Raw genomic sequence first — 115,343 nt, 5'->3', positions numbered from 1 at the left:
TACCTGCGGCGACAAACAGTGGGAATTGACACAGACGGATATGTCTTTTTCGTTTGATACGCAAGATGTGTTAAAAAAGGCTTACGCCGTGGGCAGAAGCGGTGACCTTGAGACACGCTATAAAATTGTAACCGAACTTAAGACAAAACCGCAGAATTTTTCGATTACCGCAACGCTGGATGAAGATGCGTTAAAAGCAAAGGTTATGAAGATTGCCGCGGAAGTCGAGAAGCCAGCGACAGAACCCACAGTTACCGGATTTTCTGTTTCCTCGGGCTTCCAATTCCAAGACGGAAAAGCCGGCGTCAGTGTAGACAAAGACAGCCTTTGGAACGACGTAAAGGCTGTTGTGGAAGGGAATCACGTGGGTACCGTAACCATGAAGACCTCGTCCGTGCCGTACAAGACCTCTCTCAGCAGCTTGAAAAAGCACATGAAGAAACTGGGAACATACAGTACCGTCTCCGTCAATAACGCGAACGGCACCTATAATATGAAAAAAGCACTTTTGCTGGCCAACGGCACAAAAATCAATGCGGGGGCAACGTTTTCGTTTTTTAAAACCGTCGGCCCGTGCGACCGAGCAAATGGCTTCCTCATCGCGGGAGCAATCGAAAACGGCAGACACATCGATTCCTACGGCGGCGGCATCTGCCAGGCTTCCACGACGATTTACGGCGCCGCGCTTCGCTCGGGCATGAAGATTGTGGAACGCCACAACCACTCTATCCCGTCAGCCTACTGTGAAATCGGGCAGGACGCAACGGTGAGCTACCCATACACCGACTTAAAGCTCATGAACACTACGAACTACCCGATGTTTCTTGTAACCTCTGCCAGCGGAAGAAAGCTGACCGCCACGTTCTACGGCTATCAGCCCGACGATTACGATAGCATTGAAATTGTTTCCCGAATTGATAAGACATATCCTGCGCCCACTGAGGCAAAATATATCGAAGACTCCTCTCTTGCCGCTAATGTGGTAAAGCTTGAACAGAAAGCAAGAACAGGGTATCTGGCATCCGCACGCCGCCTTTACCTGAAAAACGGCAAAACGGTAAAGACCGAGTATCTGAATTCCTCAACCTACCCTGCAATGCCGGCCTACTATGTCTATGGCCCCGGAACCAGCCGTGACAAACTTACGGGAAAGGCGACCACCCCAAGCGGAGATCCATCCTCTCAGTCTCCTAATACAACACCATCGCCGTCATCGAATAACCCTTCTTCTGAAGCTACTTCTGGAACGACCGCAAATGGTCAGAACGCGGCTGCCTGAGGGCAGCCGCTCCTTGTGGGCAGGTAACAATTACTAAAGAGTGGATGCTTGACATTTTTCGATGATTCTGCAACAATGAAGATTGCGGATTTTGCAAAAGGAATGTTTTTTTACAAAATGCAGAATACACGGCTTGATGGATGCTTGCCGGGAAAGGGAGAGAAAGTTGGTGGAAAAGGATCAAAAGCCGGAGATCAGCGTAATCATTCCGGTTTACAATGTGGAACAATTTATCGGAAGATGCCTGACTTCATTGGTTGAGCAAACCTTCCGCGATTTTGAAGTCATCGCCGTGAATGACGGCGCTACCGACGATTCTCCGATGATTCTGCACCATTTTGCGGAGAAGTACGATTTCATCAAGGTTATTGACCAGCCGAACAAGGGAATGTCAGAGGCGCGCAACGTGGGAATGAGGGCAGCCAGCGGCCGGTTCTTCTCGTTTGTGGACGGCGACGACTATGTTTCGCCCACGTTTTTGGAAGAACTTTACCGTGCCTGTGTTGACAACAGCGCCGATATTGCTTGCTGCTACTATTATTTCCATTTTATTGAAAATGATTTCCTGTTTGAATATCCGTTCCGCTGCAAGGGCGTGCTGAGCGGCTCGGAGGCTATGCACAAGCTCCTGAGAGATGTTCAGATTCAGAGTCTTGCGTGGAACAAGCTTTACCGCAGGGAACTTTTTATGGATTACGACATCACCTTCCCGAACATGACGTTTGAGGATATGGCCACAACAACCCGTGTGTTTTCGCATGCGAGCCGGGTCGTTGTCATTGACCGCCCGCTTTATTACTACAACCAGCGTTCTACCAGTACGCTCGCAACCATGAACACGAATAAAATCAACGATTTTATTCGTGCTACGGCGATGGTGCGCGCTTCTCTCGAAAAGAGCGGCCTTTACGAGAAATACAAAAAAAGCTATCAGGCTTTGCTCCGTAAAACCTGCAATTGCTGCTATCTTTATGTATTAAAAGTACATACTGAGAAAAAATGTATGCGGGGATGTATGGAGAACATGAGGCGCGTCAGCCGCGCGCTCAAAAAGTATTCCACCGATGACTGTAGAGTGGCGGATTTACTGGGCAACCTGCCTGATGTTGTCGCGTCCCCGGAACAATTCGCAAAGGATTATTCTGTCCGCTGAATCGGAAACGGGCGGAGTTCGGGGTACACAATGAAAGATAAAAGCCGGAAATACAAAATCTTTCGCATCGCGATGCTCGCGCTGACAATCAGTCTGCTCATTTATTTCTGCGTCTGGAACAACAACCTTGCTGTGCTCATCAGCAGCTTTCGGGAGATTCACCCGCTTTGGCTCCTTGGCGCTGCTGCATGCACGGTTGTCACATGGGTGATGGATGCCCTTGTTATCCAAACGCTTACCGGGCAGGCTAGGCCAAACGATTACCACTACCACAGCGCATTTCGCGTAACGATGATCGGGCAGTATTTCAACTCCGTTACCCCGTATGCCATTGGCGGGCAGCCCGCGCAGTTTGTCGCCTTTCTCAGGCAGGGGATTCCTTCCGGAATCGCCATCTCAACGCTTGTTCAGAAGTTCCTCGTTTACCAGACGACGATTACATTGTTTTCGCTGGCGGTCATCATCATCCGCTCGGCGTTTTTCCTCAGTAAGATACAGGGCTTCTTTGCCCTTGCCGTCATCGGTTTCCTGTACCAATCGGCTTCGGTGCTGCTTCTTCTCCTTTTTACTTACAGCCCAAAATTCACAACGAAGCTCATCAGTGCCGTTGTTACGCTGCTTACCAAGGTGCATATTGTAAAGAAACCGGATGAAACGCGGGAAAAGGTAAAAGGGCAGCTTCAGTTTTATTTAGACAACAACAAGGCAATGAAGGGCAACCGCCAGCTTACCGTGCGAGTTTACAGCTACACGTTCATACAGCTTCTGGCTTTGTTCTCCGTGCCGTTTTTCATCTATAAAGCGTTCTGCAATCCCGGGGCGCCGGTAGTCGATATGATTTCCGCGCAATGCTTTGTGACGATGATTTCCGGGTATACGCCGCTGCCGGGTGCTTCCGGTGCGGCGGAAGGCAGCTTCCTCGTTCTTTTCCGCCTGTTTTTCAGCGAAAAGATTCTGACGCAGGCGATGTTGCTTTGGCGGTTCATCACCTATTATTCGTCCATTCTGGTCGGCGCGTTCTTTGTTCTCCGAACCGGTCAAGACAAGATGGAGCCAATAGACCTCGCAAAGGAAGCGCCGCAAGGTTAAATAAAGGCACAAGCATCCGGCTGGACTCAGCCGGATATTTTGTAATATCTTTGAAAAATGAGCCGGAACCTTCCGGCATTTCCGTTCCTCAGGGAAGGGGAAGGAAAGGAGTAAATATGACAGACGGTTTTTTCAGAGTTGCGGCGGCAACGCCGGAAATCAGGGTCGCAGACTGCGAGTTCAATGAACGTGCAATCGCGGCGATGATGCGGGAATGTGCAAAACAGCAGGTCGGAGCAGTGGCGTTCCCGGAGCTCTGCCTGACGGGTTACACCTGCGCAGACCTGTTTCGGGACAGTGCGCTCCTTGCCGGGGCGGAAGCCGCCCTTGCAAAACTGATGGAAGAAACGAAGGATCTCGACCTTCTTGCTTTTATCGGGCTTCCGGTGCCTCACGGGGCGGCACTTTACAACTGCGCGGCAGCCATCTGCAAAGGCAAGCTGCTCGGCGTAGCGGCAAAGAGTTGTATACCGAATTACAGCGAGTTTTATGAGGCGCGCCACTTCTCACCGGCTCCAAAAGGCGAAGAAATCACACTCTGCGGGCAGACGGTTCCGTTTGGTTCCGACCTTGTGTTCCGCTGCACAAATATTCCGGAACTTTCCGTCGCTGCGGAAATCTGCGAGGACCTCTGGGTGCCTTGTCCGCCGTCGCAGAAGCTCGCAATGGCGGGAGCAACAGTTGTGTTCAATCTCTCTGCGAGCGACGAAACCATCGGTAAGGCGGATTACCGCAGGATGCTGGTCAAAAGCCAGTCCGGCAGCCTGCTTTGTACCTACGTCTACGCGGGCGCGGGCGAAGGCGAATCCACCACAGACTTGATTTTCGCGGGTGCGCGCCTGATTGCCGAAAACGGCTCGCTCCTTGCGGAGGCAAAGCCGTTCACAACCGGATTGACGGTTGCGGAAACAGACCTCCAGCGCATTGCGCAGGAGCGCCTGCACATGACAACTTGGCACAGCAACGAAACGGCGCGCTACATTCCGTTTGAGCTGAATGTGCCCTCCTTTGTTCCGCAACGCAAATTCCCGCAGCTTCCGTTCGTGCCGAGCGACGAAAAAGACCTTGCCGAGCGCTGCGAAATGATTCTGAATATGCAGGCTACGGGCCTGAAAACCCGCCTGAAGCATACCCACGCGACGCACGCCGTCATCGGCGTTTCCGGCGGACTCGATTCCACGCTGGCGCTGCTTGTAACGGCCCGCGCGTTCGATATGCTTGACCTTGACCACAAGGGAATTCTTGCGGTGACAATGCCGGGATTCGGAACAACGTCGCGCACTAAGAGCAACGCGCAGCGCCTTGCGGAGCTGCTTGGCGCCGATTTCCGCACGGTCCCGATCGGCGAGAGTGTTTCGCTCCATTTCCGCGACATCGGGCATGACCCCGCCGTGCGTGATGTCACCTATGAAAACGCGCAGGCGAGGGAACGCACGCAGGTGCTTATGGACCTTGCAAACCAGTGTGGCGGCCTCGTCATCGGAACGGGCGACCTTTCCGAACTTGCCCTCGGCTGGGCGACCTACAACGGCGACCACATGTCGATGTATAGCGTGAACTGCTCGATTCCGAAAACGCTGGTGCGCCATTTGGTGCATCATGTCGCCGTTACCGGAGGGGAAGAACTGCGCAAGGTTCTGGAAGATGTGCTTGCAACGCCGGTCAGCCCGGAGCTTCTCCCGCCGGAAAACGGAGAGATTGCTCAGAAGACCGAAAGCATTGTCGGCCCCTATGAGCTGCACGATTTCTTCCTTTACTACATGCTGCGGTTCGGCTTTGCACCGGGCAAAATCTACCGCATGGCTGTGGCTTCGTTTGCCGGCGTCTATGACGCGGCAACGGTGAAAAAGTGGCTGCGTGAATTCTACCGCCGCTTCTTTATGAGCCAGTTCAAACGCTCCGCCCTGCCGGATGGCCCGAAGGTCGGCACCGTTGCGCTTTCCCAGCGCGGGGACTGGCGGATGCCGAGCGACGCTTCGGCTGCACTCTGGCTCAAAGAAATTGATAATCTCTGAAATTCACGGATAGGAGAGAACAATTTGAAGAATGATTTCCGCGCGGTGATTTTTGACCTTGACGGAACGTTGATTGACTCGCTTGGCGTCTGGGCAGAAGTGGACCGTAAATGCTTGGAGAAGCACGGCATCCCGCCGACACCGGATTACACTTTAGCGGTGAGCTCCATGTCGTTCCGCGAATCGGCGGAATACACCATTCGCCGCTACGGGTTTTCCGAGACACCGGAAGAGCTGATGGCGGAGTGGATGTGCATGGTGGAGGACGAGTATGCTCACCACATCGCGCTCAAGCCGTTTGTGCGCGAATTCCTCAACCATCTCACGGCGAAGGGCGTAAAGCTTGCCGTTGCAACGGCTTCTCCGCCGAAGCTTTATGGCCCTGTTTTGAAAAATAACGGAGTTTATGATTACTTTGACGCTTTTGCCTGTGTTGAGGAAGTCGAACGCGGCAAGGGGTTCCCGGACGTGTTTCTGCTTGCGGCTTCCCGCCTAGGGGTGCGCCCGTGCGACTGCTTGGTGTTTGAAGATACGCTGCCCGGCATCCGCGGAGCGAAGGCAGCCGGCATGACCGTCATAGGAATCTATGACGGCTCCTCCCAGACGGAGGAAGCCAAGATGCGCGCAGAGGCCGACGGTTGCTGCAAGAGTTTTGCCGAATTGCTTCCGAATACATAAAACAAAAACCCGCGGGGCATTTGCCCTGCGGGTTTTTCTATTCACCTGTGTTTTTTATTCAAACATGCTGGGGTCGTAGGAATTCAGCGCCTTTTCGTTTACGGTAATGCCGGTCATGGCAGCTGCTTCTTTTTCAAGCTGGGCGGTGAATTCATCCCACTTGTAAGCCGAGAGAAGGCTTTCGCGCCCGTCGTCCGTAGAAATCTGGGTTTCCGCAGCTTTGTTGCTATCCTTCTTGTAAACGAGAACATAAGCCTGCTGCTCAGAAAGCTCAACTGTTTTCACATCGCCGGCCTTCATGGACTTAATCGCGTTTTTCAGTTCGGTTGGGAAAGAAGTGTCGGTCTGAATGTTGACCGTCGCGGAATGCAGCAGATCGTCGCTGCTGTTCTTTGCTTTCTTGTAGTCTTCGCCCGCCTGTTCCATGGTAATGGTGCCTGCCTTGATTTTTTCGGCATATTCGTCGAAAACTTTCTTGGCGGTTTTCTTCTGCTCGTCCGTCATGGCGGCAGAGTAGTTTCCGTTGGAATCTGTGGTGTAAAGCGGCAGTACCATGTAGGAGAAGTCGGTGTAAGTTTTGGTGTAATAGTTTTTCAGGTCATCGTCGGAAACGGGGTTTGTGCCGTTTTTGCCGTAGATGCCGTTAAAAATCAAACGCATCTTTTCGGACGCTGTGCCGTAGGCCAGTTCAAACGAAGACTTCGCAATTCCGTAGCCTTCAAAGGCTGAAGAATACTCTGACCAAAGTTCCGTGTTCATTTCGGAAGCTTTCTTCTTGTAGTCATCGGAGTAGGTCAGCTTCATGTCTTTGATTTTTTTGTCAAGAAGAATCGTCATCTTCGTGTCGGTCAGAGCCTTTTCACGAATCCAAGTTTTGGCGTCCTTGTTGTCAATTTTCTGTTCAAAAACAGATTTGCTGGAATCAGTTTTCTTCGAGTTTGCCTCCTCATAGGCGCTGTAAAGGTTGTAAATATAAACGCCAATGGGAATCGTTGTGGAAGAATTCTTAATTGCCCAGCTTTTATCCACAGAACAGCCCGAGGCGGGGACGCACAGTGCAGCAGCAAGGAGCACCGGAAGAAGTCTGTTGCGTAATTTCATAGTTCACACTCGCTTCTGTTTGGTTATTGTGGTAATTATACACTTTTTTCGGGAATGTGTCTATTCCTTTTGAGATTTTTCATCGAAATCTCCTCCAAGGATGGAGAGTGTTTTCTCAAGCACAGCAACGGGTTCTTGGCCTTTGGGAACCGTTACGCTGATGTAAGGCTTCGTTCCCGCATTTACCATAACGCGGCCGCGCATGGCAGCGATGAGGGCCGAAATCTTTTTCATATCGAAACTGTCGCGGTAGAGAAGCAGCTTGTCGCCCTGCTGCTTGATTTCCTTGATGCCGAGGGCGGAGGCGCGGTTGCGCAGCAGCGCAATCTGCACAAGGCCGTTCACGCTTGCCGGCGGCTCGCCGAACCGGTCGATCAGTTCGTCGGTTACGTCGAGGGCGTCCTCCGAGGTTCGGATGTCCGCAATGCGGCGGTAAATGTCAAGCCGCTGGTTCAGGTCCGGAATATAGTCCTCCGGAATATGCGCCGGCACCTGAAGGTCCACGAGACATTCTTCGCCGTATTCCTGAACTTCCTCGCCTTTTTCACGCCGAATCGCGTCGGAAAGCAGATGCAGGTACATATCGTAGCCGACCGCCTCCATGTGGCCGTGCTGTTCTCCGCCGAGAATGTTGCCTGCGCCGCGGATTTCCATGTCCCGCATGGCAATCTTGAAGCCGGAGCCGAATTCCGTGAATTGGCGGATGGCGGTCAGGCGTTTCTGTGCGGCTTCAGAAAGCACCTTGTTGCGCCGGAAGGTTAGGTAAGCGTACGCACGGCGGTTGGAGCGCCCTACGCGCCCGCGAATCTGATGAAGCTGCGAAAGCCCCATGCGGTCGGCATTTTCAATAATCAGCGTGTTGACGTTCGGAACGTCAACGCCGGTTTCGATGATTGTGGTGCAGACGAGAACGTCGATTTCCTGTTCAATCAGACGCCGCCAGACCTCCGAAAGCTCCTGCTCGCTCATTTTGCCGTGCCCGAAGCCGACCTTTGCTTCTGGTATCGCGGCCTGAATGCGGGCAGCCGTGCGCTCAATGGTGGCAACGTCGTTGTGCAGATAATAAACCTGCCCGCCTCGGCGCAGTTCCCGGCGAATCGCTTCGTAGATGATGTTGTCGTCATGCTCGAGGACATAGGTCTGAACCGGGTGGCGGTCACGCGGCGCTTCTTCGATGATGCTCATGTCGCGGATTCCGGAGAGCGCCATGTTCAATGTGCGCGGAATCGGCGTTGCGGAAAGGGTCAGAACGTCTACGGTTTTGTATTTGGTCTTGAGCTTTTCCTTCTGCGCCACACCGAACCGCTGTTCCTCGTCGATAATGATGAGGCCGAGGTCGCGGAATTCCACATCCTGTGAAATGAGCCGGTGCGTGCCGACGACCATGTCCACATCGCCGCGCTTGAGGCCTTTGATGATTTCTTCCTGCTGCTTCGGGGTTCGGAAGCGGGAAAGAAGCTGAATGTTGACGGGGAAACCCTCCATGCGGCGGGTGATGGTCTGGTAGTGCTGCCAAGCGAGAATCGTTGTCGGCACCAGCATGGCGCATTGTTTGCCGTCGGAAATACATTTGAACGCGGCGCGCAGGGCGACTTCCGTTTTGCCGAAGCCGACGTCGCCGCAAAGAAGGCGATCCATGGGAACCGGGCGCTCCATGTCGCTCTTGATTTCCTCGATACAGCGGAGCTGGTCCTCGGTTTCTTCAAACTCAAAGTGAGACTCAAAGTCATGCTGCCATTCGGTGTCCGGAGGGAAGGCGTGGCCTTTCAACGCCATGCGCTCGGCGTAGAGTTTGATGAGATCCTTTGCAATGTCCTTGACCGCGCTGCGCACGCGAGCCTTTGCCTTCTGCCAGTCGGTTCCGCCGATGCGGTTGAGGCGCACCGCTGCGTCTTCGCGCGGCCCGATATATTTGGAGACCATGTCGAGCTGTGTCACAGGGACATAAAGCGTGTCGCCCTTCGCATAGCGCACCTTGATATAGTCCTTTACAATTCCCTGCATTTCAATCTTGTGGATACCTTCAAACACGCCGATGCCGTGTGTAGCGTGAACGACGTAATCGCCCGGGGTGAGGTCGGAAATATCGGTGATTTCCTGACCGGTGTGAACTTTTTTGGCACGCTTTGTTTTCACGGGGGCTGTCCGTCCGCGCGTGATGAGGCCGAAGAACGCGCCCGGGTATTCAAATCCGCTGGAAAGTGCTCCCGTTGTTACAACAACTTCTCCGCGTTCGATTTTCTTCGGGTTCTCTTGGTAGACCGCGTCGATGCCGTGACGCTGGAGGTCGGAAGCCACATTCTTCGCAGCCTTTTCATTGCCGGCGAGGACAGCGCAGGACCACTTGTTCGTGAGCATATTCCGCAGGTCTTCGATGAGAAGCTGCATGTTTCCGCCCCAAACGGAAAGCTGTCGTGCGGTGAGGTTCAGCGCTTCGTGAACAGGCGTTTCGTATCCTCCGTGAACAAAAGCGTCAAGGTAGATGGCGCCGTGCTCCGCAAAGACAGACAGCGCGTCGGTCCACTCCCGGTTGTAGCAGTCCAGCCCGCGGCAGAGAGAACCGTCGGCAAGGCAGTCTTTTAGGTCTTCGCCCCACTGCCACAGCGCGCTGCGCGCACGCTCTTTGGCACGCACCGGTTCACTGACAAACAGCAGGATGTCATCTGTGAGGTAGTCGAGTACGCAGGCGGTTTTTCCGCCGTAAAGAATGGGAAGAAACTTGTCGGCATTGCCGAGCGGCAAACCGTCTTCGAGCTTGCTCGCTTCGTGCGAGAGGACCTTTTTTGCCTGCGCCGCGGTTTTGCCGCGCAGAGAGGCGGCAATCGAACGAATCTGTTCCGCAAGGAACCCCGCGTCGCCGATAATCGCCTCGGAGGCGGGGAAGACGGTTACGCTTTCCTGCGACTCGGTGCGCCGCTGTGTCTCTACATCAAACAGAGAGAGTGTGTCGATTTCATCGCCGAAAAATTCAGCGCGCACCGGAGCCGACATTCCGGTTGGGAAAAAGTCGAGAATTCCGCCGCGTCGGGAATACTGGCCTGGCCCGTCGATTTGCGGCGCCGCCTCGTAGCCGCATGCGGTGAGCACGGACAGCACGCGTTCCATGGAAACCTGCATGCCGACTTTCAGCGTGAGCATTCTCCGCTTCAGTTCCTCGGGAGGAATGGTTAGCTGCAGCGCCGCGTCGGCACAGCAGACGACCACGCTGGGCGCTTCCTCCAGCATGGCGGCGAGGGCACGCAGGCGCTGGTGCTCATATTCATGGGAAACGCCTTCCGCTTCACGCAAGGTAAAAACGCGGTAGGGGTAAAAATAGGCAGGAATCCCCATCGCCTCGAGGTCGGAGCAGAGGCGGTTCGCCTCTGGCTCATCGCTCGTTACGACAAAAGCTCTGCGCCCCAGACGGGAGCAGAGCGAATATATGATATTTGCTTTGTGGATGCCGGTCACGCCCGTGACCGCAGCCGGAAGGCTTCGGGAGCGCACCGCCGATTCCAGCGCGGCGAATTCTTTTAATCCGCCGATTGCGCTGTTGAGAAATTCCATGCAAAAACTCCTCACAGTATGTTATCTTCTCAAGTTTATCCTTTGCCGTTGTAAAGGCTCATCGCTTCCGCCGTTTTGCCCTGCACCATCAGCTCCAACGCGGCACAGGCATTTTCCACGGCTTGGTCGAACAGCTTTTTGTCGCTTTCCGTAAACTTTGCGAGTACCCAGTCTGCAAGGTCATACCTGCGGTCCGGCCTGTCTCCGGTGCCGAGCCGGATGCGCGGGAATGCGTCGCTGCCGGCAAGGTAGATGATGTTCTTCATGCCGTTCTGGCCGCCGTCGCTGCCCTTCATGCGGATGCGCAGTTTTCCCGGCGGGAAGGAGATGTCATCATACAGGATGATGACGCGTTCGGGCGGAAGCTTGTAGAACCGCATGGCTTCCGTCACGCTTTGGCCGCTTAGGTTCATAAAGGTAGAGGGCTTGAGAAGCAGCACCTTTTTTCCGGCCAGCGTGGCGGTGGCGCAAAGCCCTTTGAATTTCAGACGGTCAATCTTTACCCCGCACTTTTCCGCCAGCGCGTCAATTGCCATGAACCCGGCGTTGTGGTGTGTGCCTTCATACTGCGGGCCGGGGTTTCCGAGACCCACGATGATGTATTCGACGGGGCCCGACGGTTCCGCCGATTTATGAAACAGATTCAGCATGAAGTCCTCCGATTCGAAAAAATCCTTATTTTGCAGCAAAAGCCGAGAGCGGAGCAGACGGTTCTGCTCCGCTTCGGCGGCGTTGTTCAATCATTCAAGAAATTACGAAAGCTGCGTTTCGGCTTTGTATCGCAGAAACATTCTCGCTGCACGAGCTTTCGAACCCCCGCTTTTAGCGGAACAGCGGAGAAACCGGTTTGTCCTGATAAATGCGCTCAATTGCTTCGGCAAACAGCGGTGCCACCGGAAGGATGGTCATGTTCGGGAGAATCTTATCCTCCGAAAGCGGAATGGTGTCGAGCAGAACCAGTTCCTTCATGGGACTTGCCTTGATGCGATCCAAAGCGGGGCCGGAGAGAACGGCGTGTGTCGCGCAAGCGGATACTTCTTTTGCGCCGTTTTCCATAATCGCCTTTGCGGCGTTGCAGAGGGTTCCGGCAGTGTCAATCATGTCGTCAACCAGAATGACCTTTTTGCCGGATACGTCTCCGATGACGTTCATAACCTCGCAGACGTTTGCTTTCTGGCGGCGCTTGTCTACAATGGCAAGCTTGCAGCCGACGCGCTCCGCAAAGTTGCGGGCGCGGGTAACGGAGCCAAGGTCGGGGGAGACAACTACATATTCATCTTCGTGGCCGGCAATGCGCGACTTGATGTAAGAGGCAAGAACTGGGACGCCGAGCAGGTGGTCAACCGGAATGTTGAAGAATCCCTGAATCTGTGCCGCGTGAAGGTCCATCGTCAGAACACGGTTGGCGCCGGCGGCAGTCAGAAGATCGGCCACGAGCTTCGCCGTAATCGGGTCGTGCGCTTTGGCTTTACGGTCCTGTCTTGCGTAGCCAAAATACGGAATGACCGCGGTGATGCGCGCAGCAGAAGCACGTTTCATGGCATCCATCATAATCAGCAGTTCCATCAGGTTGTGGTTGACGGGTGCGCAGGTGGACTGAACGATGAAGCAGTCCGAACCGCGGACGGAGTCGTAAATCGACACCGAAATCTCTCCGTCGCTGAATGTACTGACTTCACTTTTTCCCATTGGCAGGCCAAGGCACTGTGCAATTTGCTCAGCAGCCTTCTGACTTGCACTCCCGCAGAAAATTTTGATGTCCTTGCCGTGAAAACTCATTTGCTTTATCCCCCTATATTTCTCCTGAAACTTTACGGAGCCGGTCTGAAGCCCCGATTATCTTTCGTTAGTTTAACTGTGTAAACGGTTTTGGGCAGGTTCCTGGTTCCAAGGTACAGTTTGTTCCGCGCACGCTGTCGAGGATACATCCGTCGCCGACGGTGCATCCGTCAAGCACGGTGCATGGCCCCAGCGTGCAGCCGTTTCCGATTACGGTACGGCCGGAAAGCATAGTGCCTGGAAGAATTGTACAGTCTTTGCCGATGACCACATCCGGTCCGATGACGACTCCGTCTGTGCAAGGAATATCTACGCCGTCGCTCATATGTTTGCGGAGAACCGCATTCCGTGCGATGACGTTCAGTTCATGCAGTTGCAGACAGTCGTTTGCGCCTTTTACGGCATCGGGAGAATCGGCGGCAAAGGCACCTGCTTTTTTGCCCGCAGCAAGAAGAAGCGCCACGGCGTCAGTCAAGTAGAATTCTCCCTGTTTATTATTGCTGCGAATTTGAGGAAGTATTTCAAGAAGATCTTCTGCACGGAACCAATAGGCGCCGGAATTTACTTCCCGCACCGCCAGTTCGTCTGCGGAAGCGTCTTTTTGTTCCACAATTGCGCGCAGTTCACCATCCCCGCCAGCCCGGATGATGCGACCGTAGCCCGTGGGGTCATCCAAGACAGCGGAAATCACCGTGACGGCGCTTCCGCTCTTTATGTGCTGTTCCAGTGCCTTCCGAATGGTATCCGCCTCAAGGAATGGGGCGTCGCCGTTCAGAACGAGAACGTTGCCGTTCTTTGCATGGCTCCGGATAAAGTCTGCCGCCATCATGACGGCGTGCCCGGTTCCCTTCCGTTCTGCCTGAAGAACAGTCGTTACGCCGGGGTCATGCTCCGCGAGGTAAGCGTCTACCCTCTCGTGCAGGAAACCGGTGACGGTGCAGAGGTCGTCGATTCCGGCGGCACGGGCGGCGTCAATCACCCATTGGAGCATGGGTTTTAGCAGAACCGGAGAAAGGCATTTGGGCCGGTTCCGCTTCATCCGTTTTCCTTCGCCTGCGGCAAGGATCACGGCACAGCTTTGTTGTATCATTCTTTTTCCTCCATATGGTCTCATATGGTTGCTGATGTGCAATCTCCGTAGACTATTATCTCATTTTAAAACATTTTTTCAAGCGCTACAAAAGAAATACTGCTGCCGACAAAACAAGCGGTTTCAAAAAATAGGAAAATTTCGCGAAATATGTTGAAAAAGTTTTACAATTTCATATAGCTTTTATTCGCCTGATTTGATATAATACTTTCTGAGCGTAAAAACGAACGTCCCCTGCATCAAAAAAAACTATGCTCGATGTTAAAATTTAATATCAGGAGGTATTTGTTTATGAGCCATAAGTTCCTCTACTACTTCACTGAAGGCAGTGAAGCGTTCCATGGCGACATGACCCAAATGAGAAACATCCTTGGCGGCAAGGGTGCCGGTCTGGCAGAAATGACAGCAGCCGGAATGCCGGTTCCGCCGGGCTTCACCATTTCCACCGAAGCCTGCACACTGTATTACAAGGAAGGCCGTCAGATCAACGAAGAAATCCAGAAGGATATCTTCGAGCATATGAAGGGCCTTGAAAAGATCACTGGCAAAACTTTCGGTGACATTAATAACCCACTGCTTGTTTCCGTCCGTTCCGGCGCACGTCAGTCCATGCCGGGCATGATGGACACAATCCTTAACCTTGGTCTTAACGACGCATCCGTTGAAGGTCTTGCAAAGAAGACCGGCAACCCGCGTTTTGCATACGACTCCTACCGCCGTTTCGTTCAGATGTTCGCGGACGTCGTAATGGGCGTTCCTAAGAGCCTCTTCGAAGAAGAAATCGACAAGATGAAGGCGGCAAAGGGCGTCAAGAACGATATTGACCTGACGGCGGAAGACCTTAAGAAACTGGTCGAAATCTTCAAGAAGATTTATGAAGATCACGAACATAAGCCGTTCCCGCAGGATCCGAAGGAGCAGCTCATCGAAGCTGTTAAGGCTGTGTTCCGCAGCTGGGACAACCCCCGTGCAAACGTATACCGCAAGATGAACGAAATCCCCTACGAGTGGGGCACCGCAGTCAACGTTCAGACAATGGCGTTCGGCAACAGCGGCAACCGTTCCGGCACAGGCGTTGCATTTACCCGCAACCCGGCTACCGGTGAAAAAGAACTGTTCGGTGAATACCTCATCAACGCTCAGGGCGAAGACGTTGTTGCCGGTATTCGTACACCGTCCCCGATCAGCCACCTGAAAGAGCAGATGCCGGACGTTTACGAGCAGTTCGTGCAGATTGCACAGCGCCTTGAAAATCACTTCAAGGATATGCAGGACATGGAGTTCACCATCGAAGACGGTCACCTGTATATGCTCCAGACCCGTAACGGCAAGCGCACCGCAACTGCTGCTCTGAAGATTGCCTGCGACCTCGTTGACGAAGGCATGATTGACGAAGAAGAAGCAGTTCTCCGCGTTGACCCGAAACAGCTCGATGCTTTGCTGCACCCGCAGTTTGACGCCGACGCGCTTAAGAAAGCAACGCCGATTGGCCGTGGCCTCGCAGCTTCTCCTGGCGCTGCTTGCGGTAAAGTTGTTTTCACCGCTGATGATGCAAAAGAATGGGCAGCAAGAGGCGAGAAAGTTGTTCTTGTCCGCCTTGAGACTTCTCCGGAAGACATCGAAGGCATGGCTGCTGCTCAGGGCATCCTGACGGTTCGCGGCGGCATGACCTCTCACGCAGCCGTTGTTGCTCGCGGTATGGGCGCTTGCTGCGTTGCCGGATGCGGTGAAATCGTCGTCGACTACGAAAAGAAACAGTTCACCCTCGGCGGCAAGACCATCAAAGAGGGCGACTATATCTCCATTGACGGTTCGACCGGCTATGTCTATGACGTTGCCATCCCGACCGTTCCTGCTACCATTTCCGGCAACTTCGGCCGCTACATGGCTTGGGCAGACAAAGTTCGCAAGCTGAAGGTATTCACCAATGCTGATACGCCGCGCGATGCAAAGCAGGCAAGCGATTTCGGCGCTGAAGGCATCGGCCTCTGCCGCACCGAGCACATGTTCTTCGAGGGCGAGCGCATTAAGGCTATGCGTGAAATGATCGTTGCTGAAACGACCGAAGAACGCAAGAAGGCTCTCGCGAAGATTCTGCCGTATCAGCAGGGCGACTTTGAAGCTCTGTTTGAAATCATGGGCGAGCGTCCGGTTACCATCCGCTTCCTGGATCCGCCGCTCCACGAGTTCCTGCCGACCAAGGAAGAAGATATCAAGGAAATCGCAGAAGAGATCGGCGTTACGGTTGAGAAGCTCAAGAATGTTATCGCCGGCCTGCACGAGTTCAACCCGATGATGGGTCACCGTGGCTGCCGCCTGAGCGTCACCTATCCGGAAATTGCCGAAATGCAGACCACTGCTGTCATCAACGCCGCGATTAACGTGACGAAGAAGACCGGCAAGAAGATTGAGCCGCGGATTATGATTCCGCTCGTTGGCGAAGCAAAAGAGCTCAAGTACGTCAAGGACGTTGTTGTTGCTACGGCCGACAAGATCATCAAAGAAGCCGGCATCGACATGAAGTATGAGGTCGGTACCATGATTGAGATTCCGCGTGCAGCTCTGACCGCCGGTGAAATTGCTAAGGAAGCTGACTTCTTCAGCTACGGCACCAACGACCTGACTCAGATGACCTTCGGCTTCAGCCGTGACGACGCTGGTAAGTTCCTCGACGCTTACTACGATAAGAAGATCTATGAGTCCGATCCGTTCCAGCACCTTGACCAGAAGGGCGTAGGCCGCTTGGTTAAGCTCAGTGCTCAGGAAGGCAAAGCTGCTAACCCGAACCTGCACCTCGGCATCTGCGGCGAGCACGGCGGTGACCCGACCTCTGTTGAGTTCTGCCATTTCGCAGGCCTCGATTATGTCTCCTGCTCACCGTTCCGCGTTCCGATTGCTCGTCTTGCAGCAGCTCAGGCTGCCATCAAAGACAAGAGAGCAAAAGCAGCGAAATAATCCAAGCAAAATCAGGATTGAAAATTCCCCCGTCTATGGCGGGGGAATTTTTGCTCCCCAAGGGAGGAGAGAGGTTTGAACAAGAAAAAAATCAAGATTCTTCTGTGCGCGTTTCAGGCTTTGCTTGTCGGTATGATATTCGCACCGACGGGTGGGGGGAGCGTCAATTCGCCGTTTGCAGTGATCCACTTGTATAACGGGCTGGGATACGGAATGGACGTTCGTGTTTTTCTTTTCATGGCACTCGGAATTCCGCTTGCGATTGTTCTCTCGCTGTTCCTGATGAAAGAACGCTCGAATTACGGTTTCGGCGCCTGCCTTGGTGCCGCGCTTACCTTTGCATACGCTGCTTTCTATGAAGCGGTAAAAAACGGGGGTTCCATTCCGCTGAGCTTTTCCGTGAGAGTGCGGTTCTATTTGCTCATCCTGCTTTCTCTGCTTTCCATGCTTGCGGAATGTGCCGCTTTTCTTGCCACACCTCCGCGGGAGGATAAGAGAACGTAATATTGTTACGGACTAGGCGGCCCAAAGCGGATATACTAAATGCAGGTAACCGGAAATGAGAAGAAGGGAATGTTTTATGCCAGACGTAATAATCTTGGGGCTTGGCCCCGCGGGGATCTCAGCGGCCCTTTACACCGCACGCGCCGGATTGGATACCCTCATACTCGGCAGGGAAAACGGTGCACTTTCCAAGGCCGATAAAATAGAAAATTACTACGGCTTTGAAAATCCCATTTCGGGGCATGAGCTTCTGCAAAACGGCGTCGCTCAAGCACGCCGCGTCGGTGCCTCCATTATTGAGGAAGATGTCGTAGGAATCACATATGACGGTGAGTTTACCGTCAGCACGGCGGCGCAGGAATACCGGGCGCCGTATCTGGTCTTGGCAACCGGTACCCAGCGCAGAACGCCGAAGCTGACCGGCCTGAAGGAATTTGAGGGCCGCGGCGTCAGCTACTGTGCCGTGTGTGATGCATTCTTTTACCGGAAGAAAAATGTCGCGGTGCTCGGCGCGGGCGAGTATGCTCTGCACGAGGCGAAGGAACTTCTGCCGCTTGCCGCTTCCGTGACCATTCTGACGGACGGAGCCGAACCGGAAACGGAGTTTCCGCCCGAGATGACCGTGGAAACGCGTAAGCTGGATGCGCTGTTCGGCGACAGTGTGCTGCGCGGCGTGCGCTTTGCAGACGGCACCGAGCTTGCCGAGGACGGCGTCTTTGTGGCGTTGGGTGTTGCCGGCAGCATTGATTTTGCCCGTAAACTCGGTGTTGAGACAAACGGTACCGCCATTGTAGTGGATGAACAGCGCCAAACAAACCTGCCGGGGCTTTATGCCGCGGGCGACTGCATCGGCGGCCTGCTGCAAATCTCCAAGGCTGTCTGCGACGGGGCAATCGCCGGAACTTCAATTGTGAAGGCATTCCGACAGAGAGCAAAATAAGATTGTATATGCGCCTCGGAAAGTTCCAAGGCTTTTTGCATATCACTTTATCAGGCCGCACGGGTTCATTCCCATGCGGCCTGATTTCTCTTGACATCAGTCAGGAAGAGTTTGCCGAGCGCGTGGGTGTTCGCCGTGAGACGATCGTCCACCTTGAAAATGGACGGTACAATCCTTCGCTGCGGCTTGCGATGGACATTGCCGAAGTTTTCGGCGTTACGGTGGAAGAAATCTTCCGTTTTCGGAAGGAATAGGGGTTTTCTCCAACCTGCAAATGTGCTATGATAACTTCGTAGGGGTATCGAGGGCGCCGCCCGGAATGCGGCGCCCTTTTCTTTTTCAAGAAAGGCTCTATGTCAATAGTTGGGGTAACCCAAAATGGAAACACGGGATGGAGCGGCACTAAGCTGCTCCATTTTTCGTTGAAACATGGAACATGTGAAGAATGCGATTACGAAAGCGGGTAAAATTATGATAACCGTAGGCATTGCGTTTGAGTACCTTAATCTTGTTGTTAACCCCTTCGGTAAAACCATTGGTGTAAGGGCAATCAAACGAATTTAGAATACCTTTTGACCAGCGCACCATGGTATTTCCACAAGCAACAAATCTTGAAAGGCCACTGTTTTGTGCGGTCATAATCCAATGGGATAGCGCTGTCCGTGCGGACTGACTGTCGGAGGAATCAAGAACTTTGAAAAACTGTTCTTTAAGAGAGTAGGCTGTCAGCAAACGGCTGCTTGCATAAAGCATGATATTAACCTGTTGTTTTTGCTCCGGAGTGAGAAATTCATATCGTTTGTTCAGCAAGGTTCGAGAGCGCTTAAAGTAAATTCTTCGGGTCTTGCTAAACCTTTTCTGTTCTTCCTTGCGAATAGCTTCAAAAGCCCAAAATACCTGACGAATGTAATGATATTTGTCAATGACATAAATGGAATTTTTAAAATATGTCTGAGCAATACTAGCATATGTACTCCACATATCGCTGACAAAATACTTGGTTTGAGAACGGTCGATCCGGCTAAAATATTCTGTCAGCTTGTGGTTGTAACGAGCAGGAAGAATATCAAGGATTCGGTGCCGGACCGGATCGGTCAGAATGCATTGATATTTCTCATTGTTTGTATTGCCTTTAAACTCATCAATTGATACAACTTCGGGTAATTGCTGCGGCTTTCCATAGTTGATACAATCAAAAATCCGGATTATGGTTGAAACCGAAAGATTTACTTCTCGTGCTACACTGGTAAAGGAACGTACGTCGGAAAGCTTTGAAATGATATACGCGGCTAATCGATTTGTCATGCGGTGATATCTTGGCAGAAACGAGTTATGTTCAAAGAAACGCTTTCCGCAGGAAGAGCAGCGATACCGGCGCTTGCGGAGAATTAAACTGGTGTGTTTACCAAAAGCGGGAATGTCCTTTACCGTTTGACAACGGTAATCATGGACATAGCTGGTTTGATGTTCACAGCAAGGGCAAATATGCGGCTTTCTCGGCAACTCAATGAAAATTTCCGTTTTATCGGGTAATTGCCTCACATTTTTTACGATTACCCCTTTTAATCCAAGCAGTTTTTCGGTAGAATGAGTACAGAGCATATCGATGACCTCCAACATGGGATAGTGGTAATTTCCATTTTAAAGGTTTTTCATCGAATATGCTCTACTTTTTTTACTCTTTTTCTTAGGCTCTATTCGTTACACCCCAACATTTATTATAGAGCCTCAAGAAATTTTTTCACACAGCCTTGTTAGTAACGAACAAGACTTGTAACGCAGAGTTTTATTAAGAATAACGTGGTTTCTTTTTGCGTGCTTTTCTTTTTCGAGAAAGCCTTTCACCCGGCCCTGTTAGTAACGAACAAGACTTGTAACGCAGAATTTTATTGAGAATAACGTGGTTTCTTTTTGCGTCCTTTTTCTTTTTCCAAAGAAAAAGGACGGAGGTGTCATGGAATTTGAAAAAATAGTTGAGCCGCTGCTGCGGTGGTACGAAAAAAATGCAAGGCAGCTTCCGTGGCGGGACGACCCCACGCCTTACCGCGTGTGGATTTCGGAGATTATGCTCCAGCAGACTCGCGTGGAAGCAGTCAAGCCATACTTTGAACGCTTCGTGCGGGAACTGCCGAACGTGAAAGCGCTTGCGGAAGTACCGGACGAAAAGCTGCTGAAACTCTGGGAGGGCCTCGGCTATTACAGCCGCGCCCGCAGCCTGAAAAAGGCTGCCATCCTGCTCATGGAGCGTTTCGGGGGAGAACTCCCCACAGATGTCGAACAGCTACGTAAATTGCCCGGCATCGGAGATTATACGGCTGGTTCCATCGCCTCCATCGCGTTCGGCTTGCCCGAACCCGCCGTAGACGGCAACGTCCTGCGCGTCGCCGCAAGACTGCAGAATTCGAGGGAGGACATTACCCAGCCGGCCGTGAAAAAAGAGCTTCGCGAGCGTCTGAAAAAGGTCTATCCCAAGGAGCAGGCGAGCGCGTTTACACAGTCACTCATGGAACTGGGCGCTACGGTCTGCCTTCCGAACGGCGAACCCCTCTGCGGGGAATGTCCTCTTGCCGAACTGTGCGAAGCACACCGCGCCGGAACACAGAACGAATTGCCCGTGAAAGCCGCAAAACCCAAGCGCAGGGTGGAAAACCGCACGGTTTTCCTGATCCTCAGCAATGGGACAGCGGCGCTTCGCAGACGGCCGGAAACGGGTCTCCTCGCGGGTATGTGGGAGTTCCCGTGCCAGAAAGGTACGCTGACGCCGGAGCAGGCAGAGAAAACCCTTGCCGAATGGGGAATCAAAGCCGAAACAATCGAGCCTCTGCCGGCGGCAAAACATATTTTTTCGCATGTGGAATGGCACATGACGGGTTATTTGGTAAAGGCGGAAAAACCGGTCCTTGGTTTTGTTTGGGCATCGCCGGAAGAAGTCCTGGGCGATTATCCGGTGCCGTCTGCCTACCGGGCATACTTAAAAATCCTGCGGCATTTGGCAGGGGAAAAATAATGCGGCAGAGCGGCATGCCCTGCCATAGGGAGATTAGGAAGTAATGCACTTTTTTCAAGATCCACACCACAAGACAGTCGGCCTGATGCTTGCCGCATCCGTTCTGTGGAGCACTGGGGGAATTCTGATTAAACTCATTCCGTGGAATGCGGCCTTCATCAGCGGAATGCGAAGCCTGATTGCGGGAATCGCCTTGTTCGTTTTCATCCGAATATCGGGCAGAAAAATTCGCTTTAACCGATATTCCGTTTCCACGGCTGTCTTCATGACGGGCATGATGTTCGCGTTTGTGGTTTCCAATAAGCTCACAACGGCGGCGAACGCCATCGTTCTGGAGTACACGTCGCCGATTTTGATTCTCGTTTTCTCGGCGGTATTTTTGAAGCAGAAATTCATGCGGCAAGATATCACTGCCGTTGCCGCGGTATTCCTCGGCATTTCTCTTTCCTTTTTTGACCACATTTCGCCGGGGAACCTTGCGGGAAATTGCGTCGCGCTTCTTTCCGGCGTGTTTTGTGCAGCGATGTATGTCATCTGCGGCGAGGCGGACATGGAGTCGCGCGTCAGCGGAATTTTCCTCTCGCAGCTTTTGACGGCGGCCATCGGGATTCCGTTTGCCGCGTTCGACCCGCCGAAAGTTACGCTGACCGCCGTGCTGAGCCTCATAGCCCTCGGCGTGTTCCAAATCGGAATTTCCTACATCTTCTACGCCATGGCATTGCGCGACTGCCCGCCGCTTGCCTGCTCGCTCATCGGCGCGGCGGAACCTCTGCTCAACCCGTTGTGGGTCTTCGTGTTCAACGGCGAAGCGCCGGGCGTGTTTCCGCTTGTCGGCGGGGGAGTGGTCATTCTCTCCGTTACCGGATGGTGTGTGTGGCGCGACCGATTCCTCGCGGCACAACAATAATCCGCAGACAAAAGAACCGCAAAAACCAATTCATAAATCGTCTATATTTTTGCATTTCGCTATGATATAATAAAAAACAAGTGAAAATTTCGGACATGCTTTAATGTGCAGCAAGCCAGGCAAAAACCATCAGCCCGGCAGCAGGGCAACTTTTGAGGTGAAATACATGAATTCTCTTATGGCCGCTTTGTTTGGAAATTACAGCAAACGGGAACTGAAACGTATTCGGCCGCTTTGCAACGCGGTGCTTGACCTGGAAGACAAATACCGCGAGATGACCGATGAAGAACTGAAAGCTCAGACCCCTGCACTCAAGGAGCGCTTGGCAAACGGTGCATCACTTGAGGATATTTTGCCGGATGCGTTTGCTGTCTGCCGTGAAGCTTCTGACCGCGTGCTTGGCATGCGCCATTTCCCGGTTCAGATTCTCGGCGGCATTGTTCTGCACCAGGGACGAATTGCAGAAATGAAAACCGGTGAAGGTAAAACGCTTGTTGCAACCCTTCCGGCTTACCTTAACGGCCTTACAGGCAAAGGCGTTCACATTGTAACCGTCAACGATTACCTTGCACGCCGCGACTCCGAATGGATGGGAAAGATTTACCGTTTTCTCGGCCTTTCGGTCGGCCTTATTGTGCATGACCTCGACAACGACGCCCGCAAAAAGGCATATAACGCCGATATTACCTACGGAACGAACAACGAGTTCGGGTTCGATTACTTGCGCGACAACATGGTTATCTACAAGGAGGACAAAGTCCAGCGTGGGCATAACTTTGCCATCGTCGACGAAGTCGACTCCATCCTCATTGATGAGGCGCGTACCCCGCTGATTATTTCCGGCCCGGGCGAACAGTCCACCGAGATGTATAACATTGCGGATGCCTTTGCGAAAACCCTCCGCTGTGTGAAGGTTGCCGAGCTTGACGAAAAGGAAGACAACGACGCACTTTACAAAGACGCCGATTACATCGTAGACGAAAAGGCCAAAACGGCAACGCTTACGCAGAACGGCGTGAAAAAGGCGGAAGCCTTCTTCAAAATTGATAACCTGACGGATGCCGAAAACCTTCCCATTCAGCACTATATCAATCAAGCGATCAAGGCGCGTGGCGTAATGAAGCGCGACGTTGACTACGTTGTCAAAGACGGCCAAGTTATCATCGTCGACGAGTTCACCGGCCGCCTCATGTATGGCCGCCGCTACAACGAAGGCTTGCATCAGGCAATTGAAGCAAAAGAAGGCGTGAAGGTCGCCCGCGAAAGCAAGACGCTCGCCACCATCACGTTCCAGAACTATTTCCGCATGTACGACAAGCTCTCCGGTATGACGGGTACCGCCATGACGGAAGAAGCCGAGTTCCGCGAGATTTATAAGCTCGATATAGTTGAAATTCCGACAAACAAGCCGATGATTCGCGTGGACCTGCCGGATGTCGTTTACAAGACCGAAGATGCAAAGTTCCGCGCTGTCATCGAAGACATCAAGGAACACCACAAGACCGGTCAGCCGGTGCTCGTCGGAACCATTTCTATTGAAAAATCCGAAAAGCTCAGCAAGATGCTCAAGCGTGAAGGCATCCCGCATGAGGTGCTGAACGCAAAATTCCACGAAAAAGAAGCCCAAATTGTCGCACAGGCAGGTCGGAAGAACGCAGTCACCATTGCAACGAACATGGCCGGCCGCGGTACCGATATTATGCTCGGCGGCAACCCGGAGTATATGGCGAAGGCGGAAATGCGCAAGCAGGGTGTCCCCGATGAGCTGATTGCCGAAGCGGACGCACATTCCGATACGGACGACCCTGAAATTCTCAAAGCGCGCGAAACCTTTAAGAAGCTTGTGGAGAAATACCGCAAGCAGACGCAGGCTGAAGCGGAGGAAGTCCGCAAAGCAGGCGGCCTCTATATCATCGGCACAGAACGCCATGAATCCCGCCGAATTGATAACCAGCTGCGTGGGCGTGCCGGCCGTCAGGGTGACCCCGGCATGAGCCGTTTCTATATTTCGCTTGAAGATGACCTAATGCGTCTCTTCAACGGCGAACGCATTGCTGCGCTCATGGAACGCCTGAATGTGGACGAAGACACCCCAATTGAAAACAAGATGCTCACCAATACCATTGAGAGTTCCCAGAAGAAGATTGAGGGCCGCAACTTCGCCATCCGTAAAAGTGTTCTTCAGTTTGACGACGTTTTGAACCGCCAGCGCGAAATCATTTACAGCCAGCGCGACCAGGTTCTTAACGGCGAAAACGTGAAGGAACAGATTCTCAAGATGATTGACCAGGCCATTGCGGAGCAGGTTAAGACATTCTTGCCGGAAGATGCCGAGCGCGAATCGTGGAACCTCGAAGGCCTGCGTGACCGCTACATGGGCTGGCTCATCGGGCCGAATGACCTTGTTTACACAGCGGAAGAAAAGGCGCGCCTTGAGCCGATCGACGTGCAGAACGAGCTGATTGAAAAAGCCCACGAGCTTTACGAAAAACGCGAGAAGCAGTTCGGCTCTGAAATCATGCGTGAGCTGGAGCGCGTCATCCTGCTCAAAAATGTTGACACGGAGTGGATGGACCACATCGACGCCATGGAGGAGCTGCAGAAGGGTATCCGCCTGCGCGCTTACGGCCAGAAGGATCCGGTCGTCGAGTACCGCATGGAAGGCTTCGATATGTTCGACGAGATGATTAAGACCATCCGCGAGAACACCGCCCGCATGATGCTGACCGTACAACTTCGCACGGCGGAGGAGCCGAAGCGCGAACAGGTGGCAAAGCCCACGACACAAATCGGCGGCGACGGTTCCGATGAGAAGAAGAATATGCCCATCCGCAAGAAGAAAAAGCCGGGCCGCAACGACCCGTGCCCCTGCGGAAGCGGCAAGAAATACAAGTACTGCTGCGGAAGATACGAAAGCTGAATGTGCAGCACTGTATTGCGGCGGAGCATTTGCTCCGCCGCTTTTTTTATTCAAACGAATACATTTCACGAGAAAGAAAAAATCTTATAAAACTTAAGAAATTATGAAATAAAGCGTCGGGAAGATTCCCAACGCTTTAGTTTTGGAGGATTTCTTTTATATCAGTCCGAGGCGGTGCAGCCCCTGTGAGACACCACCGTCAAAAATTGCGGTGGTTACAAAATCGGCGTATTGCTTTACGTCGTCTGTTGCGTTGCCCATCGCCACGGCAGTGCCGCACTCGCGCATCATGGCAAGGTCGCCCGTGCTGTCGCCGAACGCGGCGGTGTCTTGGCGGGATGCTCCCATGTGCGCAAGAAGGCAGTTCACGCCGATGCCCTTGTTGTTCCCGGGAAGGGTGAGGTCACCGCTCAGGCCGTTTGCGTGGCGGCTGAAAACCATGCCTTCGCCCTGGAACGCAGGCAACTGCGCCTTGAACTCCGCTTCGTCGCGGAAAACGAAATCCATCGCGTTTGCGGCAATTTCATGCGGCTCCCATTTTTCCGCAATGAAATGGGGGAAAAAATAACTTTTAAGAAGCGACTCGACAAGCTCAGCGGGAGCGCTTTCGATGTTTCTTGCCCACCCGCGGTCGTTGCCGATGAAAAAATAATGGCAGCCGTAAGAATCAAAACGGCGGCACAGCTCCCGCACGCGGGACTCGGGAAGAATCCAGTCGCGAAGGACTTCGTCGCCGAGTGTGACATGTGCGCCGTTTGAGGCGATAATGCCGTCAAAGACGCCGGGGAAGAAATGACGCACGAATCTTATCGGCCGCCCTGTGCAGGCCACGGCCATGTGCCCGCGGCGTTTCATTTCGTCAATCGCCTGCAGTGCGTCGCCGGGGATTTGAAACAGCTTCCCACTGCGTTTGCCGAGCAGAGTGCCGTCGAGATCGAAAAAAACGATTTTCCGGTTCATTTCTTCTCCTTTCGATGAATAGGGAACAAGCGGCCAGGCGAAACTAACCGCGAGGTGAAAAATCATGGAGTTTGTGCGGGCATTTGTAGTCGGCGGAGCCATCTGCGTTGTGGCACAGCTTCTGCTGGATTTTACCAAGATGACGCCGGCGCGGATTCTGGTTTCTTTCGTCACGCTCGGTGTCCTTCTGGGTGCGCTCGGCGTTTATGAACCTCTTGTGGATTACGCCGGTGCCGGCGCTACCGTTCCGTTGACCGGATTCGGCTATCTAATGGCGAAAGGCACGCTGGAAGCCGTGCGTGAAAAAGGCTTTTTGGGCGTTTTTTCCGGCGGCGTGACGGCGGGGGCGGCCGGAATCGCGGCGGCGGTGTTTTTCGGCTACCTAGCCGCTTTGTTTTCAAAATCGGGAGATAAGAGTTAACCCTAACTTCCGAAAGGTGAAAGCAGGGTACCGCTATGCTTCTTACGCATGGACTGTTTTCCGTGCCATCAGCGGCAGCTGGATGATGACGCTGCTCTGGCAGGTGGCAAAGTACACCTTCCGTGCCGTCATGCGCGCCAGAACTGCCGTCCGCTCGTTCGGCGGCAAAGGCAGATAAACAAAAACGGGCAGGCTTCATGAGCCTGTCCGTACATCTTTATTTGCGGTGTTACTGAATCGAACAGTCCAGATAATGTTCGAGATCTTCTTCATCTTTTTTCTTTTTTTCGAGGTAGAGTACAACAGCAACGGCCAAGGAAACAGCCGCAGCTAACAACGAAACTACGGTAATTAACACGGACAGTTTACCGGACTTTTTCAATTCGGACACCCCCATTTTCAGGGAACCAACCTAAACAGGTTCCACAATCTAGTTCTATCATAATCAATAATCAGACAAATGTCAACGGGAACAAAGACGGACGAATCGCCTGCGAAAGAGTGCAAAAAAAGCAGAGCGTGTGAATGCTCTGCTTCTACGTTCTGACCAAACGGTTACGCATTTGCGTTCAGTTTGCGAACCAGCGCGGACTTTTTACGGGCAGCGTTGTTCTTATGAATGATTCCACGCGCAGCAGCATGGTCAATCTTCTTCACAGCTGCACGCACGAGTTGCACCTTGTTGGCGTCGTTGGCTTCAATAGCGGCAACGGCCTTCTTAATTTCTGTCTTCAATTCCGTAGTCGCAGCCTTATTCCTCATCGTTTTCACCGCGGTGATCTTCACACGCTTTTTCGCCGATTTGATGTTGGGCATGGTTCCACCTCCTTCGGCAGTCTTATATAGTATGATAACATTTGCGACGAAAAAAAGCAAGAAAAATCTGTCGGCCGATATGGCCGAAAGGGGAAGAAAAATTATGAATTTTCGTACAGACTTGGCGCTTGAAAAAAATGAGACTTCAAAACGGACGGTGCGCGAAAAAGACGGCTGCAAGGTTACGCGCATCGAAGAGGATGGCGGGGTTTACATTACGCTGGAAGTCGGCTCGATTTCCGACCATACTGACCCCGATGACACCCTTCTGGAACTTTTCACGGAAGAGCTTGCCTCTTTGGTGCCGAAAGAAGGCCTGGTGCTTGCGGCGGGTCTCGGAAACCGCGCCGTGACGCCGGACGCGCTCGGCCCGCTTGCGGCGGAGCGTGTGCTTGCAACGCGGCACATCAAAGGGGAAATCGCGAAAGTAACGGGGCTTGAAGGCTTACGTCCGGTCTCGGTCGTCAGCCCGGGTGTGCTCGGATGCACGGGCATGGAGGCGTTCGAAGTATTGCGCGCCATTGTGAACGAGACACAGCCAGCCGCCGTGATTGCCGTAGATGCGCTTGCGGCGCGCAACCCCGCGCGGCTCGGATGCACGGTACAGCTCAGCTCGGTGGGCATTTCGCCGGGTGCTGGGGTTGGCAACAGCAGGCCGCGCATTGACGCGAGCACGCTCGGCGTGCCGGTTATCAGCATCGGAATCCCCACGGTGGTAGATGCCTCCACGTTTGCGCAGGACCTTGCCGGCGACGGAGTGCCGGAAGAAAAAGCGGCTCCGCGTGGGGCACAGATGATGGTTACGCCCCGCGAAATCGACCTCATCATTGACCGCGGCTCGCGCCTTCTTGCCATGGGTATCAACCGCGCCCTGAATCCTTCTCTGAGCGTGGAGGAATTTGCCCAGCTAGCCGGCTGAGTGCGGAATGCTTCCGCGGTCACTCCCCGGCATTTGGCTTGGCGGAAACCGAGAGCTTCGTTTGCCGGGAGAGTTTTTACTCGCTCCCGGTGGCATGTTGCCGCAGCCACGCCCCGGCGGCATGTTGCCGCAGCCACGCCCCGGCGTTTTGCTTGGCGGAAACCGAGAGCTTAGTTTGCCGGGAGAGTTTTTACTCGCTCCCGGCGGCATGTTGCCGCAGCCGCGCCCCGGCGTTTCGCTTGGCGGAGACAGAACCGGGACGGGCTTTTCCGCATAACCACCGGGTGGGTGAGCATAAAATTATCGGTAGGTTTTATCCTGCGGAGAAAAGGTTCGGAGGGCGGACGGATGAAAGAGATGGGAAGAAAAGCGCCGATTTTTGCCGCTGCGGCGCTCGCACTGCTGGGAAGTTTCTGTGTGGCAGTGCGCATCCCCAAAGGAACGGGAGGAAAGGCGGCGGCGGTAGCGGCGGGCTTCATTCTTCCCGCGGGCAACACCGATGAATTCTTCCGTCAGGAGGAAGAAGACGGAACCGGAATTCCCGAACCACCTTCTTCCGTTCCGCAGAGTGCGCCGACCAGCTCCGTCTCTCAAAAGGTATCTTCGAGAGTGTCCCCATCCTCGGCACCTTCTGCTTCTTCCGAATCTTCATCTGTGGTTTTGAACAATAAAGTCCTGGAGGTAAGCGCAGCCAACGGCGGGACGCAGGTCGGCAACTTCTGGGTGAAAAATGCTACGGAAAAGCACAAGTCGGTTGATTTTGCGAAGGAGCTGACGCAGGCTACCGGCATTAAAATTGCGAAGGATTCCAAAGCTCCCCAGGTGCTCATCTATCACACGCATACTACGGAGTCGTATGACTGCACGGCACGTACCACGGACCTCACGAAAACGGTGTGTGCCGTGGGGGACAAAATTGCCGAACAGCTTGAAACGGCGGGCATCGGCGTTGTGCATGACAAGACGGTCCACGATTACCCTGCCTACGACGGTTCCTATGACCGCTCGCTCGCAACGATGCAGAAGAACCTGAAACAATACCCCAGCATCAAAGTGACGCTGGATATTCACCGTGACGCCATGCACCGCGACGACGGAACCATGCTGAAAACCACTGCGGTCGTGGGCGGCAAAAAGGCTGCGCAAGTGATGATTCTTTCCGGCTGCGACGACGACGGAACCCTCGGCTTCCCGAACTGGGAATATAACCTGCGCCTTGCCCTGCGCATTCAAAATCAGCTTGCCAAAGATGCGCCGGGCCTCGCGCGCCCGCTCGATTTCTGCGCGCGCCGTTATAACGAAAACGTCACGAAAGGCTCGCTGCTCATTGAAATCGGCACAGACGCGAATACCCTCGATGAAGCGAAATACAGCGGTACTTTGGTGGGCCAATCCCTTGCGAAGGTGCTGCAGGGATTAACATAAACAAAGGAAGTGGAAAGCCCCATGCACAGACGTGAAATCCGCGCATTTCTCATTTCGTTCTTTACAACACTGCTGCTGATTCTCCTCTTTCTGGGGATTGCAGTTGTGGACTATGAATGTCGGAAAATCGGCTTTGGTGACGAAAAAACACTCATTTACCAAATTACCGGCAAAAATCTGAACTTTGCTTGCAATAGCACTGGAATATGCTATAATTATTCTTGTTATTTCTGAATTTTCATGGGCGGCATACCCGGTTTGCCGGGCAGACACCGCTTTTTTGATATAATTGGTGAGAAACAGGGTATTTGTGTTTTTTCGCAGGGCTTGTTGCACTGCGCTTGCAACGGAGGTTTTTCATGAACGGACGGAAAAAATTGCTTTGCCTTCTCATGCTGGCTTTTTTTCTGTTTACTTATACATCGATAGATGCGTTTGCGGAAGGACCCGGTTCAAGTGAAACGTCATCATCGCCTCAAGCGTCTTCATCTTCATCTTCATCTTCAAAAACATCGTCATCGTCTAAATCAAGTTCATCACACGGAGAGAGTTCATCGCCTAGTTCAGCTCAACAAACTATGGCTTCTGTGCCACCCACGGTTAGCAAACCGGTTTCCTCAAAGAAACCGAAGAAAAAACGCCGCACGGCTTCGTCTTCTTCATCCATGAGCTCCATGCCGGACTTTTTCAATTTCGTTTCGTCTTCTCCGGCGTCCTCTGCCGCCGAAATTATTCTCCCTGAGGCGGACAGCGTGGTCGAGTATGACCCGCTTGCTTCTGCTTCGAGCGGGATACCTTCTTCAAAGATGAACCAGATAGGTGTTCTCGCATGGGTTTGCATTTTGCTCGGCATTGTTGTGGTGCTCATTGTCATTTTCAGCAATCGCCGTCCGCCCAGCGGGCCGGGCCGCAGCCGCTACCGTAGGCGTAAACGCGGCAAGAAGAAACATTTACTCAACGACAGATATTACCGCGGATTAAACCGCTACTGAGTCTGCCGCAGAACACAAACAGAAATCATCGAGCAGGACGCCTTTCGGCGCCCTGTTTTTTAAGACCGGGAAAGCAGGTGGTTTTTTGGAAATACCCCGCAAGAATATTCGCAATTTCTGCATTATTGCACACATAGACCACGGCAAGAGTACACTTGCCGACCGGATATTGGAGCTGACCGACTCCGTTCCTCTGCGCGAGATGGAAGACCAGATTCTCGACGACATGGAGCTTGAGCGTGAGCGCGGTATCACCATCAAAGCGCATGCCGTAACCCTTCTTTATCACGCCAAAAACGGGGAAGACTACATTTTCAACCTCATTGATACGCCGGGCCATGTAGACTTCAACTATGAGGTTTCGCGCTCCCTTGCCGCGTGCGAAGGCGCCATCCTCATCGTGGATGCCTCGCAGGGCATTGAAGCGCAGACGCTTGCCAACACATATCTCGCCGTAGACGCGGGACTTGAAATCATCCCCGTCATCAATAAAATCGACCTTCCGAGCGCGCAGCCCGAAAAGGTGCGCAAGGAAATTGAAGACATCATCGGAATTCCCGCCGATGAAGCGCCGTGCATCTCCGCAAAGCTCGGTACGAACGTCGAAGCCGTCATGGAGCAGATCGTTAAAAATGTTCCGCCGCCGAAGGGCGACGAAAACGCGCCGCTCAAAGCGTTGATTTTCGACTCCTACTACGATTCCTACAAAGGCGCGGTGGCGCACGTTCGCGTGTTTGACGGAACCGTGAAGCCGGGCGACACCATCCGCATGATGAGCACCGGCAGCGAATTTACCGTAGTGGACTGCGGCTTCATGCGCGCTACGAAATTCGAGCCGACCGACTGCTTACGCGCAGGCGACGTCGGTGTGCTTTCCGCTTCCATTAAAGCGGTGCGCGAGGCACGCGTGGGCGACACCATTACATTGGCGGACAACCCTGCCAAAGAGCCGCTGCCCGGCTACCGCCCGGCGCAGCCGATGGTTTTCTGCGGCATTTATCCGGCGGACGGCGCCAAATACCCCGACCTGCGCGATGCGCTCGAAAAGCTGCAGCTCAACGATGCGGCGCTCAGCTATGAGCCGGAGACCTCTGCGGCGCTCGGCTTTGGCTTCCGCTGCGGATTCCTCGGCCTGCTGCACATGGAAATCGTGCAGGAGCGTCTGGAACGCGAGTATTCGCTTGACATCATTACCACCGCGCCGAGCGTGGTCTATCGTCTCAAGCTCACCGACGGTTCCACGGTGGAAATCGACAACCCGACGAATTATCCCGACCCCTCCAAAATCTCGGAGGCGTACGAGCCGATTGCGGACGCGCACATCTACACCCCGAAGGATTACGTCGGCAGCATCATGGACCTTTGTCAAGAGCGGCGCGGCACGTTCCTCGATATGAATTACCTTGATACGGACCGCGTGGATATCCACTATGAGCTTCCGCTCAACGAAATCGTCTATGACTTCTTTGATGCGCTCAAGAGTCGCACGCGCGGTTATGCGTCGTTTGACTATGAGCTTTCGGGCTACAAGAAGAGCAGCCTCGTGAAGCTCGACATCTTGCTCAACGGCGAAACGGTAGACGCGCTTTCGTTCATCATTCATTCGGAAAAAGCATATCCTCGCGCCCGCAAGATGGTTGAAAAGCTGAAGGAGAAAATTCCGCGTCAGCTGTTTGAAGTGCCGATTCAGGCCTGCGTGGGCGGGCGCATTATCGCCCGCGAGACCGTGAAGGCGCTTCGCAAAGACGTTCTCGCAAAGTGCTACGGCGGCGACATTTCGCGCAAGAAGAAACTCCTCGAAAAGCAGAAGGAAGGCAAGAAGCGCATGCGCCAGCTCGGCACGGTAGAGGTGCCGCAGGAGGCGTTTATGAGCGTGCTAAAGCTCGACGAATAAGCGGCCTGAGGCTGCGAAGTTTCATCGCTGGTGGGAGAGATTCAGAAACTTCGAGAAAAATCGAGTCGGGCGGTTTTGCCCGGCTCTTGCTTTATAAAAGGAAGAGAACAGATGCAAAATCCTTTCGGCCTTTACATTCATGTGCCGTTTTGCGACGGAAAATGTCCTTATTGCGACTTCTTTTCCCTGCGCGGAACGGAAGCCATGATGGATGAATATACGGAAAGTATCATTGGCAAAATAAAATTCTGGTCGAAAGAAACCGGCCGAAGCGCGGACACGCTGTATTTCGGCGGCGGAACGCCGAGCCTGCTGGGCGGAAAACGCATTGCCCGCATCACCGAAGCGGCAAGAAGCGTATTCGGCCTGGAAAATGCCGAAATCACCGTGGAGGCAAACCCCGGCGGCGACCTTTCGGATTTTTTCCGCGAAGCCTCGGCGGCGGGCGTAAACCGAGTCTCGCTCGGCTTGCAGTCCGCGGACGAAAACGAACTGCGCCTGCTCGGCCGCAGACATACGGCGGACGATGCGGCCAGGGCCGCGGAAGCGGCGCATCGGGCCGGAATCGAGAACCTTTCCCTAGACCTCATGCTTGCGGTACAGGGGCAGACGGAAGAAAGCCTTGCCCGTTCCGTATCGTTTTGCAGGAAACTTGGCGCGAAACACGTTTCCGCCTACCTGCTTATTCTGGAGCCGCACACGTTATATTGGAAACAAAAAGATACGCTGAACCTGCCGAGTGAAGACGGCGCGGCGGAGCTTTATCTCGCCGCCTGCCGCGAGCTAGAAACACTCGGGTATCGGCAGTATGAAATTTCCAATTTCGCGGAGCCGGGTTTTGAAAGCCGGCACAACACGAAGTACTGGCATTGTGAGGAATACCTTGGTCTCGGGCCTTCGGCACATTCGTTCCTCAGCGGAAAGCGATTTCATTATGCCCGAAGCCTTGCCGGCTTTCTGCGCGGCGAGGAACCGGAGCAGGACGGCACAGGCGGCGGGTTTGAGGAGTTTGCGATGCTCCGCCTGCGCCTGACGGAAGGCCTTACCGACGAAGCCTGCCTCGCGCGGTTCGGAACCCCGATACCCGAGCGCATCAAAAAAGCCGCCCGGCGGTATGAAGCGGGCGGCCTGACGGTCTGCGAAAAAGGCGGCTTTCATTTCACGCCGAAGGGATTTCTTGTTTCCAATATGCTCACAGCGGAAATTCTGTTTGCAGGCTGAGCCTGCACGCACGGACTATTGATGTCGGGCGCCTTAATGGTGCCCAGACGGTGTAAATTTCCAGCGAAAATTCCTGTTACGTCACAATTAGTTTACAAATAAAAACTTGACATTCGGGCAAAGTAATGGTACTCTTATAGACAGAGTTAGCACTCAACATACACGAGTGCTAATCCATAGATAAGAAGGGAAAAGGGTTGGAACTTAGCGAACGAAAACGGAAAATCCTCGCAGCGGTCGTGGAACTCTACATCGCAACAGGCGAGCCGGTTGGTTCAAAGTCGCTTTGCGATACCCTTAACTTCCGGGTGTCTCCGGCAACCGTTCGCAATGAGATGAGTGAGTTGAGCTCCATGGGCCTTTTGGAGCAGCCGCATACGTCGGCCGGGCGCGTTCCTTCCCAGAAAGGCTACCGCGTTTACATTGATTCGCTCATGAAACGGCGGCCCATTTCACAGGAAGAGAAGCAGTATCTCGACAGTATGATTCTTCCCTCCGCCTACGACCCGGAAAAGCTTCTGGAAGGCGTGGCAAAGGTACTTGCTTCCATGACAAAGTACGCAGCAGTCTCCACCACTCCGAGCGGTGAAGACGGCGTCATTCGGGCGATTCAGTTGGTGCAGACCAGCCGCCGCACGGCAATGGTCATCCTGATGACCTCAGCCGGTACGATGAAGAGCCGCGTTTTCCACTGCGATTTCGACCTCACGCCGGAAATCCTCAGGGTTTTCTTCCGCCTGCTGAACGAAAAGCTGGTTGGTGTGCCGGTTATCTCCGTTACGCCGGCCTATATGCAGACTTTGGCGGCATCGCTGGGCGATATGGCCATGATGATGAGTTCGGCGCTGATGGCGGTGGCGGAAGCGGCAAGAGAATCCGCACATTCCGATGTGTGCCTGAACGGTGAAGTCAACTTGCTGATTTACCCGGAATTCAGGCAGGAAGATATCCGAAGAATCGTAGATTTTCTCTCGCGTCCCGCAGACCTCTGTAAGCTACTCTCGAGAGGAAAAGAGAACACCAAAGTGCTCATCGGCCTTGAAAGTCAGCGTCCGGAACTGCAGGATTCCAGCGTGATTGTCTCACGCTACTCCATCGGCAACAGAGACGCCGGAGCGATTGCGGTTATCGGCCCGACGCGCATGGATTACGGAAAAATCATCACCAACATGGAATACCTTTCCAGTTCGGTCGGCAGAATGCTCACCGAGTTGATGGATTTAGATTAATAAAGGGGGGCTTTTCTCTTGAATCAAGAAAAAGAGAACGCCAAAAAAGAAAAGCAGGAGGCAGCCGAAAACACAGCAGCTGAAAAAGAGACAGCTGATAAGAAAATAGCGGAAAACACCGGTGAAGAAAAGCAAGAGGCAGCCGAAAATACAACGGCCGAAAATGCAACGGCTGAGAAAGAGACAGCCGAGAAGATGGCGGAAAACACCGGTGAAGAGAAGCCGACGGCCGAAACTCAGGGTGGCGAGGGAAATCAGGTTCCCGATGCCGAATTACTCAAGAAAGAACTGGAAGAAACCAAGAAAAAGCTCGAAGAAACCGAGAAAGCCCTTGCAAAGCAGAAAGACATCTTGCTGCGCACGGCGGCGGAGTACGATAACTACCGCAAACGCACGGCGAGGGAAAAGGAAGCCCTTTACAACGATGCCGTAGCGGATGCCGTGAAAGAGTTCCTCGGCGTTGAAGATAATCTGGAACGTGCACTGGAGCAGAAAGAGTGCTCGGTTGAAGCTCTTCGCACAGGTGTGGAAATGACCCACAAACAGATGCTTGCGGCGCTCGAAAAGCTCGGCGTTACCGAAATGGGAAAAGAGGGCGAACCCTTTGACCCGATGAAGCACAACGCCGTTGCCCACATCGAAGACGAAAACCTCGGTGAGAACGTCGTTGCAAAGGTGTTCCAGAAAGGCTATTGCATAGGCGACAAAGTCATTCGCCACGCGATGGTTCAGGCTGCGAACTAAAACAGCGTGCATGCCGCCTGCGGCAAAAGAAAGCCAAAAGGCGGATATTGGCGTGGGGGTTGAAAAAACTCCCGTGTTTTTAGGTAAATATAATCGGTGCGGGCAACCGCTTCCGGTTTATCCATAAATTTGAATCCGAACGAAAGAAATGTATTTTGGAGGTAATCAATATGTCCAAAACAATTGGAATTGACCTAGGTACAACAAACTCGTGTGTTGCCGTGATTGAAGGTGGCAAACCTGTTGTTATTCCGAACTCTGAAGGTGCCCGCACGACACCGTCTGTTGTCGCTTTCTCCAAGACCGGTGAACGCATGGTCGGTCAGGTGGCAAAGCGTCAGGCAATTACAAACCCGGAACGCACCATTTTGTCCATTAAGCGTGAAATGGGTTCCGATTACAAGGTAACAATCGACGGCAAAAGCTATACCCCGCAGGAAATTTCGGCTATGATTCTGCAGAAGCTGAAAGCAGACGCAGAAGCATACCTCGGTGAGACCGTCAATTCCGCAGTTATTACTGTTCCGGCTTACTTCACCGACAGCCAGCGCCAGGCGACAAAAGACGCCGGTAAGATTGCTGGCCTCGAAGTCAAGCGTATCATCAACGAGCCGACGGCCGCAGCTCTTTCCTACGGCATCGACAAGGGCCAGGAACAGAAAATCATGGTCTATGACCTCGGCGGCGGTACATTCGATGTTTCCATCATCGAGATGGGCGACGGCGTGCAGGAGGTTCTGGCAACCGCTGGTAACAACCGCCTCGGCGGCGATGACTTCGACAAGCGCATCATGGACTGGATGATTTCCGAGTTCAAGAAAGAAAACGGAATCGACCTCTCGGGCGACAAGATGGCAATGCAGCGCTTGAAGGAAGCTGCTGAAAAAGCGAAGATTGAGCTTTCCAGCATGACCTCCACGCAGATTAACCTGCCGTTCATCACCGCAGACGCAAGCGGCCCGAAGCACCTCGACATGACCCTGACCCGCGCAAAGTTCGACGAGCTCACCGCAGACTTGGTTGAAAAGACCGTTGAGCCGGTTAAGCAGGCACTTTCCGACGCAGGCCTCACCTTCAACGACATCAGCAAGGTTCTCATGGTCGGCGGTTCTTCCCGTATTCCGGCTGTTCAGGAAGCTGTTAAGAGACTTTCCGGCAAAGAGCCGTTCAAGGGCATTAACCCGGATGAATGCGTTGCAATCGGTGCTGCACTGCAGGCTGGTGTTCTCGGCGGCGAAGTCGAAGGACTGCTCCTCTTGGATGTTACTCCGCTTTCGCTCGGCGTTGAGACCATGGGCGGTGTCATGACTAAGATCATTGAACGCAACACTACCATCCCGACGAAGAAGAGCCAAATCTTCTCCACGGCAACCGACAACCAGACATCCGTTGAGATTAACGTGCTGCAAGGTGAACGTGAATTTGCCCGCGACAATAAGCAGCTCGGTATCTTCAAACTGGATGGAATCCCGCCGGCACCGCGTGGAATTCCTCAGATTGAGGTTACGTTCGATATCGACGCCAACGGCATCGTGAATGTTTCCGCAAAAGACCTTGGCACTGGAAAACAGCAGAAGATTACAATTACTTCCAGCTCCAACATGAGCAAGGAAGATATTGACCGCGCTATCAAGGAAGCTCAGAAATATGAAGCAGAAGACAAGAAGCGCCGTGCAACAGTTGACGCTAAGAACGCAGCCGAAAACCTCTGCTATGAGGTTGAAAAGCTTCTGAGAGAGAACGGCGACAAGATTAGCGAGTCTGACAAGACCGAACTGAACTCTAAGATTTCCGAAGTCCGCTCGACCATGTCTTCGGACAATGCTGACGAAATTAAGGCAAAGACCGAAGAACTGCAGAAGACAATGTTTGCGGTAAGTGAAAAACTCTACAAGAATGTCGCTTCGCAGGGTGCTGCTCAGCAGACGCAGACCGGCCCGTCCACCGATGCAAACGGAAACACTGTCTACAATGCCGAATATCATGATGTAGACGATAACAAGAAATAAGCCAAAAGAAACCATTCTCCTGGTGGTAGAGATCGTCGGGAGCGGTTTGATGAACGAAAGAACGCAGATTTGATCCAATACGAGATGGGGCAGCCGGCCGGCTGCCCCTCACCGTGTTATTTCAGGAGTGATAGGCTTGGCTGAAAAAGACTACTACAAAATCATGGGCGTGCCAAGAAATGCCACTGAAGCTGAGATAAAAAAGGCATATCGGGAGCTCGCAAAAAAATATCATCCTGATCTGCACCCGGGCGACAAAGAGGCGGAAGCGAAGTTCAAGGAGATTAACGAAGCCTATGAGGTTCTCTCCGATAAAGACAAGCGCGCACGCTACGATCAGTTCGGCCAGGCGGGGGTAGACCCAAATTTCGGCGGCGGTGCGGGCGGAAGCCCATTCACCGGCGGATTCGACATAGACGATATTTTCAACAGTGTTTTCGGTGGCTTTGGGTTTGATGGCTTTGGCGTCGGGCGTCGGGCGGCCTCGAACGCGCCGCGGCGCGGCACCGACAGTGAAGCCTCAGTTACCATCAGCTTTGAAGAGGCCGCTAAGGGCTGTGTAAGGCAGGTTACTTATAATCAGGTACAGGTTTGTGAAGAGTGCCACGGCACCGGCGCAAAAAACGGCGCGACCCGCACTTGCCCGCAATGCAACGGCACAGGCCAAGTGCGCATCAGTCAGCGCACGCCGTTCGGCTTGGTTCAGACGACCCGTACCTGCGACCGCTGCGGTGGTTCCGGCAAGGTCATTGACGACCCCTGCCCGGCGTGCGGCGGCAGCGGCAGAGTGAATCGCCATAAGACAATTGAAATCAATGTGCCGGCAGGCATCGACTCCAACCAGATTCTCAACGTGAGCGGAAAGGGCAATGCCGGCGTGAACGGCGGCCCGAACGGCGACCTTCATGTCCTCGTGCATGTGGAACCGCACCCGATTTTTGAACGGCGCGGAAACGACGTTTGGTGTGAACTGCCGATTACCTTTACCCAGGCAGCGCTTGGTGCAGAGGTCGTGGTGCCGACCATCGACGGCAAAGTGGAGTATCAGATTCACCCGGGCACTCAGCCGGGTGACGTATTTAAGCTGCGCGGCAAAGGAATTCCGAAGCTCGGCAGCAGAGGCCGCGGCGACCAGTATGTGCGCATGACGATTGAGGTTCCGCGGAACCTTTCTCAGAAGCAAAAAGATTTACTGCGTGAATTTGAGAAATCCGGCGAAGATAAGAATTATCAGAAACGCCGTTCGTTCTTTGAGAAACTGAAGAGTACCTTCGGTGAGTAATTACAGTTAAGTGACAAAAGTAGCCGGAGAGAGAATCTGTTCTCTCTCCGGCTACTTTTTTGATTTCTTTCGTTTTTGCAAAAAGACACTTTGGTATTTGTTTCTTGTCAGACTTCACTGCGTGGAAGGCAGAAAGAAAAATCATCAACAAAATAGGCCTCCTGCCGCACCAGCGGCAGGAGGCCTTATTTGGTTTTGCTGGTTATTCGAGCTCGAACGCTCCGGTGTAGAGCTGATAGTATTTGCCCTTTTGCTCAATGAGCTGTTCGTGGCTGCCGCGTTCAATGATGCGGCCGTGGTCGAGAACCATGATGACGTCGGAATTCTGTACGGTGGAGAGGCGGTGCGCGATGACGAACACGGTGCGGCCTTTCATCAGCGCATCCATGCCCTTCTGGACAATCGCCTCGGTGCGGGTGTCGATGGAGGACGTCGCTTCGTCAAGAATCATGACGGGCGGGTCGGCAACAGCCGCACGCGCAATCGAGATAAGCTGGCGCTGGCCTTGTGAAAGTCCGCTGCCGTCGCCTTCCAACACCGTCTGGTAGCCGTTCGGAAGCATGCGGATGAACCCGTCTGCGTTAGCGAGCTTCGCCGCTGCAATACATTCTTCGTCGGTCGCATCGAGCTTGCCGTAGCGGATGTTGTCCATCACGGTGCCGGTGAAGAGGTTTACGTCCTGCAGCACGATTCCGAGAGAACGCCGCAGGTCGGATTTTTTGATTTTGTTAATGTTGATGCCGTCGTAGCGGATTTTACCGTCCGCAATGTCATAGAAGCGGTTGATGAGGTTGGTAATTGTCGTTTTGCCGGCACCGGTCGCTCCGACGAACGCGACCTTCTGACCGGGTTTCGCGTAAAGGGTGATGTTGTGCAAAACGGGCTTGTCAGGGTCATAGCCAAAGTCGACATCGTAAAAACGGATTTCGCCGCGCAGCGGAGTGTAGGTTACGGTGCCGTCGCTGTGAGGATGTTTCCAAGCCCACATGTCGGTGCGTTCCTTGCACTCCTTGATTTCGCCGTTTTCAATCTTGGCGTTTACGAGAGTAACATAGCCGTTGTCTTCTTCCGGCTTTTCGTCGAGCAAATCGAAGATTCTCGAAGCGCCTGCCATAGCCATGACGACCATGTTGAACTGTGAGGAAATCTGGCCGATTGGGTTGATAAAACTACGGGAAAGGGTGAGGAACGAAATGATGGTGCCGATGGAGAAGGGCTTCATTCCAGTCAGAGTGAGGTTCGGCCAGCCGGCAATGGCAACGGAACCGCCGACAAGGGCAAGGAGAACATACAGAACATAGCCCATGTTGCCGACGACCGGCATGGTGATGTTGCCGTATTTGCTTGCTTCCGTTGCGCAGTAGCACAGTTCTTCGTTCTTTTTGTCAAACGCCTCTTTGGTTTCCTCCTCATGGCAGAAGACCTTGATGACCTTCTGGCCGTTAATCATCTCTTCAATGAAACCGTTCACATCGCCGAGAGTTTGCTGCTGCCTCATGAAGTAAACGCCGCTTCTGCTCACGATGGCCTTCATGACCTTCAGCAGGAGGAACGCGAACACAAGCACGAAGCCAGAAAGCGGGACGCTTAGGTAGAGCATAGAGACAAACGATGCCACAACCATAACAATGGAGGAGAACATCTGCGGAATGCTTTGCGAAATCGCTTGGCGCAGCGCATCGGTATCGTTTGTGTAGCAGCTCATCACATCGCCGTGAGAGTGGGTGTCAAAATAGCGAATTGGCAAAGTCTGCATATGACAAAACATTTCATCGCGGATGTCTTTCAAGGTGCCCTGCTCCACAACGACCATGATGAGGTTGTAGGTCAGGGTTGCAAGAATACCGGTCAGATAGACGGCACCCATCATCAGGATCGCTTTGAGCAAATTGGAAAAGTCGGGGTTTGGCTGCCCGACGAGCGGCACAATGTAATTGTCAACAAGAGGCTGCAGAAAGAGGGAAGATGCGGCGTTTGCTCCCGCGCTTAAAAGAATGCAGATTACCACAACAATCAGGTGGACTTTATACTTTGCTACATAAGAGAGAAGCCGCTTGATGGTCCCCGGTTTGAAACGCTGCTTGGGAGGAACGCCATGTGGAGGATTCCCTTGCCCGGTACGTGCCTTATACATGGAGTTTGCCCCCTTTGTTCTGAGATTCATAAACTTCACGATAAATGTCGCAGGTCTTCATCAGCTCGTCGTGTGTGCCGACGGCGTAAATCTTGCCGTCGTTCATCACGATAATCTTGTCGGCGTCCATGACTGACGCCACACGCTGAGCGATGATGATTTTGGTCGTTTGCGGAATATAATTTTTCAAGCCGGCGCGGATGAGGCTGTCTGTCTTGGTATCAACCGCGCTGGTTGAGTCGTCAAGAATCAGAACCTTTGGGTTTTTCAGCAGGGCGCGTGCAATGCAAAGGCGCTGCTTCTGTCCGCCCGAAACGTTTGTGCCGCCTTGTTCGATGTAGGTGTCATAGCCATTCGGAAATTCCCGAATAAAGCCGTCTGCCTGCGCGAGCTTGCAGGCATTGACGATTTCCTCATCCGTTGCATTGGGGTTGCCCCAGCGCAGGTTTTCTTTGATGGTGCCGGAGAACAGAACATTCTTTTGCAGCACCATGGCAACCGCGTTGCGCAGGGCTTCGATGTCGTAATCGCGGACATCCACACCGCCGACACATACACTTCCTTCCACAACATCGTAAAGGCGCGGAATCAACTGCACAAGGCTCGATTTCGAGGAGCCTGTACCGCCGAGGATGCCGACCATTTCGCCGGATTTGATGGAGAGATTGATGTGGCTCAGAACCGGTTTATCCGCCTTACGCGCATAAGTAAAGGTGACATCCTTGAACTCAATGGAACCGTCTTTTACTTCCTTAATCGCGTTCGGCTTGTTGACAATGTCACTCTTTTCCGTGAGAACCGCGTAAATACGTTCCGCCGAAGAACGGGAAATCATAATCATAACGAAAATCATGGAGAGCATCATGAGGCTCATCAGAATCTGCATGGAATAGGTGATGAGACCCGTGAGGTCGCCGGTTGTCAGCCCGTTTAACGGGTTATTGCCGGAAGCAACGATTTCCTTTGCGCCGAACCATGAAATAAGAATCATAACGGTGTAAATGCAAATTTGCATCAGCGGCATATTGAAAGCGAGACGCTTTTCCGCCTTGACAAAGAGGTCAAAAATCCTCTGTGAAATGTTTTTGAATTTTTCCTCTTCAAATTCTTCTCGGTTGTAAGATTTCACGACACGGATGCCGAGAAGGTTTTCCTGCACGACATTGTTGAGCCTGTCGTAGGTCTTGAACACCCGCACAAAAATCGGGTGTACATTAACGGCAATGAAAATCAGACCGCCGAAGAGAATCGGCATGATGACGAGAAAAATAAGCGACATGCGTGCACTGATGCGGAACGCAAAAATGAGCGCAAAAATAATCATAATCGGCGCACGGATTCCGAGACGGTTGAGCATCTGAAAAGCCATTTGGAGGTTTGTCACGTCGGTCGTGAGACGCGTGATGATGCTGCCGGTGGAAAAGCGGTCGATATTCGAGAATGAAAAATTCTGAACATTGTGGAACATATCGTGGCGAAGGTTCTTCGCAAATCCAGAAGAAGCCTTTGCGGCGCTTGTCCCCGCAAGGACACCAACAACGAGGGAGCTAATTGCAGCCGCAACAAGGGCCAGACCAAACCGAATAATGCTCGACATGTCTTTTTTACTGATGCCGTAGTCAATTAAATAGGACATGAGTGTTGGAATCAAAATCTCAAAGAAGGATTCGAGAATTACATAAATAGGTGTGAGAATGGTATCCTTTTTGTATTCTCGCACACACGAAAGCAGTCGTTTGACCATACGTCGTCTCCCTTAATGGTTTTTGCTGGATTCTAAAGAATGAGCGCCACCGGTATGTTTTGCCGGTTCGTGCGCTGTCATGTCGTTTTGTTAGGCGGGTGCTGCCCACTCTTCAAGAGCTCCAGGTTTGCAACAATTCGTAGGAACAGTTTTTTGAGCTGTAAACATTCTTCCGCAGTCAGATTGTTGAACATATTCTTTTCCACATAGTCAAAGACATCATGCGCTTCGTCTGCAAGAATCCGCCCTTTTTCTGACAGCGTTATCATGTTGCGACGCAGATCTGTTTCATCCGCAGCCTTCAGCACAAGGCCTTCCTTTTCCATTCGCTTAATTTGAATCGCAACGGTTGGAGTGCTCATGTGCAGAGCGTCTGCAATTTCCTTTTGAGATGCTGCCATGCCTGCTGTGCAGTGTCTCAGGAAGAACAGAATTGCAGGGTGACCAACCAGATGAATGCCACGCCTTACACATTCCGCGTCGATACAGCTGCGCTTCATGCCGGAAATTCTGCGGAATAGGACCTCCAGATCGTCGCTGCTGCCGTTCATGCCCAATTCACCTCGCTTAAATTAATTTAACCGTTAAATATTTAATGTAAAATAGTTTACATATAAATAATTAGCATATACATTATACGGTACCAGAGCAAAATGTCAAGAGAAAAATAACGCCCCGCAGTGTTGCCGCGGAGGTGAAAAGGGAAAGGAAAGAGCTTTGCCGGGTTATTTTTCAAAAATTTGAGATAGATTGCCGTTTTCTTGCCCAAGAGAAATACGCCGAGACTGACGCAGCAGCATAGATCAAATATGCTAAAATATTAGCTATCATCGTACGATTGAAACGAATATGTACCGGATTTGCTTAACATTAAGCTGCTGCTGTCAGCTTGTTTCAGTATAAAATATCTTTGAAACATTGTCAATTATGCTGCAGAAAACATGAAAAAAATTGAGAATTACATAATTTAATGAGGATTGCACAGCAAATATGGTTTATTAAAACAAATAGCAAATAAAAAATATTTTAGAAGTGAATTAATGGCCGAAAAGTCCTAAAAATATGTAAAATATAATAAAAATTAAGTAATTTTAATGGCAAAAGTATGCGATTTTGCATTGACAAAAGTGCTAAAACGATTATAATGAGTTTTCAGGAAGGACGAGGCGAGTTCAGTATGGCTTTGCACTGGTTTCAGCCGATGACTCTGCCGTAGATTTTATTCCCAGTGAGATGGAAACGTTGTTGCTGCATCACTGCATCTTACGATTAAAGAGGGGGATGCTCTTGAAAAAAACAATTGTAGAGAACCAGACGCTTAATTCCCACATGCTTTTCTTCGACCCAATCAACAAGGTCGTTGCGGTCAAGGAAGGCAAACAAGGTTATTCCGCGCTTTATTACAAGCCGGTAAAACCCGGAGTTCGTGTGTTGGAGAACGGTGACGTAGAATTTACTTTCTACGCTCCAAATGCAAAATCGGTGCAGGTGGCAGGCATCGGCGGCTACATGGGAAAGGAAAAACACGACATGAAGCCGACGGGCGATGGCTTTTGGAGTGTTACCATAAGCGGTATTCCGGCAGGATTCCACTACCATGAATATTTTGTGGACGGAAACCGCTGCATCAACCCGGATGCTCCGGTTGGCTATGGATGCTTCTATCCGATTAACTTCTTTGAAATGCCCGATGACGATTCCGAGTTCTACCTGATGCAGAAGGTTCCTCACGGCGACGTGCGTATGGAGCTTTACCGCTCCTCCGTAACGGGTCGCATGAAGGCATGCTGGATTTACACCCCGCCGGGCTACGAAGAACATCCCGAAAAGAAATATCCGGTTCTTTATATTCAACACGGAGTCGGTGAAGACGAGACCGGCTGGATTTGGCAGGGAAAAGCCAACTTGATTTGCGACAATCTCCTCGCGAAAAAGCAGTGCCGTGAAATGCTCATTGTTATGAACACAGGCTACGCTTTCGTTGAGGGAGAGGACTATACTTTTTTCCCGGGTGATTTTGACTCCGAACTTGTGAACGACTGCATTCCATTCATCGAATCGAAATACCGTGTGCTTCCGGGACGTGAAAACCGTGCCATTGCCGGACTTTCCCTCGGTTCCACGCAGGCTTTCTACACCGCAATGCGCCATACTGACCTGTTTGCTTCTCTCGGCATATTCAGCGGTGGTCTTCCGATTACGCGCCCTGAGTATGACTATACGGACTTTTTCAACGATCCGGAGAAAATCAACAGCACGTTCCGCGTCTTTTTCGTTTCTGCCGGCGAGCAAGAACCGTTCTGTCAGCAAACCATGGAGCAGTTGGAAAAGATGCGGAAGGCTGGAGCTCATGTAACGCCGTACCATCACCCCGGCCACCATTGCTGGGATACATGGCGTTATAGCCTGCTTAATTTCCTGCCGCTTTTGTTTGCGGAATCATGAGACGGAAAGGATGCGCGAGGCAATATGAATATGAAAAAAGAAATCATCGAGAATCAGGCACTCCATGAGCATGCGCTTTTCTTTGATCCCGTAGACCGCGACCTCGTTTTTGCAAGCGACGAAGCTGGCAGGCCCATGGGCAAATATGTAAAGAAGCATCCCGGAGTAGAAGTTAAGCCGAACGGCGACGCCGTTTTCTATTATCATGCTCCGAATGCGAAAAGCGTTCAGGTTGCGGGCATCGGCGGAACGATGGGCAACCAGCGCTACGACATGAAGCCATGCGGCAACGGCGATTGGACGGTCACCATCTCCGGCATCGGCCCGGGCTTTCATTACCATGAATACTACGTAGACGGAAACCGCGCCTGCAACGACCTTGCGCCGCTTGGCTACGGATGTTTCCGCGCAATCAATTTCTTTGAAATGCCGGAGATTCATTCGGATTTTTACCTTCTTCAGGATGTTCCCCACGGAACAATACGGTTGGATTATTATGAATCTACGGTTACCGGAAGGACCCGTTGCTGCTATGTTTATACGCCTCCGGGCTATGAGAGCCACCCCGAAAAGCGCTACCCGGTGCTTTATCTGCAGCACGGTGGCGGCGAAAGTGAGACCGGCTGGATATGGCAGGGCAAGGTCAACTACATAATGGACAATTTGCTTGCGTCCGGCCAGTGCAAAGAAATGATTATCGTCATGAACAACGGCTATGCCGAATCGCCGAACTACGAGTATGACCCTGCAATCGGCCTTCTTGACCAGGTTCTGGTTAAGGACTGCATTCCGTTCATTGATAAGAAATACCGCACCATTGCCGATCGTCACAGCCGCGCCATGGCGGGACTCTCTATGGGTGGGTTCCAGACGCAATACGCCGTGTTCCATCATCCGGAGTATTTCGCTTCGCTCGGAATTTTCAGCGCCGTTTTCATTGTGAAAGATGAAAACTATGACTACACGCCGCTTTTTGCAGACCCCGAGAAATTCAATCGTCAGTTTGACCTGCTGTTTGTTTCTGCTGGCGACCAGGAACCGATCAGCGTGTCAAACGCGCAAGTTCTGAGTGAACTGCGCAAAAAAGGAATCAACAGCGTTATGTATGTGACGCCGGGTTACCACGAGTGGCAGGTCTGGCGCTATAGCTGCTGCGAATTCCTGAAGCGTGTCTTTCAGTAAAAGTCATATAAGAATCATTTAACGAGAAAGGCCATGCAAGAGCATGGCCTTTCCGGACTTTGCAGTTTTGGAATTTTTACTAAGGGTGGGACGACCCAATGGTAAGGTTCGATAAACTGCTTTTTTTACGCTAAAAGTTCGGTAAATTATTTCAAAACAGCGGAAATTATTCTTTCTGCTGAGAGAATAATTTTTCGCGTAGGAAATAACGATTTAGCATTTTTAATGCGTAATAATTACAGATAAAAAACTATAATATTTAAAATAATAGTTGAAATAACCTAAAAATTTAATTATTAATTCTCAATTTCGTAAAAAATATGGACTTAGTGCTAAATTGATGTTGCAAAATATTAAATGCAGCTAGTGTTTTCGTAAGAATATGAACAAAGTTTTAAAAAAAATCATAAATATTTTCAAATGGCATTGACATAATCGTTAAAATACTATATTATTGAAGTGCAAATTAGTGAAAATAACACAAGCTAATATTTAGCGAAATTGTCTGAACTAGCATGCAAATCACGAAAAAAGGATGAATTTTCGGATTGAAAATTCAAATAATTAGCTAAAATTTAGCTTTTTGAATAAATAAATGCCTTTCCCAAAGATTTTGCAATGGTATCTTCCCAAAACCGAGAAGACTTATTGACCAGCACATGGTTGAACAGATTGTGAAGTCTTTCTTGGCATTTTACGGATAACATACTCAACAAACAAAAAATCATTCGCTGCGCGAAACCTGATATCTACGGTAAAAAGCAGTGAGCAATGAGGAGGAAAAATAGAAATATGAACCACAAGGGCGTAAAAGTCTCAGCTTCTGCCGAGGCGGTAATTAGTGAGCCGAAATTGAACAAACAATCAAAAGCACGCAAAAAGCGAGGGATTCAATTATTTCTCATTGCGCTACCATTCCTTTGTTTGACATTCCTGTTTTCTTACTTGCCTCTCTACGGATGGATATATGCGTTCTACAATTATGATCCGCCCTTGAAATTGAACCAGTGCGAATTTGTTGGTTTTTATTGGTTTACAACGTTGTTTGCAAACCCCACACAGGCAGCCAGAGTTATGGCAGTTCTGCGGAACACGTTCGCAATCAGCGGTCTGAACATTCTCACCTCATGGGTTCCGATGGTTTTTGCAATCTTCCTTGCAGAAATCACTTCTAACAAAACGAAGAAAACCATCCAGACCTTGACTACTTTGCCGAACTTTATTTCTTGGGTGCTTGTCTACTCATTTGCTTATGCGCTTTTCTCCTATAACGGACCCATCAACATGGTGCTGAAATCCCTACATATTATCGACACGAACGTCAACTGGTTGGCTCTTGACAACCATACATGGTTAAACATGACACTGTGGAGTATGTGGAAGGGCACCGGTTGGGGCGCAATTATTTACTTAGCAGCAATTGCAGGTATCGACCAGGAGCTTTACGAAGCTGCCGCTGTCGATGGAGCAGGGCGCTTCAGAATGATGTGGCATATCACGGTTCCGGGTCTTCTCCCGACGTTTTTTGTTCTCCTGATGCTCAGTGTTGCAAACTTCCTGAACAACGGACTTGACCAGTACTTTGTTTTCCAAAACTCCTTCAACCAGGAGCACATCGAAGTTCTGGACCTCTATGTCTACAATTTAGGTATTGGCCTGTCAAGTATTTCGATGGCTACTGCAGTCGGCATTTTGAAATCGTTTGTAAGTATCATCCTGCTGACCGTCGTAAACGTCATCTCAAAAGCAACACGTGGTGCCACAATCGTGTAAAAACAAAAATTTCAGGAGGAATCCTTTATGGTAAAGCGTCGGACAAAAGGCGACATAATCTTTAATATCATAAACTATACGGTCTTTATCCTGTTTACCTTTATTTGCGTTTACCCGTTCTACTACATTTTCATTAATACCATCAGTGCCAACGACCTGAGTGAAAACGGGCAGGTCCTTTTCTACCCAATAAAAGTCCATTTTGACAACTATGCCAACATTTTCAGCATCAGCGGTTTCGGCGAAGCAACATTCGTTACCGTGATGAGAACCATTCTTGCAACAGTAGTGACGCTCATTGGCTCTTCTCTGCTGGGTTTCCTGTTTACGAAGGAAATGTGGCATCGTAAATTCTGGTACCGTTTCCTCATCATTACTATGTATTTCAATGCAGGCCTGATTCCGTGGTTTATGACGATGAGAACCCTGGGCCTTACAAACAATTTCCTTGCGTATATTCTTCCGGCAGTAGTAAGCCCGTTCAATGTTATCATGGTTAAGACCTACATCGAGTCAACGCCAGTCGCTCTGCAGGAAGCTGCCGAGATTGACGGCGCAGGAATCATGACGATCTTTACCAAAATTGTTCTGCCGCTTTGCAAACCGATTCTTGCAACAATTGCAATCTTCTCGGCAGTGGGCCAGTGGAACTCCTTCCAGGACACCCTGATTTTGATGACGGATTCCCACCTTTACACCCTGCAGTACTTGCTTTACGTTTATCTGAACCAAGCAAACTCACTCGCAGCAATTGTACAGAACTCCATGGATGCGAAAACAATTCAAAATGCTGCAACGCAGATCACTCCGACCGCGATTAAGATGACCATTACCATGGTTGTTGTGTTCCCGATTCTGTTTGTGTATCCGTTCTTCCAGAGATATTTCACAAAGGGCATTATGATCGGCGCAGTGAAAGGCTGATCATCGGTAAATATATTTTCACTAATCCCCCAGAAGTGGGATATAAATAATCTTGACTTGAAGGGAAGGAAATGCTATGAAAGGAAAGCTATTCAAAATTCTCGCGTTATCCTTAGCTGCTTCTATGCTTTCAACCACCATGGCAGGCTGTTCACCAAAAGAATCCAGTTCTAGCACAGCCGCCTCAACTGCTGGAGCAGCGTCTGGTACATCGTCTGCACTTAAGGACGATGAAAGCCAAGAAGTTGAGCTGACAATCTTTTCAAGCCTTGCAAACTATCAGGGCGAATTGAAAGGTTGGGGTGCAAAACTTCTGAAAGATAAGTTTAACGTCAAAGTCAACATCATTGCGCCGAACGTAGCCGGCGGCGGCAACACTCTTTATCAGACGAGAAGTGCTTCCGGATTCCTCGGCGATATCGTGATGCTACAACAGAACGAAATTGCCAAGACGGTCAAGGCAGGGCTTTTCTATGACATGGCATCCAATGGACTGCTTGACACCTATGGCAAAGACATCAAGAAATATGACAAAGCTATCAAGAAATGCCAGAAGATGTACGAAACTGGGGACAAGGTATTCCTGATCCCGCAGAGCGTTTCCAGCGGTGACCCGAAAAAGAGTTCTGACTTAATCGGTCTGATGAACTGCCTGTTCACTCGTTATGACTATTATGTCGGAATCGGCAAACCGAAGCTCTCCAGCACTGACGACATCGTCAATATGTTGGAGGCTATGGTGAAGAAGTATCCGAAGGCTGAAAACGGTAAGAAGACCTACGGTGTCTCTCTCTACAAAGACTGGGACTACTTCAACATGAACGGTTGCACTGGCCTCGGCCTCCTTTACGGTTGGAGCACCAGAAACTTTGTTGAGTACAACAACGATGCAACACAGGTAAGAAGCATCCTCGACAAAGACTCTTACTACATGAAATGCCTGAGATTCTACTATGAATGCAACAAGAGAGGCCTGCTCGATCCGGACTCCCCGACCCAGAACTATGCAACGGTTACGGATAAGTACGGCAAAGGCCAGATCCTGCTCGGCTTCTGGGCATATTGCGGCCTTGCTCAGTATAACACGAAAGCTCACACAGACGCTGGCAAAGGCTTCTACATGATTCCTGTTGAAGGTGAAAAAATCGTTTCCAACGGCTTCAATCCATACGGTGCAGGCGAGGCTGCAGGTATCGGCAGCGCCACCAAGAATCCGGTTCGTGCTATGAAAGTTCTGAACTGGCTGTATTCACCGGAAGGCGTGGAAGTCATTAATAATGGTCCGGAAGGACTCTGCTGGACAGTCAAAGATGGCAAGAATGTCTCTACCGATTTTGCTAAGAATCTTGTCGGCGAAACAAAGATTCCGGACGAATACGGCGGCGGCACCTGGAGCGCTGGCCATCTGAACAACATCAACTGGTGGGCTGTCAATGCTTCTGACACTGACCCGAATACCAATGAACCTTACAACAGCGGCCTGTGGAGTTCTTCACAAGCACAGCCGCAAAGCAAGCTCTATGAAGACTGGAGCAAGGATTACGGCTACAGCAACTCCATGGAATTAGCAAAAGCGAGAAATGAAATCGCTGTTATCCCGGGCAACGACTTTGTTCCTGCCAACGAAAGCGATGCTTTGAAGACCAAAGAAAATCAGATTGCTACGGTCATCAAGACGAACTGCTGGAAGATGGCTTTTGCTAAATCCGATGAGGAGTTTGAATCCCTCTACAAAGACATGGTAACGAAAGCAAAAGGCCTTGGCCTCGACGAAGTTCTTGATTTCTACATCAAAGATACGCAGAATCTCGCAAAAGCGATTCAGGAATCTGTCAAAGGACAAGCTGGAAACTGATGTCATAGCATAATGCAAATGAATCAGACACAGCCAAAGGCTTGGCTGTGTCTGATTTCATCTTGAAAGCTTTTTGTAACATTATGAAATAAATTGAACAAAAAGGAGGGTGCACTATGACAGACAAAAAGTCGTACATAATTCAAAAAGGGGCAAAAGCTACCTTTCACAATAATGTGGATTTCTGCATCGGCACAGGCCGCATGGGCCTCGCGCTCCGCAAAGATTATATGGAGCAGCTGAAACTTGTTCAGGACAACATCGGTTTTCGTTATATTCGCGGCCACGGGCTTTTCTGCGACGATATGGCGATTTACCATGAATACAAAGATAAAGACGGAAACATCGTTCCGGAATACAACTTTACATACCTTGACAATGTGATGGACAATTATCGTTCCGTGGGCCTGCGTCCGTTCTTGGAACTGGGCTTCATGCCGAAAAAAATGGCGTCGGGCGACCAGACGATTTTTTATTGGCAGGGCAACACAACACCGCCGAAGAGCTATGAAGCATGGACGGCAATGGTACAGGCTACTCTGCGCCATCTCATGGACCGCTACGGAGCAGACGATGTTGTTACCTGGCCCATTGAGGTTTGGAATGAGCCGAACCTGCCGGGATTCTGGAAAAACGCCGATATGCAGGAATATTTCAAACTGTTCCGCCTGACCTTCCTTGCCATCAAAGAGGTAGACGAGAGGTTCCGCGTCGGCGGCCCGGCAATCTGCGGTGTAAACGACGAGGTTTGGACTCGCTCGTTCCTCGAATTCTGCAGAGACAACAAACTGAAACCGGATTTCATCACACGCCATCACTACACTACGGAGGTTCCGGAATATGATGGACATTACGGCTATGCGAAACTCTCTGACCCAGACGAAGGCCTTGCAGGGCTGAAAGTTACCAGAGATATTGTGGACAGCTTCCCGGAGTTTAAGGGTTCCGAAATCCATATCACGGAATTCAATACCTCCTACATTCCAAACTGCCCGCTTCACGATACGAACAGGAACGCGGCTTACATTGCCTATCTGCTTTCCAAACTCGGCGATGTCAATGAGTCCTATTCCTACTGGACGTTCGGCGATGTGTTTGAAGAAGCAGGCGTTCCGTTCACTCCGTTCCATGGCGGATTCGGTCTTGTTGCAAACGGCCTGATTCCGAAGCCAACCTTCTGGACATTCAAGTTCTTCAAGCAGCTGCAAGGCGAGTGCGTTCTCCATGCCGACGATGCCATCGTAATGAAGAACAACGGCCGTTACTGCGGTGTAGCGTTCAATAAGTCGCGGAACAAGAGCGAAGAAAAAGAACTTTCTCTCAGCTTTAAGCTGCCGGTCTGCAAAGCCGGAGATTATGCCGTCGTAACAAAAACGGTGGACGAAATCTACTGCAACCCGCTGAAGGTTTGGCATGACCTCGGCGAACCGGCATATCCGTCCAAAGAACAGAACGAATTGATTCGTGAGGCTGCACATCCGTTTGTGGCAACAAAGCGTCTTCACACGGACGGCACAGAACTTGAACTGAATCTTACCCTGAACCCGAATGCTGTAATTTACTTTGAGGTTATGGCTGTGGAGCAGAACAGCGACCGCGGTTATTCTTACGAGCGTGTCATGGACTAAAAACTGACAAAAAGGAGCAGAAAACATATGAAGAAAGCGACTTTGACAATCGATAAAGCTTTCACCGTATCGAAAGTTGACGATCGCATTTTCAGCACCTTCATTGAGTCCCTTGGCCCCACGGTTTACGGCTGCATTTACAATCCGGAGCATCCCACAGCAAACGAAGCCGGATTCCGCGAAGACGTCATCGAAATGATGAAAGGCATCAACAGGGGAGCAGTCCGTTACCCGGGCGGAAATTTCGTTTCCGGCTACCACTGGATGGACGGCATAGGGCCCAGGGAAAATCGCCCAGTGCGTACGGAACGCGCTTGGAACCGAATTGAGCCGAACATCATGGGCATTGAGGAATACACCGACTGGGTCACCCGTGTCGGCGCACAGCCTATGCTGGCAGTGAACCTCGGCACCGGCACTCCGGAAGAGGCTGCAAACGAAGTTGAGTATATGAATTTCGAGGGCGGCACCACCATCAGCGATCTGCGCAAAAAGAATGGCCACGAGAAGCCCTACAACATCAAGCTGTGGTGCTTAGGGAACGAAATGGACGGAACATGGCAGCTGGGCGAAAAAACGGCTTATGAGTATGGCCGCATCGCCTACGAAGCCGCAAAGCAAATGCGCGCGGTAGACCCCAGCATTGAGCTTGTGGCATGCGGAAGCTGCGCAAACGATAAAACACACCCCACATTCCCGGATTGGGACAGAGAAGTGCTGGAGCAGTGCTACGATAAAGTCGATTATCTCTCCATTCACCGCTACTACAACTATGACCCGCAGCTCGTGAAAGACACGGTTTTCCCCGCACAGTTTACCGTGGAAGACCTGCCGATGATTCCGGAGGATATGGCGAGTTTTATCGACGCGATTTCTGCCGCGGCAGACTTTGTAAAAGCCAGAAAATATTCCAACAAGACCATCTACATCTCGGTTGATGAATGGGGTGTCATGGGCAGCGAACTGGTGCAGCCGAAGGGGCTTGAGTGGACAGAACGCACGCTTCCCAAAAAGGGCGAGCGTATGATGTTCCACAGTAACCTCATCGACGCGGCCCTCTTCGGTGCGCTTCTCATCACTTTCCTCAATAAGAGTGACCGTGTCAAGATTGCCTGCCAGTCTGTTCCGATTGGCGGGATATTTGCTGTAGACCCGAACGGTGGCTGCTACAAGCAGGCAACCTATTTCCCGTTCCAGCAGGCTGCAGCTTACAGCAAGGGCACCGCTTTGCGGGTTGCGCTTGACAGCCCTACCCTGCAGACCGAAAACTACGGCGAAAAACCGTTTGTCAAAGCCGCTGCCGTTTACAACGAAGAAGCGGAGACCATTACGGTGTTTGCCGTAAACCTCAGCCTTCGTGAGAGTGTGGAACTCGAGTCTAAAATTGCATTTGAAAATGCAACGCTTACCCGTCACATTCAGCTATACGATAGCCAGCCCCTTGCCGTTAACTCCTTTGAGAACCCGAATCGTGTTGTACCGAAGGAAGTTCGGGTCACGACCGGCAATCCGGTTCTGCCGCCTCTGAGCTGGAATGTCCTGCAATATAAATTGTAATTCGCCAACTCTTTCCATAAGAAAGACTGGTGCCGGAACCAATTCGGTTCCGGCACCTGTTTTTCTGTGCAGGATATGCCTGCCGCAGGAATCTCCGCATCAAAGAAATACCGCCCGAAGCAGTTGCCTGCCCGAGCGGTATCGCTTTCTCAGATGCGAACGTCAATACGGTTTTTCAAAGACATCGCCGTATTCTGTGACGCCTCTTTTGCGGATTGTTCCGCTTTGCGTTGTGCTTCAGCTGATTGTGATTTTGTGATTAAACTTTGCCTGTGCGAATTAATTGCCTCACTGATACTTTTACCGTTTGAACCCATCGTGGCCCGTGCTGCGTCGGTGTTGTATTTTAGCATGGAAACGCTGAACCTTTTTGCGGAATTCTGACTTCTCCTCTGTAGTTCACGAATCTGCTGGTTAACCTTGGAAAGAAGCTCGTCATATTGACGCAGCTTCATCTGCAATCCTGTTCCGGAAAGTCCCTGCACTCTGGCTGTAATGCGGCAATCGTTTTCAATTTTGCGAATGGAATCGGCGAGTCTCTGTAGTTCTTCAATCTGTGAATTCTGTGCACTCGAGGACTGAACAGCACCAGCAATATTCTGTACGGATGAGACAGCCGAAGCAGTTTTTTCAATTTCCATAAATCCAATCGCCTCGCCATTGCTGACCATAATTGTAAATTATCTTCCAATCACTATATCGTCCGCAGCAGGCTAAAATTTAATGAAACATGAAAATTTATTATGCTTGAGGCGCCAAACCGAGTTCTTCAGGTCGCACCATGCCGCACTGAATGGCGCGGTCACGCAGAAAAATGTAAAGTTCGGCGAAAGTTGCCTGCACGTAAGCCGTGACAAACGAAGTAATCACAGTAGCGGCAAGCATAGAGATTGGCCCACACAGCGCGCCGACAATCTCGATTACGATAGCAGCGAGAAAAAACCATCCGATAAAGGAAAGATACAGCACGAAAATGGCGCCTTTTTCACCGTCGGTCATCATGCGACTGAGCTGCCGTGCACGTGATCCGGACATATTGGGATTATCCGAAAGAAGGAACGGAACCAGCCAGTACTGAAGGGACTTAATGATGCCCGGTATGACGAAAAGCATGCTCCACAGGACGGTGATCAAATACGTTACAAACATCGTTCCCACGGAGTTGCCGTAACCATGTTTGAAACTGCTGAACAGTGTTTCAAATTTTGTGTCGCCGAAGCGGTTATGTACAAAGAAACGGGAAAGACCTACGGAAAGCGGAAAAACTACCAATATTGTAACCAGAATTTCAAGAAGGCTTAACCATTTAACTTCGGGCGAACGAAGTGCGTCTGTGAAGTCGATACTGTAGCCATAGTTATTAGGACCATAGTTGTAACTATAGCTGACATGAGACATGTTGTTAATCACAAATCCTAAAATAATAGTGAAGATGTTGCTGATGAGCGCGGCAACAACGCATGCAGCAAACGCCGTCCAGTATTTGCTGCCCGAAAGGGCAAGACGCGCGTTACTTTTCAAAATTGATCTGTCCCACATACTATTTCACTCCCAAAAAATCCAGAAGATAGGCTAGCTGCCCATACTTCCTATTATTTCCATTATAGCAATTGCCTTCTGACACTTCAATAGTTTTGACAAAAAATCCCCTTCCGAATTTACCGGAAGGGGATTGGAAAAATCAGCGGTCTTCGTCAAACGGTTGGTCGTTCCATGTGTACATCTTGCGGAGCTCTTTGCCGACGATTTCCAGCTGCTGCTCGGCTTCCATGCGCCTGCAGGCGTTGAAGTGAGCGCGGCCGTTCTTGTTTTCGGCAATCCACTTAGAAGCGAAGGTGCCGTCCTGAATCTCGGCGAGAACCTTCCTCATTTCTTTGCGGGTTTCTTCGGTGATGATGCGCTTGCCGGTCTCATAGTCGCCGAACTCTGCGGTGTCGGAAACGGAATAGCGCATGAAGGAGAAGCCGCCGCGGTAAATGAGGTCGACAATCAGCTTCATCTCATGGATGCACTCGAAATACGCGTTTTCCGGTGCATAGCCCGCTTCTACCAGCGTTTCAAAGCCGGCCTTCATCAGGGCAGTTACGCCGCCGCAGAGCACGCATTGTTCGCCGAAGAGGTCGGTTTCGGTCTCAATCTTGAAGGTTGTTTCCATCAATGCCGCACGAGCTGCGCCCAGAGCTGCGCCGTAGGCGAGGCCGATTTCCAGCGCGTGGCCGGTGTAGTCCTGCTCCACGGCGATGAGGCTCGGAACGCCTCTGCCTTCCACATATTCGCTGCGTACCGTGTGGCCCGGGCCCTTCGGGGCAATCATGAAAACATCAATGTTTTTTGGCGGAATGATCTGTTTGTAGTGGATGTTGAAGCCGTGTGCAAACGCGAGCGCTTTGCCTTCGGTAAGGTAGGGGGCAATTTCTGTCTTGTAGACATCTGCCTGGCGCTCGTCGGGAATCAGCACCATAATAACGTCAGCGGCTTTTGTCGCTTCCGGAACGGTAAGCACTTTCAAGCCCTGTGCTTCGGCTTTCGCCTTGCTCTTGCTGCCCTCGTAAAGGCCCACGATCACGTCAACACCACTGTCACGCAGGTTCAGCGCATGAGCGTGTCCCTGGCTGCCGTAGCCGATAATCGCGACTTTCTTTCCTTTCAGGACGTTGATGTCGCAGTCAGCCTGGTAATAGATCTTTGGCATATTCTTTTCCTCCTTGCCGTTAGGCATTAATAATTTGAACAAACGGGAAAGTAAGGCGGAAGCGGATTGCCCGCCGGCCGCCTATGCTTTGGCGTTTTGTTTGAGCGCGGTTGAGGCACCTTTTTCAATGGCGAGCGCGCCGGAGCGCACGACCTCTTTGATGCCGTAAGGTTTGAGCAGACCGATAAGCGTGTTCAAACGGTCTTCACTGCCGGTAATCTCCAGCGTGAGGGAAGCGGGGGAGACATCCACAATGGACGCGTGAAGCAGCTCGGCGATGTTCATAATTTCGGCGTGCTGCTTTGCCCGGCAGGTGACCTTGATGAGTGCGTGTTCGCTGCTCAGGAACATTCCCGGTTCCAGCACCTTAACCTTAATGACCGGAATCAGCTTGTTCAGCTGCTTTTCCACTTGCTCAACAATATGTTCATCGCCGTCGACCACAATCGTCATGCGGGAGATGTCAGCGTCCTGCGTGACGCCGACGGCGAGGCTGTCAATGTTAAATCCTCTGCGGGAGAACAGTCCGGCTACCTTGGAGAGGACACCCGGCTGATTTTCCACGAGAACGGAAAGTGTGTGTTTCATTTCGCATTCCCCCCTTACAGAGTCGGTTCGTCCGGGTCAACACGGCAGACGAGAAGGAACGGGCCGTCCGATTCCAGCATGCGCTTTGCGGCAAGCTCGGCCTGCGCATTGCTTGAGACCTCCGTCGCAGGAATCCCGTAGGCTTCGGCGAGCTTCACAAAGTCCGGACTGCCGGTGAGCGTGGTCGCGGTGTGGCGGCCGTCATAGAGCTTTGTCTGAAGCTCCCACACCATGCCGAGACGCTCGTTCACCATGAGGATAATCTTTACGTCTGCGCCGGTCTGCTTCAGCGTGGCAAGCTCGCACATCGACATTTGGAAGGAGCCGTCGCCGCAAACGCAGACGACCTGCCGGTGCGGTTTTGCCAGCTTGGCCCCGATGGCGGCAGGCAGAGCGTAGCCCATGGTCCCGAGGCCGCCCGAGGTGAGAAAACGGCCTTCCTTTACATTAAAGTTTTTTGCAGCCCAGATTTGGTTTTGGCCGACGTCGGCGCAGAAGATGGCGTTTTTCGCCATCATGCGGGAGAGTACGCGCATGAATGAGCGCGGTTCCACATAATCGTCGCGGGGAGAACCCTTCGGGACAAATGCCGCTTTTTCGGCTTTTACATGTTCAATCCATTCGGCGGGAGCCGTGTAATCCGTTTCCGCGGCAAGCGCGCGAAGAACAAGGCGGATGTCGCCCACAATCGGAATGTCGACATCCATGTTCTTGCCGATTTCCGCCGGGTCAATATCAATATGCACAATCTTGGTGGTGTCGGATACCTGCTGCGGGTCGGAGACCGCTCGGTCGCCCACGCGCGCGCCGCAGAGCAGAATCAGGTCCGCGTCGTGCATGGCGCGGTTCGCGTTCTCGTGGCCGTGCATGCCGATCATTCCGAGATAAACCGGACTGTCCATCGGTACAACGCCAAGGCCCATCATCGTGGAAACAATCGGGATGCCTGTCTTTTCGGCAAATTCTATCATTTCGGTGCGCGCCCCGGCGAGAACAACGCCGCCGCCGCAGCACAGAAGCGGACGCTTTGCCTTGGAAATGGCCTCTGCCGCCTTGCGTATCTGTATGGCATGACCCTGCGTGCGCGGCTTGTAGCCGGGAATCTGTGCTTTCTGCGGGTAACTGAACGAGGCGACCATCTGCTTCTGCACATCGGTCGGAACGTCAATCAGCACCGGACCGGGACGTCCGGTGGAGGCAATATGAAAAGCCTCTTTGAAAATACGCGGAAGGTCCGCCGCGTTTTTCACGAGGTAGGAGTGTTTGGTAAAGGATTCGCAGGCGCCAGTGATGTCGGCTTCCTGAAAGACATCGCGGCCGAGAAGCCATTGGTTCACTTGGCCGGTTATGGCAATAAGCGGCACGGAGTCCATGTACGCCGTGGCGATTCCGGTAATGAGGTTGGTCGCGCCGGGGCCGGAGGTTGCCACGCATACGCCCGGCACTCCTGCCGCGCGGGCGTAGCCGCTCGCCTCATGGGCGGCGTTCTGCTCCTCGCGCACGAGAACATGTTCGATTTTGGAACGGCAGAGAAAATCGTAAAACGGGCAGATGGCTGCACCCGGGTAGCCAAATACGGTTTTCACGCCTTCGATTTCAAGGCATTTGACCATAATTTCCGCACCGCTGATCACGTCTGTCACTCCTTTTTTGGAAAATTTATATAACTGTGATTATAGCATCCAATTCTTTGCCCCGTCAATCGAAAAAAAGCATAATATTTCATTCATTTAAATCATTGCTTTTGAAAATTTTTTTCGATGAATTTGTATAGCTTTCATAATTTTGGGAAAGCACGGCTACCAGAAAGAAACTTGCCGGAGCAGACGGAAAGGATGAAAGAAATGGTTCGGACGTTTCAGCCTCCCGAGAATCCGGAGACAATCGAAGAATAAAAAAATCCCCGCGGCCGAAATGGCTGCGGGGATCTCTTCGTGGCTATATTTTCTGGGCAATATCGCGCGCAACCGCGACGCCGGTTACGGAGGCCTGCATGAGGCCGCGCGTAATGCCCGCACCGTCGCCGATGGCGTAAAGATTTTTGACCTGTGTCTCAAAATGATTGTCGACGGTTACTTTAGAGGAGTAGAACTTCACTTCCACGCCGTAGAGCAGGGTGTTTTTCGAGTAAAGGCCGGGCGCGAGCTTGTCGAACGCGCGAAGCGCCTCAACAATGCTTGTCAGGTGGCGGTGGGGCAGAACAAACGAAAGGTCGCCGGGCACCGCCGTTTTCAGCGTCGGTATGGTAGTGGACTTCGCCAGACGGCCCGCGTCGGTGCGCCTGCCGAGCAGAAGGTCGCCGAGGCGCTGTACCATGATGCCGCCGCCCGTGAGCATATTGCCAAGCTGGGCGATATAGCGGCCGTATTCAATAGGTTGGTTGAACGGTTCGGTAAACCGCGTGGAAACGAGCAGGGCAAAGTTCGTGTTTTCGGTTAGACGGTCCTCCTCTGCATAGGAGTGGCCATTGACGACGGCGATTCCGCCGCTCGGCGTGTCGTAATGCTCCTCACTCACAATGCCGCCCGGGTTCATGCAGAAGGTTCGCACTTTGTTTTCAAATGTGTCTGAGTAATAGACCAGCTTCGCCTCGTAGAGATGCTGCGTCAGCGGGTCCATAACGGCGTTCGGTACTTCTACGCGTACGCCGATATCCACTTCATTGTTTGTGACGGAAAGACCGAGTTCGTTTGCGGTGCGGTTGAGCCATTCGGCACCGCCGCGGCCCGGCGCCAGTACAATGTATTGTGCGGAAACGGTTTCCTCTTTTCCATCCTTGTTCATAAGGCGCACACCAGTGGCGGTTCCGTTTTCGGTGACGATGGATTTTGCCGTAGTGCGCTCGCGGAACTCAAAGTTCGGGCGAGAAGAGAGGTAATCATACATCGCCTTGAGCACCATGTAGGAATATTCCGTTCCCATGTGGCGCACGGGGCAGGGAATAAGACGAATGTTTTCCCGCCGTGCTTTGTAGGAAATTTTTTCGGCGAATTTGTCGTTTCGGCCGAAAACTTTGTCCGGCGCGCCATATTGCAGGTAGATTCCGTCCACATATTGAATCAGGCTGCGCACTGTGTCCACCGGGAGGTAGTCGGTGATGTTTCCGCCCACTTCTTCTGAGAGCGACAGCTTGCCGTCGGAGAATGCTCCCGCGCCGGCCCAGCCGTTCATGATGCTGCAGGTGGCGCAGTGCGCGCAGGTCCCTGTTGTGCGTGCGGGGCAGGCGCGATGCTCAATGGCGTTGCCCGAATCCACCACAAGTACTTTGCGCTCCGGTGCGAGTCGGTCCATTTCCAATGCTGTAAAGATACCGGCCGGGCCGGCACCTACGACAATGACATCATAGTTTTTCATTTCGTTGCTCCTTTCCCAATTTCCTCGTCAAGCAAATGGAGAAATGCGGTTCGGAATGCTTCGTCATCGGATTTGGTACGTCTGCGGTTCTTTCCGAATTTTCCGCCCGCCCGGCGAATCTTCTGCCCGAGCGCCCGTTCAAACAGCAGACGGTCGATGTTGTCTGCGCTGTAAATCAGTCCGTTCTGGTTCAGCGCCTTTGCGCCCTTGCCGAGCGACATCGCCGCCACGCCGTAATCCTGCGTCACCACGATGTCGCCGGGCTGAATCAGGTTGACAAGGCGGATATCGGCGCTGTCGTGCCCTTGGTCCACGGTGATGACGGTGCTGTATCCGTCGTTCAGCTCATGGCTTGTGTCGATGAGCATAATCACGGGGATGTTCCGATGCTTTGCCTCCCGCACGATGATTTCTTTTACCGGGCAGGCGTCTGCGTCCACAAGGATTTTTATGGCTGTGCCTCCCGTTCCTCTTTCAGCAGAGGAATCACGTCGCGCAGGGTGGGAACACAGGCGGCCAGTTTGGCACGCAGTTCCTCTGTCGGCTGAACTTGGTCGGGCACCATGACGGTTTTCATGCCCGCGCGAATTGCGGAGAGGCAGCCGTTCGGCGAATCTTCAAGCACCATGCAGCGGGACGGCGCAATGCCGAGTACCTGCGCGGTAGTCAGGTAAATCTGCGGGTCCGGCTTACACTTTTCTACCATGTCGCCGCAGATGAACGTCTGAAAATATTGTGTGACATTCGCTTTGTTGCAGTATTCGAGAACTTTTTCCCGCACGGTGGAAGAAGCAATCGCGCAGATGAAATGTTCCTGCCGCAGATATTCCAAGAGGTCGTAAAGACCTTCCTTTACCGGAACTCCGTGGGTTTGAATTTCTTTCGTAAAACGGCGCAGGTATTCTGCGGCAAATACCGTGAACGGAAAGTCGGGGCCGAAGCGGCGCTTGAAAATAGGCTCGCTTTCGTTGAAACGCACGCCCATTGTCTCAGGTATGATGACAGAAATGTTGTGGTAACCGAGTTCTTCGCCGAGTTTGTCCCACAGCTCGCGCGTAAGCTGCTCGGTGCCAAACATCAAGCCGTCCATGTCAAAAATTACTGCTTCTATCATTTAAACAACCCCTCTCCCGAATTTTCCAAGATGCAGGCAAAACAAAAAAGGGGACCGGAGGTGATTCCGGTCCCCGGCTTCAGTGCATGCCTGCAAAATACAGAGCCGAATTTCAATTCCCGCTGTTCATTATATCTGCTGCTAGATGGGATGTCAAGGCGAAAGGCCTTAGGACTCCAGCATGCGCAGAATATCCTGCTTGCTGCAGAGGCCCACCGAAGACTCAACAACTTCTCCGTCCTTAAAAACCAAAAGAGTCGGAATCGACATGACGTTGAAACGTTCGGCTAGCTCGGGTGATTCATCAACATTTACTTTGCAGACCTTGTAGCGCCCGTCGCTTTCATTCCCGATTTCGTCCACAATCGGGGAGAGCATACGGCACGGGCCGCACCAAGATGCCCAAAAGTCCACCAGAACCGGCAGCTTGGAGCCGGAGATCGTTGAATCAAAATTTTCCGTGTTCAATGACGTTACAGCCATTCTCGAAACATCCTTTCCAATCCAAATCTTTCAGAACTTTTTACGCCCTTATTATAATACCGCCTCAATCAATATGTATGTAATAAAGTCACCGGAACAGCATAAAAACATTCCTAGATTCACCGAATATTGACAAAATGACAAAAACATTTTATAGTATTCCTTAATAGGAACACTCATAAAAAGAAGGGAAAGAAATGGATGCATCTATGCTTTTAATGCGCTTTGGCCTCACAAACCAAGAGGCGCGTGTCTACTGCACCCTCTGTGCGGAGGGTGAGATGACCGGCTATGAGGTGGCAAAGGCCACGGGAATTTCCCGCTCCAATGTTTACACCGCTTTGGCGGGTCTTGTGGAAAAAGGCGCCGCGTACCTTTCGGCGGAAAACGTGACGCGCTATATGCCTGTTCCCGCCAAAGAATTTTGCGACAGCCGAATTTCGGCGCTCCAGCGGGACAGGGACGAGCTGATTCGCGTGCTTCCCGCGCGTGTGGAAGACAGCGAAGGCTACTTGACGATTGTGGGCGAGACGAATATTCTGGCGCGGATGCGCGCCATGATTACCGGGGCACAGATGAGAATTTATGCCTCGATGTCTGCGCAAATTATGGAACGGGTGCGCCCCGAACTGGAAGACGCGCTCGCGCGCGGCCTCAAAGTAGTGCTCATCACCGAGAAATCGTTCGCGCTCGAGGGCGCTGTCGTGTGGTATTCCGAGAAGAAACAGCGGCAAATTCGCCTAATCGTGGACTCTTCCTGCGTGCTGACCGGAGATCTGGACGACGGGGAGTATTCCACTTGCCTATATTCGCGGAAGAAGAACCTGACCGATTTGTTTAAGGAAGATTTGAAAAATGAAATCCGGCTGATTCAGCTAACGGAAGGAAGAGAAGAATGAGCGATTTTTTTGTTTCCCATGAAAAGCTAAAGGAGATTGCGGAGAAGTATCCTACCCCGTTTTACCTGTATGACGAAAAAGGAATCCGCGAGAACGCAAAAAAAGTGAAGAGGGCATTTGCGTGGAACCCGGGTTACCGCGAATACTTTGCCGTCAAGGCTACGCCGAACCCGTACATTTTGGAGATTATGAAGGACGAGGGGTTCGGAACGGACTGCTCCTCGCTGACGGAGCTGATGCTTTCCGACGCGGTGGGTTTTCACGGGGAAGAAATCATGTTTTCTTCCAACGAAACGCCCGATGAAGATTTTCTGCTTGCGCACAAGCTCGGCGCTACCATCAATCTCGACGACTTCACGCATATTGAGATTCTGAACCGCCTCTGCGGAATCCCGGAGACCATCAGCTGCCGCTACAACCCCGGCGGGGTGTTTCAGGCCAGCAACGCCATTATGGACAACCCCGGCGACGCAAAGTACGGCTTTACCCGCGAGCAGTTGTTTGTGGGCTTCCGTCGCCTGCAGCAGCTTGGCGCGAAACATTTCGGCATCCACGCATTTCTCGCCAGCAACACAACGGGCAACGAATATTACCCGGTGCTTGCCAAACAGCTGTTCCAGCTTGCCGTGGAGCTGCACCGCGAAACCGGCGCGCACATCGCGTTCGTCAACCTTTCGGGCGGCGTAGGGGTTCCTTACCGCCCCGGGCAGAAGCCCGCCGACATCCTCCGCATCGGCAGGGAAGTGCGCAAGGTCTATGAGGAAGTCCTTGTGCCGGAAGGCATGGGCGACGTGAAAATCTTCACCGAAATGGGCCGCTTCATGATGGCGCCATACGGCTGTCTGGTTGCCAGAGCCATCCGCGAAAAGCATATTTATAAAGAGTACATCGGTCTGGATGCCTGCGCTGCCAACCTGATGCGCCCGGCGATGTACGGTGCTTACCACCGCATTACGGTCAGCGGCAAGGAGAATCTTCCCTGCGACCACAAGTATGACATTGTGGGCGGGCTGTGTGAAAACAACGATAAGTTTGCCATCGACCGCATGCTGCCGAAAATTGAAATGGGCGACCTTATCGTGATCCATGACGCGGGTGCGCATGGGCACTCCATGGGCTACAATTACAACGGCAAGCTGCGCTCCGCCGAACTGCTGCTGAAGGAAGATGGTTCCGTGAAGCTCATCCGCCGTGCCGAAACTCCGGCCGATTATTTTGCAACCCTGGATTATCCGGGACTGCCGAAGAGATAACAGAAAAAAGCGAAAAGATGCCGCCTGTCAGGCGGCATCTTTTCGTTGGAGAAAGAGGAAGTAATTATGAAAAAAGCAATGTTTCCTCGGCTGAGGAGGGGCTTGCAATCGTGTTAACGGTTACCGTGTTTTCACCGGTAACTGAATACGGCTTTAGTTTATCGTGCAATTATGACTTCCTAATGAATCGGGTTTAAAGTATTTTTAGATTATCTGTGAACAAATTAAGAACGCTTAGAAAACCCCCGCAGTCTAACCAGCTGTTCCCACAAAAAAGAGACTGTGTCGAATCGTTTTCTGGTAGAATGTCAATTGACCGATAATTCCACAAATAATATACTAAAGTAAGTGATTACTGTAAGGGGAGATTTCATGGCAGAGCAGAGTGGAAAAGAGATTGGCACGGAAAAAACGAGCCGGCAGCAGACCGCTTCGGCCGCAAGACGATTTACATTCTGAGCATTATTTTGTTCGGAGCCGGTTCGCTTTTCTGCGGCCTGGCGCAGAATTTCCAAAGCTTCGGCTTCCTGCTTGCCGCGCGTACCGTGCAGGCAATCGGCGGAGGCGGAATCATGCCCGTTGCAACCGCTGAGTTTGGGACAATCTTCCCGAAGGAAAAGCAGGGCATGGCGCTCGGGCTCGTCGGTGGAGTGTACGGAGTCGCGAATATTTTCGGCTCCTCGGCCGGCAGCGCAATTCTTGACCTGTTCGGAAAAAACAACTGGCAGTTTATTTTTTATGTGAATGTGCCCATCAGTTTGTTTGTTATCATCGCAGGCCTAATCTATCTGCCCAACACGAAAGTAGAGAATGTCAAGAAGATTGACGTTTTCGGTATTCTCCTGTTGGTTATGATGGTTCTTTCTCTTCTGTATGGCCTGAAAAACATTGACTTCTTTAACTTCTCACAGACCATTCGAGAGACGGACGTTTATCCGTTCCTGCTGGCCTTCCTCGCGCTGATTCCGATTTTTATTTTCGTCGAGAAAAGGGCAGAGGACCCGGCAATGAATCTCAGCTACTTCCGGAATATGCGCATCCTCGTCACCATGGCGGTTGCCATTGTTTCGGGCATTCTTCTCATGGGCATGGTCTTCGTCCCGCAGTTTGCTGAAAACGCGATGAAGGTACCCACGGGTGACGGCGGTTACTTTGTCATCATTCTCGGGCTTTTTGCCGGATTGGGTGCACCGGTTTCGGGCAAACTGACCGACCGCATCGGCGCGAAACTGGTGCTGATGGGCGGCTTCCTGCTGTCGATCATCGGTTCGCTGTTCGTCATGTTCGTTGCGATTCCCCACCCGTCTTACTTTTCCGTCCTGACGGCGCTGATGTTTACGGGCCTCGGCATCGGTTTCACAATGGGCGCGCCGCTGAATTACATGATGCTCTCAAACACCAAGAAGGAAGAATCCGCTTCGGCCCTCGCAACACTATCGCTCGTCCGCTCGGTGGGAACCACCGTGGCGCCCGCAATTATGGTTGCGTTCCTGGCACATGCGGGTGGAAACCTTCAGGGCAATCTTATGGACGTCCTTCCGAAGGAAGTCTCCGTGCCGCCTTTGCCGTATTCGCAGGAGCTGACCGACGAGTTCAACAAGATGAAAAGCGACCCGAACTATAAGGATAAGCTTGCTGGCGTGGATATGCCGGATCTAACATCTATGACAACTGTGAAGGTCAGCATGTCCGGTTCTCTGGAGGGTGCGATTCAGACTCTCACGAAGAAACAGGCACAGATGAAAGCGCAGGAAAATACGCTTAAGGCAAACATCCGTGACATGACGCAGAAGAAAAAATCTCTGGAAACTGCCATCAACGGAATGACAAGCGGCCTGAACGAAATGAACGCAACGGTGGCAAAAATGCAGACCCTCAAAGAGGCAGTGCCAACCGCTTTCCAGCAGGGTAAGCAGAACTATCTTAACGAAATTCAGAAGCGTTCTGACAAAATTGAATCGGTCTACCAGTCAACTCTGAACGAAGGTTTCTGGCAGATTTATCTGACCACGTCCATTTTTGCGGCAGTCGCGCTCCTTCTTCTCTTGGGTTACCGGGAAAAGAAAGGGCAGAGCCAGCAGACCGAAAGTCAGCAGGTAGAATAACAGGGAGAAGTGAATCCCTCCTATCGAAAATAAAAAGAAGCCCAACCACAAAGGTCGAGCTTCTTTTTCTGGTCCGCCCGGAGGGATTCGAACCCCCGGCCTTCAGAATCGGAATCTGCTGCTATATCCAGGCTTAGCTACGGGCGGATGCGCAATTCATTATAGCACATCCGGGTGAAAAGTCAAACAGATTACCGATGAGAGCCGAAAAAGAACAATGCCATCGTTCCGGGACCGGCATGTGTCCCCAAGACCGGTCCAACGTCATTTACGATTACGTCTTTTACCCCGAGGCGGCGCCTTACTTCCGAAGCAACATACTCCGCGTCTTCCGGAGCGTCGCCGTGGCTGATGAAAACCGTCTGGGTTTGCGGAGATACCGCAATTTTTTCCATCTGGTCCACCAATGCGTCAAGCGAGGCTCTGCGGCCGCGAACCTTGCTTATCATTGCGAGCTTGCCGGTATCATCTACATGCATGATTGGCTTAAAATTCAGCATACTACCGATAAAGGCCACAGTGGGCGCAATACGCCCGCCGCGCTTTAGGTGCATCAGGTCATCGACCGTAAACAAATGGCACAGATGAAGTTTGTTCTGCTCCAGCCAGTCTCGCACTTCTTCAATGCTTTTGCCTTCGCGCTTTTTCTGCACCGCATAGTAAATCAACATTCCCTGCCCAAGAGACGCGCAGAGGGTATCGACGCAGATCACTTTACGCTCCGGATATTTTGCCGACATCTCCTCACACGCCATGCGCGCCGCATTGCAGGTGTTCGACAGCCCGGAGGAAAATGCCGGAACGAGAACGTCTTTGCCGGCCTTCAGAAGCGGCTCGATTGCCCCGACAAATGCGTCAACATTCACAGCGGCGGTACGTGCCGGCTCCCCTTTGCGCAGAAGTTCATAGTAGTCGTGGGGCGGCATGGCACGTCCGTCAAGGTAATTCAGATATTCCTTTCCTCCGATTTCAAAGGAAAGAGGAAGAACCGTCAGTTCTAGCTCCTCTGCCAATTCAGCAGGAAGATCACACGAAGAATCCGTTACGATTGCAAAATCGTTCATAGCATACTCCTAAAAATTTGATGCTTTCATCATATATCGAATTATGGTTTTTGTAAATATGTTTTCCATATAGTTAACAAATAATTCATCCATAATTAAAATATCACATAGTTTTCAAAACTATTTAATACATAAGAAAACCGCTCCTGTCGAAAAGGCAGGAGCGAAAATTTTGTAAAGAGTTATAGGTAACAGAAAACAGCTGGGTGATGATTCAGTTAAGCAGGGGAATCGTCAGAAGATCATTGCGAAAGCGGCGGTGAAGTCACATGTGAAAGAAGAAACCCGAAATAGCCGGATAGAAACTGCTGACAAGAAAGAGCGCAGCCAATACCCAAAAAGCGGCGGATTGCAGGAAAACCACCCGGTAGGGATGCTCCGGCTGAACAACATTTGACGAGGCCTTTTTGCTGATTTCGTGGAACGGAATCCGGCGCATCAAAAGGAGAACGAGGCTAATTACAATCATAAAACCGTCGAATATAAGCATTTGATAGGTTTCGATGCCGCACACGCTCGATACCATCGCAACTACGTTATTCAGAATATGTAGGACAATCGTCGGAAGAATCGAACCAGTTTTTATCGCAACAAACCCGAAGAAAAAGCCGGCAAGGACGGCAGAGGCACCCTGAGGTAGGTTCAGATGCATCAGACCGAACAATACGCCCGAAACAAGGATGGCGAGATTATCTCCCCATGGGCGCAGACTTTGGAGAATAAGGCCGCGGAAAAGAATTTCTTCGAGGACTGGCCCTAGAACACACACATAGATGACCATAATTACATTTTGCGCAATATTACCCGGGAGGGAGATATCCACTTCGGTAAGTTTTATTCCGGCGTAATCGAAAAGTTTTTGAATGCCTACCCCCAAGAAATCACCCACACCGGAAACGCCGAAAATGGCCACGAGATATACGATAGATTCCTGAACGCTAACCGAAGGCCGTTTCCATTGTTCCTTTATCTTGCAGTGAAACATAGAGCGCATGATTACAATGGTTGCTATTTCGGCAGGAATTATGCAAAGGATTTTGAAAAAGGTGGAACTGGTAAAACTATCCCCCCTTTGGTGAGGTAGTCTACAACTTCCTGAATATTTCCGGCTTTGATAGAAGGCAAAAATTGATTGATGTTCGCAAACAACCACGCGAACAGGAAAACAGAATAGAAAGCACTCGCGATAATTTGTTCGATAATCGGAACGAATGAGGCAGTGTTTCCGGCACTGCGCAGCAGAGAACGGGCGTGTTTCTTTGCGTCCTGTGGGTCGGAATAAAGAGATGGGTTATAAGCTGCCTGCGGAGAGGAATAAGGCACTGCAGGATTGCGGTACGCCGGCGGCGCAAAGGATTTTATCGGGTTACGGTAAGGCGACTGCGGTCCGTAGGGCTCTGCAGGATTACAGAAAGCCGGCTGTTGTGAGTCAGGTTGTCTTTCCTTTTTGTTTTCCAAGTTTATATCCCCCTAGGTGTGCAAGCTGAAGAGCGGGCACAAACTATACCGGCAAGTGCCCGCTTTTTGGCGGGAGCGAGTGGTGGCAAAGTTACATGCGCTCGAAGAAACCCACAATAGCTGGGTCAAAACTATTGATAATAAATATCGCGACGACCACCCAAAAAGCGGCGGCCTGTAGGAAAACCACCCGGTAGGGGTGTTTCGGCAGTACGATGTTTGGAGCGGATTGCTTGCTGATTTCTTGGAATGGAATGCGACGCGTCAAAATAAGAACGAGGCTTGCTAAAATCATAACGGCGAGGAAAATTTGGTAGAAGATTTGAATGGAGGCATGATTCTGGTTCCCGTACAGCTCACAAGGCATCAAGGTTGAATTATACAGAATGTGCAGAATAATTGTCGAAATGATGGAGTCGCTTTTTATTGCGACATAAGCGAGTAACAGGCCCAGCAAGGTAGTAGTAAAGACTTGAATTACATTCATATGCATCAAGCCAAACAGTACGCTTGAAACAATAATGGCGAGCTTATCTCCCCACGGGCGCAGACTTTGCAGAACCAAGCCACGGAAAAGAATTTCCTCAAGGATTGGCCCGACCACACAGGCATAGATGATCAAGATCGTGGTTGCGGCAGGATCGTCCTTGATAGTAAAATCCGGTATGGCGATGCTGATTCCGGCGTTTTTGCAAAGAGTCTGAATGCCGGTGCTCCAGCAAGCGCCGATTCCGGCTATGCTGAAGGCAAACACAAGATATTTTACATATTCCAGGAAGCTCAGCGAGGGCCGTTTTAACTGTTCTTTTATTTTGCGGTGAAGGAAGGAACGCGTGATGAAAATGGTTAATATCGTGGCAGACGTAGTGATAACGGTGTTGAGTATGAGCAAAGTGGAAATACCTTCCGAAGTGTTGAAATATTGTATTATAGCGTACACCGTTCCGGTTTTTTGAATAGAGGGCTGAAACTGGTTGATATTTGCAGAAAACCAGATTAGGACAGCTACGAAGAGTATAGGAACCGCAATAAGCTGCTCCAGAATCGGAACGAAGGAGGCACTGTTCCCGGCGCTGCGCAGCAAGATGCGAGGTTCCTTTTCCGTATCCGACGGTGCAGAATAAAGAGATGGGTTAAAAGATGCCTGCGGAGAAGATGTCGAGGAATAAGACACTGCAGGATTGCGATACGCCGGCAGCCGTGCCGAGTTGCAGTAAGGCGACTGCTGTGCATAAGGTTCTGCAGGGTTACAGGAAGATGCCTGTTGTGCGTCAGGTTGTTTTTCTTGTTCGTTATCCAATTAAATCCCCCCAGGTGTGCAAGCGAAAAGCGGGCACAAATTATATTTTTATTATAGCAAATTATTATAGCAAAGAAAAATTAAATTGCAATCTTTTTCCAGATAAAGCATTAGGCGCGGGTGGTGCGAGACCGCACTCGCAATGGAGAGCTTTATTTTCATGCCCTTGGAGTATTCCTTGATTTTCTTCTTTTTCGGAAGCTCGAAATCGTCAAGATATTTTTCATACATACGCTGATCCCATGCGGGAAACACGCGGCGAAGAATTTTACCCATAATGCTTCCGGCAGGAAGCGAAAAACTCACATCTTTCAGCGAAAACTCCGGGTACTGCTTGCAGAGTCCACGGATTTCAAGAAGGTTTTCCATGAAGATTACTCCTTTTCCATGTTTCAGCGGCATGGAAAATGCTCCTGCCGCCGGCTGCGGTTGCGGGTCAGGAATCAATTGTCCTGCCCGTAGAGAAGCGAAAGCATTTCATTCATTTCGTCCAGTGTAATGCCGCCGCGCTTTGCAATGTCCACCGCGGTCTGCAGGCTTTCTTCCACCTTGCGAAGATACTCTTCACGCAGAAACTCGCGGTTTTTGGCTGCTACAAAACACCCTTTGCCCCCGACCGTCTCCACAAAGCCGTCATGCTCCAGCTCGGCATAGGCGCGCTTTGTGGTTATGACACTGATGCGCAGTTCTTTTGCGAGAACACGCATCGAAGGCAGGACATCCCCAGGCTGCAGCACTCCTGTAATAATCTGATTTTTAATCTGATCCGTGATCTGTTTATAGATCGGCTTCGGATCGGAATTGCTGATGACGACGTCTATCATCGTAAAACCCCAATCTGTATTTTTACTGTATATATTGTGTATATACAGTATTATCAATAATAACGGTTGTCAAGGATTTTTTGAAAAATTTGCCGTAAAAGTTGCATCAAAAAGGGTAATTTTCGGGCGCATAAAGCGGGGAATTGGAAGGAGGGTGTTCATGGCGAAAAAGAGAAAATCGGCCCGCCCGTCTTTGGGCAGAGCGGAACGGGGCTACCGAAAAATTGCGTTTGGAAAAATCAACGATGCGGTGAGCCTCATGTTCCGAGACAACCTCAGCCCCGACGAGCTGAAAAAGCTGAACCTCAACAATGTGGCAGAACTGAAGCAGACGAAAGACGGTCTGGAAATCAAGTTCTACGACAGGATGAAGGCGCTTGAGTGCCTGCGCGAGATGGAAGAAGACGGCGCCGGGCAGTCACCGCTTTACCGCGCACTGATGCAGAGCGTGAAAAAGCGCGGGGAGGCGGAAGAAAGTGGAGTTTAGCCCGTTTTCGGAAAAACAGCTCCGCGCGCTGAACTGGTGGTGCCCCGGCAGCCCCGATGCGGAGCGCGACGCCATTATCTGCGACGGGGCGGTGCGAAGCGGCAAGACCCTGTGCCTCGGAATTTCGTTCGTCGCATGGGCGTGCGGCATGTTCTGCGGACAGTCGTTCGCACTGTGCGGCAAGACCGTGCGCTCCCTGAAGCGAAACCTTGTAACGACGCTTCTACCGGCTTTGGCGGAGGCGGGGTTTTCCTGCAAGTTCAAGGTGGGCGAAAACCTCATTGAAATCGGCTACGGAAAGAACCGCAACCGGTTCTACCTGTTCGGGGGAAAAGACGAAGGTTCGGCGGCGCTGATTCAGGGCATCACGCTGGCGGGAGTATTCTTCGACGAAGCGGCGCTGATGCCGCGTTCATTTGTGGAGCAGGCGCTCGCAAGGTGCAGCGTTGCAGGCTCAAAATTCTGGTTCAACTGCAACCCGGAAAGCCCGAACCATTGGTTCTACCGCGAGTGGATTCAAAAGGCGGAGGAAAAAAACGCGCTTCTGCTACATTTCACCATGGAGGACAACCCCTCCTTGAGCCGCGCCGTGCGCAAGCGTTACAAGAGCCTGTATTCCGGCGTGTTCTACGAGCGCTTTGTGCTGGGGAAATGGGTCGCGGCGGAGGGCCTTGTCTACCCGTTCATGACGGACGCAATGTTCTGCGACGTTCCCGCGGGAGAATTTGACGAATATGCCGTCTCGTGCGATTACGGCACGGTGAATCCCTGCTCCGCCGGACTTTGGGGCAGAAAGGGCGGCGTGTGGTACCGCATTGATGAGTATTACTATGACTCGCGCAGAACGGGCGTTCAAAGAACGGACGAGGAGCATTACGCCGCCATTGCGGCCATGTGTGAGGGGAAAAAGGTTTCCTGTATCGCGGTAGACCCTTCGGCCGCTTCCTTTATTGAGGTGATCCGCCGGCATGGGAAATTCCGCGTGCGCAAGGCGGAAAACAGCGTGCTCAACGGAATCCGCCAGACGGCAGTGGCGCTTCGCGAGGGGAAAATCCGCATCTGCCGCTGCTGTACCGATGCCGTTCGCGAGTTCGGCCTCTACCGCTGGGACGAGGGCCGAGCCGACGACGCACCCGTGAAGGAAAACGACCACGCTATGGACGACATCCGCTATTTCGTCACGACCGTCCTGCGTCCGTCTGCGGGTATCTTTGCGGTAGCGGCGCCGCGGGAAAGGGGGTGAACGGAATTGTTCCCGAAAAAAAGGAAGCGGCCCAAATCCGGCAGTGTTCCGGTGACGGCGGTGCAGACTGCGGCGCGTGAACAGCCGTTTTCGTGTCTGGAAAGCTGGGTTCCGGTTTCTTCGGCAGAACGCCGCCTTTACGGCGCTTTGCGCGAATCGGTCCCGATTATAGACGCAGCCATCGGCAAGATTCTGCGCTTGGTTGGCAGCTTTCGTGTCCGATGCCCAAGTGCCGCCGCGGAAGAAGCGCTCAACGAGTTCCTGCAGAATGTCCCCGTAGGTTCCGCCGGCGCGGGCGTGCAGACGTTCCTCGACGGTTATCTTTCCGACCTTCTGACCTACGGTAACGCGGTGGGCGAGATGGTGGTGCACGGCGGCAGGTTTGCGGCCCTCTACAATGCTTCGCTCGAAGATGTTGAACTGCAAGCGGTCACGCCGCTGGAGCTTCGCGTGTTCCGCCGCGAAAACGGCACTGCCGTTCCGGTCAAATATCCGCAGCTGGTGCTGTGCTCGGCGCTGAATCCGCCTTCGGGCAGCGCGGCAGGCGTGTCCATCTTGCGCGGACTGCCGTTTGTCTCAAACATCCTGCTCCAGATTTACCAGACCATCGGCTTGAACTGGGAGCGCCTCGGAAACGTACGGTTTGCCGTCACCTACCGGCCGACTTCGGACGCCGCAGACCAAGCCTATGCCAAGGAGCGCGCGGAGCAGATAGCCGGCGAGTGGGCGCGCGCGATGCGCGGCGGAGAGGTGAGCGACTTTGTTTCGGTCGGCGACGTCAGCATCAAAGCCATCGGCAGCGACTGCCAGATTCCGGACTGCAGCGTTCCAATCCGCGCGCTTTTGGAGCAGATTGTGGCAAAGCTCGGAATCCCGCCGTTTTTGCTGGGCCTTACATGGTCCTCTACGGAGCGAATGTCCAGCCAGCAGGCAGATATTCTCACGAGCGAGCTGGAGGCATATCGGCGAGTGCTGAACCCCGTCATCGGCAAAATCTGTTCGCTTTGGCTCACCCTTTCGGGTTTTCCGAACAGGTTTACCGTGGAGTGGGACGACATTACCCTGCAAGACGCCGTTGAGCTTGCTTCCGCCCGCTACCAGAACGCGAAGGCAGAGCAGATTGAATCTGCTTTTTCTGCCCGCCACTAAATGTGGAGCAGCTTCGCATTGAGGAAATGTATCAGCCTTCTGCCGGCCGGGACTGCGCAAAAGCGGAGCAGTTTAGGGGTAACGCAGATGCGCACGAAGCAGTGCATCTGCATGGGGCCCCGATTCTGCGAAGCGTTGCGAGGCACGGCCGGCAGCAATGGTTACGCTGAAAACCAGTTACTTAAAAAGGAGATGGTATCAATTCGGACGCAGACTGAAATTCCGGTAAATAAAACTGTGGGGGCGCAGCAGCCGGAGCTTTTGTCGGGTATTCCCGACGAGGCGGCTTTGGAAAAAATCAACCGCTATACCCGCAGAAAATTCCGGGCAGAGGAGCTTTACACCTTCCCCGTGGCGCTTTGTGACAATGAGGTCGACCGCGACGGAGAACGCTTTACCGTGCAAGCACTGCATGGCCTTGCAAAACTCTTTGTGGGCAAGACGGGTGTCTTCGACCACGACCCCATGGCAAAGAATCAGACCGCTCGCATCTACGACTGCCACGTGGAAGAGGACAAAAGCCGCCTGACTTCGTGCGGTGAGCCGTACACGCGCCTTGTGGCGGATGCGTATCTGCCGAGGACCGAAGCGAACCGCGAGTTTATTTCCGCACTCGAGGCGGGAATCAAAAAAGAGGTCAGCGTCGGGTGCGCGGTGCGCAGTGTGAAATGCAGCGTCTGCGGTGCTGACCTGAGAAACGGAACCTGCGAACATCGCCGCGGCCAAATCTATGGCGGTGTGCTGTGCTGTGCCGTGCTTGATGACCCGAGCGACGCCTATGAATGGTCGTTCGTGGCGGTTCCCGCCCAGAGGGAGGCAGGTGTGCTAAAACGCTTCGGTGTCCCCAACGGCCGCGATGTGCTGAAATTCCTGCGTGAAACCGGCGGCGAGACAATACTGACCCCCGCTCAGCGCGAGGCGCTGGTGGCGGAGTTCGACCGCTTGGAACAGCAGGCCGCGGACGGACGGGAGTACCGCGCAGAGCTGGAAAAAGACTTCCTGCGCTACGGCGCTTTGGCCCAGCCGGGCCTTCCGTGGGAGAGCCTGAAAACGGCTTCAAAGGCGCTCAGCGTGCAGGATCTCAAGAACTGGAACGCCGCTTTCCGCAGGCAGGCGGAAAAGACCGTACCGCTTTCGCCGCAGCTTGCGGGAAACGACAAGGCGAAAAGTGAGGACGGCAACGAGCCGTTCCGTATTTAAAGGAGGAGTATAGAATGGAATATTCATTCAGCGGATTCGGAGAAAATGCAGCAACCTTCCGTGCCGGTGAAGATGTTACGGCAGGAATCCCGGTGAAAATGACCGGAAACGCAACCGTGGGAGCCTGCGCAGACGGTGACGATTTCTGCGGCGTAGCACTCAACGTTCGCTGCGGCAGTGCCGCCGTGCAGCTTTCCGGCTATGTGAGTCTGCCTTACAGCGGCACGGCGCCGTCTGTGGGCTGGCAGAATTTCAAAGCCGCTAAAGACGGAAAAATCCAGGTCGCTTCGACAGGCGGAAGAAGCCTGCTCGTTGTGGATGTGGACGAAACCGCGGGAACCTGCGGCGTGATTCTTTAAGACAGGGAGGAAAAAACGATGGCTCGCTATGAATCTTTGAAACTTGAAAAGGGCATGTATGCCACGCCGGGTAAAACCTTTACCCAAGTGCTGGAAAGCCTTGACCCTTCGGAAAATTACATAGGAACGCCGCTTGAGGGACTTGACGCCTACCAACGCCAGCTCAAGCGCTTTGGAATCCATGTGGGTGGGGCAGGCTCCGACCGAATCGAAAAATTCTTCCAGACGAGCGACTCCGCGGCGCTGTTCCCGGAATATGTCGCGCGTTCCGTCCGTCAGGGCATGGAGCAGGAGAACCTTCTGCCGTCGCTTGTCGCGACCGTAACGGAAATCGACTCTATGGATTACCGCACCATTGAATCCGTGCCGACGGACAGCGGAAAAGAACTGAAATCCGTTGCCGAAGGCGCAGCCTTGCCCCAGACCGCCGTGCGCACAAAGGACCATCTGGTTCATCTGAAAAAGCGCGGGCGCATGCTGGTGGCAAGCTATGAGGCAATCCGCTTCCAGCGAATCGACCTCTTTACGGTAACGCTGCGCCAGATCGGTGCTTACATCGCGCGCACGCAGCTGACAGATGCCGTCAATGTGCTGCTAAACGGCGACGACGGTTCTTCGCCGGCCAAGACGGTCGCCTGCGCGGGTGAGAAACCCACATACGCCGATATGATTGCGTTGTGGGGTTCGCTGCCGCCTTACCGTCTGAACACGATCCTCGCCTCAACCGATGCGATGAAAGACATTCTCTGCATCAGCGAATTCCGCGACGCGAAAGCGGGCCTTAATTTCCAAGGCACCGGCAAGCTTATCACCCCGATGGGCGCAAACCTCCTGCATGACCCCGACATGGCATCGGGAAAGATTATCGGCCTCGACAAGACATGCGCGCTGGAAATGGTGCAGGCCGGCGGCGTGCAGACGGATTCCGACCGCCTGATTGACCGCCAGCTCGAGCGCACAAGCATCAGCGTGATTGCTGGCTTCTCGCGCATCTTTGACGACGCCGTCCGCGTGCTGACCTACACATCATGATTGCGATTGACACAGAAGCCGTGAAAACGCGCTTCGCAGCGCTCGCGGGTGTTGACGCAGCGGAATATGAGACTCTCTGCAGTGACGCGGCGCTCGAAATCCAGCGCATGCAGAAAAGCGGGTGCGGGCCGGAGGCTTCCGGCCCGCTCACCGCGGCCGCTGCCGCCCTCGCGTTTTACCGCTTTGTGCTGGCGGGCGCCTGTGTTCCATGCGGCTCCTTTGAAGCCGGAGACCTGAAGGTTTCGCCCGAAAAGCCGAATGTCTCTTCCGCGAGGAGATTTTGGCGCGAATCGCTCGCCGCCGCAGCGCCATATCTAGAAGACACCTGTTTTCTTTTCCGGAGGACTTCGGTATGACGCGCCGGGCGCAGACGGAGGCCTTTTTGGCTCGGTACGGCAGCACGGTGCAGTGCGGGGAAGACAGCTTCCCCGCATTCATCCGCCCCATGGGGTTTCAAAACACGCAGGGGCAGGACGATGAGGGGCGGCAGCGCTTTTCCTATGTCGGCCCGGCGGCTCACAAGCTGACGGTAGGGCAGAAGATATCTTCGGGCGGAAATGACTACACGGTAAAACGGTGCGAGACGGTACTTCTTGACGGTGTGGAACTGTTTGTCCGCGCGGTGCTGGCGCTTGTTCCTCCGGCGGCAGCGGAGATAAAGCTCGAGCGGGACGGAATTCTGCTCGGTCATGCCAAAAGCTGCACGGCCGAAGCCGTGTGCAGCGCGGAACCGGTTATTCCTTGGGGAGAAGGAGCACCGCAGGAGGTTGCACCGGGCGCGGTGCAGTGGAAGCTGACGCTGAAGGGCGTGCAGGCGGAAAACGGAATCGACCTGTTTGCCGTGGACACGTTTCGTGTTGTAGAAGACAAAAAGACAGGCAGAACGGTTTACACCGGATGCCGGTGGACGTCGGCCCGCAGGACGGCAGGCATGGATACGGAAGGTACCTTCCGCATGGAGGCGCTTGCGGCAGGGCATGAAGAAACGGAGGCGGTAACCGATGGATGACGACTGCGAAAAACTTTCGGAGGAAATGGAATTTGACTGGCTCCGCAGGCCGCGGAAACTGACGACGGAGGAGGAACAATGAACCTTGCACCGATGAGCTTCGGCTCCTGCGTTTGGCCTTGCAATCCGGAAACGATCAAGGTGGAGTATGCACGCGGGACGGCACAGTTCTTCTATCCGGGCGGCACGGCGACGGTGCAGGATACCGGCACGGCGCCGAGGAAGGTTACGGGAAGCGGAAAGTTTACGGGCAACGGCTGCCTTGAGGAATTCGGGCGGCTTTCCAAGGCTTTTTCCGCGGGCGGCTGCGCCATGCTGAGCATACCGGGAATGGATCCGTTTCCGGCGATGTTTGTGTCGCTCTCCATGAAAGGCGTGCCGCGCCCGAATTGTGTGGAGTATGAGTTTGTGTTTCTGGAGGACGTTTCTTCTTCCGGCACCGCTTCGGGTGCGCATGAAGAATACGTCTGCAAGGGCGGCGAGTCCTTGTGGGAGATTGCAGCCCGCTACGGGACGGACGTGGACGCGCTGCTGGCTGCCAATCCGCAGATTGAATGGCCCAACGCGCTTGAGGAAGGGGAGAAGGTGACAATCGTATGAATGTGCGGTTCACGGGAATTCGGCCGGACGGCACGGAAGTGATTCTGCCCATGCCGGTGAGAGGCAGATATGATTCGGCAGAGGATGCGCCTGCCGACGGACTGCGGGCGGAGTTTCCGCTGGCGAAATCCTGCGGCACGCTGACAAAGTTGCGTGTTTCCGGTACGGACGGGTCTGTCCTCTTTTTCGGCACGGTGGACATTCAGCGGGAAATTACCTGCGGAACGGGAAATGTGCTGAATCTTTCCTGCCGCAGCCTTGCCGGCCTTTTGCTCGACAGCGAAGCGGTTCCGCGCACTTACGATGCGCCTTCGCTCCCCGTGATTTTTGAACGGCACATTCGGCCATACGGTTTTACGTCGTTTCTCGGAAGTCAGGCAATCTGCAGAGGGGAGCTATGCGTGCGCAAGGGTATGAGCGAGTGGCAGGCCGCGGCGGAATTCTGCAGGAAATTTCTGCGCACCGAACCGCGCGTGAAGGGAATGGTGTTCGATGCTTCCGGAACGGCCGCGGCAGAACCGCTGCTGCTGGACAATTCCGCGGGAATGCGTTATTTCCGGGCGGAGGTGCGGCAGCGAAACTGCGATATTCTGACGAAAATCTATGCCCCCGACACAAGAACCGGACTTTACCGCCTTGCCGCAGAAGAAAACGAGAGCATCACGGGAGTCCACAGAGTCCGGTGTCTGGCAAATCCGGAAAGCGATGCTTCAACGGTTCTGCGAAAAACAGAGCGGAGCGCCTTTTCCGTTTATGCTGAATGTCCGGGAACGCCAGCCACGGAAACAGGCGCTTCCGCCTCGCTGCGCGACCCGGTGCTTGGGGAGTTTGCAGACATGGTGGTCGCTCAGGTGCGCTGCACCTGGGACGAGGACGGCATTCGGACGGTATATTGTCTGAGGAGGAATGTATAGTGTGGATTTCACAGCAAATGATTGCGGCACAGAAAACCTCTGCCGCCGCAGATGCCGCGCGTGTCACCGGAGACACCAGTGCGCAGGGGTCAAACGATTACCGGCAGCTTGTTTTTGCCGGACCGTGGGGGATTGCCTACCAGCCGCCGAATGCTGCGCAGGCCGTGGTGGTCTCAACCAACGCGGGAGACACCTGCATTGGCACGATTGCGGAGGAAAAAGGAATCGGCCCCGGGGAGCTTTTGCTTTTTTCTGCGGGCGGAGCGGAAATCTACCTGAAGAACAACGGTGAGATTGAAATTAACGGGCAGGTATTTGCGCCAAAGGAGGATGCGTAACGGATACTGCGCTGAGAGACGGAGATTTTGCGCCCGCGGCAAACGGACGCCCTTACCGCATCAGCGGGACGGAGGAAAAATTCCAGCGTGCCGCCATCTGGCTCACGGTGCCGCGGGGGAGCTTTTGCTGCAACCCTGCGCTGGGCAGCCGGCTTTCCTCGCTGACCGGAACGGAAGCAGATCCTTCCGCAGCGGCCCTGAGACTGGCGCAGGAGGCACTGCGCAGCGTGCCCGGCGTTACGGCGTCTGCGGCAGAATACCTTGCTGCGGAGAAAATCGTGAAGATTACACTGGAATGTGACGGAGCCGAACGAACCGTGGAGGTGAAGCTGTAACGGAAATTTTTGAAAGAATTGCGGATTCCTATGAGAATATCCTCAAACGGATGAAGGATAAATTCACCGAGCTTGCCGGATATTCGCCGGACGATGCTTCTGACATCGGCATCCGAATGAGGGTGCTTGCGGAGGAAGTCTGTTCGCTCGGGCAGGCAATCGACTGGCTTAAGGAACAGACATTTGCGCAGAGTGCGACCGGCAAACAACTGGAATACCGCGCCATGGAGCGCGGAATCACACGAAAGCCCGCCGCCCCCGCAGTTGGAACGCTGACCTTCAGCCGAAAGACCTCCCTCTGGTATGACGTGCCGATTCCGGCGGGGACTGTCTGCGCTACCTCGGGGGTGGACGCCGTACGGTATGTGACGACGCAGGATGCGGAGCTGCCGCTGGGAGAACTGAGCGTTGACGTGCCTGCAAAGGCCGAAATACCGGGGACAGCGGGAAATGCCGACGCGGGAACCATAACGGTTATGGTGACGCCGCCCGCCTCCATTGAATCCGTGACGAACCAAGAGGCCTTTACCGGCGGGCAGGATGCCGAAGACGACGAATCCCTGCGCAAAAGGCTTATGGACTGCTGGACAGAACCGGCGAACGGTGCAAACGCGGCATGGTACCGCCAGCTTGCCGAGAGTTTTGACGGCGTGAACTCGGCGCAGGTTGTTCCGCGGGAAAACGGTCCGGGCACAGTCACAGTTTACCTGGCAGGCAAGGGCGAGCCTGTTGCGGACGAAGTGGTGGAGCAGGTGCAAAAGGCTTTCGACGAGCAGCGGGAGCTTTGTACGGAAGTTACGGTGAAACCGGCTGTTCCGGTCCCTGTAGATGTAACCTGCAAGATTAAGACAAAGCCAGGGCAGAACACAATTGCCGCCAAGATATATACCACCGCGGTTTTGGGCCAGTATTTCTTAGATCTTGGCGTGGGCGAACCTGTTGTGAATTCCGCTATGACGGCGGAAGTCTTTCAAACAGGGCTTGTGGACGACTGCACATTTACCACACCGGGGAAAACGGTGCGAGCCGGTGAGCTGGCAGTCAAGGGCATCATGGTTGTTTCGGAGGCAACTTAAATGAGCGCTTACGATTCGATGAAAAAATGTATGCTCCCCACCGGCCTTTATCGTTTGGACGGAAGTACGCTCGTTGACAAGGAACTTCAAGCGTACGCAGAGGTTCTTGACCCGCTCTACGAAGACATCAAGACCCTGCAGAACGAAAGCTTTGTGCCAACGGCCACTGATTACGGCCTGCGGTACCGTGAACTTGCGCTCGGAGTGCTTTGGCCAGAGGATGAAGATGAAGACCGCCGCAGAATCATTTATGCGCTTGGATCGGTTGGAGCCCACGGCTGCAGCAAGGCCGCGTTTGAAAAGCTGCTCGCCGATCTCGGCATTGAGGCGGAACTTACGGAGGATGTGGCCAACAGGAAGCTCACCATCCACGTAAAAAAGGAACCGATCAATTATCCAAAGGATTGGGAAGAGGTTGTGGAAAGGTTTGTACCGGCACACATCGAAACAGTCTGGGATTACTCGCAGCTGATACCCAATAATCCAGAAGATATGGAATAAAAAACACCCGCGTTGGAACCGATATCAGGAAAATTTTTAGCCAGAAAGAGGCATGGCCGTTTTCCTCGAATTCGGGAAACCTAAACGCGGGTGTTTTATTATGTTTTTCTGTTATGCCCCAAATTTGTCAGAAATAAAAGGAAAACGACAAAATAGGATTGTTTTCTACGATAAAATACGATATTTTGTAAAGAGTGAGTGAAATAAAACGAAATAAGGGGGCAGCCGTGCATGACAATCCACGAAAATGAGCCGATTCAGGAAAAAGCTCTTCTTGTGGAACCTGATGTAGGCGAGTGGGATGCAGAGGCATCGCTGGCGGAGCTTTATGAGCTTGTCAGAAGTGCCGGCGCGGAGCCATTGGGCTGCATGACGCAGAAACGACCCGCACCCGACCCCGCAACCTGCGTGGGCCGCGGGATGATAGGCCAAATTAAAGACTTCTGCGTGAACTACGGAGCAAACCTTTTGATTTTCGACTGCGAACTTTCCCCCACGCAGCTGCGTAACATTGAAGAATTAACAGGAGTGCGCACAATCGACCGCACGATGCTGATTCTCGATATTTTTGCGAAACGGGCAACAAGACGCGAAGGCAAGCTGCAAGTGGAGCTTGCGCAGCTTAAATATATGCTGCCCCGCCTTTCCGGAATGGGAAAGAATCTTTCCCGCCTCGGCGGCGGAATCGGAACACGCGGCCCGGGCGAAAGCAAACTGGAAACGGACCGCCGCCACATCCGCAGAAGAATTCAGTCGCTCACCGAGCAGTTGCGTGATGTGGAACGGCACAGAGAACAAATCAACCGCCGATGGGAAAAGACGGGCACCCTCACGGTGGCGCTTGTAGGCTACACAAACGCGGGAAAATCCACGCTGATGAACGCTTTAACCGGAGCGGGCGTGCTGGCCGAAAACCGGCTGTTCGCCACGCTAGACCCGACGGCACGCGCGCTTCAGCTCCCCGGCGGCGAGACGGTTATGCTGATTGACACGGTAGGTCTGCTGCGCCGCCTGCCGCACCATCTTGTGGAGGCGTTTCATTCTACGCTGGAGCAGGCGGCCTACGCCGATGTGATTCTGAACGTGTGCGATATTTCCAGCCCGGAAGCTTCGGTGCACCTCCAAGTGACGCGCAACCTGCTGGAAAGCCTCGGCTGCGGCGCCAGGCCGATTATCACGGTGCTGAACAAATGCGATCTTGTGCCGGAGCTGGAAAATGTACCGATGATCGGTACGGCGGTGCGCGTGAGCGCAAAAACCGGCGAAGGACTTCCGCAGTTGCTGCGGGCCATTGAAGAGAATCTGCCCGATTTTTTGCCCGTCAAAGTTCTGCTGCCGTTTTCGGCGGGAGCGCTTGCCCAGCGGGTTCGGCAGGACGGCTTGGTGGAAAGCGAGGAATACACGCCCGAAGGCTGCCGCCTGACGGCGCGGGTTCCGCAGTCGCTTGCTCCGCTTCTGCGGGATTATATGATTGATTCCTAAAGAAACAAAAAGGTGCGTTTCCAAAGCGGAAACGCACCTTTTGTTCTTATGCAGATGTTATTCCTTGACCAGCACTTTTTCGATGCTGCCGATGAACATTTTGTGGTAATCGTGCTTCGGGTAATTTGCGGCGTCGAGGCTTTTGTCGATGAAGCAGGCAGGGTCAAAGTCCTGCTTATAGAGCTTTTTGCAGACAAGCACAAGCTTTGCCTCGCTAAAATATGGCGTTCCGTTGTCATACACAGTCGTAAGGCCTGCAGCTTTGATTTTGTCGCCGTCGCGCCCGGAATGGGTTCCGCAGTAGTTGAGCGCTGCACGGTAATCCTTCGGAAGAACGCAGAGTGAGAACGTGTCTTCCCTTTCAAGGAACTCAAGCGTGTAGCGGGTCGGGCGAACGTATACGGTGGCAACAGGCTTGTTCCACAAGATGCCGAGGGAGCCCCAGCTTACCGTCATGGTGTTGCACTTCTGCTCGTTTCCGGCGGTGAGAAGCATCCACTCGTCGTTAATCATGGTGAAGGGGTTAAATTTTAGAGAATTCAGGTCGGTCTCTTTGAAACTGTTCATGGGAAAGCCTCCTCTGAAATGACAGAATTCTTTTTTCATTATTATACCACGATTCTAGTTTCCAGACGGCGAAAGAAAACACGAATTTCCGCACGGCGAAAAACACTTTTTTGCAGAAATCTAAAATAAGAGGAAATACTATTGACGACTTTGGCAGCGAGTCACTTTAACAAATCACCTTGCGAAAAATTTGAATAAATATGCAAATAACACTTGATTTCTTGCATAAACGGTGTATAATTATCTTATCAATGGAAAGTAATTTCTACTGCAGCACAAAGAAAGGCGGTTTTTAATATGGAAAAAGAAATTAAAAAAGTAGTGCTTGCATATTCCGGCGGACTGGACACCTCGATTATCATTCCGTGGCTGAAAGAGAATTTCAACAACTGCGAAGTCATTGCTGTGGCGGCTGACGTTGGGCAGGGCGCAGAACTGAACGGCCTGGAAGAAAAGGCAAAGAAAACAGGCGCCTCGAAGCTCTATATTGCAGACCTCAAAAAACAGCTTGTGGAAGATTACATTTGGCCGACGCTGAAAGCAGACGCCGTTTATGAAGGAAAATATCTGCTCGGCACCTCGTTCGCAAGGCCGCTGATTGCAAAGCGCCTTGTGGAGATTGCCAAGGCCGAGGGCGCCGACGCCATTGCGCACGGCTGCACCGGCAAGGGCAACGACCAGGTGAGATTTGAGCTTAGCATCAAGGCTTTTGCGCCGGACATGACCATCATCGCCCCATGGAGAATCTGGAACATTAAGTCGAGAGACGAAGAAATCGACTATGCCGAGGCGCACAATGTTCCGCTAAACATCACAAGAGAGACCAACTACTCGAAGGACAAGAACCTGTGGCACCTTTCGCACGAAGGCCTCGACCTGGAAAGCCCGGCAAACGAGCCGAAGTATGATAAGATTCTGGAACTCGGCGTTTCGCCGGAGAAGGCTCCCGACAAGCCGGAGTACGTCACCATTTCGTTTGAAAAGGGCATACCGGTCAAGGTAAACGGCGAAAAGCTCTGCGGCGTTGACATCATTGCCAAGCTGAACAAAATCGGCGGGGCAAACGGCATCGGCATCGCGGACATCGTGGAAAACAGGCTCGTTGGCATGAAGTCGAGAGGCGTGTATGAGACCCCGGGCGGCACAATCCTCTACCATGCACACAAGAAGCTCGAGGAAATTTGCCTCGACAAGGACACCTTCCACTATAAAGAGGGCGTTGCCCAGAAGTTCGCCGAGCTTGTCTACGACGGAAAATGGTTCACCCCGCTGCGCGAGGCGCTTTCCGCGTTCGTCGATTCCACGCAGGAGACCGTGACGGGCGACGTGAAGCTCAAACTCTACAAGGGCAACATCATCGACGCAGGGGTCACTTCCCCGTACTCCCTCTATGACGAAGAAATCGCAACCTTCAGCGAAGACCACGTTTACAATCAGGCTGACGCAAGCGGGTTTATCAATCTGTTCGGCCTTCCCATTACCGTGCAGGCGATGAAGAAGCTAAAAGCCGAGAAAAAATAATCCCAGCGGATTGTTTCGGGGGCGGATCCGTCCGCCCTCGTTTTTCCTATATGACAATGTAATACAACAGGGGTGATTCTGTTGAAGCTTTGGGCCGGAAGGTTCCACAAGGAGCTTGACAAAACAACGGACGATTTCAATTCATCCATTTCATTCGACAGCCGCATGGTAAAGGAAGATATTCAGGGCAGCATCGCCCACGCCACAATGCTCGGCGAAAGCGGCGTACTCGCACAGGAAGAAGCCGCGAAAATCTGCCAGGGACTAAAGGATATTCTCGCCGACCTTGAAAGCGGCAAACTCTCGATTGACGAAACGGCCGAAGATGTTCACACATTCGTGGAAGGGGAGCTGACCGCGCGCCTCGGCGACACCGGCAAGCGCCTGCACACCGCGCGCAGCCGCAACGACCAAGTCGCGGTCGACCTGCGGCTTTATTTGAAAAAGGAATGTGCGGAGCTTCTTAAGCTCCTCAACGGCCTCACGGAGACCATGTGCCGCAAAGCACTGGAATACAAAGGCGCCGTTATGCCGGGCTACACACACATGCAGCGCGCACAGCCCGTGACGTTCGGGCATCATCTCATGGCATACGCCGAAATGTTCCTGCGTGACGCGGGACGTCTGCAGGACGCGGTCAAACGCATGGATTACTGCCCGCTTGGCTCCTGCGCACTGGCAGGGACGACTTACCCGCTCAAAAGGGAGCGCACCGCGGAGCTTCTCGGATTCGCGGGCCCGACGCAGAACAGCCTCGACGCTGTTTCCGACCGCGATTTCTGCCTGGAGCTTTCGTCGGCCATCGCCATCTGTATGGTGCACCTTTCCCGCCTTTCGGAGGAGATCATCCTCTGGTGCTCATGGGAGTTCAAGTTCATTGAGCTGGACGATGCGTACTCCACCGGCTCCAGCATCATGCCGCAGAAAAAGAACCCGGATATTGCCGAGCTGGTTCGCGGCAAGACAGGCCGAGCCGTGGGCGACATGGTGACGCTTTACACTATGATGAAGGGCCTGCCGCTTGCCTATGACAAGGATATGCAGGAGGACAAGGAAGCAATTTTCGACGCCGTCGATACGCTTTCGATGTGCCTGAAAACCGTCACGCCGATGATTGCGACGATGAAGGTGCTCACGAAGAATATGCGCGCCGCCGCCGCAAAGGGATTCATCAATGCGACGGACTGCGCCGATTACCTCGTGGGCAAAGGGGTGCCGTTCCGCACGGCGTATAAAATCACCGGCGAAATTGTGGCTTACTGCATCGAGCACAATCTCACGCTGGAAACATTGCCGATTGAAACATATAAAAAATTCAGCGAAAACTTCGACGAAGGCATCTACGATGCCATTTCCTTGGAGCGCTGTGTAAACGGCCGAAAGGTTCTCGGCGGACCAGCGCCCGAAAACGTGGAAGCTCAGGCAAAACGAGTGCTCGCTTTGCTGGGGGTGAAAGAATGATTCGCGCGGGAGTCATCGGCGCGACGGGCTACGCCGGTGCGGAGCTGGTTAGGCTCCTGCTCGGGCACCCGGAAGTGGAGCTTGCCGCCGTCGGTTCGGTCAGCTTCGAAGGGCAGCCCATCAGCGACGTTTACCCGGCGTATTACCGCCTCTGTGACATGACGTGCGAGCCGGAGGATGCGGTCATCGAAAAGAGCGACGTTGTCTTTACCGCGCTGCCGAGCGGACTTTCCCAGACGCTTGCGAAGAAATGCCGCGGCGCCGGCAAAGCGTTCATTGACATGGGCGCCGATTTCCGGCTGAAGAGAGAAGCCGACTACCACGGCTGGTACGGAAACACATTCCAGTATCCGGATTTACACGAAGAAGCGGTTTATGGTCTGCCGGAGCTGTTCCGTGAAAAAATCGCGGGTACAAAGCTCGTGGCAAACCCGGGGTGCTACACGACGGCGGTACCGCTTGCCTTGGTGCCGGCACTGGAAACGGGACTTGTCAGCCCCGAGGGAATCATAGCGAACTGCGCCTCCGGCGTAACAGGTTCAGGCCGCAAGCTGACACAGAACACGCATTTCCCGGAACTGAATGAGAGCATGACAGCCTACAAGGTCGCATGCCACCGGCATACGCCGGAAATCGAGCAGACCTTCCGCATGATTCTCGGCAGGGAAGTGACGGTTACGTTTGTGCCGCACCTGCTTCCGGTGAACCGCGGAATTCTGGCAACCTGCTATGCAAAGCTTTTGCCCGGCACAACGGAAAAACAACTCCGGGAAGCCTATGAGGCTCGTTACGGAGAGGAATTCTTCGTGCGGTTCCTGCCGCAAGGACGCGTTGCGGACATCAAGAACGTGCGCCTTTCCAATTTCTGCGACGTTTCCATCCATGTGGACACGCGCGCGGGAATGCTTGTGGCAATATCGGCCATTGACAATATGGTCAAAGGTGCGGCCGGCCAGGCGATTCAGAACATGAACCTGATGTTCGGCATCGACGAAAGAACAGGGCTTACCGCAATGCCTCCGGCGTTCTGAACCGTTTTCCGCAAGCTTGGGTTTGACAGGCGAAAGCGGTTCTGCCCGCTACTTGACGGGCGGCAGAGACATTGGAAGCCGATGGGGTGAAAACCCGAAAGTGACAGCCCTCTACAAAATCTATGTAAGAAAAGATTTGCGTGAATACGCAAGGTATTTGATCACGGCGGAAAGGAAAGAAGGGACCTAAATGGCTGAATATCCGTATATTTCCGGCGGCGTCTGTGCCGCGAAAGGATTTAAAGCAGGGGGAGTGCACTGCGGGATTCGGAAAAATGTGCGGAAACCCGACCTTGCCATGATAGTTTCCACCGTGCCGTGCGCTGCTGCTGCGGTTTATACGAAGAACCTCGTCAAGGGTGCGCCGATTCTTGTGACGAAGGAAAATCTGGCAGACGGAACGGCGCAGGCGGTCATCTGCAACAGCGGCAACGCCAACACCTGCAACGCCGACGGCGTGCAGAAGGCCATGAAAATGTGCTGGCTTGCGGCGGATGCGCTCGGCGTCCGCCCGAAGGACGTTATCGTCGCTTCGACGGGCGTCATCGGTCAGGTGCTGCCCATTGAGCCGATTGCGGCAGCTATTCCGGGATTGGCGGCGTCGCTGACGACGCACGGCTCCGAAGATGCGGCGCGCGCGATTATGACAACCGACACCGTCATCAAGAATTTTGCGGTTTCCTGCACGCTCGGCGGAAAAGAAGTCAGAATCGGCGGCATTGCGAAGGGCTCCGGCATGATTCACCCGAACATGGGCACCATGCTCTGCTTTTTGACGACGGACGCGGCCATTTCGGCCAAAGCACTCGATGCGGCTCTGCGCAGCGCGGTCGACGTGAGCTTCAACATGGTGAGTATCGACGGCGACACTTCAACGAACGACACTTGTGCGATTCTCGCAAACGGCCTTGCGGAAAATCCGAAGATCAACGAGCCGGAGGGTGAGGACTACAAAACCTTTACCGAGGCACTGACGCAGCTTTGCGTGAAAATTGCGCGCACAATCGCAAAGGACGGCGAGGGCGCGTCGAGACTCCTCGTTTGCGAAGTCACTGGAGCGAAGGACGAGGAAAACGCAAAGAAGGCCGCAAAGGGAATCATCTGCTCGTCACTGTTTAAGGCGGCAATGTTCGGTGCGGATGCAAACTGGGGGCGTGTGCTTTGCGCACTCGGCTACTGCGGGGCAGAAACCGATGTGACGAAGGTAGGCGTTTCGTTCTCCTCAAAAGCAGGTTCGGTCAAGGTCTGTGAAAACGGCGCCGGAATTCCGTTCAGCGAGGAAGAAGCGAAAAAAATCCTTTCCGAAGATGAAATTACCGTTCATGTTTCGCTCGGCGACGGCAATGCATCCGCAACGGCGTTCGGCTGCGACCTGACGTATGATTATGTGAAAATCAACGGCGACTACCGAACATAATCTTTCCGCCCTATGGCGGACACGACTTTTTCGCAGAGAAACAATCGGCGCTTACATTTCGCATCGGGCTCTTTCAAGGGCTCGTACATGCAGGCTCAGCCTGCTTTCGAAGGCGAATGCGGGAGATGGGAAAATGCAGATTTCAAACAGCGACAGAGCCAAAGTGCTGGTTCAGGCTCTGCCCTATATTCAAACGCACGCGGGAAAGACGATTGTGGTGAAATACGGCGGAAGCGCCATGCTGGACGAAGCGCTCAAAGACGCCGTGATGTGCGACATCGTGCTGATGCGCCTTGTGGGCATCCGTGTGGTTCTTGTGCACGGCGGCGGAAAAGAAATCAACGAAATGCTGAACAAGGTGGGCAAGGAAAGCCACTTTGTGGATGGCCTGCGCTACACCGACCGCGAAACCATCGACATCGTGCAGATGGTGCTTGCCGGAAAAGTCAACAAAGACTTGGTTCAGCTGCTCGAGCGGCACAACGGCAGGGCCGTAGGACTCTGTGGGCTTGACGACGCCATGCTGACAGCGAAAAAACTGTCCTCTTCGGTTGACCTCGGCTATGTGGGAGAAATTACGAAGGTCAATCCCGCGCCTATCAACAATGCCACCGACAACGGCTATATTCCCGTGGTGGCGACCATTGCGGGCGGGGAGAACGGCGAAGTCTACAACATCAATGCCGACATTGCCGCATCGCGCATTGCGGCGGAGCTGAAAGCCGAAAAACTGATTCTCATGACCGATGTGCGCGGCCTTCTACGCGACAAGGACGACGAAGAATCGCTGATTCCCGTCGTGAACGTCAGCGAGGTGCCGAAGCTCCAGAACGAAGGCATCATCTCCGGCGGAATGATTCCGAAGGTCAGCTGCTGTGTGGACGCTGTCCGGCGCGGCGTGAAGCGCGCACATATCATCGACGGGCGGATTCCGCACTCAATTCTGATTGAACTGTTCTCCGATGAAGGCATCGGAACAATGTTCTGCTGAGGGCAAGGGGTGAATGAGGATGACCTTTGAAGAAGTAAAGAAGAAGCTCGACGGCGCAACCATGCCGACTTATTCCCGCTTTCCCGCGGCAATTGCTTCCGGAAAAAACGCCACTGCCTTCGATGTGCAGGGAAAAGAATACATTGATTTTACCAGCGGAATCGGCGTAAACTGCCTCGGCTATGCCGACCCGGAATGGGCTGCGGCGGTCGCAAAGCAGGCCGCGGCGGTTCAGCATATTTCCAATCTGTATTACAGTCCGGTGCAGGCGGAGCTGGCCGAGAAGCTGTGTGCCGTGAGCGGCATGGGAAAAGTCTTTTTCTGCAACTCCGGCGCCGAGGCAAACGAGTGCAGCATCAAGCTGGCGCGAAAGTACGGCGAGGAGAAACTCGGCATCGAAAAGCCGGAAATCATAACGCTAAACAATTCGTTCCACGGCAGGACGATTACAACGCTTGCCGCGACGGGGCAAGAGGTATTCCATGAGCACTTTCTTCCGCTGACGGAGGGATTCCGAACGGCGGGCGCGGCGATAGGAAGCGTCAAAGCGTGCGTCACGGAAAACACCTGCGCCGTACTGGCAGAGCTGATTCAGGGCGAGGGCGGCGTAATTCCGCTTGACCCTGCGTTCGTCAAAGAACTGCGCGAGTTCTGCACGGAACATAAGCTCCTTCTAATGATTGACGAGGTGCAGACGGGCATAGGCCGCACCGGCGAAGTTTTCGCCTACCAGAGCTACGGAATCCAGCCGGATGTGGTATCGAGCGCAAAAGCGCTTGCGGGCGGCCTTCCGATGGGTGCATGCCTGTGCCGAGAAGAACTCGGCGATGTGCTCGGCAGCGGAATGCACGGCTCCACCTTCGGCGGAAACCCGGTTGCGTGTGCGGGCGCGCTTGTTGTTCTGAACCGCGTCAGCAAACCGGAGTTTCTCGAAAACGTCCGCAAAATGGGAAACTATTTTGCGGAGCGCCTGAAGAAAATGCCGGGCATTGCCGAAGTGCGCGGCATGGGCCTGATGCTCGGCGCGAAACCGAAAGCCGGCACACCGGGCGAAATCGCCCGAAAATGCGTGGAGAACGGGCTGCTTATCCTCACGGCGAAAGAAATGCTGCGGCTTCTGCCACCGCTTACCATCACCAATGAAGAAGCGGACCGCGGCCTCGCGATTCTTGAAACGGTTCTGAACACATGAAGAAGCCCGGGCGGCAAAACCGGCCGGAAAACCTATGAAAACGGGAGGGCTAATGAAATGAAACACCTACTGAAAATGTTGGACCTTACGAGCGGGGAAATCACCGAAATCCTCAACCTTGCAGACCAGCTCAAATATGAGCAGAAGCATGGAATCGAACACAAGGTGCTTGCAGGAAAAACCCTGGGCATGATTTTTGAGAAGGCTTCGACCAGAACGCGTGTTTCGTTCGAAGTCGGTATGTATCAGCTCGGCGGACTGCCGCTGTTCCTTTCCGCCAACGACCTGCAGATCGGCCGCGGCGAGCCGGTGCAGGATACGGCCCGCGTGCTTTCCCGTTACCTCGACGGCATCATGATCCGCACGTTCAAGCAGTCCGAGGTAGACGCGCTTGCCCAGAACGGAACGATTCCGGTTATCAATGGCCTGACGGATTTTGCGCATCCCTGCCAGGTGCTTGCCGACCTAATGACCATTCGTGAATACAAGGGCTCGCTCGAAGGGCTTAAGCTGTGCTTCATCGGCGACGGCAACAACATGATGAACTCGCTGATTGTGGGCGGACTGAAAATGAAGATGGAGGTTGCCGTAGCGTGCCCGCAGGATTACCGCCCAAGCCCGATTGTGCGCGACTTTGCCGCCGTTCACCCGGCGTTTAGCATGACGACCGACCCAATGGAAGCCGCCAAGGGCGCCGATGTGGTCATCACCGACGTTTGGGCGTCCATGGGCGAGGAAGACGAAATCGAGAAACGCCGCAAGGCCTTCCAAGGCTACCAGGTGAATGACGAGGTTCTTGCTCAGGCAAAGCCAGATGCGATGGTTCTGCACTGCCTGCCTGCGCACCGCGGGGAAGAAATCACCGCCGAGGTGTTCGAGAAGCATGCGAAGGAAATCTTCGACGAGGCGGAAAACCGCCTGCATGCGCAGAAGGCTGTGCTCGTGAAGCTGCTCGGAAATCAATCATAAGAAAAGCGGTGGAGAGATACTCCACCGCTTTTTGTTGCTTCAGTTATTTTGTCAGAACGCCGTTGTCGGATTTCTGAAGAATGAGAATGTCTTGTTCAAGGCCTGTTTCCGCATTGATATAGACAAGAATTTCTTCGTTGTCCATGCCGGTGCACAGGAATTCATACGTCAGCTTTTCACTCTTGCTTGCCGTCGGAATCAGCGCGATGCGGCACTGCTGAACCTTGAGGTTCGAGCTGACGCTCTTTTGTGCCTGCTGGGCAGTCAGCTTTGCCGAGAGATTGCGGCTGTGGTGGTTCATGATATACCCCGCGGCATCATACCGCACGATCTCGCCGTTGTCGAGCGCGACGCCGACTTTTACTAAGTCCGGGTAGCAGATAATGCCGTCTTGGCTGTAAGCAAAGTTGATAAGGCAGATGTTGTCGTTAATGGCGTAGTAGCTTTCTTTCATGTTGCTCATGCCTTTTTCACGGAGGAAGGCCTGAGCTTTTTTGAGAGCTTCATCATAGCCGAGTTTTGTGTCGCCCGTTTTGCGGCTGTTTGTCATGCAAGAGATTAGACCGCCTGCCTTGGTGACACAGACGCGGATTTCACCGTTGTTTGCGGTGAAGTTATAGGTCGGAAGGTTGCCTGCAGTGTCCTGCACATGCGTCAATTTGTCTTGGGTTGTCCCAAGAAATTGGGCCGCAAGGGTTTGCGCGTTGCCCTGAGGGATGGTGGCTTTTCCTTCCGTCAATTTGGGTTTCTGGTTCATGATATTGTCGGCAAACGGGCCGTCGTAAATCAAAGAGGGGAAGTTGCTGAAATCCTTTGCCGTTTCCTGCATAGCGTCGTGGAAGGTCTGCGCACCGGTAAAGTCGAGGTCAAGGTTTTGCATGTCGGACGTGAGCTTCTTGGAGTACGTCTCCAAACTACGCATGGTCTTGAACTCATCGGGTGTGATTTTCTGGCCTGCGGAGACATGGTTTGCCATTGCTAAGGAAAAATCGCCCACCTGAGCAATAAATTTGCTCACGTTGTCGAGGGAATTGTCGCCGACGGGAAGGGTGGCGAGGGAGGACTGCGCCATGCCGGATTCACGGATCAGCTTCGCCGCGAGGATATTCTGTTCGGTGATGGTGTTGGCATAAGTGGCTTTATCAAGCGCGGTTTCAATGTTGCCCACATGGTCGTCAAGGTCATTCAGAGCACGCTGGTAGTTGTATTCAATTGTGCGTTTATACCTTTCTGCCTGCATTCCGTTGTAAACCGCTGCCCCGCCGAGTGCCAGCACAAGCAAAACGACACAGAAGTATGTCATGGCTGTTTGTTTTCTCATATCTTTCACCCCATCGTTATTTTTCTTTGAAACGGGGAGAATATACCTTCAGCGGCATGAAATACGCTTTTGTGCGGGCAATTTCCCATTATTACAGTGACCAAAAATGCTTTTTTTCGTAAAAAAACCCCAGTTTTTATGCCAATTTTATCGCAAACTTCTGTACTTTTTGCAACTGATATGTTATTATTACTTTTGGTTCTGTATCAATCTATTGAAAAAATGGAAATCACAAACTTTGTAAGAAGCCATCGGAGGAGCGCAAGGATGCGTGCCTGAATAAACCGCAACATGGAGGGAGTAATTATGGCGGAGACGGCAGCGAAAATCAAGTCTGTGTCGGCAGGTACAAAACCGCCCAGAGGCGGCAAAGCGCCTGCGGCACGTTCTGTGATGTCAAGCAATCCGCGCCGTATTACCAAATTAGAAGATTTGCTCCACCATGCCCTGAAAAACGGTGGCTTTGAAATTTACTATCAGCCGCTTTACAATGTTTACGACGGCAATTTCACCGAGGCGGAAGCACTTTTGCGCCTACATGACCGCAACGGCGGCTTTATTCCGCCGGATGAATTCATTCCTGTTGCCGAACAGAGCGGCCTGATTATGGAGATTGGCAATTTTGTCTTGGACCAGGTGTGCAAATATATTCACAGCATGCTGAAATGCGGAGCAGACATCGACACGATTTCGGTGAACCTTTCCGTAGTGCAGCTCATGCAGAAAAATGTGGTTTCGCGTTTGATGGATATTATCCGCCGCAACGGCATTTCACCGAACCGCATTTTGTTTGAGGTGACCGAATCCACGCTTGTGAGCGACTATGAACTGATCAGCGGGAAACTGCACGAGATGAAGGAACAGGGAGTTCAGTTTGCACTGGACGATTTCGGCACCGGGTACTCGAACATTACCCACGTGACCGATATGCCGTTCGACGTGGTGAAAATCGACAAGAGCCTCATCTGGGAATCTATGGAGAACCACAAATGCAACATCATGATTCGCGAACTGACAAAGATGTTTAAGGACATCAACCTTTCGGTTATTGCCGAGGGCGTTGAAACGAAGGAACAAGATGATTTCGTCCGTGAATGCAAATGCGACAAAATTCAGGGGTTCCGCTACGCGCGTCCGATGCCGGTCAGCCAAGTCGGCGATTATTTCGGGCGGAAAGTCGTCTGAAAGTTTTCTGTTGAAGATGAATCGGGAAGGGCATTGATGCCCCTCCCGATTTTGCTTATTTGGGGAATATTCACCGTCAGAACTATGGTAGTGGGGGCTTATTCTACGGTGTGCTGGAGCGGATACAGTTGGGCAAAAAACCGTTTGTGGACGTTTTTCACCTTCTTTCGGCGAAAAGCTCAGCTTGCTATTTGCCAGCAGAAAAAGTATAATAAGGTCTGAGTCTTGAAAATCAAACAGGGGGAATTCGGCTTAATGACAGCGGATGAATTTTACAAATCGGTCAAAGGGAAAACGGTGGCGTTCTGCGGGCTCGGAGGCAGCAACCTGCCGCTCGTGCGGCTTTTTGCGAAGCACGGAGCAATTGTAACAGGGCGCGACCGCCGCACGGAGGAACAGCTCGGCGACATTGCAAAGGAGCTGAAAGCGCTGGGCGTTCGCCTTGTGACCGGAGAAGGCTACCTTGACGGCCTTTGCGAAGAGATTATTTTCCGCACCCCCGGTATGAAATATCATCTGCCGCAGCTGGAAGAGGCCCGCGCACGCGGGGCTGCAGTTACTTCCGAAATGGAGGTATTTTTTGACCTTTGCCCCTGCCGCATCATCGCTGTAACAGGCAGCGACGGCAAGACGACAACGACCACCATCATCTCAAAAATGCTTGAGGCCGCGGGCAGGAAGGTGCATGTCGGCGGGAACATCGGAACGCCGCTTCTGCCGCGCATCGACGAAATCAAGCCGGAAGACGTTGTGGTGGCGGAGCTTTCGAGCTTTCAGCTGATTTCCATGCGCAAAAGTCCGGATATCGCGGTTGTGACGAATGTCTCTCCGAATCATCTCGATGTTCATAAGGATATGGAAGAATATATCGGTGCAAAGAAGAACATCATATTGCACCAGAACGCTTTCGGGCGCGCCGTGCTCAACGCCGACAACGAGATCACCGCTTCGTTTGCGGAAGATGTGCGCGGCCAGTGCCTGATGTTCAGCCGCCGCCACCCGGTGAAATACGGCGCGTGGATGGACGAATCCGGCGAAATCTTCCTTTCTCTGCCCGAGGGCACGACCCGAATCATGAACAAAGCGGACATCCGTATTCCCGGCCTGCACAACATTGAAAATTATCTGGCGGCGGCGTGCGCCGTCTGGGGCCTTGCGGGGCCGGAAGAAATCGCGGAAGTTGCCCGCTCGTTCCCGGGCGTGGCGCACCGCAACGAATTTGTGCGCGAACTTGACGGCGTTTCCTATTATAACGATTCCATCGGCACGACGCCGAGCCGCACCATCAACGGCGCGCTTTCGCTGTTCGACCAGAAGATTTTGCTGATTGCGGGCGGCTACGACAAGAACATCCCGTTCGACCCGCTGGGACCAGCCATCGTCAATAAAGTAAAGACGCTCGTCCTCATCGGAGCAACGGCGCCGAAAATCGAAGCTGCGGTCAAGGCGGCACCCGGCTACCGCGAAGGAAACCCGAAGATTTTTCACGCGTCCTCGCTCGAAGAGGCGGTGAAAATCTGCCGCGCCGAAGCCGTGAAGGGCGATATTGTTATGCTTTCGCCCGCTTGCGCAAGTTTTGATATGTTCCCGAATTTTGAGACACGCGGCGAACGTTTCCGCGAGATTGTCAACGGATTGGAGTAACGACCACAGTCATGCTTCAGAATTTAAAGGAAATGCTGTTCCGCCTGTGCGGCGCAGCAGGAACGCCGGGCGACGAATCGGAAGTCCGTGCCGTGGTGCAGCGCGAATTCGCGCCGTATGCCAAGACCGGTACCGATGCGCTCGGCAACCTGACGGCGGAAATCGGCAGCAAGGACGCAAAAACGCACCTTCTGATTGATGCACACCTCGATCAGATTGGACTCATCGTAACGAGAATCGATGACAAGGGATTCCTCCATGTGGACCGCTGCGGCGGAACCGACCGGCGTGTCATGCCCGGAACCGCGGTAACGGTTCTTGGGAAAAAGCCGCTCTGCGGGGTTGTCTGCTGTATGCCGCCTCACCTGACGGGCGGAAAAGAGGAAGAAATCCCTGAAATTGCGGAAATGACGGTCGACCTCGGATGCGACGCGGAAACCGTGAAAAGCCTCGTCCATCCCGGCGACCGCATTGTGTTCCGCACCGAGCCGAAGGAACTGCTCGGCGGGCGCGTGAGCGCACCGGGGCTCGATAACCGCGCCAGCATCGCCGTCATGGTGCGCTGTGCGCAGATGCTCGCGGATGAGCCGCTGCGCTGCCGCGTAACTTTCCTATGCAGCACAAGGGAGGAAGTCGGCGGTCAGGGAGCCGTGACAGGCGCCTACCTTGCCGACCCCACGCAGGCAATTGCCGTGGACGTCGGGTTTGCCATGCAGCCCGGCGTGCGGCCGGAGCAGTGCGGAAAGCTCGGCGGCGGGCCGATGATCGGCTTTGCCCCCGTGCTGGACAGAACCATGAGCGAACGCCTTGTGGCGATTGCGGAGCGGGAGAAAATTCCGTATAAGCGCGATGTGATGGGCGGAGAAACCGGAACGAACAGCGACGCGATTGCCGTGACAAAAACCGGCGTGCCCACCGCACTCATTTCGGTGCCGGAGCGCAATATGCACACTCCGGCCGAAATCATCGACCTGCGCGACATCGAAGCAACCGCAAGACTGATTGCGGCGTATGTGCGGGAGGTGGAGTGATGGCGGACTGGGAACTGCTGAAAAAGCTGAGCGAGGCGCGCGGCGTTTCGGGACATGAGGACGAGGTGCGAGAAATCATTCTCGAGGAAATCCGCCCCTACGCGGAGAAAATCGAGGTCACCCCGCTGGGAAACATCATCGCCTTCCGAAAAGGGAAAAATCGTGCGCCGAAAAAGCTGATGATCAGCGCGCACATGGACGAGGTGGGCCTGATCGTGACGCATATCACGGACGACGGCCTTCTGAAATTCAGCACCGTCGGCGGAATCGACCGCCGCGTGCTCCCCGGAAAATCGGTGACCATCGGGAAAAACGTGCACGGCGTTGTGGGCCTGAAGCCCATTCATGTCCTGAAGAAAGACGAGCGCGAAAAAAGTGTTCCGCTTGAGGAACTTTACATCGACATCGGAGCTTTGACGCGCGAAGAGGCGCAGGCGGCTGTGCTGCCGGGCGATACGGCGACGTTCGACTCTGTCTTTCAGGCGGAAAATGGTACCATCATGGGGCGCGCGCTCGACGACCGCGCGGGCTGTGCAATCCTGATTGAGCTGATGCGCTGCGAGCCAAAATACGACACCGTGTTTGCGTTTGTGGTTCAAGAGGAAGTCGGCCTGAACGGGGCAAAGACAGCCGCTTATTCCGTTGAGCCGGACGCTGCCATTGTGGTGGAGGCCACCACGGCGGCGGATGTGCCCGGGGTGGAAGAAGCGAAGCAGGTGTGCCGTTTGGGCAGCGGCCCTGCCGTTTCGTTTATGGACCGCCGCACCGTTTATGACCGTGAATATTACCGTTTGGCGTTTCGAGCGGCGGAGAAAGCGGGCGTGAAATGTCAGGCAAAGCAGGCGGCTACCGGAGGAAACGACGCCGGAGCGATTCATCCGTCGCGCGGCGGCGTGAGAACGGCTGCTGTTTCGCTGCCTTGCCGCTATCTGCACTCCGCAGTGGGTATTATCAGCCAAGAGGACTATTTTGCTGCACTAAAGCTTATTGAAACACTTGCAGAATTGATCGAAGAAGAAAGGCCGGAATAAAACGACTAATGCTGAAAATTTTAACTGACAACGCACCGGACGTATCTCCGGAGACACCGTTTGGCTGCAGAATCGCTTCGGCGGCGGCAACTTACGGACAAAGTGGACCGTTTGAGCAGTTCTGGGTTCAGGACGGCGGAACGGTACTGGCAAAAATTGATGACATTGCGCTCATTGAGGAAAAAGACGGGATGGATGCGGAAGAGGTTCTCGCTTTTCTTCGTACGCTCGACGTCAAAAAATTTTCCTGCTCTGAGGAAACGGCAAAGCACTTGGGGCTTGCCCCGTCCGCTTGGGGCGAAATCATGGTATTGCATGCACAAAACCACAAGGAAGAAGCCTACGCCGATGTTCGATTCGACCCAAGCCCGCGGGAAATTTACTCGGTCCTCAAACAATCGGAAACCAATACCTTCCGTGTGCCCGAGTTTGAGCCGTTTTACATGGACCTTTCCTACCGTACAAGGCACGGCGCAGCTCTTTCCGCCGGCGTTTACCAAGGCGCGCGGCTTGTCTCCTGCGCTGTCTGCACCGCTATGACGGAGCGCGCAGCGGTGATTTCCGCAGTTGCGTGTGTGCCGGGGCTTCGCCGCCATGGCTATGGCAGAACGGCTGTGAACGCACTTGCGGGCAGGCTGAAACGCGAGAACATCTACATTTTCCGGGCGGAAGGCGAAAACGAGGAATTCTACCGCTCACTCGGCTTTGAATCTTATGGACGCTGGGTCGAAGTCGATTTTCAGAATACTTAAATTCCGGAATCGGGACCGGGAGGCGTTAAGGCGTGAGAGATAAACGCTTTGAGGTAATCTACAAACAGGGAGTAAAAATCCCCATTGGCGCTTTGATACAGGAAAAAGGAGTAAGACGTTTTGTATCCATATTTTAAGATTGATGCGCGCATCGAAGAGACGGCAAAAAAAGCAGAAGAACTTGCCCGACCGTATTTCAAAAGAATTGAAGAAACGGTGGACTGGAACGAGCAGAAAATGCTTGCGGCCTTTGTGAAAAACGGCGTGAGCGAGAGTCATTTCGCGGCATCTACGGGATACGGCTACGACGACCGCGGGCGCGATACGCTCGATCGCGTTTTTGCCGATGCGCTCGGCGCGGAAGATGCACTTGTGCGCCATAATTTCGTCAGCGGTACGCACGCGCTGACGGTCGCCCTGTTCGGCGTGCTGCGCCCGGGGGATACGATGCTCTGCGTCACGGGCATGCCGTATGACACGCTCCGTTCGGTCATCGGCATTACGGGGAACGGCAACGGTTCGCTGAAGGAATTTGGGATACACTACGAGCAGGTGGACCTCACGCCGGAGGGACATCCGGATTATGAGGAAATCGCGCGGCGCGTGAAGCCCGGCCTGCGCATGGTATATATTCAGCGTTCACGCGGCTATGCCCTTCGTCCTTCGCTTTTCGTGGAGGAGATTGAAAAAATCGCTTCCATTGTCAAGAGTAAGGCGTCCGACTGCATTGTGATGGTGGACAACTGCTACGGCGAGTTCGTCCAGAGGGACGAGCCTGTTTCGCACGGTGCCGACCTGATGGCAGGTTCGCTGATTAAAAACCCGGGCGGCGGCATTGCGCCCACGGGCGGATATATCGCAGGGCGCAAGGACCTTGTGGAAAGCTGTGCTTATCGCCTGACAACGCCGGGAACCGGCCGCGAAATAGGCGCAACGCTCGGCAACAACCGCGAGCTTTTCATGGGTGCGTTCCATGCGCCGGTTACGACCGGCGAAGCCTTAAAGACGGCGGTATTTACGGCGGCACTGTTCCATTTGTTCGGCTACGAGGTAACGCCGCGGTATGACGAGCCGAGAGCAGACATCATCCAGACCGTGGAGCTTGGCGACGAGGAATCGCTCATTGCGTTCTGCCGCGGCGTACAAAAGGGCGCCCCGGTGGATTCTTTCGTAACTCCTGAGCCGTGGGATATGCCGGGTTACGACTGCAAAATCATCATGGCGGCAGGCGCGTTTACGCTTGGCGCTTCCATTGAACTTTCCGCGGACGCACCGCTCCGCGAGCCTTATGCCGCGTGGATGCAGGGAGGACTCAACTATCCGAGCGGCCGCCTTGGCGCGATGCTCGCTGCGCAGTCTATGCTGGAGCAGGGAATCCTTCGCATTTAACGGTTGCGCAATTGAGTTTTTTCCTGTATAATAGACCGGTAAGTGGCGGAAATCCCGCCGCTTTTATGCGGGTGTGGTGGAATTGGCAGACACGCAAGATTTAGGTTCTTGTGGGCAACCGTGCAGGTTCAAGTCCTGTCACCCGCACCATAAAATGTCCAGTATTCATGCGGCTTATTGAATCAACCGCAGGCTTTTGACCACTTATTTGACCACTATAGATATAGTGGTGACAGTTTCCAATTGATAATTAAAGTACAAAGCGGCGGAATCCGGATTTTCCGGGTTCCGCCGCTTGATTGTTCATGAGCAAATTTACCTTGGTAAAATTGCGCTTCTATTGCGCTTCCGTCAAGAATCTTTAGTGCCTGTGGTATTTTTTCTTTGAGTCATTGGAGTCAACTCTTTTTTGAACCATAAGCTTTTCATTGAAATTCTTGCAGAAAACCGCTGTTGCGAAACTAGGTGCAACCAAAAGTTCGTGGACACCGGTTTTTGTTGTTTATTTTGGGACTGTGAAATAAGAGGTAATAATAATAGAGAAAGAACTCTGCGGCTGCACTATTTTATTGAAATTGGATTGATATGGTAATATTATATGAACAACGGGTGATTTGTTAAAATGCGTAAGGAAGCATTTGTAAAGGAATATAGCAAAAATAGATTCATAAGGTTCTTCCAGAAAATATTAAGAGTCGCTCGAAGACATCGTCGTGTTATTGTCGTTGTTTTGGGGTGTTTTTCTTTGTATTAAGAATATAGGAAATGGTGCAGCTCTTTAAAATTTGGAACGATAAAAGAAAATGGTTCTATTATAAAAGATATAATGACGAAATAATAAACAAAGATGAAGTTTTTGATTTTAAAATTGATATAACAAAAATTATGGGATCCCAATATGATTTCGTATAAAGCAGAACCACCATATCCTCAAAGCCTTGCTAGCACACGGAACATTATCTTTTTTTGTGCAAATATTAATTACTGTATAGAGAGACCCCAAGTCGTTTTGTCCCTCGCAAATATGTTTTGTGCAGTTTCGTGCAGGTCAAGTCCTGCTTGTCCACCTCGCAAGCAGCCGAGCCATATAGCTTGGCTGCTTTTCGTGATTTTCTTCTTTTCTGCAACATAAATAAAATTTTATAATTATCATCCGATTAATTTGTATAGAAAATATAAACTGCTTATTATAGGACAAACACGGGTATAATAAAAAAGGAATAAGATGGGAATGATATTCGGATATAGAAGGTGAATGAATGTGTTGGAAAGAGCATATAATTTTTTGCGTGTGCTATTGCAAAATTCCAAAAATTGGTATATTATTCATAAAAACGCATTGAAAAATCATGAAAATTACTCATTAACAAAAAGTAATTTTCCAGTATATAATTTAACCAATGCTAACGCAAATGAGGGGGCGCATACCGACAATATGCATCAGGTAAACGACGAAGAAATCAAAAATATGGTTGAGAAAGTACTAAAAGAGACGGACTTAAATGTTGCGCCGATTGCAATTGTGTCGATTGCAAATTTCTACGGATTTTCCGTCTATGAAATGCCGATGGACGACAGTGTTTCCGGACTTATTATGGCCGATGATAAAAATATCGAAGGGTTTGACGCGAAACAGATTATTGTCGTAAATTCCAAACATTCATCCACAAGAAAACGCTTTACGATTGCACACGAATTAGGCCACTATTTTATTCAGAATAAACCTTCGCACTGCTTTGCTCACAGAGATGCCGGAAATTACAGTTTGGAAGAAAGATACGCGAACAATTTTGCTTCGACTCTTTTAATGCCGGAGGATGAAATAATCCGTGAGGTAGGCAATTTTAAGAAAACTAAGATTGGAGAGCAGCCAGATTCTGAGTTGATTAATTATATTGCCAATGAGTTCGATGTATCCCAGTCGGCAGCGGCAATACGGCTGAAAAAATTACACATTATTTAAGAAGATGGCGCTATGAAAAGTCAGTTTACTCAGACTTTGGAATTTTTAAGAAATGCCACAATAAAAAATAAGCCGGTTAAAATAAAAAGCGATAACTATTATAGGGAACATGCGCTCGATTCCGTTAAGGACAGAAACACGCAATACAGTAATTTCCTGAACAAGTATGTAGAGAATTATGTCAGCAGAGCCAAAGTGACAAAAGTGATGAAGATAATCTTCTTCACGTTTATTATGATTTTTCTTTTGGCAATGGTTTCAACTTGCATCATCGCCTTTATCAACATCACACAAAAACCGGATATCACGTATTCAGACATCGCAACGGTAATCACAGCAGTAGGCGGAATTGTAGCTTCTTTTATTGTGCTGCCAAAAGTCGTTGCAGAAAACCTCTTTCCTTCCAAAGAAGAGGATCGCACGGCAGATATTTTCAATTCTCTGATAAACTATGATTTGGAATTGGAAAAATTCTATGTAAATCAGGAAAAACCCAAAGAAAAAAGCAAATGCGAACAAGCTATAAACAACAAAGAAACAGAAACACTTCGTACATAAAAGGAAATATGTTCTTCTGTGTACTCTATAAGCTCACTCGATTGTTAGTGAGCTTTTTTTATGTTCAGAACAAATTCCGAAATAAAACGATGCCGCAAGCTTTACAGGGCTCTTTGATTTTATCTTCATGCGCAGGATGCCCGTTGATTCAACCTTGAAGAACCAGACATCGGAGCAGATTCGCGAGAAAAAATCTTGGGAAACCATTGACATTTTGGTCTATTAAGAATAGACTAATAGCAAGAGTCTATAATATATAGACCTAGGAGGCAAAATCGATGAATGACTACAGGCTTGCTCGAAGCGAAGCAAAATTTGCCGACTTAATCTGGCAGCATGAACCGATTGGGTCTGGTGAACTGGTAAAGCTATGTGAGAAAGAAATGCACTGGAAAAAGTCCACCACATATACGGTTCTTAAGAAATTGTGCGACAAAGGCATTTTTCAAAATGAAAACGCGGTTGTATCCTCTTTAATCAAAAAAGACGAGTTTTATGCCAGACAAAGCAGACGTTTCGTGGAAGATACCTTTAACGGGTCACTCCCCAAATTCCTTGCAGCCTTCATCGGCGGCAAGAAAATCAGCGCTCGTCAGGCCGAGGAACTCAAGAAACTGATTGACGAACACAAGGAGGAATAAGCGTGGCAGATCAATTTCTGACAGTTTTAAACATGAGCCTGACCGCGAGCTATGTGATTCTTTTTATTATTCTCGTTCGGCTGCCGCTGAAAAAGACGCCGAAAGTCATTTCGTATGCCCTCTGGAGTGCGGCGGCTTTCAGACTTTTGTGCCCCGTTTCCTTTGAAAGTGTTCTGAGCCTGGTTCCAAGAGCTGTCTCGCCGGTTTCGCAGAATATTGCGGGTCAACAGACAACGAGGATTGGCGGCGGAATCAGCGCGGCACACTCGCTGCAAGCGACGACTGCCGCGGCAAGCGTGAATCCGTCCCAAGTCTGCGCACAAATCGGTTCCTATATCTGGCTTGTCGGAATTGCAGCTATGCTGATTTACAGTGTTGTTTCGACGCTGATACTAAAAAAGAACCTCAAGAATGCGCGTTGTATCGAGAGTAATCTATATGAAGCCAACAATCTGAAAACGCCGTTCGTGCTTGGCTTATTCAGGCCGAAAATTATGATACCCTCAGGGCTTTCGACGGAAGAAAAGAGCTATATCATTCGGCATGAGCAGACACACATTCGCAGGTTCGACCACGTTGTAAAGCTCCTTGCGTATTTGATTCTGAGTATCCATTGGTTTAACCCGCTGGTGTGGATTGCGTTTGTTCTGATGAGCACGGATATGGAGCTTTCCTGCGATGAGCGCGTGCTGAAAGAAATGGGCGGAGAAATTAAAAAAGCTTATTCGATGTCGCTTTTATCGCTGGCGACAGAAAAGCGCATGATCAGCGGCAGCGCCCTTGCTTTCGGCGAGGGAAATGTTCGAGCCCGCATAAAAAATGTGCTGAATTATAAAAAGCCCGCTTTTTGGAGTGTAGTGATTGCCGTAGTTGCTGTTATCGGTATCGGGGTTGGGCTTGTGGCCAATCCGAGAATCAATGCGGCCGGCAAAAGCAGTACCGCCGTAAGCAATGCTGTCCAAGACATCTATCGATACCGCACCCAATATGTCGGCGACAACAGCAAGGTCGCCAATATCTCGTATCGACTGCAGATGCCGAAATCGCTAACACACACGGGAATTGAACTGTATACGAGCAAGGCTCCGTATTCTCTTAACATTGTTTACAAGACAACGCCCGCGGTCAGGGCCTCTTTTTCAAAGGACGAGAACCAAACCGTTTTCGACCAGAACGCCATTTTGATGTTTGCGTTAATCAAAAATGCAGACTCCGTGAGGTTTGTGATCAATGACGGCAAGCAAGATTTGATTATTAAGCGAACGAGGGATTGGGCAAACAAAAAGATGGCAAAAGATGTCTGGGAGAGTTCTTCCACGGTGGAGAAGTTTACTGCGCTTTATCAGGAAATCTTTGTGAGCACGAAGAAATGAAGAATCAGCAGACCGGATTTTCTGGTCTGCTGATTGTTTTTTCAATGAAATTCCTATTGGCTGATTTGTTGACTATTTCTCGGGACACAAAAGACGGCATAGACTTATTGCCTATTGTAAAAGAAAAACTCGGCAGCGAATGAAACCTCTTTCTTCGCCGCTCGAGGAAAGCTCCGTATAAAAACAGCAAAAGTCATATTATCCGGTGATTAGGCGGATAATATGGCTTTTTTAACTGCTTATTTAGTCACAGGATTGCCGAAAGAGACCACTTTTTGGTACTTTGAAAAGACTTGCTGGGAATACTGCTTGAATATTGCAAATTAGAAGTATATACTGTGAAAAAAGATTAATTTTATTTGAATAATTCGATTTATTTTGGAAGAATTAGCTTAACTGCGGGTACATTTGCTGACATGGAAAAGGAGAGAAAATGATGAATTCCTCCGTCATATTAGCGCATATTGACCCCGTTACTCGCCGGGAACAAACATTGGCAGAGCACAGCGAAAAAACAGCGCGGCTTTGCGAAAAATACTGCGAAAAAATCGGGATGGCAAAGCTCGGAAGGCTTGTTGGACTGCTGCATGACAGCGGAAAAGCGACCAATGCGTTTCAACAGTATTTAGAGACAAGCAACGAGTCCCTGCGTGGAAAAATCCCTCATTCATTCTGCGGCGCAAGATACAGTTTGCAGATGGGGGAAAGTAACAGTGCGATTGAAAAACTGACGGCTGAATTTTTAGCGACGGCGATCTGTGCACACCACAGCGGGCTGCCGGATGTGACCGGAGTGGATGCTTCGGATAATCTTCACCGCCGTGCTTGGCCGGAAAAAGAAGTTCATTACGAAGAAGCGTTGGAGGGCTTTTTTCGGGATATTCCTCGGGAGAGCCTGACCTTGCTGTTCCAAGAAGCACAGAAGGAAACAGCAAATTTCTGTACAAAAATACGCAATATCTGCGGAGAAATCCCGCCTGCGACAAGGAATCAGACTTTTTACTTTATGCTTGGCCTCATTCAGAGATATTTGTTTAGCTGCTTAATTGATGCTGACCGCTATGACACATTCCTGTTTGAAGCACAGCAAAAAGCGGAACCGGAACCGAATTTGCCGGAGCTTTGGAGTAGGCTTGCCGCAAATCTGGAAGAACATTTGAAGAATTTTCCCCTAGATACCCCAATCAATCGGAAACGCCGCGAAATTTCCGATCAATGCTATGCTTTCAGCCGTCATGCTACGGGTATTTTCCGCCTTTCTGTGCCTACCGGCTCCGGGAAAACAATGGCTTCTTTGCGCTATGCCCTAAACTGTGCAAAACAGAACGGCAAAGAGCGCATTTTTTATATCGCTCCTTATAAAAGCATTTTGGATCAAAACGCCGAAGAAATTCGCAAGGCGCTGAAAATTCACGACGATACGATACTGCTCGAGCATCATAGCGACGTAGTAGTTGACACGGATGATGCGAAGGTAGCGGCGCGGTATCGGCTGCTTACGGAGCGGTGGAACACACCGATGATTTTGACAACAGCGGTGCAGTTTCTCAACACACTGTTTGACGGCCGTTCCGCCTGTGCCCGCAGGATGCACAGCTTGGCAAACTCTGTGATTATTTTGGATGAATTTCAGGCGTTCCCGGTCAAATGCACGGACATGCTCAATGCCGCTTTGAACTTCCTCGCTTATGCCTGCAACTGCTCCGTAGTGCTGTGCACAGCCACACAGCCGGAATCGGAGGAAATTCCGGTGCCGCTTTTGTTCGGTGAGCCCTCGCAGATGACAAGCCGGCTGGAGGAAACCTTTGCTGCCTTCCGCCGCACCCGAACCGTCGACAAAACATCTGACGGCCCGCTGTCTGCGGAGCAGCTGGCGGACTTTGCGCTGGAGCGGCTGGCGCTTTGTGATAATCTCCTTATGGTTTTCAACACAAAAGCTGCGGCGAAAGCAGTGTATCGCTCACTGACGGAACGCATGAATCAACAGCCTCCGGAAGAGCGTATTCCGATTTTTTGCCTGACTACCAGCCAATGCGCCCAGCACCGCATGGATTTGATTCGAGAAATTCAGAGCAGGCTTGCGGACGGAAGACCCCGGGCGAATCGGATGATTTGTGTCAGCACGCAGTTGATTGAAGCGGGAGTGGATTTGTCGTTCCAGTGTGTGGTGCGTTCTTTTGCCGGGCTTGACAGCGCCGCTCAAGCGGCCGGGCGCTGCAACCGCCACGGGGAATCAACCTGCCGCGATGTGTTCCTGGTGCGATGTGCGGAAGAAAATCTTTCCCGTTTGCAGGATATCCAAAGGGCGCAGGAAGCTGCCGACCAAGTCCTTCAGGATTTCCGCGGGAACTCCGCACAGTTTCATGAGGAGCTGCTTTCGCCGGAGGCGGTAAGACGATACTATCATTACTATTTTGATTTGCAGAGGGCACAGTTGAATTACCCCGTAACGGAAAAAGACGACCCGGCTCTTTTCGCACCGACAAGCTTGTTCGACCTTCTGTCGGTTAACTCTCTGGCAAAGAAGTTCACTAGGGAGCACAGAGTCAGCCTTCCGGCACACCCAATTCATCAGGCGTATGCGACGGCAGGAAGGATTTTTCAGGCAATTGACAACAGCGGCACCGATGTCATCGTGCCTTACGGGGCAGGAGAGGACTTGATTCAGCAACTCTACGCAAAACCGGATTTGTCTGTTCTTCCGAAGCTTCTCAGGCAGGCGCAGCGTTATTCTGTCAATTTATTTCCCTATGAAAGAAGTCAACTCGAAGAATTTCGTGCCATTGACATCATCGAGGATGTCGGCGTCATGGTGCTTCGAAAGGAATTTTACAGCATGGATTTAGGAGTGCAGATGCAACGCGAAGAAATGGATTCACTGATTGTTTAAGCAGCGGAAAGGAGAATCGGTGTGAAATACAGCAACAGCGTAAGTTTTCTTGTCTATGGGAGAATGGCGCTTTTCAGCGATCCCATCACGCGGGCAGGCGGTGAAAAGTGCAGCTATCAGGTGCCGACTTATCAGGCACTCAAGGGGGTGACGGAATCCATCTATTGGAAGCCTACATTGATGTGGTACATCGATGCGGTACGTGTCTTAAAGCCCATCACAAGCCGCTCCGAAGGCATCCGGCCAATCAATTACGGGGGAGGCAATACGCTTTCCATCTATACCTATCTGACCGATGTCGCCTACCAAGTGAAGGCACATTTCGAATGGAATGAAAACCGGCCGGACCTCGCGAATGACCGCAACGAGAACAAGCACTATTTTATTGCCAAGCGCATGATTGAATGCGGCGGCAGACGCGACGTTTTTCTCGGAACGCGAGAATGCCAGGCATACGTAGAGCCGTGTGAATTCGGAAGCGGAAAGGGTGCATTCGACGACCTGCCGGAGCTTTCTTTCGGTTTGATGTTCCACGGGTTCACTTATCCGGACGAAAACGGCAAGAATCTTTTGCAGGCTCGGTTCTGGTACCCGAAAATGCGAAACGGCGTCATTGAGTTTTGCCGGCCGGAGGAGTGTCCGGTTATCCGCACGGTGAAAAAGCAGAAACCGAAACAATTTTCTGAGGGTAAAAATCTGACCTGTTGTGATTTTCTAGCAGAGGAGGCCGGATACAATGGGATGGATGCAAAAACTGTATGATACCTACGAAAACTGCAAGAGCCTCGTCGGTGTTGTGGAGGATGAAAATCAAACGCCTCTGATGCCGATTTACCACATGACGCAGCAGGCTCAGATTGAAGCGACGATCGACACGGAAGGCTGCTTTCGCACGGCTCGAGTTTTGGAGGACAAGCGGGAGCGCACGACGCTGATTCCCTGCACGGAAAAATCGGCGGCACGGACAAGCAAGCCTGTTGCGCACCCTTTGTTCGACAATCTGACTTATCTTTCCGGTGACTATATACAATACCGAAAATTGAAGGAAGAGCGTTACCCGGAATATATTGCTCAGCTTTCCGAATGGTGCAGTTCACCTTATGCCCACCCGAAGGTGAAAGCTGTGCTGAAATACCTGAAAAAAGGCTGCCTGATGCATGACCTCATCGCCGCCGGCGTTCTGTATGTCGATGAATCGGGCAATATGCCGGAAAAATGGAAGGGCGGCGATGATACACCGCCGATTTTCAAAGCGGTTGCGGGCGACCAAGCTAATGCATTTGTTCGGTTTCAGGTGGTTCCGGCAGATGGTTCGGAAGATCTTCACAGCCGCATTTGGGAGGACCCATCGGTCTGGCAGAGTTACATCGATTACCAAAACAGCTTGTCCACGGAAACGGACTTCTGCTATATACTCGGCAAAAAAATGCCGGTTTCCGAGCTTAGCCCCAAGTATATCCGGCGTCCCGGCGACGGGGCAAAGCTGATTTCCGCAAACGATACATCCGGATTCACCTACCGGGGCAGATTTGAAACGCCGTCGCAGGCCTACTCCATCGGAAGGGAAACAAACGAGAAGGCACACAATGCGCTGAAATGGCTTATCCAGCGGCAGGCGTATTTTAACGGGGATCAAGTGATTCTTTCATGGCGGACAGACGGCGCAAAGACGCCGGACCTCTGCGAAAATTCGCTGGATGTTTTGTTCGACCTTGAACCGGATAATCCCGTTATTACGACAGGCGAAGATTTTGCCCAAAGATTCCGCAACGCCATCGCGGGGTACGGCGGTAAGCTGAAAGGCGGCGAAGAAGCCTGCATCCTCGGACTGGATTCTGCTACGCCCGGACGGCTTTCGGTGTTTTACTACCGCGAAATGCCGGAGAAGGACCTTGTGGACCGAATCCGGTTCTGGCATGAAACTTGCCGGTGGCGCTTTGAAGAATTCCCGAAAAAGGCATTTGGAAAAAATGCAAAACCGATTCCGTTTATCGGCGCACCGTCGCCGGAGACCATAGCAGAAGCGGCTTACGGAAGACAAATAAACGACAAGCTGAAAAAAAGTACCGTGCAGCGTCTTTTGCCGTGCATTGTCGATCGGGCGGCCTTGCCGCAGGACATCATGCTTAACGCAGCAAGGCGCGCATCGAATCCGGCGGGGCTTGACAAAAATGACAATGGAAAAACGCTTGCCGTTGCATGCGCGCTGATTCGGAAATATCACAACGACAGGGAAAATTTAGGAATATTGAAAACAGATGAGTACAAGGAGAGATGGAAAATGGCGTTAGATACCGAAGAAACCGACCGGAATTATCTTTTTGGGCGGGCGCTTGCCTATGCGCAGCAGCTGGAAAGCTATGCGCTCAACTTGCAGGGCGAAAAGCGAAGCACCAATGCGGAACGGATGCAAATGGCTTTCAGCCAGCACCCCGCAAGGATGTGGAAAACATTATATGAGTCGCTTTCACCGTATCTGCAGAGGCTTGGCAAAAGAGGGGCTCGTTATCGCGAGGAATTGAATGAGGTCATTTCAAAAATCGCCAAAGAGGATTTCACCAATGAACCGCTGAATGAGCTCTATCTTTTGGGCTATGCCTGCCAGATGCAGAAATTCCATGAAGAGTATGAAGCCAACCGAGAAAAAACCATGATGAATAGCGAAGGAGAGGAAAAACAATGAGTATTCTTGCGAACAAAATTGATTTTGCGGTGGTTCTTTCCGTAAAAAACGCAAACCCCAACGGTGACCCTCTGAACGGAAACCGTCCTCGCGAAACCTATGACGGCTACGGAGAAATTTCAGATGTCTGCATCAAGCGGAAAATCCGTAACCGCCTGCTCGACATGGGCCTGCCAGTCTTTGTCCAGTCCGATGATAAGCGCACGGATTCTTTTAAAAGCCTGCGGGAGCGCGCCGACTCGATTGAGGAATTAAAAAAGGAAAAAGACCCGGAAAAGTTTGCACAGATTGCGTGCAAAACATGGATTGACGTGAGAAGCTTCGGCCAGGTGTTCGCCTTCAGAGGGGAGGACGTTTCGGTTGGAGTACGGGGGCCGGTTTCGATTCATCCCGCGTTCAGCGTTCAGCCGATCGATATTTCGAGCATCAAGATTACGAAGAGTGTCAACAGCGTAACAGGAGATAAAAAATCCCCTGACACCATGGGCATGAAGCACACCGTTCCGTTTGGCGTTTATGTGTTTTACGGCAGCATTAACTGCCAGCTCGCGGAAAAGACCGGCTTCGCCGAAGAAGATGCGGAATACATCCATAAGGCATTAATTACGCTGTTTGAAAATGACTGCTCTTCCGCAAGACCCGATGGAAGCATGGAAGTCTGCCGGGTTTATTGGTGGAAACATAACTGCAAATCCGGTCAGTATTCATCAGCTAAGGTTCACCGCACCCTACATGTTAAGCCGAAAGAAGGCAAGCGAATCCCCAGCGGAGGCCTTCCGTTTAGGCTGGATGATTACTATGATATCACCGTAGATTCTCTGGACGGGTTGACGCCCGATGTTTACAATGGAATATAAGGAAGAGGATTATCTGAATCTCTCAGGCCTCCAGCATTTTGCTTTCTGCCGCCGTCAGTGGGCGTTGGCATACATCGAAATGCAATGGGATGAAAATCTTCGCACTGTGGAAGGACATATTCTTCACGACAACGCACATGATCCATTCTTTACGGAGAAACGTGTGGATCGAATTATTTCACGCGGGATGGCAGTTTTTTCGCGCAAGCTGGGAGTAAGCGGAGTTTGTGATGTTGTAGAATTCCATGCGTCGCCTAAAGGAATAGAACTTGCCGGACGGGAAGGCAAATGGCTTCCCGTCCCGGTTGAATACAAGCGGGGTCGGCCGAAAGAAAATGACGCCGACAACTTGCAACTTTGTTGCCAGGCAATGTGTCTGGAAGAAATGCTGCTGTGCGACCGTATCGAAAAAGCATACATCTATTATGGTGAAACAGCACGGCGAACTGCGGTCGTGTTGGGCGATCCCCTTCGAAAAAGAGTAACACAACTGCTGACGGAAATGCATGAACTTTACAAACGCAAATATACTCCGCGCGTAAAACCAAGTAAAAGTTGCAACGCCTGCTCGCTTAAAGATTTGTGCCTGCCAAGACTTTACCGGGTAAGTTCTGCGGCGGAATATGTTCAAAAGCGACTGGGGGAAACCCTATGAGAATTCTCGGAAACACACTATATGTGACAACTCCAGATGCGTACCTGTCATTGGACGGTGAAAATATAGTCATCCAAAAAGGCGGAAATGAACTGCGGAGAATTCCACTGCATAATCTCGACGGAATTGTAGCGTTCGGATACACAGGCGCCAGTCCGGCTTTGATGGGTGCCTGTGCCGAGCGCGGCGTAGCTCTGAGTTTTCTTACGATGCACGGACGGTTTCTTGCACGGGTCTGCGGCATGAAACAGGGAAATGTATTATTGCGGAAAGAACAGTACCGAGTCTCAGACAGTGAAGAAAAAAGTTTAGCCATTGCGAAGGGAATGATTACGGGAAAGTTGTTTAATTCTCGGTGGGTTATCGAGAGGGCAGCACGCGATTATGCCCTACGGTTGAACACAGAGAAGCTAAAGCATGTATCCAGCCTGATAGCTGAATCACTTAAACAGATTTCAGCTACGAAAACACTTGATGAGCTACGAGGCATCGAAGGAGAAGCCGCCACATGTTATTTCTCTGTTTTAGACGATTTGATCCTGCAACAAAAAGAACAATTTTTCTTTCGTACCCGGAACCGACGTCCACCTATGGATAATGTAAATGCTCTTTTGTCGTTTGTTTATACACTGCTAGCCCACGACACTGCTGCTGCGCTCGAGACCGTAGGACTTGATCCATATGTTGGGTTCCTTCACCGGGACCGTCCAGGGCGCATGTCTCTTGCGTTAGATATGATGGAAGAATTTCGCCCAATTTTTGCAGACCGATTTGTCCTGACTCTCATTAATACTCGTCAGGTCAGTAGCGATGGATTTGTTCAGAAAGAGAATGGAGCAGTATTGATTGCCGATGACACTCGGAAAAAGATATTAATTGCTTGGCAAGGGAGGAAGCAAGAATTTATTACACATCCTATGCTCAACGAAAAAATTGAATGGGGGCTTGTTCCTTATTCACAAGCACTTTTGCTGGCGAGATATCTGAGGGGAGACCTAGACGCTTACCCACCTTTTTTATGGAAGTAGGCGATATTGATGTTGGTTCTGATTACGTATGATGTGAATACGGAGACGGAAGCTGGCAAGAAACGACTTAGAAAAGTAGCAAAAATCTGTGTCAACTATGGCCAGCGTGTACAGAATTCAGTTTTTGAGTGTGTTATGGATCCTGCTCTGTGTTGCACAGTTAAACATAAGCTTGAGCAGGTGATTAATCCTGAAAAGGACAGCCTACGTTTTTACTATCTTGGTGATCATTATAGAACAAAAATTGAGCATTTTGGAGCAAAACCAACTTTTAACGTAGAGGACCCATTAATTGTATGACATTGGGTGCGAACCAGAAGCACACATTGTTCTTCTACCTCCTTCGCACCAAATATTAATTCTAATTATGCAAGATTGATGAAAATTTCAGCCGATATATCCATCCGAGTTTGTCCTTATTTAGCATTTTTACATAATTTCAAAATAAATAATATATCATATTTGGAGTTTTTTGCTGTCGCTCCCCATGCGGGAGCGTGGATTGAAATACTGTCCAGCCCGGATTTGCAGGGCTGCTGCGCAAGTCGCTCCCCATGCGGGAGCGTGGATTGAAATTTGAATACTGTCCGCGTAATGTGCCACGGAAAGCGTCGCTCCCCATGCGGGAGCGTGGATTGAAATAAATTTCGCGTCTACCAAGCCAAAGCCCTTCCCGGGTCGCTCCCCATGCGGGAGCGTGGATTGAAATGTGAAGCTCTACGTGGGATTGGGATGACCAAAGACGTCGCTCCCCATGCGGGAGCGTGGATTGAAATATTTTTATCGCCTCACTTAATTGTCAGCTTTTCGCGTCGCTCCCCATGCGGGAGCGTGGATTGAAATTTCCGGGATGTCAGCTGCTTTACGTGCGAGTAAGTCGCTCCCCATGCGGGAGCGTGGATTGAAATTGGCAATAATATTAAAATGAGCCGGCTATTATTCCGGTCGCTCCCCATGCGGGAGCGTGGATTGAAATTGGCGGAAAGATTTTGAATATCGATTGCCTACTGTCGCTCCCCATGCGGGAGCGTGGATTGAAATCGTCCGCGCTGAAGGGCGTCAACGGGACAATCCGGGTCGCTCCCCATGCGGGAGCGTGGATTGAAATCTATTCGCAAACGCCGTAGAAACGTCGAAATCATGTCGCTCCCCATGCGGGAGCGTGGATTGAAATACGGCTGAAACTACGCTGGTCGCTAAGCTGATTCGTCGCTCCCCATGCGGGAGCGTGGATTGAAATGGTATCGATTGGATTCCCTTTTCCGTCTGCCGTGGTCGCTCCCCATGCGGGAGCGTGGATTGAAATCTGCGGTTGTGCCATGCAGGATGAAACGGTCAGGGTCGCTCCCCATGCGGGAGCGTGGATTGAAATTTGGATGCGGTCAAAACAGACGGCTGGGGAACAATGTCGCTCCCCATGCGGGAGCGTGGATTGAAATAAGGTTCATCCCGCTTTTGTTAGAAATGGGGTTGGTCGCTCCCCATGCGGGAGCGTGGATTGAAATCTTTTGGAATATGTGTGGTTGGTGGAGTACTCCTGGTCGCTCCCCATGCGGGAGCGTGGATTGAAATATGATGTTTGGGGCTGGTGGAGGACCTAAAGGGGGTCGCTCCCCATGCGGGAGCGTGGATTGAAATCATTAAGTCTGCATTGGTTAACGTTGCGTTAGTGTCGCTCCCCATGCGGGAGCGTGGATTGAAATTTCTGAACACTTACGTAATATCTCAATGTCTTGTCGTCGCTCCCCATGCGGGAGCGTGGATTGAAATCGCCTATCTCATTGGCTAAATTCGTGTTGCATGCGTCGCTCCCCATGCGGGAGCGTGGATTGAAATGTTCGATTGACTGTCACATGACCGTCGGAATGAGGTCGCTCCCCATGCGGGAGCGTGGATTGAAATATCTATGACTGACACAGGTAGGCATCCACCTTCGTCGCTCCCCATGCGGGAGCGTGGATTGAAATAGTACAGATTTAAAATCATCACACAGCGATTCTTTCGTCGCTCCCCATGCGGGAGCGTGGATTGAAATTTATACAAAGCGCATGAACCTCCCCAGGAGCGGAGGTCGCTCCCCATGCGGGAGCGTGGATTGAAATATCACGCCAGCTTCCTCCCGTGGTTGAATTCACGGTCGCTCCCCATGCGGGAGCGTGGATTGAAATATACAAATCCTTCTTTCTGCCAGGATAACAACCGGGTCGCTCCCCATGC

At 52.1% G+C, this 115,343-nt stretch carries 105 protein-coding genes, 2 tRNA genes and 1 CRISPR repeat array (2 of these 108 cut by a window edge); of the genes, 76 read left to right on the top strand and 31 right to left on the bottom strand.

The window, feature by feature from the left end; all coding sequences use genetic code 11:
* From NOG13_RS08040 to NOG13_RS08020, 5 genes are all read left to right on the top strand, one after another.
* Positions 1-1,279, top strand: the 3' portion of a protein-coding gene (locus tag NOG13_RS08040; protein WP_283110050.1) for a VanW family protein. The gene continues 302 nt to the left of window position 1, outside the view; the window shows 1,279 of its 1,581 coding nt (coding positions 303-1,581); its start codon lies off the left edge, out of view; its stop codon occupies positions 1,277-1,279.
* Between the two features lie 169 nt (positions 1,280-1,448).
* Positions 1,449-2,432 carry a glycosyltransferase gene (locus NOG13_RS08035; RefSeq protein WP_283110049.1) on the top strand — a complete coding sequence of 328 codons (984 nt, stop codon included), beginning with the start codon at positions 1,449-1,451 and terminating at the stop codon, positions 2,430-2,432.
* A gap of 30 nt (positions 2,433-2,462) precedes the next feature.
* Positions 2,463-3,521, top strand: a complete 1,059-nt coding sequence (locus NOG13_RS08030; protein ID WP_283110048.1) for a lysylphosphatidylglycerol synthase transmembrane domain-containing protein — start codon at positions 2,463-2,465, stop codon at positions 3,519-3,521.
* A gap of 116 nt (positions 3,522-3,637) precedes the next feature.
* On the top strand, positions 3,638-5,536 hold the full coding sequence (locus tag NOG13_RS08025; RefSeq protein WP_283110047.1) for an NAD(+) synthase: 1,899 nt from the start codon (positions 3,638-3,640) through the stop codon (positions 5,534-5,536).
* Between the two features lie 24 nt (positions 5,537-5,560).
* The gene (locus NOG13_RS08020; protein ID WP_283110046.1) at positions 5,561-6,214 is read left to right on the top strand and encodes an HAD family hydrolase; all 654 of its coding nucleotides are present in this window, start codon (positions 5,561-5,563) and stop codon (positions 6,212-6,214) included.
* Between the two features lie 54 nt (positions 6,215-6,268).
* Here NOG13_RS08020 and NOG13_RS08015 read toward each other — a convergent pair whose 3' ends face one another.
* The 5 genes from NOG13_RS08015 to NOG13_RS07995 all read right to left on the bottom strand — a co-directional run bounded on the left by NOG13_RS08015 (position 6,269) and on the right by NOG13_RS07995 (position 13,730).
* A complete protein-coding gene (locus NOG13_RS08015) occupies positions 6,269-7,315 on the bottom strand; it encodes a peptidylprolyl isomerase (RefSeq protein WP_283110045.1) in 1,047 nt (348 codons plus the stop codon).
* Between the two features lie 60 nt (positions 7,316-7,375).
* Positions 7,376-10,861, bottom strand: coding sequence for a transcription-repair coupling factor (gene mfd / locus NOG13_RS08010; protein WP_283110044.1), 3,486 nt, complete (start codon positions 10,859-10,861; stop codon positions 7,376-7,378).
* A 35-nt stretch (positions 10,862-10,896) separates the two neighbouring features.
* A complete protein-coding gene (pth, locus tag NOG13_RS08005) occupies positions 10,897-11,511 on the bottom strand; it encodes an aminoacyl-tRNA hydrolase (protein ID WP_283110043.1) in 615 nt (204 codons plus the stop codon).
* A 172-nt stretch (positions 11,512-11,683) separates the two neighbouring features.
* Positions 11,684-12,640: a ribose-phosphate diphosphokinase gene (locus NOG13_RS08000; RefSeq protein ID WP_283110042.1), complete on the bottom strand. Its 957-nt coding sequence runs from the start codon at positions 12,638-12,640 to the stop codon at positions 11,684-11,686.
* Positions 12,641-12,707: 67 nt separating this feature from the next.
* Positions 12,708-13,730 carry a sugar phosphate nucleotidyltransferase gene (locus tag NOG13_RS07995; RefSeq protein ID WP_283110041.1) on the bottom strand — a complete coding sequence of 341 codons (1,023 nt, stop codon included), beginning with the start codon at positions 13,728-13,730 and terminating at the stop codon, positions 12,708-12,710.
* Positions 13,731-14,021: 291 nt separating this feature from the next.
* Here NOG13_RS07995 and ppdK point away from each other — a divergent pair, with 291 nt between their 5' ends.
* The 4 genes from ppdK (at position 14,022) to NOG13_RS07975 (ending at position 18,383) form a co-directional block, all read left to right on the top strand.
* A complete protein-coding gene (ppdK, locus tag NOG13_RS07990) occupies positions 14,022-16,685 on the top strand; it encodes a pyruvate, phosphate dikinase (RefSeq protein ID WP_283110040.1) in 2,664 nt (887 codons plus the stop codon).
* A gap of 75 nt (positions 16,686-16,760) precedes the next feature.
* The gene (locus tag NOG13_RS07985; protein ID WP_283110039.1) at positions 16,761-17,189 is read left to right on the top strand and encodes a hypothetical protein; all 429 of its coding nucleotides are present in this window, start codon (positions 16,761-16,763) and stop codon (positions 17,187-17,189) included.
* Positions 17,190-17,265: 76 nt separating this feature from the next.
* The gene (locus tag NOG13_RS07980) at positions 17,266-18,129 is read left to right on the top strand and encodes an NAD(P)/FAD-dependent oxidoreductase (protein WP_283110038.1); all 864 of its coding nucleotides are present in this window, start codon (positions 17,266-17,268) and stop codon (positions 18,127-18,129) included.
* 80 nt (positions 18,130-18,209) lie between these two features.
* The gene (locus NOG13_RS07975; RefSeq protein ID WP_283111180.1) at positions 18,210-18,383 is read left to right on the top strand and encodes a helix-turn-helix transcriptional regulator; all 174 of its coding nucleotides are present in this window, start codon (positions 18,210-18,212) and stop codon (positions 18,381-18,383) included.
* Between the two features lie 148 nt (positions 18,384-18,531).
* Here NOG13_RS07975 and NOG13_RS07970 read toward each other — a convergent pair whose 3' ends face one another.
* On the bottom strand, positions 18,532-19,731 hold the full coding sequence (locus NOG13_RS07970) for an ISL3 family transposase (RefSeq protein WP_283110037.1): 1,200 nt from the start codon (positions 19,729-19,731) through the stop codon (positions 18,532-18,534).
* A gap of 352 nt (positions 19,732-20,083) precedes the next feature.
* On the opposite strand from NOG13_RS07970, the gene mutY reads away from it, so the two are divergent.
* From mutY to secA, 3 genes are all read left to right on the top strand, one after another.
* Entirely contained in the window at positions 20,084-21,136 is a 1,053-nt protein-coding gene (mutY, locus tag NOG13_RS07965; RefSeq protein ID WP_283110036.1) for an A/G-specific adenine glycosylase, read from the top strand.
* 43 nt (positions 21,137-21,179) lie between these two features.
* A complete protein-coding gene (locus tag NOG13_RS07960) occupies positions 21,180-22,043 on the top strand; it encodes a DMT family transporter (protein WP_283110035.1) in 864 nt (287 codons plus the stop codon).
* Positions 22,044-22,209: 166 nt separating this feature from the next.
* Positions 22,210-24,963: a preprotein translocase subunit SecA gene (gene secA, locus NOG13_RS07955; RefSeq protein WP_283110034.1), complete on the top strand. Its 2,754-nt coding sequence runs from the start codon at positions 22,210-22,212 to the stop codon at positions 24,961-24,963.
* A gap of 156 nt (positions 24,964-25,119) precedes the next feature.
* Here secA and NOG13_RS07950 read toward each other — a convergent pair whose 3' ends face one another.
* Positions 25,120-25,923 carry an HAD family hydrolase gene (locus NOG13_RS07950; protein WP_283110033.1) on the bottom strand — a complete coding sequence of 268 codons (804 nt, stop codon included), beginning with the start codon at positions 25,921-25,923 and terminating at the stop codon, positions 25,120-25,122.
* Positions 25,924-25,987: 64 nt separating this feature from the next.
* Between NOG13_RS07950 and spoVAE the strand changes: the two genes are divergently transcribed.
* Together spoVAE and NOG13_RS07940 are read left to right on the top strand one after the other, a co-directional pair.
* Positions 25,988-26,344 carry a stage V sporulation protein AE gene (spoVAE, locus tag NOG13_RS07945; RefSeq protein WP_283110032.1) on the top strand — a complete coding sequence of 119 codons (357 nt, stop codon included), beginning with the start codon at positions 25,988-25,990 and terminating at the stop codon, positions 26,342-26,344.
* Between the two features lie 16 nt (positions 26,345-26,360).
* Positions 26,361-26,522, top strand: coding sequence for a hypothetical protein (locus tag NOG13_RS07940; RefSeq protein WP_283110031.1), 162 nt, complete (start codon positions 26,361-26,363; stop codon positions 26,520-26,522).
* A 51-nt stretch (positions 26,523-26,573) separates the two neighbouring features.
* Here NOG13_RS07940 and NOG13_RS07935 read toward each other — a convergent pair whose 3' ends face one another.
* A complete protein-coding gene (locus tag NOG13_RS07935; protein ID WP_283111207.1) occupies positions 26,574-26,726 on the bottom strand; it encodes a hypothetical protein in 153 nt (50 codons plus the stop codon).
* Between the two features lie 173 nt (positions 26,727-26,899).
* The gene (rpsT, locus tag NOG13_RS07930) at positions 26,900-27,160 is read right to left on the bottom strand and encodes a 30S ribosomal protein S20 (RefSeq protein WP_283110030.1); all 261 of its coding nucleotides are present in this window, start codon (positions 27,158-27,160) and stop codon (positions 26,900-26,902) included.
* 103 nt (positions 27,161-27,263) lie between these two features.
* On the opposite strand from rpsT, the gene gpr reads away from it, so the two are divergent.
* From gpr to NOG13_RS07885, 9 genes are all read left to right on the top strand, one after another.
* The gene (gene gpr, locus NOG13_RS07925) at positions 27,264-28,079 is read left to right on the top strand and encodes a GPR endopeptidase (protein ID WP_283110029.1); all 816 of its coding nucleotides are present in this window, start codon (positions 27,264-27,266) and stop codon (positions 28,077-28,079) included.
* A 7-nt stretch (positions 28,080-28,086) separates the two neighbouring features.
* A complete protein-coding gene (locus NOG13_RS07920) occupies positions 28,087-28,356 on the top strand; it encodes a hypothetical protein (RefSeq protein ID WP_283110028.1) in 270 nt (89 codons plus the stop codon).
* 71 nt (positions 28,357-28,427) lie between these two features.
* Positions 28,428-29,504 carry a stage II sporulation protein P gene (gene spoIIP, locus NOG13_RS07915; RefSeq protein WP_283110027.1) on the top strand — a complete coding sequence of 359 codons (1,077 nt, stop codon included), beginning with the start codon at positions 28,428-28,430 and terminating at the stop codon, positions 29,502-29,504.
* Positions 29,505-29,525: 21 nt separating this feature from the next.
* Positions 29,526-29,738: a hypothetical protein gene (locus tag NOG13_RS07910; RefSeq protein WP_283110026.1), complete on the top strand. Its 213-nt coding sequence runs from the start codon at positions 29,526-29,528 to the stop codon at positions 29,736-29,738.
* A 344-nt stretch (positions 29,739-30,082) separates the two neighbouring features.
* Complete coding sequence (locus tag NOG13_RS07905; RefSeq protein WP_283110025.1) at positions 30,083-30,496, top strand: hypothetical protein; 414 nt, start codon at positions 30,083-30,085, stop codon at positions 30,494-30,496.
* A gap of 85 nt (positions 30,497-30,581) precedes the next feature.
* On the top strand, positions 30,582-32,390 hold the full coding sequence (gene lepA, locus NOG13_RS07900) for a translation elongation factor 4 (protein ID WP_283110024.1): 1,809 nt from the start codon (positions 30,582-30,584) through the stop codon (positions 32,388-32,390).
* 111 nt (positions 32,391-32,501) lie between these two features.
* Entirely contained in the window at positions 32,502-33,611 is a 1,110-nt protein-coding gene (gene hemW / locus NOG13_RS07895) for a radical SAM family heme chaperone HemW (RefSeq protein WP_283110023.1), read from the top strand.
* Between the two features lie 197 nt (positions 33,612-33,808).
* Positions 33,809-34,840, top strand: a complete 1,032-nt coding sequence (gene hrcA, locus NOG13_RS07890) for a heat-inducible transcriptional repressor HrcA (RefSeq protein WP_283110022.1) — start codon at positions 33,809-33,811, stop codon at positions 34,838-34,840.
* A gap of 18 nt (positions 34,841-34,858) precedes the next feature.
* Complete coding sequence (locus NOG13_RS07885; protein WP_283110021.1) at positions 34,859-35,584, top strand: nucleotide exchange factor GrpE; 726 nt, start codon at positions 34,859-34,861, stop codon at positions 35,582-35,584.
* On the opposite strand, the gene NOG13_RS07880 is transcribed toward NOG13_RS07885, so the two are convergent.
* Positions 35,581-35,709 (bottom strand): hypothetical protein, encoded by a 129-nt coding sequence (locus tag NOG13_RS07880; RefSeq protein ID WP_283110020.1) that lies wholly within the window; start codon positions 35,707-35,709, stop codon positions 35,581-35,583. The two genes, NOG13_RS07885 and NOG13_RS07880, sit on opposite strands and share 4 nt — an antisense overlap.
* A 45-nt stretch (positions 35,710-35,754) precedes the next feature.
* Here NOG13_RS07880 and dnaK point away from each other — a divergent pair, with 45 nt between their 5' ends.
* A complete protein-coding gene (gene dnaK / locus NOG13_RS07875) occupies positions 35,755-37,593 on the top strand; it encodes a molecular chaperone DnaK (protein WP_283110019.1) in 1,839 nt (612 codons plus the stop codon).
* 136 nt (positions 37,594-37,729) lie between these two features.
* On the top strand, positions 37,730-38,875 hold the full coding sequence (gene dnaJ, locus NOG13_RS07870; protein ID WP_283110018.1) for a molecular chaperone DnaJ: 1,146 nt from the start codon (positions 37,730-37,732) through the stop codon (positions 38,873-38,875).
* A gap of 202 nt (positions 38,876-39,077) precedes the next feature.
* Here the strand turns inward: dnaJ and NOG13_RS07865 are convergent, their stop codons facing one another.
* The 3 genes from NOG13_RS07865 to NOG13_RS07855 all read right to left on the bottom strand — a co-directional run bounded on the left by NOG13_RS07865 (position 39,078) and on the right by NOG13_RS07855 (position 43,304).
* Positions 39,078-41,009: an ABC transporter ATP-binding protein gene (locus NOG13_RS07865; RefSeq protein WP_283110017.1), complete on the bottom strand. Its 1,932-nt coding sequence runs from the start codon at positions 41,007-41,009 to the stop codon at positions 39,078-39,080.
* The gene (locus tag NOG13_RS07860) at positions 41,002-42,753 is read right to left on the bottom strand and encodes an ABC transporter ATP-binding protein (protein ID WP_283110016.1); all 1,752 of its coding nucleotides are present in this window, start codon (positions 42,751-42,753) and stop codon (positions 41,002-41,004) included. The genes NOG13_RS07865 and NOG13_RS07860 overlap by 8 nt, the downstream gene beginning before the upstream one ends.
* Before the next feature lie 77 nt (positions 42,754-42,830).
* Complete coding sequence (locus tag NOG13_RS07855; protein WP_283110015.1) at positions 42,831-43,304, bottom strand: MarR family winged helix-turn-helix transcriptional regulator; 474 nt, start codon at positions 43,302-43,304, stop codon at positions 42,831-42,833.
* Between the two features lie 736 nt (positions 43,305-44,040).
* Between NOG13_RS07855 and NOG13_RS07850 the strand changes: the two genes are divergently transcribed.
* The 7 genes from NOG13_RS07850 to NOG13_RS07820 all read left to right on the top strand — a co-directional run bounded on the left by NOG13_RS07850 (position 44,041) and on the right by NOG13_RS07820 (position 54,117).
* Positions 44,041-45,198, top strand: coding sequence for an alpha/beta hydrolase-fold protein (locus NOG13_RS07850; protein ID WP_283110014.1), 1,158 nt, complete (start codon positions 44,041-44,043; stop codon positions 45,196-45,198).
* Positions 45,199-45,222: 24 nt separating this feature from the next.
* Positions 45,223-46,380, top strand: a complete 1,158-nt coding sequence (locus tag NOG13_RS07845; RefSeq protein WP_283110013.1) for an alpha/beta hydrolase-fold protein — start codon at positions 45,223-45,225, stop codon at positions 46,378-46,380.
* A gap of 1,074 nt (positions 46,381-47,454) precedes the next feature.
* Positions 47,455-48,153 (top strand): ABC transporter permease subunit, encoded by a 699-nt coding sequence (locus tag NOG13_RS07840; protein ID WP_346347653.1) that lies wholly within the window; start codon positions 47,455-47,457, stop codon positions 48,151-48,153.
* Between the two features lie 27 nt (positions 48,154-48,180).
* Entirely contained in the window at positions 48,181-49,077 is an 897-nt protein-coding gene (locus NOG13_RS07835) for a carbohydrate ABC transporter permease (protein WP_283110012.1), read from the top strand.
* 76 nt (positions 49,078-49,153) lie between these two features.
* Entirely contained in the window at positions 49,154-50,932 is a 1,779-nt protein-coding gene (locus NOG13_RS07830; RefSeq protein WP_283110011.1) for a type 2 periplasmic-binding domain-containing protein, read from the top strand.
* 116 nt (positions 50,933-51,048) lie between these two features.
* Positions 51,049-52,560: a GH39 family glycosyl hydrolase gene (locus tag NOG13_RS07825; protein ID WP_283110010.1), complete on the top strand. Its 1,512-nt coding sequence runs from the start codon at positions 51,049-51,051 to the stop codon at positions 52,558-52,560.
* A gap of 27 nt (positions 52,561-52,587) precedes the next feature.
* On the top strand, positions 52,588-54,117 hold the full coding sequence (locus NOG13_RS07820; protein ID WP_283110009.1) for an alpha-N-arabinofuranosidase: 1,530 nt from the start codon (positions 52,588-52,590) through the stop codon (positions 54,115-54,117).
* A 149-nt stretch (positions 54,118-54,266) separates the two neighbouring features.
* Here the strand turns inward: NOG13_RS07820 and NOG13_RS07815 are convergent, their stop codons facing one another.
* The 9 genes from NOG13_RS07815 to trxA form a co-directional block, all read right to left on the bottom strand.
* Positions 54,267-54,758 carry a hypothetical protein gene (locus NOG13_RS07815; RefSeq protein WP_283110008.1) on the bottom strand — a complete coding sequence of 164 codons (492 nt, stop codon included), beginning with the start codon at positions 54,756-54,758 and terminating at the stop codon, positions 54,267-54,269.
* A 100-nt stretch (positions 54,759-54,858) separates the two neighbouring features.
* On the bottom strand, positions 54,859-55,656 hold the full coding sequence (locus NOG13_RS07810; protein WP_283110007.1) for a DUF975 family protein: 798 nt from the start codon (positions 55,654-55,656) through the stop codon (positions 54,859-54,861).
* A gap of 142 nt (positions 55,657-55,798) precedes the next feature.
* Positions 55,799-56,809 (bottom strand): ketol-acid reductoisomerase, encoded by a 1,011-nt coding sequence (gene ilvC / locus NOG13_RS07805; RefSeq protein ID WP_283110006.1) that lies wholly within the window; start codon positions 56,807-56,809, stop codon positions 55,799-55,801.
* 81 nt (positions 56,810-56,890) lie between these two features.
* Positions 56,891-57,397, bottom strand: a complete 507-nt coding sequence (gene ilvN / locus NOG13_RS07800; protein ID WP_283110005.1) for an acetolactate synthase small subunit — start codon at positions 57,395-57,397, stop codon at positions 56,891-56,893.
* Between the two features lie 14 nt (positions 57,398-57,411).
* Positions 57,412-59,031: a biosynthetic-type acetolactate synthase large subunit gene (gene ilvB, locus NOG13_RS07795; protein ID WP_283110004.1), complete on the bottom strand. Its 1,620-nt coding sequence runs from the start codon at positions 59,029-59,031 to the stop codon at positions 57,412-57,414.
* A gap of 304 nt (positions 59,032-59,335) precedes the next feature.
* Complete coding sequence (locus NOG13_RS07790; protein ID WP_283110003.1) at positions 59,336-60,751, bottom strand: NAD(P)/FAD-dependent oxidoreductase; 1,416 nt, start codon at positions 60,749-60,751, stop codon at positions 59,336-59,338.
* Positions 60,748-61,203 (bottom strand): YaiI/YqxD family protein, encoded by a 456-nt coding sequence (locus NOG13_RS07785; RefSeq protein ID WP_283111178.1) that lies wholly within the window; start codon positions 61,201-61,203, stop codon positions 60,748-60,750. The genes NOG13_RS07790 and NOG13_RS07785 overlap by 4 nt, the downstream gene beginning before the upstream one ends.
* Positions 61,200-61,865: an HAD family hydrolase gene (locus NOG13_RS07780; RefSeq protein WP_283110002.1), complete on the bottom strand. Its 666-nt coding sequence runs from the start codon at positions 61,863-61,865 to the stop codon at positions 61,200-61,202. Before NOG13_RS07780 ends, NOG13_RS07785 begins: the two co-directional genes overlap by 4 nt.
* A gap of 168 nt (positions 61,866-62,033) precedes the next feature.
* On the bottom strand, positions 62,034-62,348 hold the full coding sequence (gene trxA, locus NOG13_RS07775) for a thioredoxin (protein ID WP_283110001.1): 315 nt from the start codon (positions 62,346-62,348) through the stop codon (positions 62,034-62,036).
* A 197-nt stretch (positions 62,349-62,545) separates the two neighbouring features.
* Between trxA and NOG13_RS07770 the strand changes: the two genes are divergently transcribed.
* The 3 genes from NOG13_RS07770 to NOG13_RS07760 all read left to right on the top strand — a co-directional run bounded on the left by NOG13_RS07770 (position 62,546) and on the right by NOG13_RS07760 (position 66,605).
* Entirely contained in the window at positions 62,546-63,247 is a 702-nt protein-coding gene (locus NOG13_RS07770; protein ID WP_283110000.1) for a TrmB family transcriptional regulator, read from the top strand.
* The gene (locus NOG13_RS07765) at positions 63,244-64,500 is read left to right on the top strand and encodes a diaminopimelate decarboxylase (protein WP_283109999.1); all 1,257 of its coding nucleotides are present in this window, start codon (positions 63,244-63,246) and stop codon (positions 64,498-64,500) included. Before NOG13_RS07770 ends, NOG13_RS07765 begins: the two co-directional genes overlap by 4 nt.
* 467 nt (positions 64,501-64,967) lie before the next feature.
* The gene (locus tag NOG13_RS07760) at positions 64,968-66,605 is read left to right on the top strand and encodes an MFS transporter (protein ID WP_428849320.1); all 1,638 of its coding nucleotides are present in this window, start codon (positions 64,968-64,970) and stop codon (positions 66,603-66,605) included.
* Positions 66,606-66,674: 69 nt separating this feature from the next.
* Here the strand turns inward: NOG13_RS07760 and NOG13_RS07755 are convergent.
* The 7 genes from NOG13_RS07755 to NOG13_RS07725 form a co-directional block, all read right to left on the bottom strand.
* Positions 66,675-66,752 (bottom strand) — tRNA-Arg (locus NOG13_RS07755).
* Between the two features lie 44 nt (positions 66,753-66,796).
* A complete protein-coding gene (locus tag NOG13_RS07750) occupies positions 66,797-67,669 on the bottom strand; it encodes a DegV family protein (RefSeq protein WP_283109998.1) in 873 nt (290 codons plus the stop codon).
* Between the two features lie 265 nt (positions 67,670-67,934).
* Positions 67,935-68,558, bottom strand: coding sequence for a CPBP family intramembrane glutamic endopeptidase (locus tag NOG13_RS07745; RefSeq protein ID WP_283109997.1), 624 nt, complete (start codon positions 68,556-68,558; stop codon positions 67,935-67,937).
* A 134-nt stretch (positions 68,559-68,692) separates the two neighbouring features.
* Positions 68,693-69,127, bottom strand: a complete 435-nt coding sequence (locus NOG13_RS07740) for a hypothetical protein (protein WP_283109996.1) — start codon at positions 69,125-69,127, stop codon at positions 68,693-68,695.
* 91 nt (positions 69,128-69,218) lie between these two features.
* Positions 69,219-70,427, bottom strand: a complete 1,209-nt coding sequence (locus tag NOG13_RS07735) for a CPBP family intramembrane glutamic endopeptidase (protein ID WP_283109995.1) — start codon at positions 70,425-70,427, stop codon at positions 69,219-69,221.
* Between the two features lie 51 nt (positions 70,428-70,478).
* Positions 70,479-70,829, bottom strand: coding sequence for a P-loop NTPase family protein (locus tag NOG13_RS07730; RefSeq protein ID WP_283109994.1), 351 nt, complete (start codon positions 70,827-70,829; stop codon positions 70,479-70,481).
* Positions 70,830-70,870: 41 nt separating this feature from the next.
* Positions 70,871-71,248 (bottom strand): GntR family transcriptional regulator, encoded by a 378-nt coding sequence (locus NOG13_RS07725; RefSeq protein ID WP_283111177.1) that lies wholly within the window; start codon positions 71,246-71,248, stop codon positions 70,871-70,873.
* A 163-nt stretch (positions 71,249-71,411) separates the two neighbouring features.
* Here NOG13_RS07725 and NOG13_RS09535 point away from each other — a divergent pair, with 163 nt between their 5' ends.
* The 15 genes from NOG13_RS09535 (at position 71,412) to hflX (ending at position 82,976) form a co-directional block, all read left to right on the top strand.
* Positions 71,412-71,738 (top strand): terminase small subunit, encoded by a 327-nt coding sequence (locus NOG13_RS09535; RefSeq protein ID WP_283109993.1) that lies wholly within the window; start codon positions 71,412-71,414, stop codon positions 71,736-71,738.
* On the top strand, positions 71,728-72,981 hold the full coding sequence (locus NOG13_RS07715; protein WP_283109992.1) for a PBSX family phage terminase large subunit: 1,254 nt from the start codon (positions 71,728-71,730) through the stop codon (positions 72,979-72,981). Before NOG13_RS09535 ends, NOG13_RS07715 begins: the two co-directional genes overlap by 11 nt.
* 6 nt (positions 72,982-72,987) lie before the next feature.
* Positions 72,988-74,130, top strand: a complete 1,143-nt coding sequence (locus tag NOG13_RS07710) for a serine/threonine protein phosphatase (protein ID WP_283109991.1) — start codon at positions 72,988-72,990, stop codon at positions 74,128-74,130.
* Between the two features lie 87 nt (positions 74,131-74,217).
* Positions 74,218-75,330 carry a hypothetical protein gene (locus NOG13_RS07705; protein WP_283109990.1) on the top strand — a complete coding sequence of 371 codons (1,113 nt, stop codon included), beginning with the start codon at positions 74,218-74,220 and terminating at the stop codon, positions 75,328-75,330.
* 14 nt (positions 75,331-75,344) lie between these two features.
* The gene (locus tag NOG13_RS07700; RefSeq protein WP_283109989.1) at positions 75,345-75,689 is read left to right on the top strand and encodes a hypothetical protein; all 345 of its coding nucleotides are present in this window, start codon (positions 75,345-75,347) and stop codon (positions 75,687-75,689) included.
* Positions 75,690-75,707: 18 nt separating this feature from the next.
* Positions 75,708-76,721 carry a phage major capsid protein gene (locus NOG13_RS07695; protein WP_283109988.1) on the top strand — a complete coding sequence of 338 codons (1,014 nt, stop codon included), beginning with the start codon at positions 75,708-75,710 and terminating at the stop codon, positions 76,719-76,721.
* Entirely contained in the window at positions 76,718-77,077 is a 360-nt protein-coding gene (locus NOG13_RS07690) for a hypothetical protein (protein WP_283109987.1), read from the top strand. Before NOG13_RS07695 ends, NOG13_RS07690 begins: the two co-directional genes overlap by 4 nt.
* Positions 77,074-77,730 (top strand): hypothetical protein, encoded by a 657-nt coding sequence (locus NOG13_RS07685; protein ID WP_283109986.1) that lies wholly within the window; start codon positions 77,074-77,076, stop codon positions 77,728-77,730. Before NOG13_RS07690 ends, NOG13_RS07685 begins: the two co-directional genes overlap by 4 nt.
* Positions 77,731-77,808: 78 nt before the next feature.
* Positions 77,809-78,330, top strand: a complete 522-nt coding sequence (locus NOG13_RS07680) for a LysM peptidoglycan-binding domain-containing protein (protein WP_283109985.1) — start codon at positions 77,809-77,811, stop codon at positions 78,328-78,330.
* Positions 78,327-79,244 carry a hypothetical protein gene (locus tag NOG13_RS07675; RefSeq protein WP_283109984.1) on the top strand — a complete coding sequence of 306 codons (918 nt, stop codon included), beginning with the start codon at positions 78,327-78,329 and terminating at the stop codon, positions 79,242-79,244. The genes NOG13_RS07680 and NOG13_RS07675 overlap by 4 nt, the downstream gene beginning before the upstream one ends.
* Complete coding sequence (locus tag NOG13_RS07670) at positions 79,244-79,582, top strand: hypothetical protein (protein WP_283109983.1); 339 nt, start codon at positions 79,244-79,246, stop codon at positions 79,580-79,582. The genes NOG13_RS07675 and NOG13_RS07670 overlap by 1 nt, the downstream gene beginning before the upstream one ends.
* A gap of 107 nt (positions 79,583-79,689) precedes the next feature.
* Positions 79,690-79,917, top strand: a complete 228-nt coding sequence (locus NOG13_RS07665) for a hypothetical protein (RefSeq protein ID WP_283109982.1) — start codon at positions 79,690-79,692, stop codon at positions 79,915-79,917.
* A 50-nt stretch (positions 79,918-79,967) separates the two neighbouring features.
* Entirely contained in the window at positions 79,968-80,993 is a 1,026-nt protein-coding gene (locus NOG13_RS07660) for a baseplate J/gp47 family protein (protein WP_283109981.1), read from the top strand.
* Positions 80,994-81,494 (top strand): putative phage tail protein, encoded by a 501-nt coding sequence (locus NOG13_RS07655; RefSeq protein ID WP_283109980.1) that lies wholly within the window; start codon positions 80,994-80,996, stop codon positions 81,492-81,494.
* Between the two features lie 231 nt (positions 81,495-81,725).
* The gene (gene hflX / locus NOG13_RS07650; protein ID WP_283109979.1) at positions 81,726-82,976 is read left to right on the top strand and encodes a GTPase HflX; all 1,251 of its coding nucleotides are present in this window, start codon (positions 81,726-81,728) and stop codon (positions 82,974-82,976) included.
* Between the two features lie 57 nt (positions 82,977-83,033).
* Here the strand turns inward: hflX and NOG13_RS07645 are convergent, their stop codons facing one another.
* Complete coding sequence (locus NOG13_RS07645) at positions 83,034-83,543, bottom strand: flavin reductase family protein (RefSeq protein WP_283109978.1); 510 nt, start codon at positions 83,541-83,543, stop codon at positions 83,034-83,036.
* 297 nt (positions 83,544-83,840) lie between these two features.
* On the opposite strand from NOG13_RS07645, the gene NOG13_RS07640 reads away from it, so the two are divergent.
* The 7 genes from NOG13_RS07640 to argF all read left to right on the top strand — a co-directional run bounded on the left by NOG13_RS07640 (position 83,841) and on the right by argF (position 92,125).
* Positions 83,841-85,064 carry an argininosuccinate synthase gene (locus NOG13_RS07640; RefSeq protein ID WP_283109977.1) on the top strand — a complete coding sequence of 408 codons (1,224 nt, stop codon included), beginning with the start codon at positions 83,841-83,843 and terminating at the stop codon, positions 85,062-85,064.
* Positions 85,065-85,145: 81 nt separating this feature from the next.
* On the top strand, positions 85,146-86,525 hold the full coding sequence (gene argH, locus NOG13_RS07635; RefSeq protein ID WP_283109976.1) for an argininosuccinate lyase: 1,380 nt from the start codon (positions 85,146-85,148) through the stop codon (positions 86,523-86,525).
* The gene (gene argC, locus NOG13_RS07630) at positions 86,522-87,556 is read left to right on the top strand and encodes an N-acetyl-gamma-glutamyl-phosphate reductase (protein ID WP_283109975.1); all 1,035 of its coding nucleotides are present in this window, start codon (positions 86,522-86,524) and stop codon (positions 87,554-87,556) included. Before argH ends, argC begins: the two co-directional genes overlap by 4 nt.
* A gap of 190 nt (positions 87,557-87,746) precedes the next feature.
* Entirely contained in the window at positions 87,747-88,973 is a 1,227-nt protein-coding gene (gene argJ / locus NOG13_RS07625) for a bifunctional glutamate N-acetyltransferase/amino-acid acetyltransferase ArgJ (protein ID WP_283109974.1), read from the top strand.
* A 133-nt stretch (positions 88,974-89,106) separates the two neighbouring features.
* Positions 89,107-89,964, top strand: coding sequence for an acetylglutamate kinase (argB, locus tag NOG13_RS07620; protein WP_283109973.1), 858 nt, complete (start codon positions 89,107-89,109; stop codon positions 89,962-89,964).
* A 19-nt stretch (positions 89,965-89,983) separates the two neighbouring features.
* The gene (locus NOG13_RS07615) at positions 89,984-91,156 is read left to right on the top strand and encodes an aspartate aminotransferase family protein (RefSeq protein WP_283109972.1); all 1,173 of its coding nucleotides are present in this window, start codon (positions 89,984-89,986) and stop codon (positions 91,154-91,156) included.
* A 57-nt stretch (positions 91,157-91,213) separates the two neighbouring features.
* Complete coding sequence (gene argF / locus NOG13_RS07610) at positions 91,214-92,125, top strand: ornithine carbamoyltransferase (protein ID WP_283109971.1); 912 nt, start codon at positions 91,214-91,216, stop codon at positions 92,123-92,125.
* A gap of 43 nt (positions 92,126-92,168) precedes the next feature.
* On the opposite strand, the gene NOG13_RS07605 is transcribed toward argF, so the two are convergent.
* Entirely contained in the window at positions 92,169-93,446 is a 1,278-nt protein-coding gene (locus tag NOG13_RS07605; RefSeq protein ID WP_283109970.1) for a PepSY1/2 domain-containing protein, read from the bottom strand.
* A 306-nt stretch (positions 93,447-93,752) separates the two neighbouring features.
* Here NOG13_RS07605 and NOG13_RS07600 point away from each other — a divergent pair, with 306 nt between their 5' ends.
* The 19 genes from NOG13_RS07600 (at position 93,753) to cas2 (ending at position 113,426) form a co-directional block, all read left to right on the top strand.
* Positions 93,753-94,631 (top strand): EAL domain-containing protein, encoded by an 879-nt coding sequence (locus NOG13_RS07600; protein WP_283109969.1) that lies wholly within the window; start codon positions 93,753-93,755, stop codon positions 94,629-94,631.
* A 255-nt stretch (positions 94,632-94,886) separates the two neighbouring features.
* A complete protein-coding gene (gene murD, locus NOG13_RS07595; RefSeq protein ID WP_283109968.1) occupies positions 94,887-96,275 on the top strand; it encodes a UDP-N-acetylmuramoyl-L-alanine--D-glutamate ligase in 1,389 nt (462 codons plus the stop codon).
* Positions 96,276-96,286: 11 nt separating this feature from the next.
* Positions 96,287-97,306 (top strand): M20/M25/M40 family metallo-hydrolase, encoded by a 1,020-nt coding sequence (locus NOG13_RS07590; RefSeq protein ID WP_283109967.1) that lies wholly within the window; start codon positions 96,287-96,289, stop codon positions 97,304-97,306.
* Complete coding sequence (locus NOG13_RS07585) at positions 97,306-98,337, top strand: M42 family metallopeptidase (RefSeq protein WP_283109966.1); 1,032 nt, start codon at positions 97,306-97,308, stop codon at positions 98,335-98,337. Before NOG13_RS07590 ends, NOG13_RS07585 begins: the two co-directional genes overlap by 1 nt.
* A gap of 8 nt (positions 98,338-98,345) precedes the next feature.
* Positions 98,346-99,089, top strand: a complete 744-nt coding sequence (locus NOG13_RS07580; protein ID WP_283109965.1) for a GNAT family N-acetyltransferase — start codon at positions 98,346-98,348, stop codon at positions 99,087-99,089.
* A gap of 120 nt (positions 99,090-99,209) precedes the next feature.
* The gene (locus NOG13_RS07575) at positions 99,210-100,478 is read left to right on the top strand and encodes a methionine gamma-lyase family protein (RefSeq protein WP_283109964.1); all 1,269 of its coding nucleotides are present in this window, start codon (positions 99,210-99,212) and stop codon (positions 100,476-100,478) included.
* A gap of 67 nt (positions 100,479-100,545) precedes the next feature.
* Positions 100,546-100,628: transfer RNA gene (locus NOG13_RS07570), tRNA-Leu, on the top strand.
* Positions 100,629-101,739: 1,111 nt separating this feature from the next.
* Positions 101,740-102,441: an ImmA/IrrE family metallo-endopeptidase gene (locus tag NOG13_RS07565; protein WP_283109963.1), complete on the top strand. Its 702-nt coding sequence runs from the start codon at positions 101,740-101,742 to the stop codon at positions 102,439-102,441.
* A 12-nt stretch (positions 102,442-102,453) separates the two neighbouring features.
* Positions 102,454-102,999: a hypothetical protein gene (locus NOG13_RS07560; protein WP_283109962.1), complete on the top strand. Its 546-nt coding sequence runs from the start codon at positions 102,454-102,456 to the stop codon at positions 102,997-102,999.
* Between the two features lie 278 nt (positions 103,000-103,277).
* Entirely contained in the window at positions 103,278-103,640 is a 363-nt protein-coding gene (locus tag NOG13_RS07555) for a BlaI/MecI/CopY family transcriptional regulator (protein WP_283109961.1), read from the top strand.
* Positions 103,641-103,642: 2 nt separating this feature from the next.
* Positions 103,643-105,013: a M56 family metallopeptidase gene (locus NOG13_RS07550; protein ID WP_283109960.1), complete on the top strand. Its 1,371-nt coding sequence runs from the start codon at positions 103,643-103,645 to the stop codon at positions 105,011-105,013.
* Positions 105,010-105,156, top strand: a complete 147-nt coding sequence (locus tag NOG13_RS07545; RefSeq protein ID WP_283109959.1) for a hypothetical protein — start codon at positions 105,010-105,012, stop codon at positions 105,154-105,156. The genes NOG13_RS07550 and NOG13_RS07545 overlap by 4 nt, the downstream gene beginning before the upstream one ends.
* Positions 105,157-105,446: 290 nt before the next feature.
* Entirely contained in the window at positions 105,447-107,903 is a 2,457-nt protein-coding gene (gene cas3 / locus NOG13_RS07540) for a CRISPR-associated helicase Cas3' (RefSeq protein WP_283109958.1), read from the top strand.
* Positions 107,904-107,924: 21 nt separating this feature from the next.
* Positions 107,925-108,665, top strand: a complete 741-nt coding sequence (gene cas5c / locus NOG13_RS07535; protein WP_283109957.1) for a type I-C CRISPR-associated protein Cas5c — start codon at positions 107,925-107,927, stop codon at positions 108,663-108,665.
* The gene (cas8c, locus tag NOG13_RS07530) at positions 108,640-110,586 is read left to right on the top strand and encodes a type I-C CRISPR-associated protein Cas8c/Csd1 (RefSeq protein ID WP_283109956.1); all 1,947 of its coding nucleotides are present in this window, start codon (positions 108,640-108,642) and stop codon (positions 110,584-110,586) included. The genes cas5c and cas8c overlap by 26 nt, the downstream gene beginning before the upstream one ends.
* The gene (gene cas7c, locus NOG13_RS07525) at positions 110,583-111,443 is read left to right on the top strand and encodes a type I-C CRISPR-associated protein Cas7/Csd2 (protein WP_283109955.1); all 861 of its coding nucleotides are present in this window, start codon (positions 110,583-110,585) and stop codon (positions 111,441-111,443) included. The genes cas8c and cas7c overlap by 4 nt, the downstream gene beginning before the upstream one ends.
* Positions 111,433-112,098: a CRISPR-associated protein Cas4 gene (gene cas4, locus NOG13_RS07520; protein WP_283111176.1), complete on the top strand. Its 666-nt coding sequence runs from the start codon at positions 111,433-111,435 to the stop codon at positions 112,096-112,098. Before cas7c ends, cas4 begins: the two co-directional genes overlap by 11 nt.
* On the top strand, positions 112,095-113,126 hold the full coding sequence (gene cas1c, locus NOG13_RS07515) for a type I-C CRISPR-associated endonuclease Cas1c (RefSeq protein WP_283109954.1): 1,032 nt from the start codon (positions 112,095-112,097) through the stop codon (positions 113,124-113,126). Before cas4 ends, cas1c begins: the two co-directional genes overlap by 4 nt.
* 9 nt (positions 113,127-113,135) lie before the next feature.
* The gene (cas2, locus tag NOG13_RS07510) at positions 113,136-113,426 is read left to right on the top strand and encodes a CRISPR-associated endonuclease Cas2 (RefSeq protein WP_283109953.1); all 291 of its coding nucleotides are present in this window, start codon (positions 113,136-113,138) and stop codon (positions 113,424-113,426) included.
* Positions 113,427-113,603: 177 nt separating this feature from the next.
* Positions 113,604-115,343: a CRISPR direct-repeat array (repeat unit 32 nt; unit sequence GTCGCTCCCCATGCGGGAGCGTGGATTGAAAT); it runs 2,805 nt beyond the window's last position.

The organism is Thermocaproicibacter melissae (genome assembly GCF_024498295.1).
GTDB lineage: Bacteria > Bacillota > Clostridia > Oscillospirales > Acutalibacteraceae > Thermocaproicibacter > Thermocaproicibacter melissae.
This window is presented reverse-complemented; position numbering and strand designations above follow the sequence as displayed.

Coding starts and splice junctions, on each gene's coding strand:
- NOG13_RS08030 (WP_283110048.1), top strand. CDS start 2,463: ATGAAAGATAAAAGCCGGAAATACAAAATCTTTCGCATCGCGATGCTC.
- NOG13_RS08025 (WP_283110047.1), top strand. CDS start 3,638: ATGACAGACGGTTTTTTCAGAGTTGCGGCGGCAACGCCGGAAATCAGG.
- NOG13_RS08015 (WP_283110045.1), bottom strand. CDS start 7,315: ATGAAATTACGCAACAGACTTCTTCCGGTGCTCCTTGCTGCTGCACTG.
- mfd (WP_283110044.1), bottom strand. CDS start 10,861: ATGGAATTTCTCAACAGCGCAATCGGCGGATTAAAAGAATTCGCCGCG.
- pth (WP_283110043.1), bottom strand. CDS start 11,511: ATGCTGAATCTGTTTCATAAATCGGCGGAACCGTCGGGCCCCGTCGAA.
- NOG13_RS08000 (WP_283110042.1), bottom strand. CDS start 12,640: ATGAGTTTTCACGGCAAGGACATCAAAATTTTCTGCGGGAGTGCAAGT.
- NOG13_RS07995 (WP_283110041.1), bottom strand. CDS start 13,730: ATGATACAACAAAGCTGTGCCGTGATCCTTGCCGCAGGCGAAGGAAAA.
- ppdK (WP_283110040.1), top strand. CDS start 14,022: ATGAGCCATAAGTTCCTCTACTACTTCACTGAAGGCAGTGAAGCGTTC.
- NOG13_RS07980 (WP_283110038.1), top strand. CDS start 17,266: ATGCCAGACGTAATAATCTTGGGGCTTGGCCCCGCGGGGATCTCAGCG.
- NOG13_RS07970 (WP_283110037.1), bottom strand. CDS start 19,731: ATGCTCTGTACTCATTCTACCGAAAAACTGCTTGGATTAAAAGGGGTA.
- mutY (WP_283110036.1), top strand. CDS start 20,084: ATGGAATTTGAAAAAATAGTTGAGCCGCTGCTGCGGTGGTACGAAAAA.
- NOG13_RS07960 (WP_283110035.1), top strand. CDS start 21,180: ATGCACTTTTTTCAAGATCCACACCACAAGACAGTCGGCCTGATGCTT.
- secA (WP_283110034.1), top strand. CDS start 22,210: ATGAATTCTCTTATGGCCGCTTTGTTTGGAAATTACAGCAAACGGGAA.
- NOG13_RS07950 (WP_283110033.1), bottom strand. CDS start 25,923: ATGAACCGGAAAATCGTTTTTTTCGATCTCGACGGCACTCTGCTCGGC.
- spoVAE (WP_283110032.1), top strand. CDS start 25,988: ATGGAGTTTGTGCGGGCATTTGTAGTCGGCGGAGCCATCTGCGTTGTG.
- rpsT (WP_283110030.1), bottom strand. CDS start 27,160: ATGCCCAACATCAAATCGGCGAAAAAGCGTGTGAAGATCACCGCGGTG.
- gpr (WP_283110029.1), top strand. CDS start 27,264: ATGAATTTTCGTACAGACTTGGCGCTTGAAAAAAATGAGACTTCAAAA.
- NOG13_RS07920 (WP_283110028.1), top strand. CDS start 28,087: ATGCTTCCGCGGTCACTCCCCGGCATTTGGCTTGGCGGAAACCGAGAG.
- spoIIP (WP_283110027.1), top strand. CDS start 28,428: ATGAAAGAGATGGGAAGAAAAGCGCCGATTTTTGCCGCTGCGGCGCTC.
- NOG13_RS07910 (WP_283110026.1), top strand. CDS start 29,526: ATGCACAGACGTGAAATCCGCGCATTTCTCATTTCGTTCTTTACAACA.
- NOG13_RS07905 (WP_283110025.1), top strand. CDS start 30,083: ATGGCTTCTGTGCCACCCACGGTTAGCAAACCGGTTTCCTCAAAGAAA.
- hemW (WP_283110023.1), top strand. CDS start 32,502: ATGCAAAATCCTTTCGGCCTTTACATTCATGTGCCGTTTTGCGACGGA.
- NOG13_RS07880 (WP_283110020.1), bottom strand. CDS start 35,709: ATGGATAAACCGGAAGCGGTTGCCCGCACCGATTATATTTACCTAAAA.
- dnaK (WP_283110019.1), top strand. CDS start 35,755: ATGTCCAAAACAATTGGAATTGACCTAGGTACAACAAACTCGTGTGTT.
- NOG13_RS07865 (WP_283110017.1), bottom strand. CDS start 41,009: ATGTATAAGGCACGTACCGGGCAAGGGAATCCTCCACATGGCGTTCCT.
- NOG13_RS07860 (WP_283110016.1), bottom strand. CDS start 42,753: ATGGTCAAACGACTGCTTTCGTGTGTGCGAGAATACAAAAAGGATACC.
- NOG13_RS07855 (WP_283110015.1), bottom strand. CDS start 43,304: ATGAACGGCAGCAGCGACGATCTGGAGGTCCTATTCCGCAGAATTTCC.
- NOG13_RS07845 (WP_283110013.1), top strand. CDS start 45,223: ATGAATATGAAAAAAGAAATCATCGAGAATCAGGCACTCCATGAGCAT.
- NOG13_RS07840 (WP_346347653.1), top strand. CDS start 47,455: ATGGCAGTTCTGCGGAACACGTTCGCAATCAGCGGTCTGAACATTCTC.
- NOG13_RS07835 (WP_283110012.1), top strand. CDS start 48,181: ATGGTAAAGCGTCGGACAAAAGGCGACATAATCTTTAATATCATAAAC.
- NOG13_RS07830 (WP_283110011.1), top strand. CDS start 49,154: ATGAAAGGAAAGCTATTCAAAATTCTCGCGTTATCCTTAGCTGCTTCT.
- NOG13_RS07825 (WP_283110010.1), top strand. CDS start 51,049: ATGACAGACAAAAAGTCGTACATAATTCAAAAAGGGGCAAAAGCTACC.
- NOG13_RS07820 (WP_283110009.1), top strand. CDS start 52,588: ATGAAGAAAGCGACTTTGACAATCGATAAAGCTTTCACCGTATCGAAA.
- NOG13_RS07815 (WP_283110008.1), bottom strand. CDS start 54,758: ATGGAAATTGAAAAAACTGCTTCGGCTGTCTCATCCGTACAGAATATT.
- NOG13_RS07810 (WP_283110007.1), bottom strand. CDS start 55,656: ATGTGGGACAGATCAATTTTGAAAAGTAACGCGCGTCTTGCCCTTTCG.
- ilvC (WP_283110006.1), bottom strand. CDS start 56,809: ATGCCAAAGATCTATTACCAGGCTGACTGCGACATCAACGTCCTGAAA.
- ilvN (WP_283110005.1), bottom strand. CDS start 57,397: ATGAAACACACACTTTCCGTTCTCGTGGAAAATCAGCCGGGTGTCCTC.
- NOG13_RS07790 (WP_283110003.1), bottom strand. CDS start 60,751: ATGAAAAACTATGATGTCATTGTCGTAGGTGCCGGCCCGGCCGGTATC.
- NOG13_RS07780 (WP_283110002.1), bottom strand. CDS start 61,865: ATGATAGAAGCAGTAATTTTTGACATGGACGGCTTGATGTTTGGCACC.
- trxA (WP_283110001.1), bottom strand. CDS start 62,348: ATGGCTGTAACGTCATTGAACACGGAAAATTTTGATTCAACGATCTCC.
- NOG13_RS07770 (WP_283110000.1), top strand. CDS start 62,546: ATGGATGCATCTATGCTTTTAATGCGCTTTGGCCTCACAAACCAAGAG.
- NOG13_RS07765 (WP_283109999.1), top strand. CDS start 63,244: ATGAGCGATTTTTTTGTTTCCCATGAAAAGCTAAAGGAGATTGCGGAG.
- NOG13_RS07750 (WP_283109998.1), bottom strand. CDS start 67,669: ATGAACGATTTTGCAATCGTAACGGATTCTTCGTGTGATCTTCCTGCT.
- NOG13_RS07730 (WP_283109994.1), bottom strand. CDS start 70,829: ATGCCGCTGAAACATGGAAAAGGAGTAATCTTCATGGAAAACCTTCTT.
- NOG13_RS09535 (WP_283109993.1), top strand. CDS start 71,412: ATGGCGAAAAAGAGAAAATCGGCCCGCCCGTCTTTGGGCAGAGCGGAA.
- NOG13_RS07705 (WP_283109990.1), top strand. CDS start 74,218: ATGCGCACGAAGCAGTGCATCTGCATGGGGCCCCGATTCTGCGAAGCG.
- NOG13_RS07700 (WP_283109989.1), top strand. CDS start 75,345: ATGGAATATTCATTCAGCGGATTCGGAGAAAATGCAGCAACCTTCCGT.
- NOG13_RS07695 (WP_283109988.1), top strand. CDS start 75,708: ATGGCTCGCTATGAATCTTTGAAACTTGAAAAGGGCATGTATGCCACG.
- NOG13_RS07690 (WP_283109987.1), top strand. CDS start 76,718: ATGATTGCGATTGACACAGAAGCCGTGAAAACGCGCTTCGCAGCGCTC.
- NOG13_RS07685 (WP_283109986.1), top strand. CDS start 77,074: ATGACGCGCCGGGCGCAGACGGAGGCCTTTTTGGCTCGGTACGGCAGC.
- NOG13_RS07680 (WP_283109985.1), top strand. CDS start 77,809: ATGAACCTTGCACCGATGAGCTTCGGCTCCTGCGTTTGGCCTTGCAAT.
- NOG13_RS07675 (WP_283109984.1), top strand. CDS start 78,327: ATGAATGTGCGGTTCACGGGAATTCGGCCGGACGGCACGGAAGTGATT.
- NOG13_RS07660 (WP_283109981.1), top strand. CDS start 79,968: ATGAAGGATAAATTCACCGAGCTTGCCGGATATTCGCCGGACGATGCT.
- NOG13_RS07655 (WP_283109980.1), top strand. CDS start 80,994: ATGAGCGCTTACGATTCGATGAAAAAATGTATGCTCCCCACCGGCCTT.
- hflX (WP_283109979.1), top strand. CDS start 81,726: ATGACAATCCACGAAAATGAGCCGATTCAGGAAAAAGCTCTTCTTGTG.
- NOG13_RS07645 (WP_283109978.1), bottom strand. CDS start 83,543: ATGAACAGTTTCAAAGAGACCGACCTGAATTCTCTAAAATTTAACCCC.
- NOG13_RS07640 (WP_283109977.1), top strand. CDS start 83,841: ATGGAAAAAGAAATTAAAAAAGTAGTGCTTGCATATTCCGGCGGACTG.
- argC (WP_283109975.1), top strand. CDS start 86,522: ATGATTCGCGCGGGAGTCATCGGCGCGACGGGCTACGCCGGTGCGGAG.
- argJ (WP_283109974.1), top strand. CDS start 87,747: ATGGCTGAATATCCGTATATTTCCGGCGGCGTCTGTGCCGCGAAAGGA.
- argB (WP_283109973.1), top strand. CDS start 89,107: ATGCAGATTTCAAACAGCGACAGAGCCAAAGTGCTGGTTCAGGCTCTG.
- NOG13_RS07615 (WP_283109972.1), top strand. CDS start 89,984: ATGACCTTTGAAGAAGTAAAGAAGAAGCTCGACGGCGCAACCATGCCG.
- argF (WP_283109971.1), top strand. CDS start 91,214: ATGAAACACCTACTGAAAATGTTGGACCTTACGAGCGGGGAAATCACC.
- NOG13_RS07605 (WP_283109970.1), bottom strand. CDS start 93,446: ATGAGAAAACAAACAGCCATGACATACTTCTGTGTCGTTTTGCTTGTG.
- NOG13_RS07600 (WP_283109969.1), top strand. CDS start 93,753: ATGGCGGAGACGGCAGCGAAAATCAAGTCTGTGTCGGCAGGTACAAAA.
- murD (WP_283109968.1), top strand. CDS start 94,887: ATGACAGCGGATGAATTTTACAAATCGGTCAAAGGGAAAACGGTGGCG.
- NOG13_RS07590 (WP_283109967.1), top strand. CDS start 96,287: ATGCTTCAGAATTTAAAGGAAATGCTGTTCCGCCTGTGCGGCGCAGCA.
- NOG13_RS07585 (WP_283109966.1), top strand. CDS start 97,306: ATGGCGGACTGGGAACTGCTGAAAAAGCTGAGCGAGGCGCGCGGCGTT.
- NOG13_RS07580 (WP_283109965.1), top strand. CDS start 98,346: ATGCTGAAAATTTTAACTGACAACGCACCGGACGTATCTCCGGAGACA.
- NOG13_RS07560 (WP_283109962.1), top strand. CDS start 102,454: ATGAAAAGTCAGTTTACTCAGACTTTGGAATTTTTAAGAAATGCCACA.
- NOG13_RS07555 (WP_283109961.1), top strand. CDS start 103,278: ATGAATGACTACAGGCTTGCTCGAAGCGAAGCAAAATTTGCCGACTTA.
- NOG13_RS07545 (WP_283109959.1), top strand. CDS start 105,010: ATGAAGAATCAGCAGACCGGATTTTCTGGTCTGCTGATTGTTTTTTCA.
- cas3 (WP_283109958.1), top strand. CDS start 105,447: ATGATGAATTCCTCCGTCATATTAGCGCATATTGACCCCGTTACTCGC.
- cas8c (WP_283109956.1), top strand. CDS start 108,640: ATGGGATGGATGCAAAAACTGTATGATACCTACGAAAACTGCAAGAGC.
- cas7c (WP_283109955.1), top strand. CDS start 110,583: ATGAGTATTCTTGCGAACAAAATTGATTTTGCGGTGGTTCTTTCCGTA.
- cas4 (WP_283111176.1), top strand. CDS start 111,433: ATGGAATATAAGGAAGAGGATTATCTGAATCTCTCAGGCCTCCAGCAT.
- cas1c (WP_283109954.1), top strand. CDS start 112,095: ATGAGAATTCTCGGAAACACACTATATGTGACAACTCCAGATGCGTAC.
- cas2 (WP_283109953.1), top strand. CDS start 113,136: ATGTTGGTTCTGATTACGTATGATGTGAATACGGAGACGGAAGCTGGC.